Source organism: Chryseobacterium carnipullorum, assembly GCF_900142785.1.
GTDB lineage: Bacteria > Bacteroidota > Bacteroidia > Flavobacteriales > Weeksellaceae > Chryseobacterium > Chryseobacterium carnipullorum.
Map to the genome: position 1 here is coordinate 115,138 of NZ_FRCD01000009.1, position 100,256 is coordinate 215,393.

The window sequence follows — 100,256 nt, forward strand, 5'->3', positions numbered from 1 at the left end:
CCAATAAATAATTATGGAACGGGATTTCATAATATGTTTTCACAGTAGAAATACGAGACAGCGTTTCGTATTTTCTGAAAGTTTGTTACCTCTTGAGAAATTGTTCTTTAGAGCATTAAACAAATTATCCTTATTCACTGTAGATTAGAACGTATCCTCATTTCGAATTCTTTGATCAGTTGTTTACTGATATGATTTTATTTCGATTTTACAGTCATAAAAATTTCTCATAATAAACCGGTAAAAAGGCAGCTAAGGTATATCGTCCATCTATTCTTCTGCCAGCCAAAAGACTACGGCATAAACGGTTTCCTCCCTGAAGGTACCCTCCAATTATTCCGTTTCCTTTTGGCTTTCCCCTTTGCCCGCTAAAATTATCTGCTTTCTTTTTTCCGGTTTTTCTTTTGAAAAATATTCAGCGAAGCCCAAAGGGCTTTCAGAGAAAGGACGGAGAAGAGATTGAGAACAGATCAAAATGTACAATCTTTAAAAACCTACGATTATGAACATTATCGGAAGACTGACAAGGGATGCGGAAGTGCGCAACTTGCCAAATGAAAAAAAGGTAGTTAATTTTTCAATTGCTACGAATGACAATTATCGCAACAAGCAAGGCGAACGGATCGAACAGACCACGTATTTTGAATGCGCCTATTGGATCTCTCCGAAAGTTGCGGACTTTTTAACAAAAGGCACTTTGGTGGAATTAAGCGGTAGAGCATACACCTCTGCTTGGTTAGGCAAGGACGGAGAGCCTCATGCAGGTTTGAATTTCCACACCTCACAGATCAAAGTTCACAGCAGTAATAAGCGAACTGAAAACAAGTCTGCTACGTCGAATAAAACAGCTGAGAAGGAAATTTCTAATTCTAATTCTAGTTCCAGCGACAAGGATGATGACCTCCCATTTTAAAACAACCAAACAAAATTCTCTAACAATCAAAATACCAACATCATGGCACACAATTTAAATTTCAACAACAGAACAGGAAAATATTCATTTTTCAGCGTACAGGAAAAAGCATGGCACAACTTGGGGCAGGTCGTAAAGGACTACCCGACCAGTGAAGAAGCCATCAAATTTGCAGGACTTGACTACGAGGTTGAAAAGTCTCCCCTGTTTACTAAAGGTGCCGGCATTATCGAAAATACCAACGGCATAGAAATGATCGATTCAGAATTGGAAGTTTCAAACTATTTCGCTAATATTCGCACCGATAACAACACCATTTTAGGCGTAGTCGGAAAAGATTACCACATCGTACAAAATCGTGAAGCCTTTTCATTTTTTGATGCTATTGTAGGTGGTGAACAAGGAATCTTGTACGAGACGGCAGGAGCTTTGGGAAATGGTGAACGCATTTTTATCACGGCTAAATTACCTGATTATATCCGTGTTGGAAATGGTGACGATATTATGGAAAAATATATTTTCCTAACCACCTCCCACGACGGAAGCGGAAGCATCACCGCCGCGTTTACCCCTGTGCGAATTGTCTGTCAGAACACTTTAAATGCTTCCCTAAAAAATATGAGCAATGTGGTGCGGATCAGACATACCGCAGGCGCAAAACAGCGTTTGGAAGATGCTCACAAAGTGATGGGTTTAGCGAATAAATTGAGTACTGAATTGGAAAGTACTTTTAATCATTGGGCAAAAATCACCGTCGGGGATGATGAAATAAAAAAATTAATTCAGTTGGCACTGTGTCCTAATAAAGAAACCTTGAACCATTTACAAAAAGGAAATTTTGATGATCTGTCAACCGTATTTAAAAATACCGTTGATGATGCATTCGCCTATGCGATGATCAGCGAAAGCCAACAAATGGAAACCACTAAAGGAACTTTGTTTGGTGCTTACAATGCTGTTACAGGCTATTTTCAGAACGTCCGAAATTACAAGGATAATGAAGCCAAACTTCAGTCCATCGTCTTGGGAGGAACCGCACAGTTAAAGTCTCAAAAGGCTTTTGACCTTTGCGACAAGTTTGCCCGATCTGGCGCAGAAACTTTAATTATGAATTAACTATCAGTTTTAAAATTTAAGTACGGGAAATTCAAGTCTCTGCCGTACAAGAGCAACTCCTATGAAATTTAATATTGTCAACGAGATAAAATTAAGCTATTCCAGAAAAGGAAATTCTGAGAAATTGGTCGGTAGTTCACGGGATGCCGTAGATGTATTCCGTCAGCACTTTGACCGTGATGAAATGGATTATAGAGAATCTTTTTTTGCCCTGTATCTCAATCAGGCTCATAAGGTTTTAGGGATCAGGAAAATTTCTGAATCGGGAATTTCTTCTACGGTGGTCGATGTCCGTATCATTATGCAGGCGGCACTGCTTTGCAACGCTTCAGCTGTGATATTGGCTCACAATCATCCTTCCGGAAATTTGAAACCTTCTGCCGAGGATTTGAAAATTACTCAAAGCATTAAAAGTGCATCCGAATTCCTTAACATTAAATTACTGGATCATTGCATCCTGACGTCAACCGGTCATTTATCGTTTGCCGACCAGGGTCATTTATAAATAGTTTTTGTAATTAATAAAATACACGGCAATATTAAAATTGTCGTGTATTTTCAAATTCGGGCGAAAAGACAATTCCTTCCGAAGGTCGGAAACGTCTTTTCGCAGATAGATATGATACAACTACTATGACCTGCCACACATTGCCGTCCAATTTCATAAAAGTTGTGAGGTTTGTGAATGAATTTTTAATTCATTGATGATGATCTTCAACATATCTTCCATTGCCGATATTGACCTGATTTTGCGTTGACCGTCCTAATAAAAAACGGCTTGGTTTAAAACCAAGCCGTCATAAGTCACTTAAAAATTTTACGACGCATTGTCAAATTCAAAATCTACCCTTTTTTCATTTCCAAAACTATCTTTGATCCAAATACTGAATTGGTGTGATTCGGAAGCTTTAGATGTATAGTATAATCTGAATTGCTTTTGCTTTAGTAGATACTCGTCATTCGGTAGATATGGTGGGTCGCTGTAATATTGAAGCTGACCAGCGCCTTCATACTGGAAGTAGCGAATACTGTATGTTGTTCCATTAAAGTTCGAAGGAGTAATGAGTGAAATACGAATTTCTATTGTTTCATTCTCTGCTATGTCACTGGGTACGGGCATTATTTGAACTTCAAAAGGAAAATCCTGTTGAATTTCCAGATCGTTGGTTTGACAGGAAGTAGAGACAAAACCGATTAATAAAATTAACATCGAATACTTGAATAATGTCAAGAATTGATTATTGATCAAATTTTTCATCCTATAAATTATTTAAAAATTATACCGCGTTCCGAAACCAAACAGCGACTGGAAGTGACCAAGCTGGCTGTTTTGCAAAAAGCGTAACTGCCCATTGACCAAAAAGACCCAATGGTCTGTCAGATAACTTTCTATGGACAGTTTACCATTTGCGCCGTAAATAAAACTCTCGGTTGAGTTAAGTATGGAGCCGTCGTAGATCATTTCATCTCCCCTATTGATCAGCTGATAACCTGCAATCCCGCCGATACCCACATTGATATTGACATTTCTCATCCGATCTCCCCACAGATAGAGACTGTAACCTCCGTTGAAGGTGAAAGTATCGATCGGAATATCATAATTGTTATATTCTTCGTATTTTCTGCTGTACTCAGCCAGTCCGAAAAGATAATTACCGTTCTTTGCGTATGAGATTAGCCCTGCAGTTAAGGCATAATTTTGCTTTTCAGGCGATTGCGGAAATACTGAATATGATATTTCAAATCCTTTTTGCTTGGGGATCATTTGCTGGGCAAACGACTTAATACCTATCGTTAGCAGCAATGCTGTTAATAAAAATATCCTTTTCATCTTACTTCGTTTTTATGGTTAAACCGCCGATCAGTCTGGCATTGATGAGGTCTTTATTTTCAAGCTGAATCTTCTGATGCCTTCCGCCATTCTTTTCCAGAATTTCAATTTCCAAAACCTGATCCTTTAAAAGGGTAAACTGATCCAGCAGATAAACCCCTGATATATCGGAATGGTGAAATGCCAAAGTCACTGGTGTGTAAACACGGAGCGGCTCTAAAAGTTTATCCTGCACAACCGTTCTTTTCAAATTCTTCTTATCAACAATTTTAAAATTGATCAAATCGATATCGAAAGACACATTGCTGTTATTTTTAACCTGTAATGTGAAATAGAATTTATTGTCATTCACGTATAATGCCCGGACTGAAAACTGTATACCATAGCTTTTGGAAGAGATGTGTTTAATGGTTCTACCGCTTTTTTCATAGAGGTTTTCCATAATCAAATCCGTAAGAGATGAGGAATTTCCATTAAGATCTTCAAACAGCACATCTGTGGAATATTGCTGTTCAATGCTTCGCTGCTGCTTTTGCAGATCATAGCTGAGTGCATCTGGGTATGAACTGTAATACACATTAAAGCTGTAAAATTTCCCGTCTTCGGTGATCACCGAAAAATTGGTCTCCTCTTCGAAATCTTTTACCGCTGACTTGATCCTTAGGACATTGCCGACAGGTTCTGCCTTGCTGGCGATCAGGAGATCACTCCCAAGGTCAACATAGCGAATGCGCGAGGGAAACAGCAGATGTGAGGTCTTGTTATAGGTGACCTGCATTTTGTAAGGTTCTAACTTTGCCTCTTCCAGTGGTTGGTACATTAAAATGGAATCCTGAGCAGACAGTCTGCTCAGCGAAAACATAAGTACGATCATCAATAGGTAATGGCTTTTTATTTTGTTCATTTTTTTATTATTTAATTGGTTATTTTTTGGGGACAAGAAACACCTCATGACCAGCCTTTACTGTAACTTTTAACTGCCTCACCCGTTTTTGAAAATAGTTTGATAGGCCTTGCACCAGACCCCTGCTCATATCTGCAGCAATCTGTTGACCTGCCGACTGCGTCATCATAATGTTGGTACCCGAAGTTTGCCCCATACTTCCTACAATGTCTGTCACTGCGTTTTGTTCCTGTGAAGACGGGATCGACAGACCCAGCTGCCCGTCATTGTCATGAACATTGATCTCTACAGGATAAATACTGCCCTGATATTCGATCGATGAGATGACCAGCTGCAGTCTCCCGTTCTGAAATTTACCTGTAGCTTTAAGTACGGTTCCAGATGGGATTTCTTTGCGGCCAACCACCATACGTTCCGAGAGCCTGATTGATAATGTACTTTCTGTAGTCATCATCTTGGTCTCTTGAACAATACCCTTAATCGCATTTTTAGAATACGCCGTGGTTTTGATATCAGTCTGAGCCCCGAATAATCTGCTATCATTCAGGCCAGCCAGAAAGGCACTGTCCGATGGTTCCCTGTACAATGACGAAACAACATTTAGATGGGATGGTTTTACTGCTGAAAGCAGTATTTTATTTCCAGATGACTGCTTCACATCCTCTTCCCTTGATGGAGGATCTTCCTGCCTACTACTTTGGGGAAGATATTTCGCAGCCATCTGGTAGGATTTTTCCATCAGCTCCAGCTGGTCATTGATCCCGAGTCCCGCAGGCGCAACACTGTTTTGGGAAGCTTCGTTCTTCAATCTGGAGATTTCTTTTCTGAGGTTATTCACTTCATGCTCATCCCTGCTGTAGAATGAACCCAAAGTCTGCTGTGCATTGCGGTAGCTATTGACCGCGCTCTGATTAGACTGTGACAAGCCATCTGATTTTTTTTTCAGTAGGGCTTGGTCAGAACTTTGGGCGATGTTGCTGCTGTCATTCCAGTAATCAGATAAACTGGTCATCGCGTTCTTCTTCTCCTCATTTTTTTGTTCCAACAGCTGCTGCTCATAAGCCTTCTGTTTATCAGACTGCATTTGATCATCCTTTGCCTGTGGTATTCCTGCATTGAAGCCTGACTCTTCCGCAATTTTATCGTCCTTGGGCTTAAAGATGAGGTAGAAACAGCCCGCACATACTGCTGCCATTAAAAAATAGATCAACGGTTTTTTAACTCGTTCCAATTGTATATTTTGAAGGCCTTTTGATTCCCGTTCTAATTGCGGTGAGTCGCCTTCAGTGATCTTGATTTTATCTGAATCTTTCATCGCTCTATTTTTTAATGGTTGATTCTGCTTTGTTATCCTGTGCCGATCTTTTCACAGAAGTATGATCTGAAATAGTGTTGATATGATCGATCAACATGGTATTGGTCTTATTCCCAGTCGACATACAAATATTGATAAGAACCGCTACTGTTAGTAAAGCATAACCCGCAAAACACAACTTCGTTAAGAGTCTCTGCCGATTCTTTGGAAGTGCCTTCCATTTTCTGTCTGCACACCAAATGTGGTATTGTATTTTATCTCTTATTTTTTTCATTGTTCTGATCTTTAACGTTCAACGGTTTCAACATCTTTATTTTCAAGGACGTTGAATTTTTCAATGGTAAATCCCTGGGGATTGCTGTCTGACCGCACGGAGTTCACTAATGAACAGTTGGTGATCAGACTTCGTATCGTCAGATTACTGGACCTGATAATGAACTGTCTTGCATACGTCTTGACCGAATATGGATAATTGTTAAAATCAGCCACCACACTGTCAACCTCGACCCTCTGCTGGATGTTCCCTGAGATGACCCTATTATAATAGCCCTTCTCCTGAAGGTCTTTATAATAATCGAATGCAGACTGGTCTGCCAGATTGAAAGCTCTTTTGACATTGCTTTCAATGGCATTTTTATCCGGTGCAACAGTGAAGAACAATTCATGGAATCGTCTTACATGCTCTCTCGCTTCAACGGGTCTGTTGATCGACATATCCTGCGAGAGTGCTACCATCAGCGACTTGCCGTTATCCAATACATAGATCTTCTGACGTTGTTCTTCAGCAAATTGGTAGGACTTGATAACAACAACGCCCACTACTGCAAAGCAGAGTACCGCAAAAACAAAGGTGAATAAGCGGATCTGCTTGAAGCTGCTCTCTATATTTCTTAAAGTTTTAAATTCCATTGGATCGTATTTTTATTTTAATAGTCTGCCTGAAATATTCCCTGTTGCCGAGCCTGCCGCCGCTCCTGCCATATTGCCAGATTTTGTGGCGGTCTGGTTGACATTGCGCATAAAGTTTCCTGCGCCCCCTGCCTGAATGATCCATCCTGTAACCGTTGGCACTGTAAAGTATCCGACGATCCCGATGACCATATAGATGATGTATACGGTATTGGAAGTATCAGGAATGAAGTTCGGGTCTGCCAGCATCTCAATATCTTTTTCAATGATGAGTGTTTGGATCTTGGCTAGTATGGCACTGAAAATATCAGCGACCGGCAGCCACAGATAAACACTGATATATCTCGTCAGCCATTGGGTCAGTGTGGTCTGAAAACCATCCCAGACGGAGATGGCAAACGCAATAGGACCCAAAATGGAAAGTACGATGAGAAAGAAGGTCCGGATCGTGTCAATAACCAAGGCCGCCGACTGGAACAGGATCTCAAGGAATTCACGAAAACCGTCCCTGATCTGCTTCTTGACATCAAACATCTCTCTTTCGATGTACATTCCGGACATTGTGACCAGGTCTGACGGCGACCAGCCCAGCTCATCTAGCTTCTTATCAAATTCCTCATCCGATATCAGATAGGCCATTTCGGGATTTCTGAGCATGGCTTCCCGCTCCAGAAGATCTTTTTGCTGTTGCAGTTCATGAAGATCCAAGACCTGATCCTCCAACATCGAGTGACTTCCCTGAACGATCGGGCTTAGCACACCGTTAATACTTCCCAGTACCAATGTCGAGAAGAACATAATGCAGATGCCGATGGCAAAAGGTCTCAGCATTGGAAAGAGATCGATCGGTTCGGCGCGGCTCAAAGACTGCCATACTTTGATGGCCACATAGAATAATGCTCCCAAGCCGGCAACCCCTTTTGCTACTGCGGCCATATCGGCACACAAGGGCATCATCTCATCATAGACCGAACGAAGGACTTCGTGTAAATTAGTGGTTTCCATCTTACCAGTATTTTTGGTTTGAAGTACCGTAAAGATCCAACACCCTTTGGGTGTTGTTCTGTTTTTTTGCTCTCAGATAGCTGACAGAGATGTTCTTGTTGGTGTAGTATCTTACAAGATTATGGTACTCTTTGACCTCTTTGTACACCCGGTCGATCACATCCATTCTTTCTTTGTCATTTAAAGAAAGTCCATTAGAAGTGATGATCTCCTTCAGCTCTTTTAGCAGTTCTGTACTTTCGGTCAGTAGTGCTGAGTAGCCGTTCGCGATCGCTGTCAGTTCCTGCGCGTTGAAGCTGGGATCGTTGAGCATCTTGCTAAAATTGGTAACGTATATTTCTGATACGTCGCCGACCATCAGGACGGTCTGCTGCACTTTCCTAGCATCTTTGACTAGATTATTGATCGCTTTCAGCTTATCGTAATATTCCTTTCCCTGTTCATAAACCTTCTTGACTTCGTTGAAGTTCTTAACAACGTTCGATACGGTTGATGAGGTCTGCACAATTTCATTGGCGGAATTAAGAATTCCCGATGCCAGATTCGCCGGATCGGTGACTACGAATTGTGCTTTTGCATAGGCTGTGGTAGCAAAAATGGCTACCATTGCTGTTTTAATGATCAAATTTTTCATTGTTTTAAAATTTTAAATGTTTGTATTATTTGTCTTTGGTTGATTTGATTCTCCTGAGAGAAATCCTCTTGATGGCGTGTTCCACATTGCCGTCAAGTTCAGACGCGAGATTCATGACTTCCATCTTCTCTGTTTCCTCAGTGGTGTAAGCGAGATATTCCTCGGTTGAAACTTCCGTAGCATAAACCGCAGAATGGGTTCCGCCCAGTCCGATCCACACCTCTTTGTACAATCTTCTCGGATCGTTGTTCATATTGATGGAAAGCACCTGAGATTTTTCTTTATCCGTGAGGCCAAGCATCGCCTGGATGTCATCGAATTTGTTCATATACTTTCGCTGATCCAAAAGGATCTTACAGTCTGAATTATTTATGATGCTTTCTTTGACGATCGGTGACTGGATGATGTCATCCACTTCCTGCGTCACGACAATGGCTTCACCGAAGAATTTCCTGACCGTCTTGAACAGATATTTGATATACTCTGCCATCCCCTCTTTGGCAATTGCTTTCCAAGCTTCTTCGATCAGGATGAGTTTTCTGATGCCCTTGAGCCTTCGCATCTTATTGATGAAAACCTCCATAATGATAATGGTCACGATCGGGAACAGGATCTTGTGGTCTTTGATCGCATCGATCTCAAACACGATGAAACGTTTCGACAAGAGATCAAGTTGCTTTTCTGAATTCAACAGGTAATCGTATTCACCACCTTTGTAATAAGGCTCCAGCACATTGAGAAAGTTGGCAATGTCAAAGTCCTTTTCCCGGACCTTCTTCAGTTCCAGAACTTTCTGGTAGTCATCTTTTACATAGTCATAGAATCCGTTGAAAGACGGAAATTGAGCACTGCGTTTGATCTGTTCAATATAACCGCTTACCGCATTGGACAGTGCTACTTCTTCCGAACGGGTTGGTGGTTCATCATCCCTTTTCCATAAGGTAAGAATCAGGGTTTTGATACTTTCCCGTTTTTCAATGTCAAAGACACCGTCATCGGTATAGAATGGATTAAAAGCGATCGGATTATCTTCGGTATAGGTAAAATACACACCGTCCTCCCCTTTCGTCTTGCCCTTTATCAGTTCGCACAATCCTTGGTAAGAATTTCCTGTATCCACCAGCAATACGTGAGCACCCTGTTCATAATACTGCCTGACCATATGGTTGGTGAAAAAAGATTTACCACTTCCGGACGGTCCCAAAATAAATTTGTTCCTATTGGTGATGATCCCCTGTTTCATTGGGAGATCGGAGATATCCAGATGAATGGGTTTTCCGGTCAGCCGGTCGGCCATCTTGATCCCGAACGGTGAGGGTGAATCCTGATAATTGGTTTCCTCCGTGAAGAAACACAAGGCCGGTTCGATGAAGGTGTAAAAGCTTTCCTCACTTGGAAAGTCACCCGCATTCCCGGGAATCCCTGCCCAATATAGGGTTGCCGTATCCGTGGTATTGTGGCGTGGCTTGCATTCCATTAAGGCTAAGGCACTGCCGGTATCATTCTTTAGCTGTTTCAATTCTGAAGTATTATCAGACCATGACATCACATTGAAATGAGCACGGATGGATTGCAGACCGTAAGAATGGGCTTCATTCAAATACTTTTCAATCCATTCCTTGTTGATCTGATTGGCTCTGCTGTACCTTGCCAATGAATGCATGTTTCGCGCGGACTTTTCGAATTTACTCAGGTTCTCATCGCTGTTATCAATGAACAGATATTGGTTGTAAATATGATTGCAGCTCAACAGCAGTCCTACAGGAGAAGCAAACGAAAGCAGACAGTCACTTCTGTCGGTGCTTAGTTTTTCATATCGGCTGTGTGATGAAACTGTGCCGGGAAGATCATCGGTATCGGATAATGTATGCATACTGATCCGATTGTTACCAATCCGCATTTCTTCCGATCCTAGCTTGATATCCTGCAAAGAGGGATTCGGTTCTCTTGATAAGGTCAGGTACTGTTCTAATATTCCGGATTGGTCGTCGGTTCCTGAGATCTCATCTTCGGTCATCCGTTCCAGATGGACATAGCCGCTGTCATTCATAATTCTTTCAAACTGGTCGACAGCTTCCATAAAGCGACTGATAACCTCTCGGTCTTTGATCTCTTTTGGGATCAGTTTGCCCTTGCACAGCGAGGAAAAGTTGCTCTGCATCCGCATTCTTTCCCTACTGGTTTTCGTAATGAACAGATAGCAGTAATGGTTTAAGAATGGTCTCTCATTGAAATGTCTTTCAAAAGATTTTGACAGAAAACTCTGGTCTTCTTTAGGCAAATCAGGATTGTAGTTTTCTTTGATAAACCAGTCTTGCTTATGCACAACCGTAAAATCAGGCAGGGTCTTGATAGCTTTGAACCAGGCTGAATGCATCGCTTCATACTCAGCGGAGGCCACTGTGAATAGTTCTGGAAGTCTGACCTTGAAGCAAACCGTGACATCCGCATCTTTGGAAATAATACAGTCGTTCTCAATCGCAAGCAGTGGAAATTTACTCTCCAGCGTTGCGGCTTTGGAGGTATTTCTCATACGGATGCTTTTTGACGGTTAGTTTTTATGTAGCGGTATATGCACTTTCTACTGATGATGTATCTGGGATGCTTCTTTTGAGCACCTAATTTCATCAGGCCGTGTTCTCCATATTTTCCGTTCAGTGAGAAGGTCTGCCAGATCAGGATTCCACTGCTGGCTCCGCCAAGCGTGAGGCAGAGATAGGTATTGACACCGGCCATGTACATGACCATCACGAATACGAGTATCCCCAACAATCCCCCTGCAAAAATGAACAGATATTGTGCTTTTAACCCTTTGAACTCAACCGTCCTTCCGATGCCTTTGTTGATATGATAGGTATTCATAATCAAAAATTTTAAAGGAAAAATGAACGAAGGATCGTTGCTGCCACGATCAGGAATATACACGCGCCAAACCAGCTGGCAGCGGTCTTGCTGGTGTCGGGATCGCCGCTGCTGAACTTGTTGTAGACCTTAACACCGCCTATCAGTCCGACAACCGCCCCTATGGCATAGATCAACTGGGTAGCCGGTTCAAAATAGGAGGTCACCATTTGCGTGGCCTCGTTGATTCCTGCGGTACCATTGCCTTGGGCAAAGGCACCTGTTACTGCTAAAAAGCTTAGACCTAATAGCAGTAGTTTTTTTCTTTGTTTTTTCATAATTGAAACACATCAATTTGTTATGGTGTGCCGCACTTTGCGGAACTATGGGACAAAGATGTCAGGGTCTTAGAATCATTTTAGGAGAATGGCAGTATGGGGAATTCTTTGGCTTTTAACTAACAATGAACGTTAGTTAAATAAGACAGTCTAAAGCCAAAGTCTTGTCGCAATTGATCAAAACCGATAAGGCAGAGATCGAAGGTTTTTTCGGATAAAATCTTTGAAGAATGAAGCAATTTTATGAAACCTTTAAGGAGGGTTCCAAAAGTCTCAACATTGTTGAGAGAAACCAACACGAACATCGCCAATACCATTAAGTACAGCTATGTCTTTGATTTTTTGTTATGTGTTCAAAATACTTTCGTAATTGCTTTACAGAAATGAATTAATAATATCTTTTGAATAGGCTATGTAATATTAGAACCTTTCCAATTGTCATACTAAAAACATCTTTGAATTTATAAAAATAGATGACCAAAGAACTACCATCGATTATGAAGAAAATATTTTTGTTAACAATTAGCGTACTGCTCTTTAGCTGCATTGCACGCAAAAAGGACACATCCGATTTTGATTTCAGAAGGATTGAGAAAGTTGCGGATAGCATAAAAATTCAGAATATTACAGTCCATAACCTGTTTAAATCCCAGATCTTGGCACATAGATCTAAGGATTTTGATTCAACAATGATCGTTAGCAAAGTTTATCTGCCCCATAGGAAACTTTGGGACAGCTGCTATGGTGCTATCTTTGGAGAGGATAACGGAAAGATGTTTAACAATGAAAAGGGTATGATGGATTGGAATAGAACGCTTCTCGAAAAAGAAAAATCATTAATAGTAGAACGAACCAACTTATTGTTAAAATTAAACATAGACAAGTTGCTTAAAACTAATCTTAAGAAATTTAATCGGCTTGTTCCTGAAAGTCCGACAGCCAAGATGAGTATTGTTTTAACTCCTTTCGACGGAATCGGTTTCGGGGGATGTAATTTCGAACAGTTTGCGCTGGAACTCAATAATAAATCTTTGGATATTGATCACACCTTAAACAAGGGGCTGCCTCATGAATTAAATCATTTGGTGTATGAAAAATATAGAAATAAGCGTTCAGATAAAGACACGGCCCTTAGCCAAACTATTGATGAGGGATTCGCTTGTTATTTCACCTATATCTTTTTTGATAGAAAAATCACTCCATACGAGGCAGTGGAAAACATGTCGAAAGCAGAATGGGAATGGTTTATGAAACACGAAAAAGAGATCTACACAAAAAATAGATCGTATTTTTCAGATAAGTCCGGAGATAATCCCCTACTAAGAAACGATAAACTAAAAATTTTTCCTGATGCTCCAAAATCTTTATACTATTGGCTGGGTTTTAGGATCATTTCTAAATATGTTGAAAAATATGGTGCTGACTCCTGGAAGGATATTTATAAGCTGACACCTGAGGAAGTTCTTGCCAAGAGTGAATATGAGAGTTATATTGAGAATCTGTAACGATAAATGATACTATTGGTAATTAAGACAGGAATTATGCACAAGATTTATCGTTAGAAGCTTTTCTATGGTAATATTACAAAATGAAAAAGGAGTCTGATTAAACAAACTCCCCAATATCGAAACCTTCTGCATTATCTTTACGCTTAAAAGAAATTTCCTCATCTTCATCTGAAATACTCTGGCTCAGCAAAACTGCAATTCGCTTTGAAGCGCCATCCAACGAATTTTCTAAAAGATCAAAAAGCTCGGTTCCCTGAATTTTTTGAATAATGGTAACTGCTTGTTGTTCTAAGTCAGGCTCCAGCACATCTTGCTGAAGCAGCTGTCCCGCAGTACTCAATTCCTGAAAGGTAACCCCTGTAGCAAACCCGCTTTCTATTTTAGAATCATCCTGGTACTGCCAGTCTTCTTCCTCGTATTCCCAATCATTATTTTTGACTAGTATCTCGTCAAGTTCTTTCTTTGAAGCCGTATTTTCAAATACCTCCTCCTTGGTTTCTGAATCAAAATTATCTGCTGTAGGCGAGATAGAGTCGCCTTGGCGTTCATCGATATCAAATGGCATTGGTTTTCTCTCTTCTATCTTTGTTTTTCCCATAATAGAGGGCACAGTTAGGTGAGCTTCGGCACTTTTTTCCTTTGGATGCTGATTTGTAAATTTCTTATCCCACAGTAGTAAGATAATAATCAGTAATAGCCCTATGATGATAAATTGTTCCATAAGATGATAGATTAAAAGATTGGACGGTATTTATTATTGAAATCATCGGTGATCTCTTTTTCAAAAGTTTCGAAGTGATGCGCTAATACATTGTCGAGATATGCGTACAGAGGGATCTGGTCGTCGGCAATGATCTGGATGATTCGGGAAAGTCGCTCATGATATTCAGGACGGATGTAGATACTCTTATCACCACGCTTGGTCATCGTGTGATGGGTCAAAAACTGCTCAGCGTAAGTGTTTCCAATGCTTTTTTTGCTTTTTATTTTTTGTTTGACCTCCTGTTTTTCCTGTCGGGACTGCGGCTCCTGGTTCGGAGACTCATTCTTTGTGCTGCCCGCCATAATGGACATCAGATATTGTTCGTCGATGCTTTTGTCTTCCTTATTATTTTTACTTTCCATACCCTTATAATTTGACAATATTTAAAAACTCCTCCATAAACTGATCGAGCCGGCATAATGACATTAGTTTAGGGTCTGCCGGCAGTAATGTCGAGCGGAAAACGGTTTTTGCGACCGTCTCACCTTCTTTACGAAATCTCTTGCTGTCTGTGATAGAGGTTTTCATCAGTTGAAGCCCAAGATCTTTGATCACTTTCTCATAGTTTTCATACAAAAGTGTTCGCTCCCTGCCATCGACCTGATTCCAGAAAAGATGGATGCTTTTGATCTCGGTATGCTTTTTCTTCATCAGGACATTGGTCAGAACATCCGTGAAACTCAGGGTGCTTTCAAGAACAACCCGGTCTGCCGTGATAGGGGAAAAAATATGATGGACATTGGCGAGCGTACTTAAAATGCCAGCCGTATTGACTGTTCCGGGCAGATCCAGAAAAATAACGTCTGGTGATAGTGCTGAATTAGCAACATATCCTTCAAGCTCTTCCAAAACCGTATCGGTCTTGCTCTGGAAAACAGGATAGGCTTTTTTATTGATACTGGTAAACTGCTTGTGAGCGATTTTTTTTAGCACCTCATTTTGCATCACTGTTTTAAGATCCCTTTCTCTCATCTGTACCAAACTGTACTGCGGGAAATCACAGTCGAACACTGCGACTTGATACCCTAAGCGGTAATGAAGAATACTGGCTAAAAGTGCTGTGAAAGTACTTTTGCCTACCCCTCCCTTTTGAGTAGAAAAGGCAATAATTATTGGTTGTTGTTTTGTTTCCATTTTTTTGATTTTATAGTTGAACATTAGTTAAAGGTAATTGTAGAATGACTTATGGCGAGAAGGATTGCGCTACTTCCAGCTTTCCTTAAATCTTGCACAACTGAAAGCATATCTGACTTCAGGAATTGGGGTAATCTTTCAATCAGTCAGTTGGTCTTTCTTGAATAGACCCCATTCTTCCGTCAGGTTGTAATTCCTGACTGATCTCTGTCCTTTGGAAATTCCGTATAACCGGAAAGCTTGAATTCCTGAATGCTGGAATGCTAGCTATCTAGATCTCAAACGATTTTGCCATACATCAGTCCTGCTGACATTCTTGCACAAATAAATAACATCCGGCTGCACTCAGCTTCTGAGTGGTTGTCTTTGTCTTGCAATGGTTTTGTTTGGCTTTATGAACATCAGAGAATCTGTGCATCATTGTGTTTTACTTTGTCAAAGGGTGATTGAATGGATTAATACTGTAAATCTTTTCAAATAGGAAGAGCCTGCAATGCTGGATTGAATCTATTGTATTGTAGGTTAATCCTTTCACCCGAAAGGGGCAAGTTGTGTTTTGAGCATCTCGAAACGTTTTCGGATGCTCAAAACAACTTGCCCTGCCGGGAGCTGAAAAACAATCTCCGAAGTCGATGTTTTAATAATTAATTAGATAGATTATGAAGGATCATAATGGTAAACCACAGAAAAAAACAGGACGCCGTCCGAAGGCTGATCCTGCCAAGATTCGATATACGATCTCATTTAATGAGGTGGAACATACCCGCTTTCTTGAACTTTTTGATAAGTCGGGAATGAAAGTGAAGGCTCATTTTATAACAGCTTGCATATTTGAAAAGACGATCAAGACCGTGAAGGTGGACAAAGGAACAACCGATTTCTATATGCGGTTGACCTCATTTCACAGCCAGTTTCGGGCTGTCGGAGTGAACTATAATCAGATGGTAAAACTGTTGTACACTAATTTTTCTGAGAAAAAAGCATCGGCTATCCTTTATAAATTGGAAAAACAGACTTTAGAAATGGTGGAGATTTTCAAAAAAGTGATGCAGTTGATAGAAGAATTTGATCATAAGCATTTGAAAAATCCAGAATAAGATGATCGCGAAAATTGGGAGAAGCAGTAATCTTTTTGGCACATTGTCCTATAATAATTCAAAAATGAACCAGGATAAAGGAGAAATTCTGATGACCAACAAAATGATTGAAACAGCTGATGGAAAGTATTCTGTTGCTCAATTAGCGAGATCATTTGCGCCTTATTTATTGGCAAACCGAAATACTGAAAAACATACCTTGCATATTTCCTTAAATCCTGATCCTAACGACAAGGTCTCTGATGAAAAATATAAAGAAATAGCTGAGAAGTATATGAATGAAATGGGTTATGGCGATCAGCCTTTTATCGTGTTCAAGCATACCGATATCGACCGCAGCCACATCCATATTGTTTCAGTTTGTGTTGATGAAGATGGAAAAAAGATATCCGATCAATTTGAAAAGATCCGATCAATGAAAGCCTGCCGGGAACTGGAAAAAAAATTCGGTCTGATATCCGCAGTTGAGAAGAAGTCTCAGCAAAATCAAAAGATCTTTCGACCGATCGATTATAAATCTGGAGATATCAAAAGTCAAATTGCATCCGTCATACGACATATACCCTCCTACTATCAATTTCAATCCTTTGGGGAATACAATGCGTTGCTATCTGTTTTCAATATTACTGCGGAGAAATTGGAGGGCGAATTACAAGGCCAAATAAAAAGAGGATTGCTTTATTTTCCTTTAGATGACCAAGGAAAAAAAGCAGGAAATCCTTTTAAAGCATCTTTGTTCGGGAAAAATGCAGGAATCGATGCTCTCGAAAAACACTTCACTGCTTGTAAAAACAAAAGTAATGATCAACCGCTCAAACAAAATTTGAAAAGATCGATTATTGAAGCACATCATTCTTCGAAAGATGAGCAAGCATTTAAAAAGAAATTGAAAAAAGAGGGAATTGATACTGTTGTCCGTAAAAATGACAACGGCAGGATCTATGGAATAACTTTTATCGATCATCATTCTAAAAGCGTTTGGAACGGGTCACGCTTAGGCAAAGAGTTTTCTGCTAACACCTTTAATGATTATTGGAACGATAACATCAAAGCCGACCTTACAAAAGATGACCAGTCACCAAAAGCTTCACAGTCCAACAATAAGGAGAATTTGCCTGCTGAAGAAACGCATCATTTATTTGACTTCTTACATACTGAAAAACACGGAGATAGCATATTTGAAGCATTAGGTGGTTTACTTCCAGAAACACAAGGCGAAGATTATGAAGAACAGGATTTTGCAAACCAATTGAAGAAAAAAAGAAAGAAAAACAGATCAAGGTGAGCGAATAATATGAGTATTTCTAAGATGGGATGACAATTGATGTATATAGACTACAAACTTTCCACCCTAACGATTGATAAAGTGATCTGCCTTGCTCTGTTGCTACCAAAAAATTTTCATGAACATTTTGTGATACCGCAATTTTCTCAAGCTCCGCAATCAAATACGTTGCCAGACCTTTTCGCTTGTGATTTTCTTCAGTAGAAATTCTATCGTATATAGCTAAATCCTCTACTATTGTAATACGACCTATCGATGCCAATTCCCCTTCTTTCGTCAGCACTTTTATTAGGGTAGTTGAATTATAATTTTTAACATCAGCCTTGTAGTTAGCAGGCAGGGTAATTTTTTGAATATTCATTGGTGAAGAACAGTTCATCATGTACCCTTGTGGTTGAATCACCCATTGATCAGAGATTACATTTATAAGATCTTCAGGAGCAGCGCAGACTTTGAGGAACACCCAGGTTTCTTTTATAGTTTTTGTAAGTTGTATAAAATCGTCATTAAGCTCTGCAAATATATACCGCGTCTTTTGCTTCTCATAACCGACATCAACTTTAAAACCTGATTTAAATTTTGTTGGTAGTGGCAATTGACGTGACAAGGTCCAGGCGCGAAGCCACTTTTCTAAAATATGTGAAGAAATACCGTTTATCATTGATCAGCCTTTATTTTATAACAATTTTTAAAGATAGAAATTTGAAATAACATTACCTGTTACTCAACGCCAAATGTATGCATACAATGCCACAGGCTGCCACATTTCCGGTACCTGATCAAGGCACAATACATTGATTGTCTAAAATTAAACTTTACAGTTATGCAGGGAGAAGATGATTTAAGAGGACTTGCCAAAATAATGGCATTTATGAGAACGGTCAGTGTTATTTTGGTTGTGATGCATTTGTATTGGTATTGCTATGGCTTTTTTGAAGAACGCGGCTGGACTTTAAATCTTGTCAATAAGATCCTTCAAAACTTTGATCGGGCAGCAGGATTATTTAGCAAACCACTGTATTCAAAACTTTTTGCAGTGCTTTTGTTGAGCCTGAGTTGCCTTGGCACCAAAGGGGTGAAAAATGAAAAGATCACCTGGAACAAAATATATGTTGCTTTGGGTTTGGGTGTATTATTATTCTTTTTTAGCATACCCCTTTTAAAACTGTCATCGGACTTTGTGGTTCCCTTATATATGCTGTCAACTGGTTCGGGTTATATTTTCTTGATGATGGCTGGTGTGTGGATGAGCAGACTTCTGAAACATCATCTAATGGATGATGTATTCAACAGCGAAAATGAAAGCTTCCAACAGGAAATAAAACTTCTTTATAACGAATACTCTGTCAATCTACCAACTAAGTTTTATTATCAAGGGAAATGGCATCCTGGTTGGATCAATGTAGTGAATCCTTTTCGCGCTACCATTGTTCTGGGTACGCCTGGATCGGGAAAATCATTCGCTGTAGTCAACAACTATATAAAACAGCATATTGAAAAAGGATTTTCCATGTATATCTATGATTTTAAGTTCGATGACCTTTCAACCATTGCTTACAACCATCTGTTAAATCATTCAGAGGGATATTCGGTAAAACCTAAATTCTATATCATCAACTTTGACGATCCTAGAAAAAGCCATCGTTGCAATCCCCTAAACCCGAACTTTATGACGGATATTTCTGATGCTTATGAAGCAGCCTATACCATTATGCTGAATCTCAACAGAAGCTGGATACAAAAGCAGGGCGACTTTTTCGTGGAAAGCCCTATTATCCTTTTAGCTGCGATCATTTGGTTTCTGAAAATCTACAAAGGTGGGATATACTGTACGTTTCCACACGCCATTGAATTGCTGAACAAAAAATACGAGGATGTCTTTACGATTCTCACTTCTTACTCCGAATTGGAGAACTACCTCTCCCCTTTTATGGATGCCTGGCAGGGCGGTGCACAGGATCAGTTGCAGGGGCAGATCGCTTCGGCAAAAATCCCTTTGTCGCGGATGATCTCTCCGCAACTCTATTGGGTAATGACAGGGGATGACTTTGCGTTGGATATCAATAATCCGAAGGAACCGAAGATTTTGTGTGTAGGAAATAATCCTGACCGGCAGAATATATATTCAGCAGCTCTGGGACTTTACAACTCAAGGATTGTCAAACTGATCAATAAGAAAGGACAGCTAAAAAGCTCGGTCATAATTGATGAGCTCCCTACGATTTATTTCAGAGGATTGGATAATCTGATCGCAACCGCCAGAAGCAACAAGGTTTCTGTTTGTCTGGGATTTCAGGATTTTTCACAGTTGACCAGGGATTACGGCGATAAGGAAAGCAAAGTGATCCAAAACACCGTTGGGAATATTTTCAGCGGACAGGTGGTTGGAGAAACTGCAAAAGCCCTGTCAGAGAGATTTGGCAAGGTTTTGCAGAAAAGGCAAAGCATCTCCATCAATAGAAATGATACTTCAACATCCATTTCAACACAATTGGACAGCCTGATCCCGGCCTCTAAGATCTCGACTTTGACACAGGGATTTTTTGTCGGTGCCGTCTCAGATAATTTCGATGAAAGGATCGAACAGAAAATATTCCATTCAGAAATCGTCGTTGACACCGTTAAACTTTCTGCACAGGAAAAAGACTATCAGCAGATCCCTCAGATCCGTTCATTTATTGATGGGCAAGGACAGGATTGCATGCAGGAAGAAATCACAGCCAACTATAAAAATATTAAAGCTGATATACTGATGATCATTAATGATGAAATGGAGAGAATCTCAAATGATCCAGATCTACAGCATCTGATCAATAAAGATCAAGGAAAACCTTAAATGGAGGTAGACCATTTAAGGTTTTCAAAAAAATCACTCACCTTCAGTATTCAGGAAGTGCTGATTGAGATGGTCACTGACCAAATGCAGAAATTTCGTTGGACCCTGTTTGCGGTTCCTGATCTCAAATATCGTTTTGTGAAAGTTGCCCAGATCCGTGTCCAGAGATCTTTCCACGAATTTGATGACCTCACTGAGTTCTACATTCCCCCCGTTGAAACAGCGCATCTGATATAGGGCGTACACAAGCTCGATCAATCCGACCTTGGATGCAGACCATACCAATGGTGACAAGGTTTTAGTGCTGACATTATCACTTAAGTTTTCAAGTTGTTTTTTCAGGTATTTGTCCATCTGCTGGCTGGCCATGAATCTTGCTACCAGATGATCATGAGAAGTGGTGAAGCTGGTGTCAAAATTGTAGAAGCCGAATGATAATTTCATTTTCAGGTCGTATGAATTCCTGACAAAGACCTTATGATCTAGATAGGTAGCCTCTCTACGGTAATAGCCGTAAAATTCTGCTTGCTCCAGATAAAAGCTTTTGAGTTTTTCCTGTTCTGCCTCGTAATATTTTTTCAAGGTCTTGTTCCCGGCACTCGGTTTATGGGATTCGAGGTCTAAAATTGTGGAATAGTAGATGAATTTTGAAATGAACTGAGGCTTTAGTTTTTTGAAGAAATGAACCTCTTCGGCGATGGTTTCAAAATGATGGTTGGTGATCATCTCCTTTAACTTTCTGATGGATTCATCGATCAGTATCAGTGAACGCTCTGCGACCTTGACCATGTCTTCATCATCGTCATACACTTCGTTGATCCTTAACTCTAATTCGTCATACAATTGAGCGATCTTTCTAAAAATAGTTCTTGTTACCATGTCCTTTTTTTAGAAAATTACAAAAAATCCTTTATTCATGCCACTATCAACCGATTCCCAATTCCTGTTTGCGCTTCTTGATGTAATCAGTCGGACGTATGCCATTAATATCAAAAAAAAGATTCGAGAAATTCTGGCGGGATGCGATGCCACATTCCTTCGCCAACGCCTCAATGGTGAAGTGGAGATACATGTTGTTGGTATTGAGAAGATTGGTGATATAGTTGATCCTGAGCTCCGCTATATACTTGTTGAAGTTCATCCCCTTGTGTTCGTTGATGTAGACTGACAGATAATGGGAATTGGTTGATAGCTTTACTGCAACGTCCTTTTCGTTCAGTCCTTTCTTTAGAAATTGTTTTTCCAGTTCAAATTTTTCCAGTTTTCCTCTGATCTCAAAGCTCATTTCTGGTGTCAAAGAGGTTTTTCTTGATGTGTCTTCAACAGTTTCATCTTGTATAATGTCTTTGAGAATATAAGTATCGTCAGTTATTCTTTTTTGAAGCAGATCATACTGTTTCTTTATTTTCCGGTCTTTAATGTAGCGTATAACAAAAAAACTGAGGACAATTGTTCCTGAGAATATGAGGATCTGTGCAAAGAATATTTTTCTTTTATCTGCCCTTTCTATATCCTCTTTTTGATCGATCAGGGTTTTACGGTCATAATCCTTATGAAGTTTTGAGGACAGATAAGGGTAATCTTTGGAGATCGCACTGTCAGCTTTAAGAAGTTGATTGGTGTAATAAAGCTGTTTGCTCTCATCAATATTTTTATTTTTATAATATTCAATGAGATAATGATAGCTCCTATAAACTTCAGGGAGTATAAATTCATGCTTTTCGAAGATCTTGTCTATTTCACTATAGTAATAGATGGCCTCACCTATATTATTTTGAGCTTCGGAGATCTTACCTAAATGGTAATAAATGACTGAAACCCAGGCAAAGTCATTTCTTTTCAAAATAACAGGCAATGCTCTTTCCAGGTCTTTCTTTGCCTCAGCGTAATTTTGCTTATGAAATTTTGAGATGCCCATGCATTTAAGAAAATAGCTGTTTTCAAGATCAAAATCATGATCATTTAAGGTCAATTGATATCCCAACCTGCTAAGGCTGTCACTTTTAGTGAAGTTTTTAAGATATCTGTTAACGATGGTCATTTGGTGAAGACTATTCAGATAGGCCTTTTTGTAATTGAACTTCTCATTATCGTGCAGAATATGCTTTGGTTTTGATGAATAAAAAGTAACGCAGTCCTGAAAATGTTCCAGGGCTTCTTCATAATACCCCAAATGTTCTTTGACGACCCCGAGATGATAGATCACCTTATAATGATGATACTTATCTTCTGACCCTTTTGAATATTGATAAGCTTTTAGATATTGGTCCAAAGCGAGCTTATATTTTTTTTGATAGAAATAATAGATGATTCCCTTGCTTAAATAATCTTTGCTGATGTCATCACTGGTTCCGTGCTTCATGCTGACTGCTATGGCACTGTCGGCATACTTGATCTTGTTATGGTAGTCAAACTGCCTCCCATCCCTGTAACCCTGAATTAATTTCGGAATGTTATTTTCGCTTTTCGCCTTCTGGATGTACAATTTCACATAGGGCATTGCATCCATGTCATCAATGGTCATTTTTTCGTAGTGTTTTCTGATCTCACTGAAAGTCGTTTCTTTTTTTTGCTGGGAAAATAGCAGGTGTGAAAATGCAGAAAATAGCACGAGAAAGTAATTTAACTTTTTCATATACTGATTATTAGAACCTCACCATCTCAAAATTAATCATTTTGTATTTAAATAAAGCAGTTTTAAGGGCGCTGGAATCTTATCAGCAGTCGTATTCCAGAATCCTTGATCTACAAGGCTTTCACAGCTATTTATCCTTGTATCAATTTTAAAATTGAGACGTATCTATTTTAAAATGGGTCCATAGAGTAGTTTTTTTCGTGGCTTCAGCCGGATAACTTTGGCTTCAGAATTCTAATACAATCCGGCCGGGATAACCAACCAAAAAAATTAAAAATGAAAAAGTTTATCCCAATTTTTAGTATAACGATAGCTTCAGTTTTTATGCAAAACTGTACCCATCGAGATGAGGAAATCAATGTACGTGATGATCGACCTGATCAGATAGAAAAAACAATGATGATGAAAGGAGATTCTGCCAAAACATCAGAAGAAATTGTAGATCCTGACCCGCCGGTACGGGATGGTGACAACTGGCGGCTTGTTCCAAATAAATAATCAAATTATATGACCTATGATTCCCCTTACCTCCATATCAGTTGTCACAGGCTTACCATGTCCGGAAAGCGGCATTTGGGAAAGTATGGGGAATTTTAGAACGACAGTGACCTTATTCAAGGGTGAGAAAATGCCTGACTATTGTGGGAGGAAGATCAAATGGAGATTGATTCAAGTCTGTTAAACTAATACAAAGAAAATTATGAAAAAAATTGCTAACATCATTGCTACAGGAATAAGTTTCTTCTTGATCTTATTGTTTGTATATGCCAGTGTAAGTAAATTGACTGATTTTGAGAACTTCCAGGTACAGATAGGGCAATCTCCTATACTCGGCGAATATGCAGGCTTTTTTTCTTATGCTACAATAATATCTGAGATTATAATTGTTATCGTATTATTTTTTAAGCACTCGCGTATGATAGGATTATATGCCTCGCTAGGTATGATGTTCACGTTCACGTTCTACATATATCTCATCTTACATTTTAGTGATTCAATTCCTTGCTCTTGTGGCGGCATACTGGAAAAGATGACCTGGAATGAGCATCTTATATTTAATTTGGCTTGTATCGTATTGATAATAATTGCAATTAATACAATAGAGTCTAAAAACAAAAAGAAGTTGCTGGTAGTTGGCGCGTTGATCGCTACACTGCCAACATTATTGCTTATACTAATATTTTGTCCACATATCAATGATAATCAGGGAGATTTTAAAAGGAAGATGATAAGTCCATTAAGATCTGAATATAAAACATTACAGTTACCTACGGACAACTATTATTTTGCAGGCAATCATGGTGATACATTATTTTTAGGTTATAGAAAAACACCACTGCTACTTTCGACTGTTATGCCATCTTTTAATGATGTAAAAGTGGATACCATAAGACTCGATAACTATAACTACCAATTCAGAAATGTCTCTATCAATGTATTGTATCCGTATTTCAGTGTGTCCGATGGCAAAGTACCGGTAATTTTTGAAGGGAAGCTTCCTTCGTTAAAAGTTTACGATACAGGTATTAACCGACTGTATTTTTCAAAGTTTTATTTGTTGGAACCAAAGAAATATGTATTTAAAACGATGCTTATTAAAACAAGAAAAAGTGAATTAGGCGTCTTAAAAAGCTCTTCAAAAAATTATGTTCTAGCTCCTGAAGTTCTAAAGACCAACGCTGATGGTATTTTTGATGTTGACGGCAATATGATTATTGACCATATAAATCACCAAATCATCTATACGCTGCTCTATCGAAATCAAACAATAACTACTGATTTTGATCTTAAAAATATTCAGAGGCACCATACATTACTGGATATATCCTCTAATGATACCATTAAAACTACAACATTAAATAATGGTCAGACAAAATTGCTGAAAGCACCGCTTGAAATAAACACAGCACAAACAGCATCCAATAACAAATTCTTTAATGTATCTAAAGTACGAGGAAAAGACGAATCATTTATTAAGTTTCGAAAAAGTGACGTGATTGACGTGTATGATCTACCAACTAAAAGATACCGCTATAGTTTTTACATAAAAAATGACAGAAGAAACAAAATCACAAGTATTTTAAGCACAAAACATCATTTATATGTACTGTCAGGAAATCAAATTTCTCGATATACATTTAAATAAGATCTGTTGGCCAACAGAACAGGGGTTGCCGAAAACCTGTTGATTTAGAGTAGGCATAACATCAAATTTTATTAAAATGAAAAATTACATTTTACCAGCAGTTCTAATTCTGATAGGAACCGGAACTGCATTCGCTACTCAAAAAGAAAAAAGTAGCAGTGAGAATTTAGCTGTTAGACAAGGCTATATTTTTAATAGTCTAACTAATCAGTGGGACAGAAGTGTCATGTGTCAAGAAGAAGATGCTCCAATATGTACGGTTGACGGAACAGTCACCGGTGCGCAGGTTTTCGGAACGAGCGGCCCGCAAGTGGACCATCCCGAAACGGCTAATCTTGAATTGTATAAAATAAACTAAAAAAAGAGCTCCCAAACGGGAGCTTTTTTATTCAGTTATTGGACGTAGCCAATCTGCTAGTGGTTGATTTTTTAAATAATAGTCAAACCATTGCCAAATTCTGACGTTCAGATCACGTTGATTTTCTTTTGAGTTAATAGTATGGGTCTCATTAAAATATTCTAATAGTACCGATTTCTTCTGTAACCTTTTCATCCCTAAAAAAAACATTTTTGATTGCTCAGGCGAAACATTTCTATCTTTCAATCCTGTCCAGATCAATACCGGCACTTTAACATTTTTAAGATAATAAATTGGTGAGTATTCCTGATAGTTTTTCCAACTGTCAAATAACTGGTTTTTCATCCGGTATTGTCTGCTCTCCACCCGAAGATAGTTAGGTTCTGACATAACTTCAGACTGACTTAGTGTCCTAGTTACAAGGTCGGAAACCATTACGCCCGCAACGCCCGTTTTAAAATAACTTGAATTTCCCAAAGCTAATCCCGTTTCGTAGCCACCAAATGATAATCCCAAGACTCCAATATTTTTTTTATCGACAGAAGCTAATTCTTGGGCAGAATCGATGCTCATTTCTAAAGATGATATAATACTATTCTTAATGTTTGAAATATCGTATTGTAAGTCTGGCAAAAGTACAATATAGCCATTCAGCAGATAATGCATATAATTAAAACCATCTCTGGCTGACAAAAAAGGTTGAGCATAAGTTAGAACATTCAACGATTGCTGTTCATATACATTAACGATGAGGGGATATTTTTTCTTGTTGTCGTAGCCAATAGGAAGTAACAGGGCAGCATTCGCTCTACCAAAAATTGTCTCGTATTGAAAAATATGATATTTCAAATTTTTAAGTAACGATCTTTCTTCATTTTGAGATTGATACACTATTTTAATGGCACTCTTGTCAGCAATAGATAATTTTAAAGGCTCAAAAGCAAATTCAGAAGTGAATAAAATGCCATTTTTATAAGGTACTGCTTCCTTATAATGTCCTTGATCATAATATGTTGATTTTTTCTTCTTATAATGATACATGCTGAATCCAGTAGTGTAATCCATCATATTAAATCTTTTAAAAATCATTTCTTTTTCTAAGTCTATCGTTGCCAGTTTTAGATTCCAGGGAGATTCAGAATAATGATCCTGCGTTCGTTGCAACTCGTACTTTAGCTTTTTTTCTTCGCCATTCGTAATCCTTTCTAAATGATGTGACTTTAAATCAAATATGAGATAATCAAACTCATTAGAAAGCATAACCGCTGATCTGTCTTTGATTAGGATTGTTTTACGATCAGGACTATCTGATAAAACAGCTCTTGAATTGTCTTTCCGTTCTTCATCATCTATTGGCAATAAAATATCAGTTTCTGAATCCACGTTATAACTCCTCCATCTCCCTTCATTGAAATAAACGAATTGTCTCGTGTTGCTGTCCCATAAATAATTTCCGTCATTACTTCTTTTTTTAGCTAATAAATAAGAACTTTTACCATAGTCCAAAATCAATTTTAAATCTCTTACAACATTTTCCTGATTTTCTACTTTATCTGAGCTCTGGTCATACACAATAAAATCGCCCTTGTCATTTAGAAATTTATAGACTGGTGAAACTTCAAATTGATTAGGTGTATACTCCCAATTATGTCTGGCGATATTGTAGATACCAAGATGATGATATAAAATTTGATCTTTACTGTTTCTATTGGAGTACGTAATTTTAAGGTCAGAATTCTCACTTTTTATCAATTTACTTTTGAGGTACAGCGGCAGCAACAAATGTTCGTCTTCCCTAATCTCAAAATAAGTATCTAATGATTCAGCCAACTCAAAACCTTCAGGACAACGAATGATTTGTTTATAGAATCGGTCAGCTGAGTTATCCAAAGTATATATCTCCAGCTGCAAAGCCTGCCTATGAAAAAGATATACCTTTGCGCTAGTAAAGCTAATCCAATCAATCTCACTTTCCAAGTTATACGTTTTCGCTCGCTTCGTTTTCAAATCGACAATTCCCACCTGCTTTCCCGAAGCGTAGATTAATTGCTCAGAATGCTCATCCACTTTGTACGTTTGCACCGTATTTTCTTTCCATAGGACCTCTCCCGTTTTGGATGTTAAAATTAGCTTCTGTAACCTTGTATCATACAGTAAAACCGAACCTGAACGCTTTAAAACTGTAACTGAGAACCCACCTTTGACATCATTATACTTCCCTCTTTTTAAATTTTGAAATCTTGTCCTTTCCGAGGTCTGCATAATGAGGTCTTCATCTCCAACAAAACTGTACTTTATATGTTTTTCAACGACAGTTCCCTTTCCAGTCTTCAAATCAACAATCTCATCTTCATTTTTACCATAAGTATTATTGTGATTCACTACAGCATATTTGCCGGATGGACTTACGGTTAACAGATCAGTTTTGTAAAATTGACTATAGACCGAATCCAGGCTGTCTATGTTCTGAGAAAAACAATAGGCCTGTGTAAGCAGAAAAACAAATGTCCAAAACCTAATAACCATTATTCTGAGGGTTTAAATTAGGATTTAACAAAAGTTCCTTTTCCGGTAACGGCAACAATTTAAAGTTCGGCTTCCACCCGGATTTCTTTACTTGCATCACATCATCCAACAGATTGTAATGACGAAGATCAAAGAAACGGTGTCCAAACTCTGTGAATAGTTCAAACCTTCTCTCTTTGATAATGGCATTCAGCAAAAAGGCGGAATCCGAAGTATTTGCAATACCGTTTAAACCAGCTCGGGTACGGACCGAATTAATGTCAGCAACCGCCGCATTGTACTGAGCCATCTTCAACATAGCCTCAGCTCTTATTAAATACAACTCCTCCACTCGTAAGATCACAGAATATTCCATCGTTGTGGCACTGCTGGAGTACTGTTGGTATTTAAAGGGGTAATAGTAAGTTTTGTTTTGTGAATCCTTGATCTGCGCAACCCAGGAACTGAACCTTTTATCGCCGGTTTCAAACTCGGAGATAAAATCCTGCCGAAGCGCAACATTTGAAGGTGGTGCTGTTTTGATAATAAATACGTTGCCCTGATAAGTATTGTATCCTGCACCATAAGGCAATAGTTGCCAAATACTGCTGGTGCTGTCTTTTAAGAACAACTTATCTAGGACTTCCATCTGATACTGCGGATTGTTGATAACAAGATCGCAATAATGCTTAGCACTACCCCAGTCGGATTGATAGTAGCCAATTCTTGCAAGCAAAGCATAAGATGCCATCTTTGTGGGATAAATTCTACTGCCTTTAGGTAGTGTTTCCGGCAGCAGGGCAAGTGATGCTTCAAGATCATTCCTACATTTTAAATAAACTTCATCAACACTGATTTTACCTATACTTTGATTAACCTCATAAGCTGTTGTTGTAACATAAGGTACAGCACCGTAAGTCAATGCAAGATAAAGATGAAGGATGGAACGTAAAAACAGTGCTTCTCCTTTGAGCTGAGCCTTCACCGCAGTGCTCAGCTGATCTGAATTTTCCACCCCTTCAATCACTGCATTGATATTGTAGATCTGAGTGTAACTTGTATTCCATACCGTACTGATTTTATCTGTACTGGCAGTATGGCTCAATTGATAGAAAATTGAAGCATCCGTTGTGGCAGCGCCATAAGACTGTAGCTCATCAATATAGGATCCCCAGATCACCTGCGCTCCTGATGAAGAACCAGACAGAAATCCTGACTCTTCCAGCGACCTGTAGATTCCTGCCATGGCAGCCTTTGCCAACTGGTCATCTTTAAAGACCACATCTCTTGTTATTTGATTTTTTGGCAATCCAACATCCGTAAACTCATCACAGCTTTTACAAAGCAGAAGGGATATGATTAAAATTGACAGTAGAATAATATTTCTGATAATTGTATTTTTCATGATAATTAAGGTACTAATAGGTTAATGAAAATCCACAACTGATGACGCGTAATGGACTGCTGTATCCTGCTAACATAAATTCAGGATTACTGCCCTTATAGTTGGAGAATACAAAGAGGTTTTGCCCACTTGCAAAGATCTTCGCCTTGAGTTTGCTTTGATTCAATGACGGAATTGTGTACGTCAATGTCGCATTCTTGACCCTCACTGTAAAAGAATCCGATACCGTTGCATCACTGTTGATAAAGAGTGAGCTTGTTGTTGCAGCTGCAGGATTAAAGCCGGCACTGGGCTTCTGAAACTGGGCATCAGGATTATCCGGGGTCCAATAATCATTGTACATTGCAGGTCGGTTGGCCATTACCCCTAAGTTATTGTACATCGAGTACGCATTATACTGACTTTGACTGACAAATTGCAGAAGCACGTCAAAAGTCCAGTTTCTATATTGTACACTATTTTGAAGGCCACCATACCAGTACTCTTTCAGCTCCTTACTCACCACACGGTCCGCAGTATTGATAATCCCGTCCTTATTGGCATCATAAAAAGTATAGAGTCCCGTTACAGGATCGATGCCCGTATATTGGTATAATTTGACCAATGATGTAGACTTTCCAACCTCAAATTTGTTGGAATAGGTTGAAGTAGCCAGATTAGGAAACTCAAGCAGTTGATTTTCAGGCAACGTGAAATTGAGATTAGTCGTCCACTTCCAGTTTACTGATTGTACATTGACCGACTGGAACGAGATCTCTAGACCTCTGTTTCTCACCGTGGCATCAAGATTCGCCTGGATACTTGTAAATCCGACCGTGGCCGGCATTGGGATTCCAACCAACTGATTAGAGCTTATGTTATGATAATAGCCTAATGTAAAATTCAATCGTTCCTTAAACAATCCCATTTCCAGAGCTGCCTCAAATTTCCTTGTAAGCTCCCAGCCAAAATTTTTATTATAAAGCCTTTGCGGTACCAAGCCTGAACTGCCACCATATGACCCGCCGCTAGATTGGTAGGTATCGTAATACTGATAGTCGCCAATTTGATCATTACCAGCCACCCCATAACTTGTTCTCAATTTTCCAAAACTCAGCCAGGACGAGTCTTTCAGCATATTTTCTTCAGAAAAAAGCCAGGCCGCACCTAAAGCACCAAAGTTGGCATATCGCCTGTCGGAACCAAACCTGCTGGAACCATCTCGCCTTCCCGTTAAATTCAGAAAATACCGTTTGTTAAATCCGTAATTAAGCCTTGCATATACAGCCTGATAGCGGTAAAGTGTTTCACTGGCGCTAGGAACCGTGATGGTAGTTGCCGCTGCAATATTGGTCAACATTTCATCAGAAGGAAAATTTTTGGCGAGGATCACTACATTGTCAGACTTCTGTTCCTGTAACGAAGCACCCAACAAAGCTGACAGCTTATGTTTACCCCACCTTTTTTCATAATTCAGCTGGGGCTCCAGTATCCAACTCTGATTCTGCTTCTGTCCTTTTCTTATTGATGAATTACTGCTTCCTATATTGCTTGCAGGATTGTAAGTCGTCTTTGGAAATAATTTTTGGTCATAAGCATTATAACTGCTGTAGCCCGTGTTGAGGTTGACAGAAAACCCGCCTCCCATATTGTAGCTGGATGTAATGTTGGCATTCAAGCTGTTGGTTTTAACAGAATAGGTCTGCGTTGCAGGTCCCATCGGATTCGAAAACGTACTGTTCTCCCAATTGATCTTATGATCAGCCGTATAGAGGTCAGGTGCATTGGGAGCCAACGAAGCATACAGAATATTAAAGTCTGTCGGAGGCAGGACATTGTTTTGTAAAGCTGCTGTACCATTAAACCCTATCTGGAATCTTCGGTCTTTACTCGAGTGGTTGAGGTTAATGCCTAAGTTATTTCTGGTGTAGTGGTAACTTCCCGGAAATACTGTTGTTTCTTCATTGTGACCACCGGAAACCGAGAATTGTGTATTGCCGCTTCCGCCAGATACACTGAGCTGTACATCTGAAAATTCAGCCTGATTGCCGACGAAGTATTTCTGCCAGTCTGTATTTTTTGTAGAACTCCACACCCCATTGACATCGTAGGCATTGGCAGGAATCGCAATACCATCATTGGCGAAAGCCAGTTTACGCATTGCCGTATATTCCTCAAGAGTCATCATTTTAGGAAGGTTGGTCATATCGCCAAGACCATAACTTGTTCTCAGACTTACCTCTGTTCGCTCCTTCTTTCCTTTTTTAGTAGTGATCAATATGACGCCATTGGCACCCTTGCTACCATAAATGGCGGTTGCATCAGCATCCTTCAAAACTTCGAAGGACTCGATGTCTTCAGGGTTAATGGAATTTAGGGGATTGGTTTCACTGAAAGGCATAATATTTCCGGACATTCCGGTATTAAAATCATTGATTTGAGGTAAAGGAACACCATCGACTATGCATAACGGTTTATTGCCGTCATAGCCTGTAGAAGCATAGCTTCTTAAACTGTTTCTACCCCTGATCTGCACATCGAAACCACTTCCGGGAACACCTGAATTCTGTGTAATCGTCACACCCGGCATCCTGCCCTGCATGGCTGATAATACATTATTCACAGGCTGGTTTTCTATGTCTTTTGCCGTGACCTTGGCTATACTTCCGGTACTTTCTTTCTCTCTTACTTTGTAGTAGCCGGCGTTGAGAATAACTTCTTCGATTCCCTTTACTTTTTGTTCTAAGCTGATATTGACGACGGTCTGATTGGTGGCTGTGATTCGTTCTTGAGCGTAATCAGGATGTCTGAACAATAGGATGGGATTTTCTGCTGAAACCTGTAATTGGTAGGTTCCGTTTTCGCTGGTGGTCGTTATCTGATCGCTTCCCTCTTGGGAGATGGTTACTCCTGAAAGTGGTTTGTTGGATGCAGTAACGGTACCGGAAATGGTGCGTGTTTGGGCTTTTGTGTTGGTGCTGATAGCGGTCAACATAAGGCCAAAGAAAATACCTCCTATCTTGTAATAGGAATTTTTCATAGATTTGTAAAAGGTTTTTAATCGTTAAATTAATTACTGATCTGCTCTTTCCCTATGTCGTCAAACTGTATGGGAAGGGGCTTTTTTGTTTTTTTATTTTTTGTAATTAATGTGATGGATTCATCGATGGATAAAAACTTTCCTGATGCCCTTTGGTATGAAAAAGGACTGGTGAGGTTCTGTAAGCAGTGACCGCAAGGCACCGGAAAGCATTTAATATGAATGAAATCTGTGTCCCGTGTGAGCTATTGAAAGCCGCAATAGGTTGTACCTTCCTATTGTATCGTGTAATCTGATACTGTATTTTAGGAAGCGGGCTTAGATTTTATTGTAGAGGTAAGGCGAACAGCATTGAAAGAAAAACGGCATGGGACTCAACATATCCGAACAGAGGTACTGGTATACACATCCCAAGATAAGTGAGCCCACGCCTAGGTCGTGAGCTACTTTACTTATCATCTTAGGGATTTAAAAATTACCAGTTTTCTGTCCAAGACTCTAAGCAATAGCTTCTAATATTTCTTTGAAGTATCGCAAAGTTACATTTCTGTAACTTATTTTACAAATATAATAAAAAATTACATACAACACATATATGTGTTTATGAAAAATTAAAGAAATCCCAAAATTTACTAAATGTATATATGGGAAGTAGATGAATTAAAATTTCAAGTTGGAAAAATATTTCAATTTCATAGATTGAAAGGTAAACTTTCGCAATTGCAACTTGGCAATGAGATTAATCTTTCAAGTAATCAAGTTGGTAGAATTGAAAGAGCAGAAACTAATCCAACTATAGAAAGTATCGTAAAATTTTGTAATTTTTTCAAAATTGACATATTAATTTTGTTTACAAAGTTGACTGACATTGAATATGAAAAACTTCAAATTGAAATTAAAGAATTACAAAAAGAATTTAAAAATCATAATAGAAGAAAATCCTAACTCAAAAAAGTTAGGGTTTTTATTTTACATTTCAATTTCCTTGTAGAAACGGTCAGAGCATTGCCGGGGAACTTCTTCTGTTTCCTAAGCATCTTTTTGCAATGAGTCTATCCAAATTAAAATCCCTTATAAGCAACGACTCATTTAATATTATAGATTTTTGAGTTTTATCTTGATCTATCAGTATGAAAGTATTATTCAAAAATAATGTTATTATTTTTGAAATTTCGGAAAGTTGAAAAAATTCACGACAGTAGTTTGTATATTTGGTTATAGTAATAACTTATGATTGATATAATAGATACGATTTATGAGGAAAATATTGGAATTTCGGAAGATGATTTATTAGCCAAAATTATTCACATCGAAAGATTGACGCCATTAGATTTATGGCTCTTACCTCAATATGTCTTTGATGAATGGCGAAAAAAACATGACTATCCAATCATATTTGATAATTTTAAAAGAAGATTAAAAAAATTTGATGATTGGATGAAAGAATATTCATTATCACAAGATATTCTTTTCGACGGTTATATAAGTAGTTTCATTGAAAATAAATATACTGAAAACAAGGAAATTAAAACAAAACACTTATTGAAAGTCACCTATAAAAATAGAACCAAATATCAGGTTTGGGACAACTATGAGGTGGACTTTGCACAAAATGATGATGAAATTGAATATGAATATGTAAAAGAATTTTTAGGCTATTTAGATTGGTGCGAAAATAAAAACATTGACAGCGATTTTTTAAAACAGATAAATCGTTACGGACGAGGTTCAGAATACGAAGAAGTTTTTTACAATTTTGACCTTCGTTTACTGAAAATGGGAGGAATTGAGCCACCTACAAACGGATTAAATCAAATTTTAAGGCCAAAAAAAATTGAATTTGTCAATGTTAATGGTTTAAAATTAAATGAGGAAATTAGCAACAATCAATCTATTGAATTTAATTATTGCACAATTGATAACTTGACTTGTAAACATCTGAAAATATTGTTTATAACATTTCGCAATACCAGTGTTCAAAACTTGAATATGTTTAATTCACAAATTAGCAATTGGAAATTTATTAATTCTAATGTTACGGGGAGAATTACCGACAGTTCAATGAAAAATATAAGGATTTGGGGAGGGCAGTTTATTCCTATTTTTCAAAATGCAGATTTAGAAAATTTTGGAGTTTGGTTTTCTAATATTAAACATTCTGAAAATTTTGACAGGACATTTAGAGCCCTATATAAGGCAAATAATGAATTAGGCAATTATAAGATAGCAAATGATTTTAAAATTAAAGAATTAGATTATAAAAGATTAAAAGCAAAAGGTTTTAAAAACAAAATTGCTTGGAATTTTGATAAATATTTTTGGGGATATGGTAGAGAACCAAAAAGAATTTTAATAGTTATCTTTTTGACAATCTTGATATTTGCTTTTATTTATTCTGTAGTATCAAAGGATATTATTCCAAAAGAAATTGATAATGATTTAAGTTATTTTGAAAAGTTTTGTTATGGATTGTATTGCAGTATAATAAGTTTTGTGACACTTGGTTTTAGTGATATTTTTCCACGAACAGGAATAACTAAAATTATTGTTTCAATAGAAGCAATTATCGGAGCGTTATCAATGGGTGCATTTGTTGTAAGCTTAACAAAGATAAAAGATTGAAGATTATTGTAATTTTGATTAAACTAATAAACAAAGATGAATTTACCACTAGATCGCAAATCATTCACTTTGCATAACAATGATTTAGCAGTTAAAGTTTACGAGCCTTTACCTGATAAGCTTTATAAGTATTTTTCCCTAAATAAAAATAGTATTAATAATTTCATAACAAGCAAAGTCCATTTTTCCAATCCATTTAAACTCAACGATATAATGGAAGGAAGCAGTCAGCTTTGGAATCTAGAGTCATTCATTGATGATTATAGAGCGGAGACAGGAAATGATTGGCGTGAAATATTCGATTATATATCTAAGGAGATTCCTGAAGAATTTTTTGCTCATAGAGGAGTTTTATGCCTGACTGATTCATTTGACAATAACTTATTCTGGCCTCATTATACATCAGAATTGGGCTTCTGTGTAGAATATAGTCAGAAATCCTTTTTTGATTCTATTGTTTGCGATAATAAATTATTATATCCTATAGATTACAAACCTTTAGAAAGAATTGAATTTACAAATTTTATAATTAAGACATCGAATGGTAGCAAAATGACAGTAGAAGCCCTATTACCTATGATCTATTCGATTTCTATAAAAGATTTGATCTGGGGATATGAAAGAGAATGGCGTTTAATGATCAAAAAAGAACATCTGGGGAAAGTTTCTCATCCGCTTAGAATTATTGATGAGAAGGAAAACAATATCGAAGTAAATAATCTGCAAAACCGTAATATCACTTTTGATAAAGATTCAATTCAAAAAGTAATTGTTTCCACTTTATTTTTCAGCAATTCAAGATTTTCAAATATTGAAGTGATTAATGATTCTACTAAAAAATACCACTTTAAAGGTGACAGCGTATATTTATTTTTATTTTTTTTAGAGATAGCTAAAAACTACAATGATAGATTATTTCAGATTGATAGAGATGTTAGCAATAATATAATAGTAAGTAAGTTAAACTACAAGCATGAAGTTATTGATATTACTGAAAAATATGTAGTTTTAGTATCCACCAGAATATAATTTGTCGATTTTTTTTTGAGCATCTCTAAAAATTGCAACATATTACAGTTAACAACTATAATTATTAGAAACATTTCAAATAATAAAACTTCTCATTTATTCACTATTTTATATGATATTAATACCTTGATAAATTAATGAAAGATAGCCTTTTGGAGATGTACTTAAAAATGATAATTATCCAATGCAATTACACTTATAATCGATTTTTATTATAATAACCATGGAAAAAAAACACGAATTTATTCATATTCTTATGGATAAAGCTAGAGGAACCAAATATTACAAGAAAAATGTACGACTTTCTGCAAAAGATGCGTTTTTACAAACCGAAAAAGAATTCCGGAGATTAAATACTATCGTCAATAAAAATAAGGTGTCTGAATTAACCATTGCTAACAGTATCTATAAAAAACTTCGAGGGCAAATTAATGATAGTGAAATTGATGCTTTCGCTAAAAATCACTTTGCGGCGGCATTCTATAGTTTACTGGATATCAAGCAGAAAATGATAGACGAAGGAATTTTTAAACATACTGGGATTAAAAAGTACGGTTTTTTGATTAATGAACTTATTTTTGACCTTGTAATCTTTGCTAATCATATAGGGCAAAAAACAGAGCCTAATTATCGTTTGCTTAATAGCTGGAAGGCAACTACAGAAGATTCAAAATGGCATTTTTTAGGTACGCATCAATTATTATACTATAGTATTTACAACGACAAAAGACTTGATAATAAGTTTTCTTTTATCATATCTCCAGTAATTCTGAGACAGACTATTGAACTTAAGATGAATAGAATAGTAGGCTTAGGTGATATTCTTGATAATAATGGAGAAAAAATTTTCACTAAACATAATTTTATTTTTGACTTTGTTCGAAAGAACAAATCTCTTTTCGAGTTTGATTTTGATATTACTATCATTCAGAAAATTTTTGAATTCTGCAACGAAAGTGTTCACAAAGGTATAATGCCTTATTTCTGGCAAATGTTCTATGCAATGAAATTCTGCGATAAATTGTTTTACGATCCAAATTTTAAGAAAGCGGCATCTGTGTATAGTGCAATTAAAATAAAAGATTTTTCTCTTGTAAAATCAAAGTTGGAAACGGAGTTAAAAAGTTTATTTCCTAGCCCTAAATATGATATTGAAATATTTTGGATTAAGCCAGAAGCCCAAATACTTAAGAATTAATTTAGAAATTAATTCTTTAAGATAATAGTGACTCATAAACATATAGTATTGGAATACTGTCAATTTATTCTGCATAACCTATCTTAAATTATTTCAATTTCTGATAATAATATTAAAACCATTTGAAATTGATAAATTAATATATGAATAACCTCACGAATTAACGTGAGGTCATGTAATTTTCAAAAAAACTAGAAATTACTTTTTGTTACTTTACCAATATTGACATCTCCACCACCTTTAATATGACTTCCGTTTTTCACAGAAACTTTATCTGGTGTACGTACTTCACTTTTAGGTAACTGTGGTTTTTCTTTCTTTTCTTCTTCTGCCATGATTTATTAATTTATAAGTTTAATGAAATAAAATACAATTATAATTATTGTTGACGCAACCCCTAAAAAAATACCATTTTTAGATTGAGCGTAAAATTCAGAACGTTTTTGATTAATCAAAAAATTGGTATTAGCACAATCCATAAAACTATCTTTCAAATAATTATTCATCAACAATTCTGCATCTTCTAAAGTTTCTTGCTCTTCTCTCAAATTTAACTCGTAATCAAAAATTTCTTTTGGATTTCCAATTTCTTTATAAATATAAGATTTAGGAAAATTAACAAACGATTTTAATAAATAATAAAGAGAACAAGCGATACTTCCCAATGTTATGGATACAAATACTTTAAGAATACAGATTACAAAATACTTATCCAAAGGTTCTTTTAAAAATTTTTCAAGAACAAAAAGATTTACAGCAACAATCGTTGTATAAATTAGTATTGGTAGATTTATCAAATTATCAAACTCTTTTTTTCTCTCAATTTCTTTAAAATACAGCTCTTTATAAAAGTCAAATGTATTAATCTCCTTTTTTTCAATGTCATCCATTTCCTTTATTAAAATTTAAATTAATCTAAGATTGATTTTACTCCTACTTAATTTTGGGAAATATGAATGCAATTGAGGATAATTTTGAATATAACATCTATAAAATTCATCGATATTTAAACCAAACATATTTTGAATTTCCTCAATAGAATATTCTAAATCATTAAAATGTAATTCAAAGAGTTTTGGAAGCAAACTTGGCGATTCGATTTCAAATTCAAAAGGTTCTACTTTTCTCCAGCCATTATAATTAATTTTTGTAATCCATCTTCTATGTTGGTCTAATGTCATTGCTCCATTTTTATTAGCCTTATAAATAATTGCTTGAATTGAAACTTTCCAATAACTTTTAAGTACAAATAAATTTTGTTCAGTTAAATTAAATAAATATTTTTTTATTTCTTTTATTGGAATTAAGAACTCTGAAGCAAATCTATCAGCTTCTTTTTCTAAGTCTCTATTTTCATCTATAATACCACCTTTATAGTGCATTAATAGATGTGCTAATTCATGAGCCAATGTGAATCGCTTTCTCGAACTTGGAATACTATTATTAATTATAATTAAAGGTATACCATCAGGAGTAATGAAGCTCACACCTGAAATTTTTAGGTCTTTATTAAAGTCATAAAAATGAACGACAACACCCTGTTTTTCTAATATATTGACAAGATTTTTAACTGGTCCATTAGGAAGATTAAAATATTGTCTAACTACTAAAGCAAATGCCTCTGGGGTCGTCTCTTCTTTTTCTAAGTCAATATATGGTAAATCTACCTTGATATCGACACTTTCTGCTAAATCAATAATGTTACTTGAGAAAATGTTTATTATCGATTCAATTTTTTTTGAGTTTGTAACAGTTGTACCTAAGTTCTTTCTAAAATAGAAATGTTTTAAAGGATATACTTCGTGACTTTTATAGAAAAAATCTTTTTTGTAATCAAGAACAGAAGCTATTTCAGTAATCATTTCCTCATTTACATGATATAGTCCTTTTTCAATTTTAGATAGAGTAGCCTGATTAAAACTCAGTTGCTGAGCCATAGAAGTTTGAGTCAATCCTCTGCTTTCTCTGGCAAGTTTTATTCTGTCTACACTGATTGTTTTCATTTTTTGTAGATTTTTAAAGCGGGGTGGGTTGTTGTTAATGTTACTTTATTTCTTTTTTCTTTTTGACAACGTCTTTGTTTAACGTTACATTTTCTAAATTACTATTTTCTTCTCTTTTTGTTCGAAGTTTGATTGGCTCCTGATATTGATAATTAAATAAATCTGGAGTTTCAGTCGTCCAGTTCACTTCCTTTCTATTAATCAAAGAGGTGACAAATGAACCATCACCTTTTTTAGGATTCGGACCAACAAATAAAAATGGAATATGTTTACCTATAAATAAACTTCCCGAAAACGTTTTCAAACTATTTGCCGTTGGATAGCAATTAGGCTTATTTTGTTTTCCATTTAACTTTTTGATAAATACAGCATATCTATCCTTGACAATAAAAAATGGTGATCCATGATTATATCTAACTTGGACTTTATTGCTAAAGTTTTGATCTTCATTCATTTTTCTGAAAACTTTCGATTTTATCGTAGCGTTCAAATCAGTAGCAAACATACCCGTCATTTTATATTTTAGACTATCTGCTCCTTGCCTCTCAAACACTTCTTTCAGCGATTTTGTAATAATACTATCCAAAATTGCCAGTATATCCCCAATCTCAGTTTTCACTGCGTCTTGGTTCGCCAAATCAGAATATAACTCTAATTTCTCTTGCATACTCTCCAAATCTTTTGTAGATTTGCCCAATAATTCAGGAGAGTACCAGTCACCTGAATTTAAGTTTCTAAAATTCATAATAAAAAATATTTGCCCACCCCGCGTGGGTATTTTTGTAATATTACCCTGCGCAAATATAGTATAAATTATTCTTATATTATTCCTAACTAAGATAAATGTTATATTTTTTTACTAACATTTATCTTATTGATTAAATTATAATTTATTCTGATATCTTTTTGGACTAAGTATCGGATTAAATAATTTAGAATAAAGCCATATGTTTATATGTAGGGATAAACTTCAATAATTTTATAGATAAATTCAGGAAAGAACGAGGTTAAATTTTTGAAATTTTATTTTTTGAGTTAATTTTTTTAAATTCTTGCATCATCATATATTCGTCACTCTTTGACAAATCATTATTCTGTTTTTTATATTTTTCATGATATAATTTGATAAGATAGTAGGCATCATCTCTACTATTGTCTCTTTCGCAATCTTCAATTATTTGTTTTAAAACATCCATTTTTCTATGAATTGAAGTATCGTCAATAATCTCTTTATGTTCTAAAAATTTTTGATAATCATTTTCACTACAAATAACAAATCTTTTTGCTTTTGAAATAGTTTCATAATTAATCAAGCTGACACTAAAATTTGGCATCTTCTGACGATAAATATAATTTACCATCTTATTTTTGTCATGATATAATTTAACCAGATGTTTTTTACTTAAAGGTAGAGAGAATTCAACTGTCCTTTTAAACGGATTGTTTGATTTATCAGATGTAATATCCTCAAAAAAGACAGGATTATCATTAGTAAAGAAAATTGAATCATCTTCAATAGTGTGAATTTCAATAATTAAAAATTCGTGCATTTCAGAAAATGCTGCCGTTAAGTCGAGATGATTTTCTCTAAATATTTTATCAATTTTAGAAGTGACTTCAGACCTTATTACATCAATATTAAAACCCTCGACTAAATATTTTTCGTCCAAATAATCAAATCTTGCTTCGTTTGCTTTTACAGCATGATCATAAAGACTTTGAATATTAATAATATGTTCATCTATCATTTTAGAGAAAACATGTGGATTTCTATGTAATAGGTGAAGTATAGAAATTATAATTTCAGATCTTTCTAAATTATTTATATTCGTCCTTTTTTTATCAAATAATATTTTTATTGATCTATTAAACATAGGTTCAATGAAATTGGCATAGACATTTTCTACAGCTAACGCATCATTTGACTTTTGGCTTGGTAAAACTAAAGTATAAAGGTTTGTAATAGCTAAAATATTATCCGTAGCAACTTTAAAGAATCTTTTTTCTTGTTTGTCGTAGACCTCTATAGTATATGTACGTTTATTTTTCTCTCCAAAATTTTTCAAATATACCTTTGGAACATAATGTTGTCTCATATTTACGGAAATATTAATTATATATTTAAATCATTTAAAATTAGGATATATATGTCGCTTTTGAAGAAATTTAATTTGTTTAAATCTTCAAGAAAATGTTTCGATATCTTTCTGGGGCTAAAATGTCAAAAAGAAAAATATTTCATCAAATCTCAAAATAATCTATTGCAATAGTAATTCTGTTTACTAAGACAATACCGCATATTAAGTTTTAGTCAAAATCACTCAAGAAGCATTTCTACAGAAGATTCTCTGATGTCTTTGTAAAGAAACCATGCGATATTGATGATTTTGAGGTAATCAGTTTTGGCTCCCAGCTGTTTGGATTCTTTTTCAGATAAAAGTTCTGCGGTTGAAATGTATTCTCCAATACGGGGGAGGTACGGAAGATCCCATTTGATTACAACTGATGAATGTTTATGGCATAAAAACACTTTCATATTTTTTATTTCTAAGATACTTATTTTAAAATAAATTTAGTGATCAGGGAATTCAAAGATGGTTTTGTGATCCTCTTTCAAAACGATGTAGGCACTGAACTTTTTTCCGTTTTTTGCTTTCATATTTTTGATAAGTGGGGTTTTTCTGTTGTTGATGAGTGAAGTGATCTGCTCTATGCTGAGCTGTACTCCGCAAACAGTTCTGAACTGTAACCAGTTGCATTGCTCATCTGGACATTTAATGATTTTGTCCTTGATGATAAGGTTTTGCTGCTTGCATTTTGGGCATTTGAGTTCCGGGATGTTTTCTTGAGCGATGGATAATAATAAAAGTTCTTTGGTGATCTCTGTTGTGTAGTCTTTGATATCGGTGATGAATTGTTTTGCATCGAGTTTGCTGTTTTCGATCTTATCCAATGCCATCTCCCACTCTGCGGTCATCTGTACATTGGCTATCTTTTTATCTTTGACCAGATGGTAAACTTTGATTCCTTTTTCGGTTGGTACTAGAGTCTTGCTTTTTCGGATGATGTAGTTTCTGCTGAGCAGGGTTTCAATAATGGAGGCTCTGGTGGCGGGTGTACCTATTCCAATGTTCGAAATCGCTTTCTGAGCTTCTTTGTCTTCGATCGATCTTCCTGCATTTTCCATTACTGACAACAAATCTGCCTCACTGTACAGTTTGGGCGGTTGGGTTATCTTTTCCTGTAGATCTGCTTGGGAGATCTTCAACTCATCCCCGATCTTCATTTCCGGCAGTTCAATGAGTGTTTCTTCGACGTTATGGTTATTGGAAGTGCTGTCGTTATTTTTGCTGTTATTGCTGTTGTGATCTGAGAGGATGCCTTTGATGGCCCGCCAGCCTTTGGTGAGTATTTTTGATCCTTTGATGCTGAATTCATAGTGGTGCACTTTGAGCGTAATATGACTGACCTGCTTGGAGCAATGTTCTGAAAGGGATTCCAGTAAACGATAGGCGATCATATCGTAGATGGCTTTCTCCGTTGCGGTGAGTGCCGATGGTATTTTTGTAGTCATGAGGAGCCCGTGGTGATCGGTCACCTTGAGGTCATTGACCATCCTTTTGTTGAAGTTCCCGAATTTAAGGGTTGAAATGGCAGGTTTGAATTGATCGACCGTATTGAGGATTCTGACCAGCTCCGGGATCTCCGCCCAGAGGTCTTCGGGAATATAGTTGCTGCCAGTTCTTGGATAGGTGATGAATCTCTTTTCGTAAAGTGACTGTGCGGTCTGCAAGACCTCATCGGCTGATAGTCCCAATTTTCTGTTGGCTTCCTTCTGAAGTTCTGTCAGGTCAAAAAGTAGGGGTGCTGGTTCTTTTAAAGTTTGGATTGAGACATTCTCAACAGTGGCCCTGCCCTCTCTTTCTATGGATCTTAGGATCTGCTCTGCCTGTTTTTTGTCTTCCCATTGTTCAGTTGACTGGCTGGTGAAATCCAGGTATTCTTTTCGGTGCTTTAACTGGATCTGGAAGTATTTCTTCTGTTTGAAATTTTGATGGTCATCAAATCTTTTGCAGATCAAAGCTAATGTCGGGGTCTGTACCCTGCCTAAGGAATAAACATCCTGGTTAGCGGTAATGCTCAATGCCTGGGTGGCATTGATCCCGACCAGCCAGTCGGCTTCGCTTCTGGCTTTGGCTGCCTGATACAAACCATCGAATGCTGAACCGGACTGTAGCTTTTTGAAGCCATCCTGTATGGCTTTTTCTGTAAGGGAACTGATCCACAGTCTTTCAAATGGTTTGTTACATTCTAGATGGTGGTAGATGTATCTGAAGATCAGCTCTCCTTCCCTTCCCGCATCGGTAGCTACAATAATGCTTTCGCATCTATTGATGATATTTTGTATGATCTTTAATTGTTTGAGGGCTGACGGATCAGGCTGGTAACCTTTGTGGTTTTGCTTTTTGATGGACCTTGGGATCAACAGGAATGGATCTGGAAAGATAGGTAAAGAGGCTTTGTCAAAGCCTCTTATACCATAATCTTCCGGCATTCCCAATGACACCAAATGACCTAATGCCCAGGTTATGCAGTAACCGTTGCCCTCCAGGTAACCGTCTTTTCTTTCGTTGGCATTTAACAATTGGGCGATCTCTCGTGCAACACTTGGCTTTTCTGCGATGATGGCTTTCATAGGATTGGATTTATTATGATTAGAATTGTTTTTGTGATTGTAATTGTAAGTCTTGGATTACATCTTGCGCCCTTTGGATCTGACGGGTTTCTTCTGCTGGGCTTCCTGTTGCTTGTTGGCAGGCTGTTGCTGTTTGGAATCTAAAGGCTCTTTGAGATTCTTGGTGGCTTCATTCGTCTTGCCATCGGAATTGACCGCTTTCTGTGTCTTATGGTCTTCTGATGTTTGGGCTTTTTCTTTCAATTTGTTGGGGTTGGTAAAAGAAAAATCCGTTTTAGATGTTTCCTTGTTGAAGGTGATGTAGCCTTGGTAGGCTTTTCCTTTGCCGTCAACAAGTCCGTCAACATACACCGTCTGCCCTGCTTTGAATTTATCATACTGTGCATCATCCAGTTCTTTTCCACGGAATACTCTCGGGGCTTCCCCACCTTTGGATTGATTTTGCAAGGTAGATTGACTCTGCTGTTGCGTTTGCTGCTGGTTCTGGTTGTTGTTGAAAATGAATTCAACATAGCGTTTGTCAGCGTTGAACTGTACAGTAGCATCAAACAGTTCTCCTTTTTTGGAGGTCATTCCTTCCAGATAAAGTGGCTTACCTTCGAGTAAGGTCTGCTTCTGGTGATCATCCAGCTTGATGCCCTTGATCTCATCCGGGATCTTCATATACTCTGCCCTGTACGCAACCAATTCATTGGTCAGTCGGTCACGGCTGATGACTGATGGGATGATCTCATCGGTCTTGGGGTTGACCAGATCGACGACCCTTCCCATATTGCCACTTTCTTTAAGGTTTTTCTTGTCTTCGTCAGTGAACTCGTGACCGAGGAACTTAAGATTGTAGTTAGGCTCTTTGCGAATGCCGTGCAGATTCACGGCAACCTCTCCGTTGTCTGCGGTCTGGAGTGATAGACGGACATCCATCTTGCTGACCGCTGTTCCCAGATTGATGGTAATAGGAATTAAATTATTGGTCTTGAAACCTCTGAGCAGAGGATCCATAGCATTCATCTTTTCTAGCTTTTCCTTGTTAAGCCCAAATTTTTCCATTGTCTTCCAGTCGATCTGTTCCGGCTGAAAACGGTATTCCTGAGTTTCTGTGTTGTTTTCCATTGTATTCTGATTTTTTAATGGGTTTGTATTTTTTAATTGTATTGCATAATCTTTCAGCTTTTCCTTTTCTTCAGGGGATGCCTGATCAACATATTGCTGAAGGTCTTTCGCCGTGTTGACGGCATCGTATTCCGAGACCTTGAAGAAATTGAAATGCGATGGGTTTTTAAGCTGCCGGTAAAAATTGGAAAAGAAGTTCGAGAACAGGTCACCCTGCTTGTCAACCCGGATCAATTGGTCGTTGTCTCTTTTCTCTTTGGGAGGTATCTTTTGAAGGTTTCCATCTTGGTCGATTCCTTTAACCATCTCGACCGCATTGGTATGGATGTTCAAGACAAGCAATGTGTCGGACACCGGCTTGATTTTATTCGTTTCATTGGGTGCATTCTGTACCTTCTCTTCCATAGCAGATATTTTGTTCGATGAAGATAGAGGGGTTGGTGGTGACTGTTTTGATTTGGAACTTTGTCTACTTCTTTGGCAGCATCTGTCCTACTTCATTATGCACTTAAACATTCTCTGATGAGCTGATGGACATCGGACAGCTTGTAATACAATTTGCCACTGATGGTGTAGTAAGGCAGCTTCTTGTCCGTGCGGTAGCGTTGCAATGATCTTGAACTGATCTTTAAGAGTTGTAATACGTCCTGATTGTCAAGCAGCACCTCGCCGTCGATCTCTATGAATCTGGACTGGCTGGATGAGACTTGTTCTTTGAGGATGTCGAATCGTTCCATGATCTTTTCCATCCATGCGATAAATTCTGTTCTTTCGGTATTCATAACGGTGATTTTTTGATGTTAATAATGATTTGAACAGTTGATCAACTTTTTATTGGGGTAAAGTTGGAAATTGCACATCACATAAAATCACTACCTTTTCGTAGTACCGAAAAGATTTATTGTATTTATATTTTAGAATAAATATCTTAATCGGTTTTATCGTCGTACTGAATATCGTATGATATAAAGTAAAAAGGTTCTTTTATAAGGTATGGTTTTTGTCTTTATATTGGTTTATCAGATCATATTGAAATCGGTATAAAATAAAAATAATGTTGAAAAAAGGAGATAAGGTCAAATGGAAATTTCGTTATGGAGAGACCCATGGAATCATCACAACAATTCATACCAGCGATTTTATTTTTATAAACAGGCAGAGAAGAGCTTCTCAAGACAGCCCGCAATATGATGTGATGAGCGAAAAGACCGGTAAAAGTGCTGTCCACAAAGCTTCAGCTTTAAAGAAAATATAAACGTAAGTCGTAACGATGAAAATAGCAACATACAATGTGAACGGCATCAACAGTCGCCTGCCTGTCCTCCTTAAGTGGCTGAAAAATGCAAAGCCAGATATCGTATGCCTTCAGGAATTGAAGGCGCCGCAGGAAAAATTCCCTATTGCTGAAATTAACCAAGCCGGCTATCAGGCGATATGGCATGGACAAAAGCAATGGAATGGAATAGCAATCCTATCTAGAGGTTTTGACATGACAGAAGTCCAGCGTTCACTGCCTGGTAATGCAGATGATATTCAAAGCCGCTATCTTGAAGTGATTATTGACCAGATCGTGATCTGCTGTCTCTACTTACCGAATGGAAATCCTTTTCCAGGGCCAAAGTTTGAATACAAAATGGAATGGATCAAGCGTCTAAAAAAAAGAACAAAACAATTTATCGATATGAATCTGCCTGCCATATTGATAGGCGATTTTAATATTATTCCGACTGAAAAAGATGTTTATAAACCTGAAAGATGGAAAGATGATGCACTTTTTCAACCAGAAGTCAGACAAGTTTACAGCCAGTTTCTGAAAAATGGATGGACAGATTCTATCCGTACCTTATTTCAAGATGAAACGATCTATACATTTTGGGACTATCTATACAAAGCGTACGACAGAAATGCGGGAATCAGATTAGACCATATTTTATTAAGCCCATATTTGAAATCAAGCCTGCTCAGAGGGGGTATCGACAAGGAAGTCCGCGGCTGGGAAAAAAGCAGTGACCATGCACCTGTCTGGATCGAACTCGACAGAACATAATTATTTTTAAATTTGTTAAATGGAAAAAGTAGATTTTTTGATACTAAAGTACTTGTCACAAGGTCTGAAGATCGGTGATATACCGAAACAACTTGAGGACGACGAATCGATCATTACAAGTAAGAGCAGCATTGAGAAAAGACTTACAATTATAAAAAAGCTATGCGGTGCGAAAACGCCTTTCCACCTTGCCGTTATTGCCAAAGAGAGAAAACTGATCTAGTAACGTGTCTCGGTTCAAAACGCTATTTAAACCAGTTTTGCTAAGAAAAAGCCAATGATCAATGCTATAAGAAAAACTATAATAATCTTCCCATAATTAGTTTTATTTCTGTGCACTTCCTGATTCAGCCTTACATTATCCTGCCTTACATTTTCTAAAAGAATTCTTAATGAAGCAGTCTTTTCATTGATGGCGGACTGGACATTCTTTTCGTGCAGAATGGCGATCTCCTTTTTGTAGTTTTCCATTTCAGCCTGGCGCTGTTTCTGCTGCTCCTGGAAATTCTTCTGAAGATCTTCCAACTGTTTACCAGATGATAACTGAAGTTTCTGAAATTCCTCGTTTCTGATTTTCAGTTGGTCTGTAAAGGTTTTGTTATGGTTCTCTACTTGCTCTTTATATATTTTCTGGGCTTCGGTGAACTCTTCATTTTTCTTCTTCAGCTGTTTTTCCAAAGCTTCTACCTGCTCCGAAAACTGCTTGGTGACATCTTTTTTCACCTCATCGATTAGGAGGGCTCTTGAATTGGATCTTTCGTGGGATAGCTTCTCTGCAATGGCATGCAATCCAGCACCGTAATCGTGGGGTAAATGAAAACGCTTGTCGGCCAGCTTATCCAATAAGGTCTCATCGACCGTATGACCGATAGCCGTGACAGTAACCGGTTTCATTGTGATGAATAATTCGGATAAGTTCAGGTCATTAAAAGTTTCCATACTTTGCCTGTCACCTCCTCCCCTGACCAAGGCAACAATGTCATAATCCAAAGCTGAAATTTCCTTCAGTTTGGAAATGATCGCCGTGGAGGAAGTGATATTGCAGCTGTGATCTGAAATATCAAAATATTTTAGGGAAACATCCAATCCTTCAAAAAAATCCTTCTGGACAATGGCGTTGTTCCCATAGATGTTAGCGACCCTGACTTTTTCATCTTTGAGCATCTTATCCCTGATCAGGGTCTCAAGGTCTTTTGATCCTGTCTCCAGTTTTTTCTGGATCAGCCCATACCTTTCCAGTTCTTCTTCGGAGATGGATCTCTCTTCCTGCTGAACGATCTCATCAACCACAAAACGCAGTTCAATCGAAGAATTTTTAATGCTTTTCTCAATAAAGCCTCTGAGTGTGTAGACCTCATTATTGGTGATCTTGCTCCTGAGCAATGAAGAAATACGAATCCCTATCGAAGTATGATCACCTTCTGAGAACAGAAGGTCATAATAGTAGTTCCCATAGGATTTACCGCCACCAAAAGCATATCTGCCTTTAAGATAGATCAGATTGACCGTGGCATTGAGCTTCAGGGCATTGCTGAAGATCCCAATGACTGAGGCTGGTGAATAGACCGGATATGTGACATCTTGATCGTCCATGTGATTGACTGTCGTTTTAAAAAAGCTTGATAAGCAAAGGTATTGCTAATTGAACTTAAATAAAATAGCCGTGTTTACATATCCTGAAAAGGTGAGCTTTTAAATTGAATGCAACAATTACCTATACTTTAAAAGAATATAGAACGTATGTCGCTTTCTAACTTTTGGCTTCAACTATTACAACATTTTAGTTGCTTTAGAAATAAAAAATCCCCAAATAATATGGGGATAAAAACTAATAACCATGAAAACCTTTATAAAAGTATTTCCTTTGCAAAATTATGTAAACTAAATACATTTGAAAGTGAATGGTGGTGTTAATTGTATTTTAAAAAAGACCTGATTATCCTAATTTTTCCTAAAAAGAATGGAATTATTTTACAGTCGAACGTTAAGGTCTGATCCTTTGGAATGAAAAAACTAAATAAGTTTTAATAATTCCTCAGCCACTTTTTCAGATGATGCAGGATTTTGTCCTGTGACCAGTCTTCCGTCAACCACAGCGTAAGGAGCCCAATCTTCAATTTTACTGTATGATCCGCCATTCTGTTTCAGCATATCTTCAACCAGAAACGGAACTATCTCCGTAAGTTGTACAGCCTCTTCCTCGGTATTTGTAAATCCAGTGACATTTTTATCTTTTACCAAATATTCACCGTCAATTTTCACATCCTTCAAAACCCCTGGTGCGTGGCATACAAATGCTACAGGTTTGTCATTGGTATAAAAATCTACGATAAGTTGTTGAGAAACCTTATCTTCAGCCAGATCCCACAAAGGACCGTGTCCACCAGGATAAAATACCGCATCAAAATCTTCACTTTTAACCTCCGATAATTTATGGGTGTTTTTTAATTTATTCTTTAAAACCTCATCATTGTCCATTCTGCGTGTGGCATCCGTTTGAGATGAGGGATCTTCACTTTTCGGATCGATCGGCGGTTGACCTCCCTTCGGAGATACCAGTGTTATTTCAACTCCTTTATCAGACAGTGCATAATAAGGGGCAGCCAATTCTTCGGTCCAGAATCCTGTCTTCAAACCAGTATTTCCTAATTCGTCGTGACTCGTTAACACGAATAAAACTTTTTTGCTCATTTTTATATCTATTTAATTTAGTACTACAAAGTTGGAATTTATCTGTGTTTTAAACACAGGACCCAAATCACTATTTTAATGTGATCTGGATCACACTAGTTTTGATACGCAGACAAATGAAAATTATCTTATGTGTCATAGAGTTCCTTTATTCTGGAATACGCTAAGACCTTCTATCTTGTTATTGATGGTCTTATATACGATCTCAACTGAAAAACTTGACAGCTCATACAATACAAACTTTAGTCCATCCTTAGAGGTTTCACTGATGACCCTTCCTTCGGCCAAGGCCAATTCGTATTGAGATTGAGTGGGTAGATTTTTAAAATCGTAGTAAGAAATAGACATATAACTATTATTTAATTTTATTTTTTATGATATTATAGTTCACTGATCAATCGGAATATTAGATCAATACGTTTCTTCATACGTACAGTAGATTTGGCGATCCGGTGTTCCCAGTTTTCCTGCAGGTCACCTTTCATAATAAGGAGTGAACCATTAGGAAGCGGCAGACCGTATTTGCTTTGATGGTGGTCTCTTTTTCTGAAATCAAAGTTCCTGGTCTGCCCAAGGCTGATCGATGCAATGACAGGGCGTTTTCCATATCTGTTTTCTTTGTCCCTGTGCCAGGCAACTGAATCATTGTTGTCACGATAGAGATTTAATAGAACACCATTGAACCTATATCCAAATTCTTTTTCAATTCGCTCTTTCAGGGATAATAGCTCCGGGATCCAGAGATTGGTACTTGAAGTATTATTATCAGCTGATTCGTAAGATTTGTTCTGATCGCCATACCAGGCAGTTAGTCGCGGCGTCAAGACGGTCTTATCATACATTTTCTGAGTACGCTGTTCCCATTTGGCGGTTGTAAGCAGATGGTCTTTTAATCCATCAGCCTCTTCCCTACTCAGGAAATTCTCCCTGTATTCCAAAAGGTCTTTTGGAAACTCGTAAAACTCTTCGGCATCAAATAAACTCAGCTGACTCATTGCAATCTTCTTCTAAAATTTTTATATTTGACCGTCCCATATTTGTGGGATATTTTTTTCATCATTTGTGTTTTTAACTTCCCTTCGGGGGAGTTTTTTATGGATTGATCTTCAATATTCCATTCTCAAGATTTGTGATGCTTCGCTTGGCTTCATCAATCAAACTTCTTAGGTTAGTTTGTTCTGGCAAATAATAAGGTTTATAATCCTCCGGTAAGATCCCTCTTACGTAACGCCATATCTGTACGATATCCTCTAATGCTATATCATAAGAATCATAAAATGTATTATCAGCAGATACTGTCAAGGTCTTCCTATTTTTTTTACCAAATGTTTTAAAAGTATAGCCATCAGTTGTGATAAACATATATTGTTTTCCTTTTTTCAGGTCATCCAACGTTTCTACATATTCACCGACTATACAAGTGCCGTTTGCAAAAGGCGGCATAGAATCTCCATCGGCCATAAACCCTCGAAATATACCATGTCCTAAAAATGGCAACTGTATCCTGGGGAGGCTTTCAATATATTCGGGATCACTGAATCCGTTCAGATAGCCCATCGAAGCTTTTTGGGGAACAATTTCAATATACTTGTTTCCTTCATTGTCTACCACCACGGGCAGTAATATCTTATTCCCGGGCAGGTTGACCATTTTGTCTAAAGGATACTTTCGAATGTCAACAGTGACCAAAAGATCAATGCTGATGTTGTAGTATTTGGATATCCTGACCAATACTTCAATAGGAGGTTCCGCATTCCCATATTCATAGGAAACATATCTCGATCTGGTAAGGATGAGATCATCTGCAAGCTTATGCTGGGTTAGATTTTTTTGACCTCTCAAAAACACGATGTTATCTGCAAAAATTGACATTGTCATAATTTATGACAACAAATATACACAATTTGTTTAAAAACGTGACTAAGTTTGCAGTATGGAAAGAGCAATTGCACATATGGACCTGGACACATTTTTCGTATCCTGTGAGCGGCTGAAAAACTCTGTGTTGGAGAAACAGCCCGTAATCATTGGAGGCGATGACCGTGGTGTGGTGGCATCATGCTCGTATGAGGCGAGAGAATTCGGTGTCCGCTCGGCAATGCCCATTAGGATGGCTTTGAGGTTATGCCCTGAAGCCAGAGTCATCAAAGGTGACATGGAATATTATTCCAATATGTCACATCTGGTGACCGAGGTCATTCAGGAAAAGGTACCGATATTGGAAAAGGCCAGCATTGATGAATTTTATCTGGATCTTTCAGGAATGGATAAATTCTTTGGCTGTTACCAATGGACCAATGAAGTTGCGGATGCCGTGATGAAAAACACAGGCTTACCGATCAGTTTTGCCCTTTCCACCAATAAGACGGTCTCCAAGATCGGGACGGGTGAATCCAAGCCCGTTGGAAAACTGGAGGTCAAAGCATTGGATGTCCGGCCGTTCTTAAATCCTTTGTCTATCAAAAAGATCCCGATGGTGGGTCCTGAGACCTTCCAGTTGTTTTCCAGATTAGGTGTCAAGACCATAAAGACGCTTTCTGAGATGCCCGTCCATGTATTGCAGGAGCTGGTCGGAAAGAATGGTACGACCCTTTGGAAGAAAGCACACGGTATCGACGAAACGCCGGTTGTTCCATACTCCGAAAGAAAATCGATCTCTACAGAGAATACATTTTCTCAGGATACCATCGATATTCAGAACATCAGAAGTGTATTGTCAGGAATGGTTGAAAAACTTTGTTATCAGCTGAGACACGAAAAATGGCTGACCTCAACAGTTTCCATTAAGATTCGATATGCGAATTTTGATACGGAGACCAAACAATGCAGGATCCCCTATACTTCGGCTGATCATACTTTGCTCAGGTATGTTTTGGAACTATTCAATAAGGTCTATACAAGAAGAATGAGGATCCGATTGATCGGTGTCAGATTTACCGGTCTGGTCCATGGCCTGCACCAAATGGATCTTTTTGAAGATACGGAAGAATTGATCTCTTTGTATCAGACGATGGATCATCTGAAGGATAGGTTCGGTCCATCCAGTGTCGGCAGAGCATCAGGTCTAATACTTTAATATTTTATTATGTTTCTCAATTGCCATACTTATCACAGTTTGCGTTATGGAACCATTTCTGTTGAAGATCTGGTTCAGCTCGCTGTTGACCATAAACTAAAGGTTTTGGCATTGACCGACATCAATACGGTTACGGGTATCTACCAGTTTTATAAGCTTTGTCAGAATGTAGGGATCAAACCAATTGTTGGGGTTGATATTCGGGTGGAGAATGAACAATACTACATCTGTCTTGCCAAAAACCCAAAAGGCATCGCAGAGGTCAACAGGCTTTTGACCAATTACAATTGTGAAGGAATCGAGATCCCTAAAGCTAATCCTCAGCTGGAAGATAGCTTTGTGATCTACCCTCTGAAGAATATACCGGAAAAACTACTGGAACATGAATATATAGGAATAAGACAGGATGAATTAAATCTGTTATACGCTCCTGAGCTGACGGCCTTGACCCATAAAATGGTTATCCTGCATCCGGTAACCTTTAAGACGGATGAAGAATATGAACTGCATAAGGTTCTGAGGGCAATAGCAGGCAACACTTTATTTACTAAACTCACAGAGGATGATTATTGTAAAAGCAATGAGACTTTTATCGGTAAAAGAAGACTGTTAGAGAAGTATTCCCAATATCAGGAGATCATTGAAAACACCAAATATATTGTTGATGAATGCAGTTTTGACTTTGACTTTAAAACACCCAAAAACAAAAAGTACTATACCGAAAACAAGGAAAATGATTTTAAATTATTGAAAAAACTGGCTTATGAGGGCTTAGACAAAAGATATCCTGATGATAACGTACAGGCAAAGGCAAGAGTGGATAAAGAACTGGCAGTGATCGATCAACTTAATTTCTGTGGCTATTTTTTGATCACCTGGGATATCGTCCAGTACAGCAATCGGATGGACTTTATGCATGTTGGTCGTGGCAGCGGTGCCAATTCCATTGTGAGCTATTGTATCGGGATCACGGACATATGCCCTTTGGAACTGGACCTTTATTTTGAAAGGTTTTTAAATCTTAACAGGAAGACACCACCAGATTTTGATCTGGACTGGAGCTGGAAGAACCGGGACACCATACTGCAATATATCTTTGATAAATATGGAAAAGACCATGTTGCCTTTTGCGGAACGAATGTGGAATTTAAAAGCAGATCGAGGTTTAGGGAATTGGGGAAAGTGTTCGGGCTACCCAAAGAAGAACTGGATATTCTATCTAAAAAACCGAGGGATCAGCATGATCAGAATTCCATCGTTGATGAGATCTATAAATATGAAAAATTATTAGTAGGTTTCCCTAATCAACGAAGCATGCATTCCTGCGGGATACTGATCTCAGAGGAACCGATCACGAATTATTCTGCTTTGGAATTTCCCCCAAAGGAATTCCCGATCGTACAATTTGATATGCATACTGCAGAAGATATAGGTTTAGAGAAATTTGATATTCTATCACAAAGAGGATTGGGAACCATAAAAGATACGGTTAGACTGATTGAAGAAAAAAGAGGGATCACTGTTGACATTGAGGATACAAGGATCTCAAAGAATGAAGCCAAGTGCAATGAGTTCCTGAGTATCGGAAAGACGATTGGCTGTTTCTATATTGAATCGCCTGCTATGCGGGGATTATTGAGAAGATTGAAGTGTGAGAATTACAAGGTTTTGGTGGCCGCCTCATCCATTATCCGTCCTGGTGTAGCCCAAAGCGGAATGATGCGGGAATATATATTCCGGCATAACCATCCCGATCAGTTCGAATATTTTCACGAGGTCTTTGAAAAGGAATTGGGAGAAACCTATGGTATTATGGTCTATCAGGAGGATGTCATCAAAATCGCACTTCATTTCGGTGGTGTTTCTGCAGAAAATGGTGATGTCTTGCGCAGAGCAATGAGCGGTAAAGGCCGTTCTTTATCTGCATTACAGAAATTAAAAGATGATTTTTTTGAGTCTTGCAGGAAAAAAGGACATCCTGAACAATTATCTCAGGAAGTATATCGCCAGATCGAATCGTTTGCCGGCTATTCATTCTGCAAGGCACACTCGGCTTCCTATGCAGTGGAGAGCTACCAAAGCCTTTATCTCAAGGCCTACTACCCTATCGAATTTATGGTATCAGCCATCAATAACGGTGGTGGATTTTACAGAACAGAAGTATATGTCCATGAAGCCAAAATGGCTGGGGCAACCATTCATAATCCCTGTGTCAACCTCAGTGAATTTCAGACGACAGTGTATGGGACTGACGTATATCTTGGTTTTATGCATATCGAAAAACTGGAAGCTTCTCTCAAGCAGTTAATTACTGACGAACGAAGAAACAATGGAGATTATACATCACTTGAGGATTTTATTAAGCGAGTACCGATCGGTATAGAGTCACTGCAGATACTCATTTTTATTGGGGCCTTCAGGTTTACAGGAAAACAAAAACATGAATTGCTGATCGAAGCTCGATTCCTATTATCAAAAGGGCAGTATAAAACGAAGATCATTTCTTTATTTGATGAGCCTCAGAAGGATTATCAACTGCCTGTTATTGAACGGAATCAATTTGAAGATGCTTTTGATGAGATCGAAATATTGGGCTTTCCTGTTTCCTTTTCTATGTTTGACCTGCTGAAGACAAAATACAGAGGTCACGTTTTGGTGAGGGATCTGCTGAAATACCATAAGAAACAGGTTAAGATGTTGGCCTATCTGATCTCAAGAAAGCATGTGCCCATTAAAAAGAAAAATCATCCCGGGAAGAAGGATGATATGTATTTCGGGACTTGGATCGATGCCGAAGGACAGTATTTTGACACAGCCCATTTCCCTGATAGTCTCAGAAGGTTTCCTTTTAAGGAAGGTGGTATCTATCTTCTATTGGGAACCGTTGAGGTAGATTATCACTTTCCGACCGTTACCATCACAAAAATGGCAAAGATGCCGCTGATTGCAGATCCTCGATATTCGATGGATAAGGAAAAATCACTGGAAATAGAAAGAAGTCTTCGGGAAGATGTGAGTGTCACTTTTAGAGAGCCATATCCACATGAAATTGAATTGCCCCGTAAGAAAATGGGATATTAATTTTTAAAACAAAAAATATTATAATAATTTGATATTCTAATAAATGAATTTTAGATTCAATTTAATTTGTAGTATCAATTGTTTAACTTAATATGTTAAATTAGCTCATAAATATTTTAGTAATTACAAATATTGTACGAAAAGATAGCTAAAAAAAATCAACCATAACCGATGAATAGAAAATTAACTACAAACTCTAGATTAGTAAATGAATTATTTGCAAACTACATTAGTACGTTTACAGCATTTTGTGAATTAATTAACAATTCTATCCAGGCAAAAGCGAACAATGTATGGATTGATATAGATTATACAGATAATTCTGAAATACATCCAACAATTATAAGTCAGATTACAATCAAAGATGATGGAATTGGCGTACACAGAAATGAACTGATTGGTGGCTTAACAACTTTAGAAGCGATTTTTAAAATCTTTTTTAGTACAGTCGTCTTGCTGACATCAAGTAATCTGCTAATACCCCTAATACCAACTCCTTCTTTTATTAGTTGCTGAATATTATGATTAGTACTTTTATGATATGCACGATAAGAATAGTTCCCAATGAACTTCTTTTTACATTTTTTGCACTGATAGCGCTGCTTATTTTGTGATGTTGTTCCTGCCTTGATACAGTAGCTGTAATTACAGTGAATGCATTGATTTCGCCGTTTATTCATAATGATTTAAAGTAAATTAGTAACTCCACAACTGAACCATCTAGCATAAATTACTACGTTCCGGAATCGCTATTTTGCTTTTTTAGTCGGCAAAAAATAAAAAACGATGCATTATAGTACATCGTTTTTTTTATTATATCTTTGTATAGTATTGATAATCAATAAAGTTATTTAAAAACTCCACATCTGTACCATTAACCGGAACTATGAAAGCTTACGAAAGTATTAAAGAAATATTATCTTTTTATCAGGTACACTGTGATGAACCTTACTATATATCTTCAGGAAAACTCATTTTTGAATTCCCAAAAAGACTGTTCCGCATGGATTTTTATGCATTCTGCATCTGTGTTTCCGGTAGTATTGATTTAGAAATTGATAATCACCATTACAATATATCCCAAAACGGATTCCTGATATCTGCTCCGTCAACAATTATAAAATTTGTAAATACCAGCAAAGATTTCCGCATGAAGGTTCTATTCTTTGAAAAGAATTTCCTGCTTAAGAACATTTCTAATCCATTTTTTATCGAGAATCTGTCTCTATTCAATAAAACTACCTTTAATGTAGTTATTTCCAACGAAGCAAGTAGTAAACACTTAATCAATTTGTTGGAATATCTTCAGCAGCAGACCACGAGGAATGGTCGTTTTACAGAAGATATTCTTCGTACTATTATTATTAATATTTTATTGGAAGTTGCAGTCCTAACTGATGAAGGCAGAAAAGACAACGCATATTCCACTCCACAGGATAACAATCATATTTTTTTTAAATTCAATGAATTGGTGAAAGAAAATATTTTGCAGCATAAGGACGTACAATACTATGCGGACAAGCTATTCATTTCCAACAAATATCTTATTCTGATTGTAAAAAAAGCGACCGGCAAAACGCCGCATCAGATTATTGATGAGGCCTTATTAAAAGAGGTTTGCGTTCTGCTCGGCTATCCAGAAAAAAATATTTCTCAGATTGCATTTGAAACAGGCTTTAATTCTACCTCTGCATTCGGCCGTTTCTTTAAAAAGCATGCGTTAATATCGCCCCAAAGGTACCGAAGACAACAGCATTTTTAAAAAAGAAATTCCGTATATGATTTTCGAATTTAGGGATACTAGGGAATTATGGTATATCAATATCTTTATCATATAAAAATAACCTAAAAAAATATCATATGAGCAATTCGAACAAACATGCATATTTCATCGGAGGCGGATTGGCAAGTCTTGCCGGCGCCGTATATCTGTTAGAAGACGGAGGCTTTAAAGGCGAAAACATTCACATCATTGAAGCCCTGCCGATTTTGGGCGGTAGCAACGATGGTGCAGGAACTAAAGAAAAAGGGTTCATCTGTCGTGGCGGGCGTATGCTCAACGAAGAAACCTATGAAAACTTTTGGGAATTAACATCCCGTATCCCTTCTCTGGATGTCCCGAACATTTCCGTAAAAGATGAAATTCTGGCATTTGACCACGCAAATCCGACAAATGCAAAAGCTCGATTGATTGACAAGAACGGAAACATTTTACCTGTAACGGATATGGGTTTCAATACTCAGGACCGGATGAAATTTTTGAAATTGTTTTTTGCCGATGAAAATGATTTAGACAACATTACTATTCGTGATTGGTTTGACAATCATTTTTTTACAACCAACTTTTGGTATATGTGGCAAACCACTTTTGCCTGGCAGGAATGGAGCAGTATTTTTGAATTTCAACGCTATATGAAACGTATGCTGTTGGAATTTTCAAGAATCGAAACACTCGAGGGGGTTACCAGAACACCATACAACCAATATGAATCCGTTATCTTGCCGTTGAAGGCATTTCTGGATCAGCATAAAGTGGACTTTTCATTAAGAAAAACCGTTACCGATTTGGATTTTGCCGATGATGATAATGGCATTACCGTAACGGAAATAGAATGCATCAATGCAGAAGGAAACACAGAGAAAATAACCGTGAATGAAGGCGATTTGGTATTCTTTACCAACGGATGTATTACAGACAATTCTAATAATGGCGATTATGATACGCCTGCAAAATATTTGCCCGCAAATCCACCAAGTTTTGCATTATGGCGCAAGATTGCCGATAAACAACCGGGCAAACTGGGGAATCCCGACCCGTTCTTTACAAAACCGGACGAAACAAAATGGTATTCTTTCACACCAACATTCAAAGGAAATAGACTACTGAAACTTATTGAGGAATACACTGGTAACAAACCAGGAAGCGGCGCCCTAATGACATTTAAGGATTCTGCGTGGAGGTTATCTATCGTCGTAGCGGCGCAGCCACATTTCAAAGCACAGGAAAAAGACACCACCATTTTATGGGGTTATGGATTATATCCCGATGCAGTGGGAGATTATGTAAAAAAGCCAATGATAGACTGCACCGGAGAAGAGCTTCTTACCGAATTGCTCCATCATCTGCATTTTGAGCAGTATGAGCAAGAAATCAAGGAAAGCGTGGTGAACGTCATCCCGTGTATGATGCCTTACATCGATGCCTTGTTTCAACCAAGAGCAAAAAAAGACCGCCCTGCAGTTGTTCCTGAAGGCAGCACCAACCTGGCTCTTATCAGCCAGTTTGTGGAAATACCGGAAGATATGGTATTCACAGAAGAATATTCGGTTCGTGCAGCACGCCTTGCGGTCTATACCCTGCTCGGACTCGATAAAAAAGTAACACCAGTAACGGAACACTGGAAAAAACCAGACGTGCTGGCAAAAGCCATTCATACCTCTTACAGAAATTAAACAAAAAAAATTTTGTTAACGACAATATTAGATTGACAATTTAAATTAATACAAAAAATGAAAAAAATCACACTGGCCATTGCACTTTGTGCAACTACTTTCGCTGTAAAGGCGCAAATAACGATTGACCCTGAAATAGGTCTGAATTTTAATAAAATAAAGACAGAGGTAGGCGATAATTCTTCCGAATCCGATGACTCCAAAACGGGGTTCCGTATCGGGGCAGGCGTTAACATCCCTTTGTCACAAGGTTTCTACGTAAAGCCCGGTTTATTTTACAGCAACAAGGGCTCAAAAACCACTACCAGCATCGGAGATTTCAAAACCAGCATGGATTACCTTGAAGTCCCTGTTAATCTCGGATATCAGTATAAAATTGAAGGAGGAAAGTCCGGAGGAATTTTTGCAGAGGTAGGGCCTTACATCGGATTTGGAGTAAGCGGTAAATATAAAGGAGAGAATATCCCAGTAATCGGTTCTCAGGAAACCGACATCAACTTTGGTAGTGGCAGCGATGAAACTAAAGGATTCGATTGGGGATTTAATTTCGGTGCCGGATACGAAACACCTTGGGGAATCTATCTGAAAGGACAATATGGCCTGGGATTAGGTAATCTTTCCAATATAGACAACGTAACATCTTATAACCGTGGATGGAATCTTTCATTAGGATATCGAATCTCTCTTTAATCAATAAAAGAGATTTTGTATAATAACCAATTTATCTAACTTTATTCTGCTCTTACTTTTGTCAAGGGCAGAATTTGTTTTTGTGCAAAACCAACCGACTATGGCAAGGCATACATCAGGCTATATAATCAAGCAGAAAATTGGCAACTCAGGTTCGCACACGCTTTTTTATGAATTATCCGAACCAATAAATGAATCACCAAAGGCTACGGTTCTTATTCTCCACGGGATGCAGGAGCATAGCGGTCGTTATAAGGATTTTGCGGAATATCTGGCGAGCAATGGTTTTGCTGTTCTCGTATACGACCATCTGGGACACGGAAAAACGGCGGAAAACCAAGAAGAGCTTGGTTATTTTCAAAAAGAAAATCCCAAACAGCAACTGATAGACGATGCTGGAACGATGGCGGCATTTTTAGAAAACCAATACCCGTACGTTTCTCACTTTTTACTGGGACATTCTATGGGGTCTTTCATTGCAAGGTGTTTACTGCAGAATCAGAAAGCTGATTTTAAAGGAGCGGTAATTGTGGGAACGGGAGGAAAAATCAATGGAATCGGTTTTGCTAAATTTTTCCTGTGCATCAACAATCTTATTGCCCCAAAACACAGGAGCAAATTCATCAATCGAACTTTTTCCAAAATTAATAATGAACATTTTAAAGGCGAGAAGGATGGCGACCTTACCAGTTGGCTGAGCCTTAGCAAATCCAACCGTGAATCGTTCTGCAAGGACAGCCTCAACGGAATTCCTTTTACCAATAACGCTTTCTTCACACTCATCTCATTGAACAAACAGGCAACGGAAAGAAACTGGGCAGAAAAAATCTCAAAAGAATTTCCTTTTCTTTTTGTAAGCGGAGCTGATGACCCGATAGGAGACTTCGGAAAAGGTATCGAAAAAACGGTTACGCAAATGCAAAAAGATGGATTTAAAGATGTTAAAACAAAAATCTATCTTGACATGCGGCACGAAATACTTAATGAGGATATTAAAGAATATGTATATGAAGATATAAGGGATTGGCTCAATAAAAAAATACAGCAATTGGAAAAGTAGACTAAAAATATTTTAATTTAAAAAAATAATTTGTTAATGATTAAAATACGTAGTTTTTTACAGGAAACAGGCAATATCACACAGTTTACCAAAAATTACTTTCTATTAGGTTTCCGTCCACCATATGAAATAAAGGAACTGCTCGCACAATGCTATCTCATAGGTTACAAATCTTTGGGGCTTATTGCCATGACAGGCTTTATCATCGGCTTGGTTCTTACGATGCAGCTGCGGCCAAGCCTCGTACGCTATGGTGTGGAATCCCAGCTGCCTGTAATGGTAGGCATTGCCATCATCCGTGAAATAGCACCCGTAATCGCCGCTCTCATCTTTGCAGGTAAAATTGCCAGTAGCATCGGGGCAGAGCTGGGCTCGATGCGGGTTACCGAACAGATAGACGCAATGGAAGTAAGCGGTACACATCCTTTTAAATACCTTGTTGCCACACGTGTCCTGGCTACAACATTTATGCTTCCCGTACTTATCATCCTGGCGGATGCCATTTCACTATATGGTGCCTGGATAGGTGTTAACATTGGCGGTACAACTAGCCTGTCACTTTTCTATTCACAGGTTTTTGACTCCTTGGATTTCAGTGACATCATACCAGCTTTTATCAAAAGCTTTTTTTTTGGTTTTGCAGTGGGAATCGTGGGTGCCTATAAAGGCTATAATGCAGTAAAAGGAACACGGGGCGTGGGGAACGCCGCCAATTCAGCGGTCGTGCTCTCCTCTATCCTTATCTTCGTTTTGGACCTGATTGCGGTACAGATAACCGGCATTCTCGGATATAATTAAATCATCATTATGGCGGAAACAAAAACAACAGCAAACGGCAATAATGACAATGGACCGGCCATCGTCATTGAAGATATTTATAAAAGCTTTGGTGAAAAAAAAGTGCTTAACGGTTTTAACCTAACGGTCGATAAGAACGAAAATGTTGTAGTTCTCGGAAAATCAGGCACGGGAAAATCTGTGCTTATCAAATGTATCGTCCGGCTTTTAACACCTGATAGCGGTAGGATAATGATTTCCGGGCAGGATATTGTCCAACTGGAAAATCAAGAGCTGGACAAGGCACGCTCAAAAATAGGTTTTCTTTTTCAGGGAAATGCCATCTATGACTCTATGACCATCCGCGAAAATCTGGAATTCCCTTTAAGAAGACGGTGGTTCCGGCTGAAGCAGGTTGAAATTGACGCACGGGTTGAAGAAGCACTCGATAGTGTGGGGCTTAAACATACCGTAGACCTTATGCCATCCGAATTGTCGGGAGGGATGCTGAAAAGAATAGCTCTGGCACGTACTGTCATCCTCAAGCCGGAAATCATCCTTTATGATGAGCCTACCACCGGACTTGATACGGTAACGGCAAAAGAAATAGACAGCCTTATCATGGATATACATAGAAAATACAAAACATCATCAATCATTATCTCACACGATATGAACTGTGTGAAAAATACGGCTGACAGAGTAGTCTTGCTGCTTGACGGAAAATGCTATGCACAAGGTACTTATCAGGAATTTGAAAGTTCTGATGACGAAAACATTAAACAATTTTTTGATTAAAATATGAATAAAAATAATATCAAGCTCGGCTTATTTGTAATTTCGGGGCTTATACTTATGATGGCTGTTTTCTTTTACATTGGCAGCGGTTCGGGTATTTTTACCAGCAAATTTGAGCTCAGGGCAAAATTCAAAAACTCTAATGGGCTCAGGGAAGGAAGCAATGTGCTATTTTCAGGGATGCAGGCGGGTTCTGTAAAATCTGTAAAATTGTCCGAAAGGGATGATATAGAGGTCATTATGCTTATAGACAAAGATATTGCAAAGCATATAGACAATAGTGCCAAAGCCTCGATTGGAACAGAAGGCATTATCGGCAATGCGGTGGTCAATATTTTACCTTACGGGAAGCCGGGCAGACCGGTGCAGGAAAAAGAATATCTCACGGCAGATACCAAATCAGGTGTGGATGAAATACTCAACACGCTATCGGCAAGCAACAACAATATACACGATATATCCAAATCTCTTAAAAACACTGTGCATAAAATTGACAGCAGCCAGATTTTAAAATTAATTAATGACAAGGCATTTGCCGAAAACTTAAAATTATCCATCCTGAAAATACGCCAAAGCACGGAAAATATAGAAAACCTGAGCAGTACTGCAGAAGCCATCATTACGTCTACACGCCAGGGAAAAGGAGCAACGGGACTTCTCCTTGCCAACAAAGATTTTGAGTCCCAGCTTAAGCAGACTTTCAATAACGTCAATGCCGCCAGCAATAATCTTAATACAGTAAGCAATGAACTTATCACAGTTGGTAAAAACCTGCAGACATTCAGTAAAAATATAGAAAATGGAAAAGGACCGGTAAATGCCCTTATCACTGATACCGTTCTTACAAAAAACATCAATAACAGCCTTTACAATATCGAAAAGGGAACCGAAGGCTTCAACCAGAATATGGAGGCTCTGAAGCATAATTTTCTCTTCAGAGGTTACTTCCGCAAACAGGAAAAAAAGAAAAGGGAAACCGAAAAACAGAATCTCCAAAGATAACATTATTGGAATATCAGCACATACAATTAGAATTTTGGGATATATAAAGTGAAAGCAATATGTGTAACTTTATTAAACAAAAACAAGGTTATTTTATCATATATTATAAACTAAAAAAAATCTAATTATGTATTACAGTAATGGGAATTACGAAGCATTTGCCCGCCCGAAAAAACCGGCAAATATTGAACAGAAATCTGCCGTACTTATCGGTTCTGGATTAGCTTCATTGGCCGCCGCAGCTTTTTTGATACGCGATGCGCAAATGGAAGGAAACAAAATCCGTATTCTGGAAGAATTAGCTTTACCCGGTGGCAGTATGGACGGTATCTGGAATGAGCAGAAAGGCTACATCATACGAGGCGGACGGGAAATGGAAACACATTTCGAAACCCTCTGGGATTTGTTCCGCTCGATACCCTCATTAGAAACGGAAGGCGTTTCCGTACTGGACGAATATTATTGGCTCAATAAAGAAGACCCTAGCTTTTCCCACGCCCGTGTTATCGAAAACCGTGGAGAAAGACTGCCCACGGATGGCAAGCTTACACTTTCCCAGAAAGCCATCCACGAACTTATAGCGCTGGTTCTTCTTCCTGAAGAAAAACTACAGGATGTACAGATAGACCAGGTATTTACAGAAGAATTTTTCCAATCCAACTTTTGGACCTACTGGGCTACGATGTTCGCATTCGAACCCTGGGCAAGTGCGATGGAAATGCGCCGATATGTTCTTCGTTTCATCCATCACGTTGGCAGCATAGCAGATATGTCCTCACTACGCTTCACGAAATACAACCAATATGAATCACTGATTCGTCCGTTGGTAAGCTACCTTGAGTCCCACGGTGTTACCTTCCAGTATGATAGCCAGGTTCAGAACATACTTGTAGAAAATGAAAACGGCAAAAAAGTAGCGAAGAAAATCGAATATATTAAGAATGGCAATGCAGAAAGCATCAGCCTGACCGAAAACGACCTGGTGTTTGTTACCAACGGCTCCATTACCGAAAGCAGTACATACGGTGACAATCATAACCCTGCTCCTGTTGCTGACGGCATTGGCGGAAGTTGGCAACTTTGGCAGAATCTGGCAGACCAGGATGATGCCTTTGGAAAACCCGAAAAGTTCTACAAAAACATTCCCGAAGCCAACTGGGTAATCTCCGGAAGCATTACCTTCTTCGACGAAAAAGTGATTCCGTATATAGAAAAAATAACAAAAAAAGACCCAAGAAGCGGTTCTATAGTGACTAGCGGACCTGTCACAATAAACGATTCTAACTGGTGGTATGGCTTTTCCATCAGCAGACAGCCCCACTTCAAGGCTCAGAAAAAAAATGAAGTAATTGTTTGGGTTTATGGGTTGTATTCTCATAAACCAGGAAATTATATCCAAAAGAAAATTACGGAAGCCACGGGGATAGAGCTTTGCAAAGAATTTTTATACCATATTGGTGTTTCTGAAAATGAAATTGCAGAAATTGCACAAGCTGCCAACAGCATCCCTTGCCGTATGCCTTATATCACATCTTACTTTATGCCTCGTGCATTGGGAGACCGCCCATTGGTGGTTCCGGAGGGTTCTGTGAACCTTGCTTTTATCGGTAATTTTGCCGAAACTGGAAAAGACACCGTATTCACGACCGAATATTCCGTGCGTACAGCAATGGAGGCAGTTTACACCCTTTTGGATGTAGACAGAGGTGTCCCGGAAGTTTTTGCTTCTTCATATGACATCAGGGTACTGCTGAAATCCATCTATCACCTTAATGACAATAAAAACCTAAATGAAATTGAATTTCCTTGGTTGATTTCAATCCTTGAAAAATATGGTGTCAAGAAAATAGAAGGTACTTATGTTGAAGAGATTTTAAAAGAAGCCAAGTTGTTATAAAAGATTTTTTTAATTTAATTATTTATACAATTATAAAAAGAGGCTGTTACAAAGCAACAGCCTCTTTTTATTTTGAAAATGAATCTACATATACTTTTCTAATTCCCCTCTGTTGAAATCCATTTCTCATCTTTAAAATAAAAGGGAAATTTCCTAGAAATAGCAGTATCACATAAATTTCCAGGATATTAGCATTTGATTTTCGATTTTCTTATTTATAATATTTTACAATTTATAAAACTCCGGATTGAATGCTTCCTCCAAGTTCTTTGGTTCTTGACGTTTTTTGTGGTTCAGCTCGTGTCTTGAGGTTGAAGATGTTACATACGCTGACTGTCGTGAACGCTGTAAATTTCCAATCGGTGAATTCTCTTCGATGGTTCTAAACGGTGTAAAAGACAGATTTTCCATAATTTCAAAATTACCATCCTCAGGAACCGATTGTTTTGGTATTGTGATTTTTGCCACCGTACGGAATGGTGATAATTCCTGCGACCATTTTTTTGTAAGGTCATTCACAGGCATTTCTTTCAGGTCTTTGCAAAGTTGTATTTGCAACTCAAATGTAAGTTCTTTTTGAGCTATTTCTTTGATAATTCCTTTTCTGTACGGCCATTCTGCGCTGTCTAGATCAATATCTTTTTCCGTGATGGCGTTCTTGGTCTGCTCAGTTGGGATCACTCTTACTTTGGCGATATAATCACCGTGGCGTACCGCTCCCATACTGTAAAATTCGTAAAGAAAACTGTTGATGGAAGGGATTTTTTCAAAAGTTTTAAGAGCGCCCAATTCCTTCAAAGCCTCAAAATTTGGAAATGCTTTTTTATTTTCGGTGACCCAAAGTGTGGCAAATTCCAATTTTCCCAAGGCTCCCTTTTCAAAGAAATCATTTAGCTTTAAAAAAAGCTTTGAAATGAAAACATAATGTTCTGCCGAGTTACAGAAAAACACGGGATTATTAATCAGGTTAAAATCAACATTGGGAGAATCTTCCTCTCCGGGAGATAATTTTTTGCCATCTATCCCAAAAATCTTTAAAGCAAATCCTTGTGCATTACCGCTTAGTTTATCGGGCAAAACTCTGGACGAACCATTGGAAAAGCGAACTGCTGCCTGGTGTGTTCCGGGTTTCGCATAAATGCCCTGCGCCAGTTCTTTGGGCAGATTATCCAAAATTTCAACCTCTGCTTTCAGCACTGCATAGCCATTGGCGTGCGCATCTCTTGTATGATGGGTCGCCCTGCTTAGGTTTGGCGTATTTTTGATGTATTCGCGGATATCGTTATTAATGGTGGTAATATACTCATCGAAATTTTCTGGAATTTCTTCCACTTCGTAACTGTACTTGATGTATTCTTCCATAGTGCTTTTTTTTATTTTAATTCGCTAATCCATTTTAAAGCAGAAATGCTTGGGATAAAACAATATTCGCCGCCTTTCACGATGTTGTAGGTCTGCAAACCACGGTATCTTTTGATGAGGGGTTCTCCCGGTGCAGAAAACAGTGCGTCTTCGTCCTGTACACCGATCATAGGATCTTTTTCTGTTCCCAGATTTTGGGCGTTACCATCGTTTGCCCATTGTTTTTGAAGAAATTCCAGTGTTCCCATTGCATCAGCACTAATGCCAATAAAGTACTGTCCACGTTCCTTACCGTCATTTTTGGTTACCTCCGGCGGAACAATGTCGCCAAAAGTTACACTTTTTCTGATAATCCTGTGCAAACGTTCATCCTCCAAAACAAAAGATTTGGAATCTCTTGGGTTCATCCTGCGGATATGCGAACTGAACGGACACTTTTTACCGTACTCATCATTCTTGAAAGAAAAATCATTGTTTTTTTGCATATCATCTCCTAGCGATTTATCATCCTTTTCGGGAGCTAAAACCAAAGGTGCACCACTTCGCCAGCGACCTACCATTTTAGCAGCCAAGAGCTCTCCCTCTTCCGGCGAAGAAGAATTTTCTTTAACGAACTGATTAAATTCCGCCACTTGGCTCTGGTACTTTCTGAAAACCATAAAAGAACCGTTCTTCCCTAAAACTTCAGGCTGTGGAAACGGCTTTATGGTGCCGGCTTCTCCAGGATAGCCCAGTATAAATTCGCCTGCTTTAAGCGGGCGGTCAAATCCAGCCGGAACTTCTATCCCACTGCCTTCAATTTCCGGGTTGCTAATACCGTCTCTGAATCCGAACACATTTTTAACCTCTTCAGATACGCTGAAATTGTGACTCAAGATTACTTCTATGCCTCTATTATCAGCCAATTTAGACCGAAATTCCTCCAGCTTGCTTTTCCACGCCTCTTCATTGTTGGCGATAATCGCCGCAGCGATGTGAATATGCGACCTTTTAAAAACCCTTTCCCAGTTTTTGGGGTCATTGACACCAATGTCATATAGAAAACGGGAGCGGTCTGCCATTCCTTCCTTGAAGGATTCGGGGAAAGTCTCAAGCGACTCTTTAGGCACGCCGATTTTTTCCAGACCTTTATAAGTGAACGTCAACGTAACCGATGCCCCTTCATTCTTATGCCAGTCTTCCGCAGAACTCACAATCGGCAAGAGTTTTTGGAGCATTTGTCTGGCTGCCACAGCATCTTTGATTTCAATGATTGCCACCGTTCCGAAATACGGAATAGGGCGGCTTCTGAGAATTAAGGCCTGTATTTCGTTCAGCTCAATTTCTACTTTATTGGGATTGAATATCCGCTTTAAAAATTCCAATGCCATACTTAGATTTTATTTGCTTCGTCAATCGCCCTATTAAGTCCGGTAATGATTTTATCATTTCTCCTCACATCATTTACAGTAAGATGCGGAACACCAACATACCAGCCGGTCGCGGTAATCTGATGGTCTAGAATGAACTGTTTTACACTCGGGTCTTTTATGCCCGGCCAGCCTTCCACATTACCGAAAATGATGTCCATCAGCTGCGGAATTTTTGTGGCGAAATCATCAATATAAGCATCCCAGTCGCCATCATAAGCCGTGCAGAAAAGAATCTTGGTATCGTTATCAAATAAAACGATACGCAGGTCGTGCAGTGTTCCTACTTTGGTTGCCCCTTTCAGGTTTCCGCCTGCAATTTCCATTATGGTCCTGAGGTTTTCTGCACCTCCCGGTTTAAGGTCTGCCATCGCCGTTAACTCAGATACACGCCCAGAGCGTAACCCTTTTTTGCCGGCAGATGTAGTGGAATGGTCGTAACCATCATCAATACCTTCACTGAAATTCGCCTTTGCCAATTCGGCAGTCAATTTGATTTTGTCTATGAAACCCATAATTCAGATTTTTGATTAATTATTCACATTGTTTTTTGAGATAAAAACAATAATTTTCAAGAGTGTACTACAAATGTAAAGCCACAGGCAGCCTTAAAAATATACCAAAATTCGTATATTATGTACTAAAACTCCCTAATCCCACCTATTTGCTTTAAAAGCTTCAATTGATAAAAGGAAATATCTTATCTTTAATCTTGTTGTAATTTTGAGAGAATAAAACCTATTTAACTATAAAAAATCAATCTTTATAATTGAGATTTCTCAATATTATTTATACTGTTGATTATTTCTTCAATATCAGAGTTATTTACACTAAAAATTGTATCAAATATGTGTTTTACTGAACTTAAACCTTTAGTTAAATTAGCAGTTAATTCAAGCTCTTTAAAACTTGTTATCAATGAGTTAATTTTATAAGTTAATTCTTTTTCTGTAAATACTATGTTATTTTCTAAAGAATGAGAATCAAAATTTCTTTTGATTATTCTTAAGTTTATAATTGAAGGTGAAAATAAAAATTTGCTTAAAGAACGTATAAGTCCAAAAGAGGAAGTATTCATATTTTTATGAGGTAAAGACCCAAGACCAACCACGTGATACTTTTGACGAAGTGACTTACTTATGAAATAAGCATCTCTCCAACTCGTTGTTAATATAGCAATATCGGATAATTCAGCTTTACCATCACTTATAAGCTTGGCTATGGTATTAGCTATGTAATCATTATTATTGTCATTTTTGGTTTCACAAATTACTATATCAAAATTAAAGTCTTTGTACTTTGAATCATTCTGTAATTCAATATGATCTTTAAAAAGAATTGAGTATCCTTTAACTATATTTGTAGTAGAACGATATGTTGTATCTAAATTTTCTATTTCTGCTTGAAAATCATATGATGCTCTACTGAATGCATTATCAATAGCTCCAGCAAAGGCATATATTTTTTGTTTTTCATCTCCAACCATAAAAAATGTACAATCTTCAGATTCATTTCGAATAGCCTTTAAAATTTCGTATTGAAATATATTTGTATCCTGAAACTCATCAATCGATATTTCGTAAAATTTATTTGCTATAGATTGTGCAACAAAATCATTTTCAGAAACAATCTTATGTGATTTGAATAAAATTTCATTGAAATCTATTGCCTTTTTATCTCTTAAGAAATTGAAATATAATTCAGAAATATATATCCACGATTCAATGTTATCAGTATTTGAACAATCTAAATCACCATTTAAAAGTCTTTTTATTTTACTTAGTTCATCAAGTGGATTATCTCCTAACTCAATATCGGAGTTTATTTCTATAAATTCTTTCAGCTCATCATATGAAATTATTCTTGGCTTATGCCATTTGTAAATCCAAGAAAAGGGTCTTAATATAAATTCAAGGCAAAATCTATGAATTGTACCAATAAATATATCTTTATCATCGGTATTTAATCTACTAGCAATTTCATCTGCGGCAGCATTTGTATAAGTTATAAGAGCTAAAGACTTATGTTTAGGAATAGACTCAAGTTTTTTTTGTGCTCTAGCAATTAGAGTTTTTGTTTTACCTGTTCCTGGAGAGGCGCTTACTATTGTATTTCCAGAGATTTCAAATGCTGCTTTCTTCTGCCTACTATTTAGCATTTATAGAAATTTTTTTACAATTTGCAATGTGTGTAATAGCATTTTTAATATAGCCTGGCACAATGAATTCCCCATAAATTAGCGCCCCTCCCTCAATTAAAATACTTAGTTCTTGAGCAAACCTTCCCTTTTTTATAGTATTGTCAATTCTTTTAATTAACTCAGACTCCCAAAGTTCAGGATTTTCCCTTGTTTTTTCAATTAAATTATCATAAGATTTTGAATGTCCTAAGTTTTTAAAGCATTCTTTTAAATATTCTGTATTGATATCAGATGAAGGAAATAAATCAATTTCTAATGTTTTTTTTAACCATACGGATGATCTTCTACCATCATCGCAAGTCTTTTGATATTCGGATCCAGTGAAGGCCCTTTCGGTACCGCCCAGCTTTTCAGGACGCCATCCATTTCCAGACGAAAATCATAATGCAAATGTGAAGCATCGTGTTTCTGAACGACAAATCTCAATTCTTTTCCTGACGGAACACCGCCGAAGGGTTCAGGTGTTTTGTCTTCTGATCTTTTTTTATGATATTTTGATAAGCTCATATTAATTTCTTTAACAAAAAAAATCTCCCTGACAATGCCAGAAAGATCAGATCATTAAAAAGCTTTCTGCTGTTTGCTGTTTGCTTTTTAAATTATTATTTATGCTTATCTTTTAAATAAGCTTCAAGTGTCTTGCGGTCATTAGACCCCGTTGCCCGGATTGCTCCGGTTACTGCCTGTGAGCTTACGCCCAGTTTATCTTTGAAATATTGAATTTCATAATTTTCAGAACCACTGACCTGGCTGCGGTCACGCTGGTCTTTTTTTGATTTATTGTCTGCCATAATGTGATTTTGATGAAAAGAAACAAATAAAATGCCAGTGTAATGACATCAATAGCCACAAAGCGAAGATTACATGTTGATTGTAGAATAAAAGTTTCAAAAGAAGAACCAATATTCATTTACAGAGCCTTATCCACAGGAATACGAAATTGGCTGCCTAGAAATAAGTTTTTGTACAAAAGTCACATCACATAATTCCATATTCTCAGTGATTTTCAAATAATTAATAAAAATAAGAATCCTTCAGTCAACCCAAATAACCTAACAACTTATTGCAATTTTCTTTTTATCAATAAATTTCTGTTTCAATTCCATCATATCCTCACTGACTTTTTCATCAAGTATTTTGGCATAATGCTGTGTTGTCTTAATACTCTTATGACCTAGCATTTTACTCACACTTTCAATTGAAACCCCGTTAGATAAAGTGATCGTTGTTGCAAAAGTATGGCGTGCAATATGATAGGTCAATTCTTTGTTAATTCCGCACAGGTCAGCAATCTCTTTAAGATATGCATTCATTTTTTGATTACTAAGAATAGGCAGCAACTTTCCAGTATTAAGACATACAGGGTGATTTCTATACTTTTCAATAATTTTCTCTGTTTGAGAAAGCAAGGGAATATTAGAAGTATTTTTAGTTTTCTGACGTTTGGTATAGATCCATTGAGAACCATCAAGTCCTAAATTGATATTTTGGTATGTTAACCCGTAGTGCATTATAAAAAAGGTTACTCATAATACGAAAATTTTGTATATTGTATTGACTATCAATCTAATACGTTATGAATAACCTAGATGCAATTTACGATTTTATTTTAAAGGAATTAAGAAAATTAACCATCAAAGAAAATTTTTATTTCAAACCAATTAAACCAAAATTATCTGATTTAGAGCTCATTGCAATAAATATTTCTGCGGAATATTTATCGATAGATTCAGAATATCAGTTGTTTAGATACCTCTCTAATTCAAAACTAAAGGGAATGATTGAGAGAAGTGTGTTTAATCGCAGAAAAAGAAAGCTTTTCTTACACTTGGAAAATATTAGAAAACTTATGGTTGCTAAATTTAATGAGATGGAAACCACTTTTATTGTAGATTCGATGCCTTTAGAAATCTGTAAAAACGCAAGAGCGAACCGCTCTAAAATTTGTAAGGAAAATGAATTTTCGTTTCCCAGCAAAGGTTATTGCGCTTCTCAATCGAGTTATTATTATGGTTACAAATTACATGCTGTTTGTTCTGTTTCCGGAGTTTTCCAAAGTTTTGATATTTCTACAGCAAGCATTCATGATATTCATTTTTTGCAAGATATCAAGCATCAAATGAACAATTGTACGTTGATTGGAGACAGGGGTTATTTATCCACCCAAGTGCAAACAGATTTGTTCAATTATGCGAATATAAAGCTGGATACACCCATGAGAAACAACCAAAAAAATTATCAAAAACAAAAATATATTTTCAGAAAATCCAGAAAAAGAATTGAGACTTTATTCTCTCAACTTTGCGACCAATTTAAAATCAGAAACAATTACGCAAAATCTTTTAACGGTTTTAAAAAAAGGGTATTGAGCAAAATAACAGCATTAACTTTCATTCAGTTTGTAAATGTTTTTGTTTTCAGTAGAAAAATGAATAGACTTAAAATTGAATTAATTTAATAATGCACTACGAGTTAGTATATTAAAAATAACTTTGCAATGTTCCCCTATTTTTATCTTTAGTATTCATAAATTTGCAGTTATCTATAACAATTAACTATGATCAAAAGTTACCCCACAAAGCCGATCGACAAGATCACACAGCCCGTTCAGCGATTTATCCAGCAGGAAAAGTCCGGAGGATTACTTTTAGGGATCAGTGTGATCATTGCTTTGATTTTGGCCAATTCACCATTATCCGATGGCTACCATCATTTTCTGGAGCAGACCTTTGGATTTCAATGGAATGGGGAAAGTTTTTTCGATTTTACCGTCCATCACTGGATCAATGACGGATTGATGTCTGTTTTCTTTTTCGTGGTGGGGCTTGAGCTTAAACGGGAGATCATCGGTGGTGAGCTTTCCAATCCGCGGAAAGCCATGCTTCCCATTGTTGCGGCAGTTGGGGGAATGGTCATGCCGGCATTGATATTCCTACTGCTCAATCCTTCCGGAGAAATGCATAAGGGATGGGGCATCCCTATGGCCACAGATATTGCTTTTGCTTTGGGCGTGCTTTTTCTATTGGGAAAAAAGATCCCACTCTCCTTGAAGGTATTTTTAACTGCCTTGGCAATCGTAGATGATCTGGGAGCAGTCCTGGTAATCGCATTTTTTTATACATCGAACATTGAAATGACCTACTTGCTGATAGGACTTGGCATTCTTGCAGTGATGTACCTGGGGAATAAGCTTGGCGTCAGATCGATCTTTTTTTTCGCATTCCTTGGTATCTGCGGTGTATGGACATGCTTTGTAATTTCAGGCGTTCACGCCACGATCGCTGCTGTTCTGGCGGCTTTTACCATTCCGGCAGATGTGAAGATCAAGGAAAATCTGTTCATTGCCAAGATCAGCAGCTATCTGGAAAGGTTTAAAAATTTAGACCCTACTGAAAATACACCTACATTGACCAACGACCAGCTGCATGTCCTGGAAAAGATCAATGAGGCGACAAATGCCGCCACTCCTCCCCTTCAGATATTGGAACACGCAATGCATCCCGTTGTAACTTTCGTTATCATCCCGATCTTTGCAATAGCCAATGCCGGGGTATCGTTTAATATTGACCTTAACAGTTTATTTGACACCAATATCGCATTGGGTGTAGCATTGGGCTTGTTGGTCGGAAAGGTCTTAGGTGTTGTCGGCTTCACTGCTGTTTTTATTAAACTAAAAATTGCCCAATTACCTGAGGGAATGAATATCCGTAATCTGCTCGGACTTGGTTTTCTGGCATCCATTGGATTTACAATGTCCCTGTTTGTGACCTCCCTTGCCTTTAGCCACGAAGAATACCAGACACAGGCAAAGATCGGCATATTTGCAGCCTCATTGATCGGAGGAATCATAGGCTATATCATTCTTAACAAAGATTCTAAACCAACTCAAACCGATGAATAATATCTTTAATTTTATTAATCTTCACAATGGTGAGGAGAAAAAGGATAAAGTACTGGAAAATGTGACGTCCAACATCTCGTTCAGAGGTTCCAATCTCTGGATATTAGCTTGTGCTATCATCATTGCATCCGTTGGGCTTAACGTCAATTCTACTGCGGTCATTATTGGGGCCATGCTTATTTCTCCATTGATGGGTCCTATTGTAGGAGCAGGATTTGCGCTTGGAACCTATAACTTTCCTCTGCTCAAGAAATCTTTTAAGAACCTTCTTATCGCAACGGTAGTGAGTTTATTGGTTTCAGGATTCTACTTTTACATAAGTCCCTTCAAGGATGTACAGTCAGAACTTTTGGCAAGGACTGCACCTAACATCTACGATGTTCTCATCGCATTTTTTGGTGGTCTGGTCGGGGTCATTGCGATAACCAGGGTAGAAAAGGGAAATCCTATTCCGGGCGTAGCGATCGCCACTGCATTGATGCCTCCTTTGTGCACCGCCGGATTTGGTCTGGCAACTTTTAATTTCTCCTATTTTCTGGGTGCCTTTTACCTTTATACGATCAACTGCTTTTTCATATGCATTGCGACTTTTCTTGTTGTGAAATATCTGCATTATCCCTCCTCTATTGTTGACAGCAAATATGAAAAAAGGATCAGGTACAGCATATCTTTCTTAATATTGGTAATGATCGTTCCCAGTTCATATCTGGCCTACAATCTGTACAATGAAAAGAAATTCACGAAGACCGCAGAAATTTTTCTTCAGAAAGAATTTGAAAAAAATGGATACACATTGATCTACAAAAAGATAAACTACAACGCCAATCCCAAGACCATCGACGTTGCATTCCTAAATAAAAAATTCACTGCCGAAGAGATCAAGTCTTACAACAAGATGCTTTCTGATAACGGGCTTGCAAACACAAAGATAAACCTCAGGCAAAACAATTCCGATCTGAAATCAGAGATACTGAGTGAGATCAACAAAAACAACACTACCTTATCGGAGAAGGACATAGCATTATCCAGCCTGCGGTCAGAACTGGATAATTATAAAGTGTCAGACTCCACATTAGGCAAAGAGATACAGATCCTATATCCGGATATGTCCGGCGTTTCTTACGGAAAGATAGCCCAATATCCCGAAACGGACAGTGCAAGGCTCCAATTTGTGATGATCTACTCTGGAAAAAAAGTGAATGAATTACAGCTTAAAAGCTGGCTTGAAAAAAGACTGAATGAGAAAAATGTCAAACTTTTAAACAATTCTGAAAACTAGATTGAAATATACTTCAAAAATGCCATTCCAATTTTGGAATGGCATTTTCCACAGATATATTTTAAGATAACATATCTGGAGTCTGAGCGAAAAAGTAAGGTCGCAGGATGTCTTCAAAATTGTACATTCCCTTCAGTTTGTTTTTAAGGTTCTCAGCGACAAACAATGCACCGCTTCCGAAAGCCTCTCGTGATATTGACTCGTGGACAAGACGAATGGTCTGGTAAGGAAATCCAAATATGACCTCGTGTTTTCCAACGATACCGCCAGCCCTGACAGAGTTGATGCTTTCTGTCTCTATATCCAAAGTTTCCGCAATTTTCACTACTGTTCCCGAAACACCGGATTTTGCCTTAAAATGTTCTTAAACCACTTCTATATTAACACCGGCGCTATATTTTTTAAGAGCAATGCCGCAAACAAAAAGTAGTTGACGCCCAGCGTAATATAAGGCGACCAAAAAACCACAGTGTCCCTTACAAGTTCTTCAGAACTCTGATGTCATTTTCTCTGTAATGCGAAATGGCTGAGATGATCTTGATCTTTTTACGGGCTGCGACCTTGCCATAAAGATGAATGCTTTCTTCGTTGGAAAAATCAATAATAAAGTCTACTGGATGATCCTCAAGTAATGTTTCAATGTCCGTGCTGCTTTGAGAATAGATCAATGCGTCATCCGGTGAAGATATTCCAAGAATATCTTTTGCAGAAAGCTTATTAAGCATATCAGTTTTCTTCAGAACCCATTCAAGTGAAAATCCTTGTGCTGAAGAATGACATTTGCTACCGCTTTACCTGCCTTCCCAAATCCTAATAATCCTATCTTCATAATTACAATTTTTTATATTTTTTAATTGATGATTTCGAATAATTGATCGTAGTAAGATACAAAAAAAATGAAAGATCGTTTTCTACCATACTTTTAGGATACAGATCTTATTGATTTTACTGAGATAGAGATGCCTATCCCATAAGCTTTTGGTATATTTGCAATAACCCTAAAAATTGCGCATTCTAATCAAGATCCTAGCGCTAATAAAAGCGATCCAAATAAGTGAATATCAACAATAAAAAAAGATATATAAGTTTTCTCAGGTTCAAGAGAGACTTCCAAAAATATGGACTTGAAAAGGCCCGCAGCTATGAATTGATCCTCCATTGGCTCAACAACAGGCTCAGCCGCAGCCAGTTTTTACTTCTCTCCGGAATCCTAGTGGGCTGTACAGCAGGTCTGGCTGGTGTTCTGCTGAAAACAATAGTACACAATATCCATTTCTTTATCACGAACAAGGTTCATTTTGAATATCAGATCCTGTTCTATATCATTTTTCCTTTTTTGGGAATCGTATTGACAACCAGCATCGTGTTGACGATATTCAAAGGACAGGACAGAAAAGGGATAGGCGCCATATTGTATGAGATCGCTCAGAATTCGAGTATCGTCTCTTCCGTGAAGACCTATTCCCAAATTGTCCAAAGTGCAATAACCGTAGGTCTCGGAGGATCTGCCGGTTTAGAAAGCCCTATCGCTGTGACTGGTGCGGCCATTGGTTCCAATTACGCGCAGACATACCGCCTGAATTACAAGGAACGAACACTACTTTTGGCAGCCGGAGCCACATCTGGTGTTGCCTCTGCTTTCAACGCTCCTATCGCAGGGGTCATGTTTGCCTTTGAAATCCTACTGACAGGCGTGGTCTTTACGGATTTTATCCCGCTGGTAGTTGCTGCGGTATGTGGTAGCCTCTTATCCAGAATTCTGCTTCAGGAAGATATACTTTTTAGGTTCCATACCAGAGAAGCATTTGATTACAGGAATCTACCCTACTATCTTATATTAGGTATTGTCACAGGACTGTATGCAAGATATTTTTTAATGGTTTCCCAAAAGGTAGAGCATTTTATCAAAGGTCTGAAAATGTCCAGATTGCGGAAGGCAATGCTGGGCGGTGCCATCCTATCGTTACTCTGCGTGCTTTTTCCGCCACTGTTCGGAGAAGGTTACGATACCGTGAAAGCTTTTACCAATGGTAATACCAACTCGATCATCGAAAACAGTCTCTTTAGATATTTTGACATCAAAGAATGGACGATCATTGTATTTCTAATTTGTGTATGCCTGTTAAAGGCTTTTGCAACATCTTTCACCATTTTCAGCGGCGGAAACGGAGGTAATTTTGCACCATCACTTTTTGCAGGAGGAACCGTCGGATTTTTATTTGCCGTAATCTGCCAGCAGATCGGCTTTAAGGACGTTCCTGTATCAAACTTAGTTCTGGTAGGAATGGCCGGTGCGATGAGCGGTGTTCTTTACGCCCCGCTAACTGCCATATTTCTAATTGCTGAGTCCAGTTTTGGATACGACCTTTTTATACCTTTGATGATCGTTCAGTGATCTCTTACCTCATTGCAAAATGGTTTTCACCGATATCCCCAGAACTAAAATCTTTGGCCGACCAGGGTAAGATTTTCACGAATCAGCATGACGAGAATCTTCTTTTCTCACTCCATACAGAAGATTTCATTGATAGATACTCCCAAACCATTAATGAAAATGCTTCAATAGAAGAATTGTCTGATCTAGTTAAGAACGGGAACAAGAATTTTTTCGCAGTTATCGATGATCATAAAAAGTTAAGAGGTATTCTAACGTTAGATGATATCAGACCTTATTTTTTCAATGATGAAAATGATTTGACCCTTACGATAACAAAAATAATGAGAGCCCCGGCAGCATTCATCCATCCCGACGATAAGCCGAGAGAGATACTCCAGATCTTTGACAACACTGGTACGTGGAGCTTGCCTGTCGTCGATCAGCAGAATATCTTCCTTGGGTTTATTTCGAAATCATCGATTTTAATGAGTTACAGGCAGTTGCTGAAAGGATATTCCAATTAAACATTACTATCAAAAGGATCTAAAATTATGTACCTATTAATAGACAAGTGGAGTAGGAATGAATTTTGTTATGATTGAGAAAAAAAATGGAAGGAAAGCAATTATTTAATTACGAAGACAGCGAAAATAAAGATAATTCAGCTGAAGACAAACAAAAACCTGATGTCAATATTTTTCTAAAAGTCATTCAAATTATATTGAGCATCATCTTAGGCGCAATGCATGTCTAAAGAATTAAATATTTCATATTGGTTTATTGGAGGGCTTATCATTTGGGGAATTATCGCATTTTTGAGAAGGAATGGAATACTCATACCTCTAATCAATGATCATTTGACTGATCTATACAGTGTCCCTATGTTCAGTTATACGATAATGAAAATCATGAAGCTCACCTATTATCCGGATTGGAGACCGGATCTGAAGTTTTTGCTGGGAGCTGCACTTAATCTGACCATTGTATTTGAAATTATATGTCCGTTACTATCAGCAAGATATACAGCTGATTTTATAGATATTATCTGCTACTTTTCAGGTGCGCTAATATATCATTTAGTATTACAGAGAATTTATTATGTAGATTCAAAATCATTATAATTGAATTCAAGGCCATCAATACGCTAAGGATACGTTACTGCGGTCAGGAACAATATATTTTCTTAAAATGTGAGGTTTTTTTCTGTAGACCCCTGTATTACTGATCCTATGCTTCTCTTTTAAGATATTCCATGACACGCGTCGCCGTAAGGCCATGAATCAAAATTGAAAAGAGAATCGTTAAAGAAACAGCAGCCCACAATTCATCCTGATGTTCAAAATTATATTTGCTGAAAGCAAATGCAAGATAGAATATCGAACCCATCCCACGGATGCCAAAAAATCCGATCGCCAGCCTTTCTTTGTTTTTCATTTTTGAGGAACTCAATGCCAGCCATCCAAAGACAGGTCTTACTATTAGCAGGAAAGTTACCGAAAACACAACCATTTTCAAAGTTATGGGTTCTAGAATACCCATTGCTAATGCTCCTCCGAAAATAATCAGTAGCAGGCAGACTAGCAGCCTTTCTATCTGATCGGTGAAAGAATGAAGTGTATCGTGATACTGGTGATCTTTCTCAAAATGCCTTAGTGTGATTGCACAGATAAAAACTGCAATAAATCCATAACCATGAACAATTTCTGTTATACCATACACTAGTAAAGTAGCAGCAACTGCCACCAGACCATCTCTGGTTCGTAGGATCTCATATTTTTTGGACACTCTGAATAACAAAATGCCAAAACCTTTGCCTGATAGAAATCCGATCACAATACCGGCAACTATTCGGTAGATAACATCAAGAGCAAACCACTCTAAAAAGCTGCTTTCTTTGCCTGTGAACATAAGACCAATAGTAATGGCAAGCCAGGTAAATGGGAAAGCGACTCCGTCATTGAGTCCAGCCTCTGACGTGAGCGCAAATTTGGTCTCTGATTTCATTCCCTCATTTGGAGGTCCCACCTGTACATCCGATGCGAGGACAGGATCCGTCGGAGCAAGAACAGCACCAAGAAGTACTGCTGAAGCAAGACCGAAACCTAAAAAATAATAGCCCATTACCGCTGCTGCACCAATACACAATAACATGGTAAAACTTACAAGTTTCAACGGGGATGACCAGGTTTTAAAAGAAAATTTCCGGTCGATCTTGATCCCAGTACCCATAAGCGAAATAATAACAATCAACTCGGTTAAATGAAGCGTCAGATTTTCATTTTTTTGAGGCATTGGGTTTGGCAGAAGATCGGGAGCCAGTAGATAAAGTGCAAACCCTGTTGCTACATAAAAAATAGAGTACGAGATGCCAGTTTTTTTTGAAATTTTGGGCATCCATGTCACACTGAAAATGGCAGCGCCGAGTATTACTAAAATAATCAGATATTGATCCATAGAGAACGTAAATTTATTATTGCTAAAAGTATTTTTTGAATTGCTGTAATATTCAGTACGTTTAGGCGAAGCTGTAATACTCAAGCGGCTTGAGGTGAAATATCAAATATCCCGCCACGGCTTCTTATGGTGAAATACACCCAACAGATGCCGAACTTTTCTAGCTCGATTTACGAAAATTGACAAATATTTTTTATTGTTGTACAATATGTTTCCATGTTGTTTTACAACTGTCTTTCCATGAAGCCTCGAAATCGTCACTATATAATAATCTTGATGGAATTAAACTATAATTTATTCTTTTCGTCTGTCTCCGGCTTTTAATAAACAAAAATGGAGTACCTGCTGGTTTATAGATTGAATCGTCCATTTTAATATTATTAATATTTTGGCCTATGAATACTAGTGTATCCTTAGTTTTTGATTTAATTTTGATATGAGTTAAGAGATCATTAGACCTAACAGAAACTTTTTTTAAAACGATTCCGTCGAAGCCAGCCTTTATATCTTGTATAATAAATTTATCATTATTTACTCCACTATCTATGTAGAAAATAAAAATTATAACTACAAAAAAAATTGCTAGAATAGAAAAAATTGTAGTTCTCATCTTAAAATATTTATTGCCATGCGCTAATAGTTGAACAGAATAATTTCGTATCTAAGTCTGTTCAAAATCCTATACCAGTAGAAGGAGTCACCCAGGTTAGAGGACTTTTCTGTCCTTTCCATAATTCTCTTACTCCACTTTGATCACACGAAGAGTCGCTGCCTCAAAAAATTCCAACACCGATAGATACTCCAGAAGATTTTCCTGCTTAGTCTTTTGCATTGAGTGCACCAAAGTCTGATTATCAAAATACTCTTAATAGAACTTACTAATACCAATTTTGTCCACCATTATATCTTTTGACTCATTGGAAGATTTAATAAATAGAAAATGCTATACAGTTAGAAAATCTCATCATCATTAATTAAAATTATCTATCCGGAATTAAGATATTTGTCTTTTTTAAGTGTACCGAAATCCATTTGCTTGAAACTTGGACTAAATTATTAAGTCTATAGAGAATTATTATCACTGCTTATAAACATTTCGTTTGACTCTTCAGCTACTATCTTAAGGAACCGGTCATAGTGTTTTAGCACATCGCTGATTAACTCATTTTTGGTAAAGTACTGGACATCGTATCCTTCCCGTGAATCCCCAAAATAGGTTTTAGGGAAATACGTAACATTGCTATCCAGGTCTGGTAGGTTGTCATCATCCACCATGTATTCGGAAACGATTCTTTTCTGCCCCATCACGCCATAGATAAAATTATTGACCACATCGTGATGGATCTCTAAATGGATCTTTAAATCGTCCGGTAAGTAATTGATCTCAACGGCAATTCCATTTAATAAAAATTCTTCCTTTAATTCTGTGAAAGCAGGCAAGACCTGATCGTCCATAAACGTTTTCACGGATTCTTTCGTTTTGAAAGAAACAATTTTTTTTAGCCGTTCTTTCCAGAATTCGCCTGACCAAGGTACTGTAGAAACCGAAAGTCCTTTTTCATAGTATCGGTAATCTATCACTAGTGCTTTCATCAATGAGACAACAAATAAAATCATAATGACTGCAAACGGCAGCGCAGTGATAAGTGTCATCGTCTGCAATGCTTGAAGCCCGCCTGCATTAAGTAGCATAAGGGCTAATGTTGCCAGAAGTATTCCCCAGAATACCATTTGGATTTTAGGTGACTTACTTGAATTTTTAGAGGATATACTGTCCATTACCAACATTCCTGAATCTGCTGAAGTAACGAAAAAGATGATTATTATTGCAAGAACGATAAAACTTAAAACTTTAGAAAGTGGCAAATATTCTAAAAACCTGAACATCAAAGCATCCGGATCAGAAACCAAGGCACTCAGTGCACCATTCGCCACGTTGAAGTCAAACCAGATCGCACTGTTTCCAAATACCGACATCCAGATAAAATTGAATAATGTGGGAATGATCAAAACAGCGGCAATGAATTCACGGATACTCCTTCCTTTAGAAATTTTAGCAATGAATAGTCCGACAAAAGGTGACCAGGAAATCCACCATGCCCAATAAAGAATGGTCCAGTTATAAAACCAAGGGAGTGTTTTCTGCTCATAAACGTGGGTGTTGAAAGTAAGGTCAAAAAAGTTATTGATGTAATTACCCAGGCCATAGGTGAAACTTCCAATCAGATAAACGGTCGGTCCTAAAAACAGGACAAATAAAAGCAGGATAATCACGATAACAACATTGATATTACTTAAGATCTTAACGCCCTTATTCACTCCTGATGTTGCTGAAAAAACTGCGATTGAAACCAGAACTACTACAATTAATATCTGATAGACAAAACCCGTATCCGGCAAAATTTTCATCGTTTCCAAACCGGAGTTGATTTGTACAACTCCAAAACCCAATGTTGTTGTAATACCGAAAAAGGTACTGCATAAAGCAAAGATATCAATCACATCGCCCCATTTGCCTTTGATCCTGTCTTTTAACAAGGGATACAGACAGCTTCGGAGCGACAAAGGAAGCCGGTAACGATAGGTAAAATATGCTAAACAGAGACCTACGAGACCATAAATTGCCCACGCATGAATCCCCCAATGGAAGAATGTGTAAAGTTGTGCATTTTTTGCCCTGCTGATAATATGACTTTCCGAAAAAGCATCTGTAGAATAATGCTGCATAGGTTCTGCTACGCTAAAATACATGAGACCTATTCCCATACCAGCGGCAAAAAGCATGGAGATCCAGGAAAAGAAAGAATGTTCAGGTTTGCTGTCATTGCTGCCCAATCTGATCTTTCCGTATTTGCTAAACATCAGAAATACGAGAAATATCACAAATATGGTTACGCACCATACATAGACCCAGTTGAAATTTACAAAAATAAAATTCTTTATCACATCCAAAACAGCCTTGATCTCTACAGGAAATAATACTGAGAAAATACATATCCCCACTATAAAAATTAAACTGGGTACAGTGACCCCTTTATCGAATGTAAATCTGATTTTTGATGTGGGTTTGGATGAATTCATTACGAAGAGAAATTATGAGTGTAATTTCCAATATACAGCTTTTAAAATAGTAAAACCTTAAGCACATTCTGTAAGACTCCTAGGTATTCTAACAGATTTTTATGCTATTGTTCTACTATTTTTTACTCTTCATAAAGATTTACAACAGTCAAAGTGTAGCAGATTATTTTTTCGGCAGTAGTAAATACCAGGACTATAATATAACTTTTTCTTTTGCCTACAACAGAAAAAAATGATATACAGAGTTTATAAATTTGGTCCTGATAATTTTGAAATTCTTTCTAAATCTTCCACTAAATATTTCGATAACTCTTCGGTTATGGGTACTAAAATCCTCTGAAATCAATGATTTCAGAGGATTTTTTATTAATTTAATATAATCTATCAAAAGATTCATTCTTCAAAACATCATCTTCCACCATTCTTCTTATGCTTAAAATGAATTGGTCTGTACCGAAAAGTTCAGGCATACATTATTATTCACAGGATTCAACATACCCCATATTCCCATAGAAATCTTATATACTTCAATGACAAAACTTTTTGAAAAGTCAAAAATACAGCCCCTTCAATCAGTAGATTTTAAACAAAAATCCTATCCCCAGAAAGTTTCTAAGGATAGGACTCACACCTAAATAATAAAAATTATGTCAGACAATAAACAGACCTGCAATAGTCTGTGCTTCGCTTGTTGTAAGGATTTCATCATAAGCTGCAGATCCCGCCGCCGCTCCGAAAGCATTAGCAGTATTGAATCCTGCCTGATTTGTGTTATCTTCTCCTGCGTACACAGCATTGGTAGCAGTAGGCATATTTCCACCATTAGCCAATTCTATCCAGCCTTTATTCGCTCTCATTCTTCTCACCTGTGAAGCGTGTCTTGCTTCTACAGAGTGGATCTGAAGGGCGGCTTGTAATACTGCTTTATTAGACATTACATTTCCTGCCTGTCCTTTGTAGGCACGAACCCCTGTATCTTCAAATGCCTGTGCCAGAACCAAAAATTGATTGTAGTCTGTAAAAGGCATAAAACTACCTCCAGCGGTAAAATCAAAAGTAGGCTTTGGTTTTGGCGCTTCCCCTAAGGAAGTCAGTGTATTTCTCAGGAATCCTACGTGTGCGGATTCATGTTTTGAGATCTGCATAAAAATAGGTCGGTCTGAATTGGGAATCAATCCTGCTGCTGCCAGACCTATTGCGTAATATTCATTTTCAAGATATTCCAGAACCAATGCCAACTGCAAAGCGTCCGTTAAAGCACTTTTAAAAAAAGTTGCAGAGGCTGCGGTATCTAAAGTTTCTGCTTTAGCAGGCGTTGACATTAATGCTCCCAATCCTAAAGGGATCGATGCTACTGCTGCTTTTTTACCAAATGTAGAAATATTGGTAATCGTTTCTAATCTTGTAGCTTCCGTTGTAAAGAATTTATCATTAGAAAGCTTATCTAGTAATTTAAGAATGTTCATAATTGTAGATTTTGAAAATGAATAATTAGCTGATTCCTCTTTCTTTCCATGTGAAAGGAGTTTTGATAAATCCTCCCGCAACCATGACAATATCTTTAGGCTCTTTGGCAAGATCTAATCCATTGGCATCTATGACATCATCTCCTGAAAAATCAGTAGATCCGGGATTAATGATATTTCTGATTGCTGAAGCGTGTCTTGCTTCCACAGAAACTATTTTCCCGGCAATCACTAAATAAGCCGCATTGGTAATGTATTTTCCCGCACCGTTATACGCTGCTACTCCTGTATCTTCCAAAGCCTTGGCCGTTGCAAGAACAGAATTTCTGTCGTTAAAATTCACATTGGGATACTTGAATTCAAGGGTAGGTAAAATATTGGTTGTTGCCCCGGTGATCGCTGCTTTAAAAAAGTCACGGTGAATAACTTCGTGATGATAAAGGTCTGTAAAAAGATCTCTTTCAACACTTGAAATTCCGGAGTAAAAATTATTAACTACTTTGGTATAAAAATCAGCTTCAAGCTGTTCCAATGCATACGCGTAATTCAGAACGCCTACATCTCCGGTTCCCAGATCGAAAACGGGACCGTTGTCTGTCATTCCGAAATCATTATCATCATCGCAACCGATCAGCGTAAGTCCTGCCATAGCCAGTCCTATACCGCCCAGTTTCAAGAAATTTCTTCTGCCTGTATCCAGAGTTGCTCCCTGGTTAGAAACATTAATAGTTTTTTTCATAATATTATTGGTTTGAGTGTTATATATTTCTCAAAAGAGTAGAAAAAACAGCATAATAACTATGCTGTTTTGAAAACTAAAACATTACGGCATCAACACCGTATCGATTACATGAATCACACCATTTGACTGATTTACATCAGCTATCGTCACTTTTGCACTATTTCCTTTTGCATCCTGTATATAAAGATCTTTTCCTTTGGTCCAGAAAGTCAATCCTTCCCCTTCTACCGTTTTCATCATGCTTTTTCCGTTTCCGGCTTTTACTGCAGCCCAGATATCTTTCGCACTGTATTTTCCTGCAAGAACATGATACGTTAAAATTTTAGTAAGCATTTCTTTGTTTTCAGGTTTTACAAGGGTTTCCACTGTTCCTTTCGGAAGTTTTGCAAAGGCCGCATCGGTAGGTGCCAGCACGGTGAAAGGTCCTGCTCCCTGCAGCGTTTCTACCAGACCTGCTGCCTTTACTGCTGCCACCAAAGTCTTGTGATCTTTGGAATTCACAGCATTTTCAATAATATTTTTAGATGGATACATCGGCGCACCGCCCACCATTACTGTTTTTTCTTTCATCGTTTGTGCAGTTACCTTCCCACTGAAAGCGAATGATAAAGCCACCATTCCGAATACTGCGATTTTTGAGGTTGTGTTCATTTTATTTATTTTTTAAGTTAATGAGTAATTTATTTGTGTTCTTAGAGTCATTTACGAGGTTGGTTTTGTTTTGGATTTAAAAAAATGGTTTATTATTAAAAAAATTAAAAATTATTATTTCTTTTTGGAATTGGGAACGAAATCAAGACATACGGAATTCATACAGAACCTTTTCCCGGTAGGCTTTGGACCGTCATCAAAAACATGTCCTAAGTGAGAATCACATCTTCCACACAAAACTTCACTTCTTACCATATTATATGAAGTATCCTTTCTGTATTTAACGCTATTCTTGGTAAGCGGTTGATAAAAAGAAGGCCATCCGCATGTTGTCGCAAATTTTGAAGTCGAAATAAACAGTGGATTTCCGCAAACCGCACAGAAATAAGTTCCTTTTTCATCAAATTCATCATACTTACCTGTAAAAGCTGTTTCTGTTGCTCCTTCTCTGGCTACCTCATAGAGTTCAGGCTTGAGAATCTTCTTCCATTCCGCATTGCTCACTTTCAAAGGGGTGGTTACCGTACGGGAGTAATAGGGATTTTTTGCTTTAAAACTGCCAGACTGTGCCCAACTTTTTCCAGCCATGGTAACCAGAAAAAAAGTAAAAGCTGTTTTTATGAGTAATCTTTTCATATCTGTTGATTTCTATGATTATTTAAAATCATTTACGATGTAAAATATTTTTCGGATGTTGTTTGTAGTATATATTTTATTTTATTACATTTGGAATGAAAATCATACGCTATTAAAACAACCTATTCGGAAGAAGAGCTTATCGTTTTACTACAAGAAAAAAACGAATCAGGCTTTCACTATTTATACGACCACTATGCAGGAGCACTGTATGGGGTGGTTCTCCGAATCGTTCAGTCAAAAGAGTATACTGAAGAAATCATTCAGGATGTTTTTGTAAAGATCTGGAATGCGATTAGTCAGTATGATTCTTCAAAAGGCAAATTCTACACCTGGATGATCAATATTGCACGAAATACGGCAATAGATTATTTAAAATCAAAAGGTTTCCAAAACGAACTTAAAAACCAACCGCTTCCAGATTTCGTATATAACTCTGCAGAACTTTCAACGACAAACAATTCATCCGACTTTATTGGATTTAGGAATGTGCTTAAAGGTCTGGAGGTTGATAAACAAGAACTTATCGACTTAGCTTATTACCAGGGATATACTCAGAACGAAATATCTGAAAAGTTGAAGATACCCCTTGGGACGGTGAAAACCAAAATGCGGAATGCGCTGATGAAATTAAAGGATTTGCTAAAAGATTATCAATAAATTGAACACTAAAGAATACATATCATCCGGAATCATAGAATCTTATGTTCTAGGTCTTGCTTCTCCCGAGGAGGCAGGGATTTTGGAGTGTGTGATGAAAAACAATGCTGAAGTATATGCTGCTTTTGAAGAAGCACAAAAAACTTTGGAAGATTTGGCGACCAGTCAAGCCGTGACACCACCAGTAGATTTAAAATCAAAAATCTGGAGTAAGATCCAGCAGGAGCAGCATACTGAAGAAGTAAAACCTGCGGTGATTACAGAGATTCCTGTTGAAAGGAATCAGCAAGAGATCAAAATTCAGGAAAAGAGCAACTGGAAAAACTATGCAGTAGCTGCTTCCGTATTATTTCTGATCAGTGCTGCCGGAAATCTCTTCTGGATGAACGATCAGTCCAAAACTAAAGCAGAGATTGCTAAAATACAGAGTGAGAAAAGTAATCAGGATCTTGCCATGCAAAAAATGAATCAGAAACTGGACATGCTTTCCAATCCTGACATGCAGATGGTGATGCTGAAAGGGGTAGAAAAACATACCGATTCAAAAGCAATGGTATTCTGGGATAAAAAGACAAAGGAAGTTTATCTGAATGCTGAAAGCCTGCCAAAGGCTCCTGAAGGTATGCAATATCAGCTCTGGGCGATCGCAGACGGAAAACCTGTAAGTGCCGGAATGTATACCGAAGAAAAAGACAGTAAAACCCCTCTGGCTAATATTCCTAAAGCACAGGCATTTGCCATAACTCTTGAAAAACAGGGCGGCAGTGTAGCTCCTACAATGGAGAATATGTATGTCATGGGTGCTATCTGAGACTGACTTACCTCAGCTTTATTTTCTCAACAGTTTAGATGTTTTCTACATCCTGAAAAAATTTAAATAATTTTTAAATAATTATATTGATTTAAGCCGTTCATTTACAATGAATGGCTTATTTTATGACTAAAAATGAAATTTAGTTATCCTGCCGTCTGTCTATTTTCAGTTCCCGTTCCACTTCGTCTATTTCCGGCAGAGGTGAATCATAGCTTTCCTCGATGTATTTCAGAAGCTCCGGATCCGTTTTTTCATTTATTTTTCTGATAAAAAGATGGTTGGTCGCTTTTAAAAAAAGAATAAGATCTTCCGCAGTCTGCTTTTTTCCAAATATCGGTTTTTCAATGACTGCTCTTTTGTCATCATTCACAATAAGATCATTGAAAGAAGTATTCATAAGAACAGTCTGAAAAAAAGATTCTGCCGGCAGTAAAGTGTGAAGATAATAGTCTTCAAAATTCATTACCTTTTTATTATTCGCCAGAAAGGCACAGGTATCTCTGGTAAAAATAACCCACTTCCCTCCAATATAAGGCGTGACGTCTTTCATAAATTCTCTCTTATACATAAAAGATGAAATCTTATAAGACAGCTCGGTAAAATGATTTTGTATTCTCTGAAGAGTATCAGGACGGTAAAACTTCTGATCATAATAGAAAAGATAATTCCTCCCTTTATTCACCGTAAGAAACTGACGGATCACATTTTGAGACTTAAGAGGTGAATCTTCCCCACTCAGATTAACAAAATAATCCCATTCCTGACTGACATTAAGCAAAAACTCCATGGCATCAAGTTCGGCCTGAATCATACTGAATCCACCGGAAACAATGTTGATGCTTTCGAGAATATAAACGTTCGGAAACCGGACCAGATACATCTGGATTTCATCCGTAATCTCCTCTTTGGCTTTCCTGTCAATGTGGACGAGATAAAACTGATCCCTGGTATAGATCTTCTGAAACATGGTTTTGAATACTTCCGGTTTATGATGGACCATAATAAAGTAGGCAATTCTCACATGCTGATCGGAGTGGGACTCTAAAGTTTGTGATTGGGGGCTGGTAGAAGGAGCGGAAGTCTGCATAACAACGGATTTAAAATCATCCGCTTTGGGCAAACAATTCTGTTAACGTGCGGAAGCTACGAATAAATTTTTGACAATCAATCATTTAAAGCAATTATTATTCGATTTCTTTATCGTATTTTTGCAATGCATTTATAAAAACAGGTCTCTGCCTTTTGCTATTCTGTAATAGTTTAAAATTCATTTTTCTCTTTCAGTTTTGCTTTTTCAGCTGCCCAATTAAAACTTATTTTTTAAATAATTTTTAATACTGCTTCCTTGGTTTTCAGGTTAAAAAAAGCAGTTATAAAATTCAGGACGGTACGGATGATCAAACTCCTGCTTCTACGAATGAGAACGATACGATATTGCAAAACTCAGCCTATATATTCCCAACTGAATTTATTGTCAAAGTTAATGCAAAGTAAAATAATAACTAAAGATAATGCTTATCCAGCTTGATAATCTTTATTTTTAAACAAGACAACAATTCAGATCCTACAGGATTTGGCCACTCAGAACCGGATGTCCGGTAGATTACAATGAGTTTTAGAAATTTAAATTTAATAAACCCTATAGTCCGCGCTGTTACAGAAGCAGGATATTCCAAACCTACAGAAATCCAGTATGCAGCGGTTCCCCCTATTTTAGCAGGAAGAGATTTTATAGGATATGCTCAGACCGGTACAGGAAAAACGGCGGCATTTGCCATGCCTATTCTGCAGTTACTCAAAAGAAATACACCAGATCATAAAGAAATACGAACTTTAATATTAACTCCAACACGGGAATTGGTTCAGCAGCTGGAGGAGAGTTTTAAAGTATACAGCAAATATTTACCCCTTTCACAGCTTTCTATTTTTGGAGGTGTATTGTCTGGAAGCCAGCTCGCCGCTCTTAGAAAAAGAGTAGATATCCTGATAGCAACTCCGGAAAGACTTCTTAATCTGGTAAGCCAGAGACCTATTGATCTTTCTAAGATCGAAATTCTGGTTTTGGATGAAGCTGACAGAATGCTTGATATGGGATTCGCAGAGGACGTAAAAAAGATCTTAAAACTTATTTCTCAGAAGAGACAGACTTTATTTTTTTCTGCAACAATGCCTTCAGAGGTCCGGAAATTTGCAGACGCCATGATGAATAATCCTGTTGAAGTCACTGTAGACCAGATTCCATCACCATTGCAGTGTGTTAATCAATCCGTTTACTTTGTTGAAAAGACCAAGAAAACAGATCTGCTGATCAATATTCTGCAGGATGTATCGATTTTGCGTTCACTGGTTTTTACAAGAACCAAGCAGGGCGCAGACAGATTGGTAAAACAATTGGAACGCACCGGAATCTTTGCTGCAGCTATTCACGGGAATAAATCTCAGATCGCAAGACAGCAGGCTGTAGAAGATTTTAAAAACAGCAAGATTCGCGTATTAGTAGCCACCGACATCGCTGCCAGAGGAATTGATATGGAGGAACTTCCTTATGTTGTCAATTATGAACTTCCGGATGTTCCGGAAACCTACGTGAACCGGATTGAAAGAACGGGAAGAGCGGGGACCAAAGGAACTGCCGTTTCTTTTTGTGACGAAGGGGAACGCTCGGACTTAAGCAATATTCAAAAGCTGATAGGATTTATTATGCCTGTCGGGAAACTTCACTATATTCATTAAATCACAACAAAATAGATGGACTCTTTCCGAGAGAAATTCCGGAGAAAAGTCATCAAATAATTAACACAACAATTTTTAATAATAATTACAATGCAAGAAGGCACCGTAAAATTTTTCAATGAAGCAAAAGGCTTCGGATTCATTTCTCCAGCAGACGGAGGTAAAGATATTTTTGTACACTCTTCAGGTTTAGATACAAGATCCATCCGTGAAAACGATAAAGTAGTTTTCGAAGTACAAAAAAGCGACAAAGGTTTAAATGCAGTTAACGTAAAGTTAGCATAATTTGAATATACAATTGAGCGAACATTGAATGATCAGTAGCAATACTTTTATTTGATTCCGTTAAAAAAACCTCTTGCTTCATGCGAGAGGTTTTTTGTTTAAGAAAATTGAAGCTGGCTATTGAGGGTAAAATTTCATCTGCAAAAAAACTGATCATCGCTGCTAAAAACATGATATTTTCCCCCAAAATATTCTAAAGTTTGGCATATGTTCCTTTAAAACGGCCATATCCTGCTATATTTGTCCCCGAAAAAGTAATTCTACAATTATTATCAATGAATTTATTATATGTTAACTGGGATGTAAATTCCGAAATTTTTACTATTGGTGGGTTTCCCCTAAAATATTATGGTGTGTTATTTCTTGCGGGACTTGTTTTATGCTACAACATCTTAAAAACCATTTATAAAAAGGAAAATTTAAGCCATCAGGCTCATGACGCGCTTTTCTCTTATGCCTTCATTGGTATTTTGGTTGGAGCAAGATTGGGACACTGTCTTTTTTACGATTTCGACTACTATTCCCAGCATCCTATTGAAATATTTCTTCCGATCCAAAAAGGAATTGACGGAGCTTATCACTTTTCAGGATATGCAGGACTGGCAAGCCATGGTGGAGGAATAGGACTTATCATTATGCTTCTGATCTATGCGAGAAAATTTTCTATCAAGTTTATGACGGTATTGGATGTGATTGCTATTGCAACTCCCTTAGCCGGGGCATTTATCAGGCTGGGTAATCTGATGAACTCAGAAATCATAGGAACCCCTTCTGATCTTCCATGGGCTTTTATATTCAGACATGTAGATAATACTCCACGACATCCTGCCCAGCTGTATGAAGCAATTTCTTATCTGCTGATCTTCCTTCTGGTATATTTTATTTATAGGAAAAACATCTTTGAAGTTGGGAAAGGTTTTTACTTTGGAATCACTACTCTGCTGATCTTCGTTGTTCGTTTTTTTGTGGAATTTATCAAGGTAGATCAGGTTGATTTTGAACAGGGAATGAGCCTGAATATGGGGCAGATTTTAAGCATCCCCTTTGTATTTCTCGGACTGTTCTTTATTATTAAAAGTATCCGGGAGAAAAAGGAAATAAAAGTTTCATAATCCTCAAAATATAGACTTAAAAAGCCTCTGAAACCTATCATTTCAGAGGCTTTTTTTTGAGTTATGGATAATAAAAATTGGCTTAAGATCATTAAGCCAATCCGTATTCTTCAGCCAGAATACTAACATCCACATAAATATTCTAATGATTGCAATTGGTCTTCTTCTTCAAATATTTATTGACAATTGGAATATCTATTTTATTTAACGATTCAAAAGTGCTCAAAATAGAACAGGAATAAAAAAAACAGCTATCAAATAAACTTTGTGGTCTATGAAGGAATTTAATGGTCAAATTGGACCAACCAACAACGTATAAATCTAAAACTCTATTAAAGGTTTATAGGTCCTTCCAATCGGCAATTTCTTACCGTTCACCTGTACCATACTTGCAGAACGCACTTCAATTTTGGTCTTGGAAATAATGTAGGATTTATGGATTCTGATGAACAGTTTCGGATCAAGGCTTTCCTCTATCCTGCTGATGGGAATCTTCACAGTGACTGTTCCTGCTTTGGTATGGATATGAATGTATTCTCTCAAGCTTTCAATATAGAAAATATCATGAAGTACAATCTTAATTTGTTTTTTTCCGCTGCTGATAAAAATATGCTCGCGGTCGGCCGCTTCAAGAAGAGCTTCTTCAGCATTCATCAGATATTTGAATTTTTCTACCGCTTTTGTAAATCTGTCATAGGGAATCGGCTTCATCAGATAATCCACAATATCAAGTTCATACCCTTCTACAGCGTACTGATGATAAGCAGTAGTCACAATTACAAGAGGCGGGTTTTTCAGTTTTTTAAGGAAATCAAAACCTTTCACAACGGGAAGATGCAGATCAAGAAACATCAGGTCAATTTCATGCCTGTTCAAAACGTTTCCGGCATAAACAGCGTCGGAACATTTGGCCAAAAGGTGAAATTGTTCGTCCTTTGACACAAAATTCTCCAGAATTTCTGCGGCTATGGGTTCATCTTCCACGATGATGCAGTTGTATTTTTTAGAAGCGGGATGAGTCATTAAAATCAATAATTAAGTTGACAATATACCTGTCGTTTGTACTTTCAACGGTGAGACTGTGTTTGGGATAAAGCAGTTCAAGCTGTCTTCGTATATTTTTCAAACCTATTTTTGTAGAGTTTCCGTGCGGCTTTTCCTCTTTTGAATTTTCAATATGATAATGAAGAACTCCATTATTTAATTTGAGGTCAATATGAAGAAAACTCTGTCCTAAGGTTTCAGAAACTCCATGTTTAAAAGCATTTTCTACAAACTGGATCAGAATGAGCGGAGAAATTTCCTGAGAAGGATGATCCATCTCTTCATTAAAAATAATCACCAGATCACGATGGCGGATCTGCTGAATCTGAAGGAAATCTTTGAGATTTTCAACATCTTTATCTATGGAAATATACTTTTCAGTGGCTTCGTAAATATTGTATCTCATCACTTTGGAAAGCTGCAGGATGACATCCGGAGTTTCATCCGCTTTCTTAAGCGCCATTCCATAAATATTGTTGAGGGTATTGAAGAGAAAATGAGGATTGATCTGTGCTTTCAGCATGCTAAGTTCCTGATCCAGTTTCTCTGCTTTTAATAATGAAATCTGTTCTTTCAGAAGGCTTTTCTGTCTTGTAATTTCCACGCCAAAAATAAGACCCGCCATAAAAATGAGGTCCATAAAAGAATTAAAAGCCACCAATCCGTTGATAAATCCTGAAGGCTGTTTTCCATCAAGCGTTTCCGTTACTCCATAAATGTGTGGATAAATGATATAGTGAGTGAAAAACCTGTGAATGAGAACGGCTGTAACAATAATAAAACAACAGAAAACATAGGTAAGAAACCTCTTGATGGTGGTTTTCTCATAGACATACAGCAGTGAATAGGCCAGCGGCATTTTAATCAAAAGGTAGCCCAGTTCCAGAACAATTGTATTCTGAAGCCTTATCTGCCATGCCATATCAGGAAACTGATATCTCGACCAGTAAAAATCAAGATACACTTCCAGAATATAGTACAATACCCAAAAGAGCAGATGAACATATACTTTTGATTTTCTGTCTGACTTCAAGTGTGATAGGATTTACCATGCAAAATACTATCTTTCAGTGAAAAATAAAAATAGATACCTGCCAAACGAAAGGATCGGTCTACAAACTGCTTTTTACTTCTTTGGTGATGGATATTCTGTAAAGACCAACTGTAAAAAACAGCAGATTAACAGCACATTGAATTCAATTCCATTGGTTCCGCCACCGACTACATACCATCCGTTTTGCCAGTGGATAAAGTAGATTCCTAAAATAAGAACCGGAATATTGAATAACGCAACCCCCATTACATACCGATCTGACCAGATCAGAACTACTGAAAAAAGATGAATCAGTTTCACCGCCCAGGCCAGATAAAGCCCAAAAGGACTAAAACCTATAGTATCCAGATAAAGGCGCCCAAAATTATTAACGTCACCACTGAAAATAGAAGCTACACTGTGCATCAATAAGATAACAGAGAGCGCAGAACGGATATAAAAATTCTTTTTCATGAATCCAAATTAAAGAAACACTGAAAAGAATGAGAACCACTGTATATCAACAGCTTAAAAGTGTATATAAAAGAAAAGAAGGGAGAAGAACGAAGATAGAAGTTACTATAAAATCATCACTTTTGATTGTATACTTTAAACTTCTATCTTCTCTCTTCCTCCCGCCACTATCTTGTTGTGTATCCGCCGTTCGCAAAGATCGTTTGCCCGGTGATCCACCAGCCTTCTGTTACCAGAAACTCAACCAGCGGAGCAATATCTTTAATATCCGTTAATCCTCCCAATGCAGAAGCAGATTGATGATAAGCGACTGCCTCTGATGTTTCCTGACCATAAAAGAAAGGGGTATCCATTGGACCCGGCGCTACTGCTGTTACCGAAATTCCTCTTGATCCAAATTCTTTGGAAGCGGCTCTTGTAAAATGCTCTACCGGAGCTTTTGCCCCGGCATAAGTGGAATAAAGCCCGGTATAAGCTGCCAGTAAGGAGGTAACAATGGTACAGATCTTTCCATGGTCATTCAGTTTTTTACCTGCTTCCTGAAGAAAGAAATAGGCTGATTTTGAATTCACATTGAACATGGTATCATATTCTTCTTCGGTAGTTTCTGCAAATGGTTTCTTAAGCACCATTCCAACAGTATTGATCGCAATATCTATTCCTCCGAATTTAGAAACAGCTTCATCAAAAAACCTGGATATATTGTCTACTTTGGTAAGGTCTGCCTGAAACAAAAATGCTTCTGCTCCCAGTTCCTGAACTTCGGCCAGTGTTTTCTCACTGTCTGCTCTTGAGCTTTCACTGTTATAATGAATAGCCAGTTTTGCACCTTTAGCTGCAAAGTCTCTGCTCAGCAGTCCACCCAAATTTTTGCCACCTCCGGCAATTAATACTACTTTTCCTTTGACCTCTTGTGTTGACATTATGATTACTTTAAATTGTTAGTGAAACAAAGATCAATAATGAATGCCAGTACAACATGGTGAATCTTTCGGAAACTGTACCGGATTACGAATTTCCTGAATTTGCTCCACTCAAAAATGAGTCGATTGAAAAAAATGCATTTTTTTCATCTACAACACAAGGATATATCCCATTACATACCAATTGGATACACCCTTCAAGAGCCCTGGAATTCAACTTTTTTTCAAGAGAAGTCTAAAATAAGTGAGTTTTAGGCACGGCATTTGCAACTCTGCCAATCATATTATACACCACTTCATTCTTATAATATATTATTTTCCATAATCCTCAGTTTACTGGGGATTTTTTTTATCATTACCTCTGGATTGAATGAAATAGATCCTCCTTTTAAAGAAGGGAAAATACATTTTTGATAATCAATGATTTAATATAGGTTTATTCAGTTTTTTGTCGTATATTTGTATATTAATTAACAGGCCTCTGCCTTTGCTCTCTGTATAGTTTAGACATTCTTTCTTATCAGTTCCCGCTTTTTCAGATGCCCCATTTTTAAAAAAATCACTTCTTTTACTGATGAACGCCAAAAACAAAACTGCTTTCGACGTTTCCTTCGATAAAGATGAACAAACGGATGACTGCGGGCTTTACATAGCATATGGCAGATCAGGTAAACAAATATTACAATATAAAATTAAATACTAGAATAATTTATGGCAGACTCTTTTTCTAAAAAAGAAAATTTCAAGAAAAAAATTCAAAAGCAAAAAGAAAAAGCGCTGAGACGCGAAGATCGTAAGACGAATAACAACAAAGGTGCAGAAGATGTATTCATGTATGTAGATGAATTCGGAAGACTTACCTCTACTCCTCCTGAAGACAGAGAAAGACAGGAAGTAAACATTGATGAGATCCAGCTTGGTGCAGCTCCGATTATGGAGGAAGATGTAAGAAAGACAGGAATCATCACTTTCCACAGTGAAAAAGGCTATGGCTTCATTACTGAAGACAACAGCAAGGAAAATGTTTTCTTTCACAACAACAGTTGTGCGCACCCTGTAAAAAAAGGGAACAAAGTATCTTTCGAGAAAGAAAAATCTCCGAAAGGGTTCTCTGCGGTTAATATCCAGTTGGTTAAATAATCAAAGCTTTAGCTTTACTATAACAGATCTGCTTCATTCGCAGATTTCGTAAAAACAATAAAGAAAGCCGCCCCTGAGGGCGGCTTTCATCGTAAAAAAAAGTAAAATCAATCCAGTTTTCCGCCCAATGCTTTAAACAGCAGTACGTTATTTCTGGTATTCTGATGCTGAAACCGGAGCAGATCCAGTTCGGCGGTCAGTTTGCTTTTCTGAGAATTGATCAGTTCAAAATAATTGGCATAGCCCGTCAAATAGAGATCATTCGAAACCTCAACACCGCGGTCTAAGAAATCCACTTCTCCAGATTTTAACTGCAACATGCGTTCATAGATCTTGGTTTGTTTTAAAATGGACTGAAGTTCATTGAATGCGGTGGTCACACTCTTTTGATAATTGAGAAAGGCAATCTCCTGTTCCTTCCCTGCTACTTTAAATTCATGTTTCAACTGTCCCTTATTAAAAACAGGGACCATTAAACCTCCCAACAGCTGTCCTGCGAGAGAAGCAGGACTGAAAAAATTTCCGGCAGAAAAAGCATTCAGCCCGAAACTCGCTCCAAGATCAATTTTTGGATAAAATGCAGCTCTTGCCGCTTTAGCATCTGCCTGCGAGGCTTCCAGTACATAATAATTGGCCGCTACATCCGGTCTGGAATGAATCACCGCTTCTACATTAATCATTTTATTCAGGACTTCCATATTCGTTGGCATCAGTAACTTTCCACGTTTGACTTCACCGCCATAACTTCCTGTTAAAGTAGTCATAGCCTGTTCTACCGTGACAATTTCAACTTTTATATGTTCAATTTCAGCCAGCCAGTTATTGTTCTGCGCCTTAAACTGCTGAACAGCAAGCTCCGTTGCTTTCCCAACTTCACGCTGGGCAAGTACGATTTCAAAGGCCCTCTGCTGAAGATGATAGTTTTTCTGATAAATCGCCAGGCGATTATCCAGTGCTACCAGCTGATAATATAAGTTGGCAATATCTGTAAACAATTCTACCTGCAACAGTCTCAACCCTTCTTCAGAAGCCAGGTATTTTTTCTGGGCTGCCAGTTTTTTATTTTTAAGTTTTCCCCAGGCATCTATTTCCCAGCTGCTTCTTGCTCCGAGCCAGTAATTCGGGGTAAAGTCCCGGTTGATTTTCTGATCTTCTGTAATATTGGGCGAAAGATTGGTATCGTAATTCCCAACTCCTTCCATTGTATATTTTCCATAACGGTCACCAGAAACCGAAGCGCCAATTTCAAGAGAAGGAAGCAGATCCATTTTGGAACGCTGCAAAAAGCTATTCGCAATGTCTACCCGCTGCTGAGCAATCCGGAAGTCAGGATTGGCGTGAACCACCTGATCAAAAAGTTCCAGCAAATGAGAATCCGTAAAATAATTTTTAAGGTTGATTTGCTGAAAATAATCTGTTTCTGCTGTATTTTCAGTGGTAACGATATCAGGCATTGTCTGAGCTTTTTTAAGTTCAGTTACTTTTGGAACGGTACATGACATTAAACTGAATATTCCAATTCCGTACCCTATATTTCTATGGTTTGATCTCTTCATTTTTCTTTTTATTTTCAAGTTTTGCAAAGAATATATACAGCCCCGGAATAACCACCAGGCCAAATACAGTTCCGATAAGCATTCCTCCCGCTGCGGCGGTACCAATAGAACGGTTTCCGATCGCTCCCGCTCCTGAGGCTATACACAACGGAATAAGTCCTGCTACAAAAGCAAAGGAAGTCATCAGAATAGGACGAAGACGCTGTTTTGCCCCTTCAATGGCGGCCGGAACAATATCATAGCCTTCTTTATTTCTTGCTACGGCAAATTCAACAATAAGGATGGCATTTTTGGCTAAAAGTCCGATTAACATAACCAAAGCTACCTGTGCGTAGATATTATTATCCAGGCCGGTAAGAACCAATGCGATATAAGATCCGAAGATACCCGTCGGAAGACTTAGCAGTACAGGCATCGGAAGAAGGAAACTTTCGTACTGTGCTGCTAATAAAAGATAGACAAACAAAAGACAGATCATAAATATATAGACCGTCTGGTTTCCTGACAGAATCTCTTCTCTGGTCATCCCGGACCATTCTACATCAAAACCTCTTGGAAGCGTTTCTTTGGCGACACGTTCCACCGCTGCAATAGCATCCCCGGAACTATAACCTTCTGCAGGTTCTCCATTGATCATGGCTGACATATACATATTGTACCTGGTCAAAACCTCAGGACCATATACTTTTTCAATGGTGATGAAGGTAGAGAAAGGCACCATTTCGCCTTTGTCATTTTTCAGATATAAATTCAAGATACTTTCAGGAGTATCGCGGTGCTCCGGATCTGCCTGTACCATTACTTTATACATCTGGCTGAAACGAATAAAATTGGTAGCATAATAGGAACCCAGCATTGTCTGAAGTGTTGACATGGCATTGTCTACTGAAATTCCTTTTTTCGCTGCCATATCATAATCCATATGGATCATATACTGGGGAAAAGTAGCATCAAAACTGGTAAAACTGTTCTGCAGTTCGGGGGCCTCATTCAGCTTTTTAACAAAATCTTTGGTGATTTTATCCGTATTTTCAATAGTCCCTCCGGTTCTGTCGAGAAGACGAAGCTCAAAACCACTGGTATTTCCAAATCCGGGAACTGTTAGACTGCACCCCAAAGTTTAGACAAAATTAAACAATATTATTATATGAAAGAGTTCGGTACTGTACCGGACTCTTTCCTTTTAGATTAAGTCTT

General features: G+C 37.7%; 94 protein-coding genes and 4 pseudogenes. 41 read left to right on the top strand and 57 right to left on the bottom strand.

The window, feature by feature from the left end:
* Positions 1 to 502 precede the first annotated feature (502 nt).
* The 3 genes from BUC06_RS11695 to BUC06_RS11705 all read left to right on the top strand — a co-directional run bounded on the left by BUC06_RS11695 (position 503) and on the right by BUC06_RS11705 (position 2,534).
* Positions 503 to 913, top strand: a complete 411-nt coding sequence (locus BUC06_RS11695; RefSeq protein ID WP_034979998.1) for a single-stranded DNA-binding protein — start codon at positions 503 to 505, stop codon at positions 911 to 913.
* Between the two features lie 42 nt (positions 914 to 955).
* Positions 956 to 2,029, top strand: coding sequence for a DUF932 domain-containing protein (locus tag BUC06_RS11700; RefSeq protein WP_073334072.1), 1,074 nt, complete (start codon positions 956 to 958; stop codon positions 2,027 to 2,029).
* Positions 2,030 to 2,090: 61 nt separating this feature from the next.
* Positions 2,091 to 2,534 carry a JAB domain-containing protein gene (locus BUC06_RS11705; protein ID WP_073334074.1) on the top strand — a complete coding sequence of 148 codons (444 nt, stop codon included), beginning with the start codon at positions 2,091 to 2,093 and terminating at the stop codon, positions 2,532 to 2,534.
* Positions 2,535 to 2,846: 312 nt separating this feature from the next.
* On the opposite strand, the gene BUC06_RS11710 is transcribed toward BUC06_RS11705, so the two are convergent.
* Genes BUC06_RS11710 through BUC06_RS11755 form a run of 11 tightly spaced genes read right to left on the bottom strand, consistent with a single transcriptional unit; the run spans position 2,847 to position 11,806 of the window.
* Entirely contained in the window at positions 2,847 to 3,287 is a 441-nt protein-coding gene (locus BUC06_RS11710) for a TraQ conjugal transfer family protein (protein WP_073334075.1), read from the bottom strand.
* Between the two features lie 12 nt (positions 3,288 to 3,299).
* Entirely contained in the window at positions 3,300 to 3,860 is a 561-nt protein-coding gene (locus BUC06_RS11715) for a conjugal transfer protein TraO (protein ID WP_063970927.1), read from the bottom strand.
* 1 nt (position 3,861) lies between these two features.
* Positions 3,862 to 4,764, bottom strand: coding sequence for a conjugative transposon protein TraN (traN, locus tag BUC06_RS11720; protein ID WP_073334077.1), 903 nt, complete (start codon positions 4,762 to 4,764; stop codon positions 3,862 to 3,864).
* 19 nt (positions 4,765 to 4,783) lie between these two features.
* Positions 4,784 to 6,079, bottom strand: a complete 1,296-nt coding sequence (traM, locus tag BUC06_RS11725; protein ID WP_073334079.1) for a conjugative transposon protein TraM — start codon at positions 6,077 to 6,079, stop codon at positions 4,784 to 4,786.
* A gap of 4 nt (positions 6,080 to 6,083) precedes the next feature.
* Positions 6,084 to 6,353 (bottom strand): hypothetical protein, encoded by a 270-nt coding sequence (locus BUC06_RS23560; RefSeq protein WP_139263351.1) that lies wholly within the window; start codon positions 6,351 to 6,353, stop codon positions 6,084 to 6,086.
* 11 nt (positions 6,354 to 6,364) lie between these two features.
* Positions 6,365 to 6,988 carry a conjugative transposon protein TraK gene (gene traK / locus BUC06_RS11730; RefSeq protein ID WP_073334080.1) on the bottom strand — a complete coding sequence of 208 codons (624 nt, stop codon included), beginning with the start codon at positions 6,986 to 6,988 and terminating at the stop codon, positions 6,365 to 6,367.
* A gap of 12 nt (positions 6,989 to 7,000) precedes the next feature.
* Positions 7,001 to 7,993: a conjugative transposon protein TraJ gene (gene traJ / locus BUC06_RS11735; protein ID WP_073334082.1), complete on the bottom strand. Its 993-nt coding sequence runs from the start codon at positions 7,991 to 7,993 to the stop codon at positions 7,001 to 7,003.
* Position 7,994: 1 nt separating this feature from the next.
* Positions 7,995 to 8,627, bottom strand: coding sequence for a DUF4141 domain-containing protein (locus tag BUC06_RS11740; protein ID WP_073334083.1), 633 nt, complete (start codon positions 8,625 to 8,627; stop codon positions 7,995 to 7,997).
* Positions 8,628 to 8,652: 25 nt separating this feature from the next.
* On the bottom strand, positions 8,653 to 11,160 hold the full coding sequence (locus tag BUC06_RS11745) for a TraG family conjugative transposon ATPase (protein WP_073334085.1): 2,508 nt from the start codon (positions 11,158 to 11,160) through the stop codon (positions 8,653 to 8,655).
* Positions 11,157 to 11,489, bottom strand: a complete 333-nt coding sequence (locus BUC06_RS11750; RefSeq protein ID WP_073334087.1) for a DUF4133 domain-containing protein — start codon at positions 11,487 to 11,489, stop codon at positions 11,157 to 11,159. Before BUC06_RS11750 ends, BUC06_RS11745 begins: the two co-directional genes overlap by 4 nt.
* Positions 11,490 to 11,500: 11 nt before the next feature.
* Positions 11,501 to 11,806: a DUF4134 domain-containing protein gene (locus tag BUC06_RS11755; RefSeq protein WP_073334088.1), complete on the bottom strand. Its 306-nt coding sequence runs from the start codon at positions 11,804 to 11,806 to the stop codon at positions 11,501 to 11,503.
* A 473-nt stretch (positions 11,807 to 12,279) separates the two neighbouring features.
* On the opposite strand from BUC06_RS11755, the gene BUC06_RS11760 reads away from it, so the two are divergent.
* The gene (locus BUC06_RS11760; protein ID WP_228423707.1) at positions 12,280 to 13,311 is read left to right on the top strand and encodes a DUF2268 domain-containing putative Zn-dependent protease; all 1,032 of its coding nucleotides are present in this window, start codon (positions 12,280 to 12,282) and stop codon (positions 13,309 to 13,311) included.
* A gap of 100 nt (positions 13,312 to 13,411) precedes the next feature.
* On the opposite strand, the gene BUC06_RS11765 is transcribed toward BUC06_RS11760, so the two are convergent.
* Genes BUC06_RS11765 through BUC06_RS11775 form a run of 3 tightly spaced genes read right to left on the bottom strand, consistent with a single transcriptional unit; the run spans position 13,412 to position 15,211 of the window.
* Entirely contained in the window at positions 13,412 to 14,035 is a 624-nt protein-coding gene (locus BUC06_RS11765; protein ID WP_073334090.1) for a hypothetical protein, read from the bottom strand.
* An 11-nt stretch (positions 14,036 to 14,046) separates the two neighbouring features.
* Positions 14,047 to 14,439: a DUF3408 domain-containing protein gene (locus BUC06_RS11770; RefSeq protein ID WP_073334091.1), complete on the bottom strand. Its 393-nt coding sequence runs from the start codon at positions 14,437 to 14,439 to the stop codon at positions 14,047 to 14,049.
* Positions 14,440 to 14,443: 4 nt separating this feature from the next.
* Positions 14,444 to 15,211, bottom strand: coding sequence for a ParA family protein (locus BUC06_RS11775; RefSeq protein WP_073334209.1), 768 nt, complete (start codon positions 15,209 to 15,211; stop codon positions 14,444 to 14,446).
* Between the two features lie 659 nt (positions 15,212 to 15,870).
* Between BUC06_RS11775 and mobA the strand changes: the two genes are divergently transcribed.
* Complete coding sequence (mobA, locus tag BUC06_RS11780) at positions 15,871 to 16,308, top strand: conjugal transfer protein MobA (RefSeq protein ID WP_073334093.1); 438 nt, start codon at positions 15,871 to 15,873, stop codon at positions 16,306 to 16,308.
* Between the two features lies 1 nt (position 16,309).
* Positions 16,310 to 17,593, top strand: coding sequence for a conjugal transfer protein MobB (gene mobB, locus BUC06_RS11785; protein ID WP_073334094.1), 1,284 nt, complete (start codon positions 16,310 to 16,312; stop codon positions 17,591 to 17,593).
* A gap of 19 nt (positions 17,594 to 17,612) precedes the next feature.
* On the opposite strand, the gene BUC06_RS11790 is transcribed toward mobB, so the two are convergent.
* Positions 17,613 to 18,254 carry a GNAT family N-acetyltransferase gene (locus BUC06_RS11790; protein ID WP_073334096.1) on the bottom strand — a complete coding sequence of 214 codons (642 nt, stop codon included), beginning with the start codon at positions 18,252 to 18,254 and terminating at the stop codon, positions 17,613 to 17,615.
* 162 nt (positions 18,255 to 18,416) lie between these two features.
* On the opposite strand from BUC06_RS11790, the gene mobC reads away from it, so the two are divergent.
* The gene (gene mobC / locus BUC06_RS11795; protein WP_073334098.1) at positions 18,417 to 20,429 is read left to right on the top strand and encodes a conjugal transfer protein MobC; all 2,013 of its coding nucleotides are present in this window, start codon (positions 18,417 to 18,419) and stop codon (positions 20,427 to 20,429) included.
* 33 nt (positions 20,430 to 20,462) lie between these two features.
* Here the strand turns inward: mobC and BUC06_RS11800 are convergent, their stop codons facing one another.
* The gene (locus BUC06_RS11800) at positions 20,463 to 21,308 is read right to left on the bottom strand and encodes an RteC domain-containing protein (protein WP_073334100.1); all 846 of its coding nucleotides are present in this window, start codon (positions 21,306 to 21,308) and stop codon (positions 20,463 to 20,465) included.
* A 46-nt stretch (positions 21,309 to 21,354) separates the two neighbouring features.
* Positions 21,355 to 23,064, bottom strand: a complete 1,710-nt coding sequence (locus BUC06_RS11805; RefSeq protein WP_073334101.1) for a helix-turn-helix domain-containing protein — start codon at positions 23,062 to 23,064, stop codon at positions 21,355 to 21,357.
* Between the two features lie 276 nt (positions 23,065 to 23,340).
* Here BUC06_RS11805 and BUC06_RS11810 point away from each other — a divergent pair, with 276 nt between their 5' ends.
* The 3 genes from BUC06_RS11810 to BUC06_RS11820 all read left to right on the top strand — a co-directional run bounded on the left by BUC06_RS11810 (position 23,341) and on the right by BUC06_RS11820 (position 25,568).
* Positions 23,341 to 23,562 carry a hypothetical protein gene (locus BUC06_RS11810; RefSeq protein WP_073334103.1) on the top strand — a complete coding sequence of 74 codons (222 nt, stop codon included), beginning with the start codon at positions 23,341 to 23,343 and terminating at the stop codon, positions 23,560 to 23,562.
* Between the two features lie 202 nt (positions 23,563 to 23,764).
* Entirely contained in the window at positions 23,765 to 25,210 is a 1,446-nt protein-coding gene (locus BUC06_RS11815) for a MauE/DoxX family redox-associated membrane protein (RefSeq protein ID WP_073334105.1), read from the top strand.
* Positions 25,211 to 25,286: 76 nt separating this feature from the next.
* A complete protein-coding gene (locus BUC06_RS11820) occupies positions 25,287 to 25,568 on the top strand; it encodes a DUF6520 family protein (protein ID WP_072408733.1) in 282 nt (93 codons plus the stop codon).
* A 27-nt stretch (positions 25,569 to 25,595) separates the two neighbouring features.
* On the opposite strand, the gene BUC06_RS11825 is transcribed toward BUC06_RS11820, so the two are convergent.
* The 3 genes from BUC06_RS11825 to BUC06_RS11835 all read right to left on the bottom strand — a co-directional run bounded on the left by BUC06_RS11825 (position 25,596) and on the right by BUC06_RS11835 (position 32,497).
* Entirely contained in the window at positions 25,596 to 27,950 is a 2,355-nt protein-coding gene (locus tag BUC06_RS11825; protein ID WP_167367422.1) for an alpha/beta hydrolase family protein, read from the bottom strand.
* Between the two features lie 133 nt (positions 27,951 to 28,083).
* Entirely contained in the window at positions 28,084 to 29,478 is a 1,395-nt protein-coding gene (locus tag BUC06_RS11830) for a RagB/SusD family nutrient uptake outer membrane protein (protein ID WP_073334108.1), read from the bottom strand.
* Between the two features lie 13 nt (positions 29,479 to 29,491).
* Positions 29,492 to 32,497, bottom strand: coding sequence for a SusC/RagA family TonB-linked outer membrane protein (locus BUC06_RS11835; protein ID WP_073334109.1), 3,006 nt, complete (start codon positions 32,495 to 32,497; stop codon positions 29,492 to 29,494).
* Between the two features lie 636 nt (positions 32,498 to 33,133).
* Here BUC06_RS11835 and BUC06_RS11840 point away from each other — a divergent pair.
* The 4 genes from BUC06_RS11840 (at position 33,134) to BUC06_RS11855 (ending at position 37,346) form a co-directional block, all read left to right on the top strand.
* On the top strand, positions 33,134 to 33,442 hold the full coding sequence (locus tag BUC06_RS11840) for a helix-turn-helix domain-containing protein (protein ID WP_073334111.1): 309 nt from the start codon (positions 33,134 to 33,136) through the stop codon (positions 33,440 to 33,442).
* A gap of 285 nt (positions 33,443 to 33,727) precedes the next feature.
* On the top strand, positions 33,728 to 35,119 hold the full coding sequence (locus tag BUC06_RS11845) for a potassium channel family protein (RefSeq protein WP_073334113.1): 1,392 nt from the start codon (positions 33,728 to 33,730) through the stop codon (positions 35,117 to 35,119).
* 36 nt (positions 35,120 to 35,155) lie between these two features.
* A complete protein-coding gene (locus BUC06_RS11850; RefSeq protein WP_139263352.1) occupies positions 35,156 to 36,148 on the top strand; it encodes a DUF2971 domain-containing protein in 993 nt (330 codons plus the stop codon).
* A 223-nt stretch (positions 36,149 to 36,371) separates the two neighbouring features.
* On the top strand, positions 36,372 to 37,346 hold the full coding sequence (locus BUC06_RS11855) for a hypothetical protein (RefSeq protein ID WP_073334116.1): 975 nt from the start codon (positions 36,372 to 36,374) through the stop codon (positions 37,344 to 37,346).
* 191 nt (positions 37,347 to 37,537) lie between these two features.
* On the opposite strand, the gene BUC06_RS23830 is transcribed toward BUC06_RS11855, so the two are convergent.
* From BUC06_RS23830 to BUC06_RS11895, 9 genes are all read right to left on the bottom strand, one after another.
* Complete coding sequence (locus BUC06_RS23830) at positions 37,538 to 37,681, bottom strand: hypothetical protein (RefSeq protein ID WP_167367423.1); 144 nt, start codon at positions 37,679 to 37,681, stop codon at positions 37,538 to 37,540.
* Positions 37,682 to 37,687: 6 nt separating this feature from the next.
* The gene (locus BUC06_RS11860; RefSeq protein WP_073334117.1) at positions 37,688 to 38,236 is read right to left on the bottom strand and encodes a hypothetical protein; all 549 of its coding nucleotides are present in this window, start codon (positions 38,234 to 38,236) and stop codon (positions 37,688 to 37,690) included.
* A gap of 15 nt (positions 38,237 to 38,251) precedes the next feature.
* Positions 38,252 to 39,349: an XRE family transcriptional regulator gene (locus tag BUC06_RS11865; RefSeq protein WP_073334119.1), complete on the bottom strand. Its 1,098-nt coding sequence runs from the start codon at positions 39,347 to 39,349 to the stop codon at positions 38,252 to 38,254.
* A 40-nt stretch (positions 39,350 to 39,389) separates the two neighbouring features.
* Positions 39,390 to 40,094, bottom strand: coding sequence for a hypothetical protein (locus BUC06_RS11870; RefSeq protein WP_073334120.1), 705 nt, complete (start codon positions 40,092 to 40,094; stop codon positions 39,390 to 39,392).
* Between the two features lie 262 nt (positions 40,095 to 40,356).
* Positions 40,357 to 41,445, bottom strand: a complete 1,089-nt coding sequence (locus BUC06_RS11875) for a DUF4238 domain-containing protein (RefSeq protein ID WP_073334122.1) — start codon at positions 41,443 to 41,445, stop codon at positions 40,357 to 40,359.
* Positions 41,446 to 41,666: 221 nt separating this feature from the next.
* Positions 41,667 to 41,885, bottom strand: a complete 219-nt coding sequence (locus tag BUC06_RS11880) for a hypothetical protein (RefSeq protein ID WP_073334123.1) — start codon at positions 41,883 to 41,885, stop codon at positions 41,667 to 41,669.
* Between the two features lie 36 nt (positions 41,886 to 41,921).
* Complete coding sequence (locus tag BUC06_RS11885) at positions 41,922 to 44,045, bottom strand: type IA DNA topoisomerase (protein ID WP_073334125.1); 2,124 nt, start codon at positions 44,043 to 44,045, stop codon at positions 41,922 to 41,924.
* A gap of 57 nt (positions 44,046 to 44,102) precedes the next feature.
* Positions 44,103 to 45,560, bottom strand: a complete 1,458-nt coding sequence (locus BUC06_RS11890; protein WP_073334126.1) for a DUF3945 domain-containing protein — start codon at positions 45,558 to 45,560, stop codon at positions 44,103 to 44,105.
* A 95-nt stretch (positions 45,561 to 45,655) separates the two neighbouring features.
* Positions 45,656 to 45,937: a helix-turn-helix domain-containing protein gene (locus BUC06_RS11895; RefSeq protein ID WP_073334128.1), complete on the bottom strand. Its 282-nt coding sequence runs from the start codon at positions 45,935 to 45,937 to the stop codon at positions 45,656 to 45,658.
* A gap of 272 nt (positions 45,938 to 46,209) precedes the next feature.
* Here BUC06_RS11895 and BUC06_RS11900 point away from each other — a divergent pair, with 272 nt between their 5' ends.
* The 3 genes from BUC06_RS11900 to BUC06_RS11910 are packed head-to-tail and all read left to right on the top strand — an operon-like array spanning position 46,210 to position 47,425.
* On the top strand, positions 46,210 to 46,410 hold the full coding sequence (locus BUC06_RS11900) for a hypervirulence associated TUDOR domain-containing protein (protein ID WP_073334130.1): 201 nt from the start codon (positions 46,210 to 46,212) through the stop codon (positions 46,408 to 46,410).
* Positions 46,411 to 46,425: 15 nt separating this feature from the next.
* Positions 46,426 to 47,202, top strand: a complete 777-nt coding sequence (gene xth, locus BUC06_RS11905) for an exodeoxyribonuclease III (RefSeq protein ID WP_073334131.1) — start codon at positions 46,426 to 46,428, stop codon at positions 47,200 to 47,202.
* 37 nt (positions 47,203 to 47,239) lie between these two features.
* Complete coding sequence (locus BUC06_RS11910; RefSeq protein WP_139263353.1) at positions 47,240 to 47,425, top strand: hypothetical protein; 186 nt, start codon at positions 47,240 to 47,242, stop codon at positions 47,423 to 47,425.
* A gap of 26 nt (positions 47,426 to 47,451) precedes the next feature.
* On the opposite strand, the gene BUC06_RS11915 is transcribed toward BUC06_RS11910, so the two are convergent.
* From BUC06_RS11915 to BUC06_RS11935, 5 genes are all read right to left on the bottom strand, one after another.
* The gene (locus tag BUC06_RS11915) at positions 47,452 to 48,795 is read right to left on the bottom strand and encodes an exodeoxyribonuclease VII large subunit (protein WP_073334133.1); all 1,344 of its coding nucleotides are present in this window, start codon (positions 48,793 to 48,795) and stop codon (positions 47,452 to 47,454) included.
* Positions 48,796 to 49,215: 420 nt separating this feature from the next.
* Entirely contained in the window at positions 49,216 to 49,893 is a 678-nt protein-coding gene (locus BUC06_RS11920) for a type 1 glutamine amidotransferase domain-containing protein (protein ID WP_073334134.1), read from the bottom strand.
* Positions 49,894 to 50,028: 135 nt separating this feature from the next.
* Complete coding sequence (locus tag BUC06_RS23565) at positions 50,029 to 50,241, bottom strand: hypothetical protein (RefSeq protein ID WP_073334137.1); 213 nt, start codon at positions 50,239 to 50,241, stop codon at positions 50,029 to 50,031.
* Positions 50,242 to 50,273: 32 nt separating this feature from the next.
* Positions 50,274 to 50,888 carry an alpha-ketoglutarate-dependent dioxygenase AlkB family protein gene (locus tag BUC06_RS11930; protein WP_073334138.1) on the bottom strand — a complete coding sequence of 205 codons (615 nt, stop codon included), beginning with the start codon at positions 50,886 to 50,888 and terminating at the stop codon, positions 50,274 to 50,276.
* A gap of 97 nt (positions 50,889 to 50,985) precedes the next feature.
* Complete coding sequence (locus BUC06_RS11935) at positions 50,986 to 51,765, bottom strand: LexA family transcriptional regulator (protein ID WP_073334139.1); 780 nt, start codon at positions 51,763 to 51,765, stop codon at positions 50,986 to 50,988.
* 61 nt (positions 51,766 to 51,826) lie between these two features.
* Between BUC06_RS11935 and dinB the strand changes: the two genes are divergently transcribed.
* The 3 genes from dinB (at position 51,827) to BUC06_RS11950 (ending at position 56,566) form a co-directional block, all read left to right on the top strand.
* Entirely contained in the window at positions 51,827 to 52,969 is a 1,143-nt protein-coding gene (gene dinB, locus BUC06_RS11940; RefSeq protein WP_073334141.1) for a DNA polymerase IV, read from the top strand.
* Positions 52,970 to 52,978: 9 nt separating this feature from the next.
* The gene (locus BUC06_RS11945; protein ID WP_073334142.1) at positions 52,979 to 56,050 is read left to right on the top strand and encodes a DNA polymerase III subunit alpha; all 3,072 of its coding nucleotides are present in this window, start codon (positions 52,979 to 52,981) and stop codon (positions 56,048 to 56,050) included.
* A gap of 171 nt (positions 56,051 to 56,221) precedes the next feature.
* Positions 56,222 to 56,566 carry an ATP-binding protein gene (locus BUC06_RS11950; RefSeq protein WP_063970976.1) on the top strand — a complete coding sequence of 115 codons (345 nt, stop codon included), beginning with the start codon at positions 56,222 to 56,224 and terminating at the stop codon, positions 56,564 to 56,566.
* Positions 56,567 to 56,625: 59 nt separating this feature from the next.
* Here the strand turns inward: BUC06_RS11950 and BUC06_RS24500 are convergent.
* Positions 56,626 to 56,730: pseudogene (locus BUC06_RS24500) on the bottom strand (IS1/IS1595 family N-terminal zinc-binding domain-containing protein); the annotation flags it as partial.
* Between the two features lie 206 nt (positions 56,731 to 56,936).
* Between BUC06_RS24500 and BUC06_RS11955 the strand changes: the two are divergent.
* The 8 genes from BUC06_RS11955 (at position 56,937) to BUC06_RS11990 (ending at position 65,727) form a co-directional block, all read left to right on the top strand.
* Positions 56,937 to 57,812, top strand: a complete 876-nt coding sequence (locus BUC06_RS11955; protein ID WP_073334144.1) for a helix-turn-helix domain-containing protein — start codon at positions 56,937 to 56,939, stop codon at positions 57,810 to 57,812.
* A gap of 98 nt (positions 57,813 to 57,910) precedes the next feature.
* A complete protein-coding gene (locus tag BUC06_RS11960) occupies positions 57,911 to 59,503 on the top strand; it encodes an oleate hydratase (RefSeq protein ID WP_073334145.1) in 1,593 nt (530 codons plus the stop codon).
* A gap of 57 nt (positions 59,504 to 59,560) precedes the next feature.
* Positions 59,561 to 60,193: a porin family protein gene (locus BUC06_RS11965; RefSeq protein WP_028122568.1), complete on the top strand. Its 633-nt coding sequence runs from the start codon at positions 59,561 to 59,563 to the stop codon at positions 60,191 to 60,193.
* Positions 60,194 to 60,293: 100 nt separating this feature from the next.
* The gene (locus tag BUC06_RS11970; RefSeq protein WP_073334147.1) at positions 60,294 to 61,253 is read left to right on the top strand and encodes an alpha/beta fold hydrolase; all 960 of its coding nucleotides are present in this window, start codon (positions 60,294 to 60,296) and stop codon (positions 61,251 to 61,253) included.
* A 36-nt stretch (positions 61,254 to 61,289) separates the two neighbouring features.
* Positions 61,290 to 62,051 carry an MlaE family ABC transporter permease gene (locus BUC06_RS11975; RefSeq protein WP_028122566.1) on the top strand — a complete coding sequence of 254 codons (762 nt, stop codon included), beginning with the start codon at positions 61,290 to 61,292 and terminating at the stop codon, positions 62,049 to 62,051.
* Between the two features lie 9 nt (positions 62,052 to 62,060).
* Positions 62,061 to 62,828: an ABC transporter ATP-binding protein gene (locus tag BUC06_RS11980; RefSeq protein WP_028122565.1), complete on the top strand. Its 768-nt coding sequence runs from the start codon at positions 62,061 to 62,063 to the stop codon at positions 62,826 to 62,828.
* A 3-nt stretch (positions 62,829 to 62,831) separates the two neighbouring features.
* A complete protein-coding gene (locus tag BUC06_RS11985) occupies positions 62,832 to 63,830 on the top strand; it encodes an MlaD family protein (RefSeq protein ID WP_073334148.1) in 999 nt (332 codons plus the stop codon).
* A 127-nt stretch (positions 63,831 to 63,957) separates the two neighbouring features.
* Positions 63,958 to 65,727 (top strand): oleate hydratase, encoded by a 1,770-nt coding sequence (locus tag BUC06_RS11990; protein ID WP_073334150.1) that lies wholly within the window; start codon positions 63,958 to 63,960, stop codon positions 65,725 to 65,727.
* Between the two features lie 225 nt (positions 65,728 to 65,952).
* On the opposite strand, the gene BUC06_RS11995 is transcribed toward BUC06_RS11990, so the two are convergent.
* From BUC06_RS11995 to BUC06_RS12025, 7 genes and pseudogenes are all read right to left on the bottom strand, one after another.
* Positions 65,953 to 67,089 (bottom strand): catalase family protein, encoded by a 1,137-nt coding sequence (locus tag BUC06_RS11995; protein ID WP_073334151.1) that lies wholly within the window; start codon positions 67,087 to 67,089, stop codon positions 65,953 to 65,955.
* A gap of 11 nt (positions 67,090 to 67,100) precedes the next feature.
* Entirely contained in the window at positions 67,101 to 68,459 is a 1,359-nt protein-coding gene (locus BUC06_RS12000) for a Dyp-type peroxidase (protein ID WP_028122561.1), read from the bottom strand.
* A 2-nt stretch (positions 68,460 to 68,461) separates the two neighbouring features.
* Complete coding sequence (locus BUC06_RS12005; protein WP_028122560.1) at positions 68,462 to 69,013, bottom strand: hypothetical protein; 552 nt, start codon at positions 69,011 to 69,013, stop codon at positions 68,462 to 68,464.
* A gap of 248 nt (positions 69,014 to 69,261) precedes the next feature.
* Positions 69,262 to 70,656, bottom strand: coding sequence for a UvrD-helicase domain-containing protein (locus tag BUC06_RS12010; RefSeq protein WP_073334153.1), 1,395 nt, complete (start codon positions 70,654 to 70,656; stop codon positions 69,262 to 69,264).
* Positions 70,657 to 70,962: 306 nt separating this feature from the next.
* Positions 70,963 to 71,205, bottom strand: a complete 243-nt coding sequence (locus BUC06_RS12015; RefSeq protein WP_034981618.1) for a DNA polymerase ligase N-terminal domain-containing protein — start codon at positions 71,203 to 71,205, stop codon at positions 70,963 to 70,965.
* Between the two features lie 95 nt (positions 71,206 to 71,300).
* Positions 71,301 to 71,489, bottom strand: a complete 189-nt coding sequence (locus tag BUC06_RS12020) for a DUF3606 domain-containing protein (protein ID WP_028123103.1) — start codon at positions 71,487 to 71,489, stop codon at positions 71,301 to 71,303.
* Positions 71,490 to 71,750: 261 nt separating this feature from the next.
* Positions 71,751 to 72,197, bottom strand: a pseudogene (locus BUC06_RS12025) (site-specific integrase); the annotation flags it as partial.
* Positions 72,198 to 72,274: 77 nt separating this feature from the next.
* On the opposite strand from BUC06_RS12025, the gene BUC06_RS12030 reads away from it, so the two are divergent.
* From BUC06_RS12030 to BUC06_RS12040, 3 genes are all read left to right on the top strand, one after another.
* Complete coding sequence (locus BUC06_RS12030; protein ID WP_073334154.1) at positions 72,275 to 73,156, top strand: IS982 family transposase; 882 nt, start codon at positions 72,275 to 72,277, stop codon at positions 73,154 to 73,156.
* Positions 73,157 to 73,255: 99 nt separating this feature from the next.
* On the top strand, positions 73,256 to 74,599 hold the full coding sequence (nhaA, locus tag BUC06_RS12035; protein WP_073334156.1) for a Na+/H+ antiporter NhaA: 1,344 nt from the start codon (positions 73,256 to 73,258) through the stop codon (positions 74,597 to 74,599).
* A complete protein-coding gene (locus BUC06_RS12040; protein WP_073334158.1) occupies positions 74,592 to 75,878 on the top strand; it encodes a DUF389 domain-containing protein in 1,287 nt (428 codons plus the stop codon). The genes nhaA and BUC06_RS12040 overlap by 8 nt, the downstream gene beginning before the upstream one ends.
* 61 nt (positions 75,879 to 75,939) lie before the next feature.
* Here the strand turns inward: BUC06_RS12040 and BUC06_RS24360 are convergent.
* Both BUC06_RS24360 and BUC06_RS24365 read right to left on the bottom strand, forming a co-directional pair.
* Positions 75,940 to 76,206: pseudogene (locus BUC06_RS24360) on the bottom strand (dihydrodipicolinate reductase C-terminal domain-containing protein); the annotation flags it as partial.
* Between the two features lie 148 nt (positions 76,207 to 76,354).
* The gene (locus tag BUC06_RS24365; RefSeq protein WP_317041433.1) at positions 76,355 to 76,603 is read right to left on the bottom strand and encodes a hypothetical protein; all 249 of its coding nucleotides are present in this window, start codon (positions 76,601 to 76,603) and stop codon (positions 76,355 to 76,357) included.
* Between the two features lie 329 nt (positions 76,604 to 76,932).
* Between BUC06_RS24365 and BUC06_RS12050 the strand changes: the two genes are divergently transcribed.
* From BUC06_RS12050 to BUC06_RS12055, 4 genes are all read left to right on the top strand, one after another.
* Positions 76,933 to 78,273, top strand: a complete 1,341-nt coding sequence (locus BUC06_RS12050) for a chloride channel protein (RefSeq protein ID WP_228423709.1) — start codon at positions 76,933 to 76,935, stop codon at positions 78,271 to 78,273.
* A gap of 53 nt (positions 78,274 to 78,326) precedes the next feature.
* Positions 78,327 to 78,779: a CBS domain-containing protein gene (locus BUC06_RS24145; RefSeq protein ID WP_228423711.1), complete on the top strand. Its 453-nt coding sequence runs from the start codon at positions 78,327 to 78,329 to the stop codon at positions 78,777 to 78,779.
* An 86-nt stretch (positions 78,780 to 78,865) separates the two neighbouring features.
* Positions 78,866 to 79,009, top strand: coding sequence for a hypothetical protein (locus BUC06_RS23835; RefSeq protein ID WP_155845857.1), 144 nt, complete (start codon positions 78,866 to 78,868; stop codon positions 79,007 to 79,009).
* Positions 79,002 to 79,376: a hypothetical protein gene (locus BUC06_RS12055; protein ID WP_034980092.1), complete on the top strand. Its 375-nt coding sequence runs from the start codon at positions 79,002 to 79,004 to the stop codon at positions 79,374 to 79,376. The genes BUC06_RS23835 and BUC06_RS12055 overlap by 8 nt, the downstream gene beginning before the upstream one ends.
* Positions 79,377 to 79,482: 106 nt before the next feature.
* Here the strand turns inward: BUC06_RS12055 and BUC06_RS12060 are convergent, their stop codons facing one another.
* The 6 genes from BUC06_RS12060 to msrB form a co-directional block, all read right to left on the bottom strand.
* A complete protein-coding gene (locus BUC06_RS12060) occupies positions 79,483 to 80,709 on the bottom strand; it encodes a cation:proton antiporter (protein ID WP_073334159.1) in 1,227 nt (408 codons plus the stop codon).
* A 1,062-nt stretch (positions 80,710 to 81,771) separates the two neighbouring features.
* The gene (locus BUC06_RS12070) at positions 81,772 to 83,790 is read right to left on the bottom strand and encodes a BCCT family transporter (protein ID WP_073334161.1); all 2,019 of its coding nucleotides are present in this window, start codon (positions 83,788 to 83,790) and stop codon (positions 81,772 to 81,774) included.
* A gap of 650 nt (positions 83,791 to 84,440) precedes the next feature.
* Complete coding sequence (locus tag BUC06_RS12075) at positions 84,441 to 85,256, bottom strand: ferritin-like domain-containing protein (protein WP_073334162.1); 816 nt, start codon at positions 85,254 to 85,256, stop codon at positions 84,441 to 84,443.
* A 25-nt stretch (positions 85,257 to 85,281) separates the two neighbouring features.
* Positions 85,282 to 85,995 (bottom strand): ferritin-like domain-containing protein, encoded by a 714-nt coding sequence (locus BUC06_RS12080; protein ID WP_073334164.1) that lies wholly within the window; start codon positions 85,993 to 85,995, stop codon positions 85,282 to 85,284.
* Positions 85,996 to 86,079: 84 nt separating this feature from the next.
* Positions 86,080 to 86,649 carry a fasciclin domain-containing protein gene (locus tag BUC06_RS12085; RefSeq protein WP_083564059.1) on the bottom strand — a complete coding sequence of 190 codons (570 nt, stop codon included), beginning with the start codon at positions 86,647 to 86,649 and terminating at the stop codon, positions 86,080 to 86,082.
* Between the two features lie 114 nt (positions 86,650 to 86,763).
* Positions 86,764 to 87,237 carry a peptide-methionine (R)-S-oxide reductase MsrB gene (msrB, locus tag BUC06_RS12090; protein WP_228423715.1) on the bottom strand — a complete coding sequence of 158 codons (474 nt, stop codon included), beginning with the start codon at positions 87,235 to 87,237 and terminating at the stop codon, positions 86,764 to 86,766.
* 189 nt (positions 87,238 to 87,426) lie between these two features.
* Here msrB and BUC06_RS12095 point away from each other — a divergent pair, with 189 nt between their 5' ends.
* Positions 87,427 to 87,945, top strand: a complete 519-nt coding sequence (locus BUC06_RS12095; RefSeq protein WP_073334172.1) for an RNA polymerase sigma factor — start codon at positions 87,427 to 87,429, stop codon at positions 87,943 to 87,945.
* Position 87,946: 1 nt separating this feature from the next.
* Positions 87,947 to 88,756, top strand: coding sequence for an anti-sigma factor (locus BUC06_RS12100; protein ID WP_073334174.1), 810 nt, complete (start codon positions 87,947 to 87,949; stop codon positions 88,754 to 88,756).
* Positions 88,757 to 88,898: 142 nt separating this feature from the next.
* Here the strand turns inward: BUC06_RS12100 and BUC06_RS12105 are convergent, their stop codons facing one another.
* Complete coding sequence (locus tag BUC06_RS12105; protein WP_073334176.1) at positions 88,899 to 89,846, bottom strand: beta-1,6-N-acetylglucosaminyltransferase; 948 nt, start codon at positions 89,844 to 89,846, stop codon at positions 88,899 to 88,901.
* A gap of 521 nt (positions 89,847 to 90,367) precedes the next feature.
* Here BUC06_RS12105 and BUC06_RS12110 point away from each other — a divergent pair.
* The 3 genes from BUC06_RS12110 to lgt all read left to right on the top strand — a co-directional run bounded on the left by BUC06_RS12110 (position 90,368) and on the right by lgt (position 92,889).
* Positions 90,368 to 91,492: a DEAD/DEAH box helicase gene (locus BUC06_RS12110; protein ID WP_073334177.1), complete on the top strand. Its 1,125-nt coding sequence runs from the start codon at positions 90,368 to 90,370 to the stop codon at positions 91,490 to 91,492.
* 90 nt (positions 91,493 to 91,582) lie between these two features.
* The gene (locus BUC06_RS12115) at positions 91,583 to 91,777 is read left to right on the top strand and encodes a cold-shock protein (protein ID WP_034741125.1); all 195 of its coding nucleotides are present in this window, start codon (positions 91,583 to 91,585) and stop codon (positions 91,775 to 91,777) included.
* Between the two features lie 275 nt (positions 91,778 to 92,052).
* On the top strand, positions 92,053 to 92,889 hold the full coding sequence (lgt, locus tag BUC06_RS12125; RefSeq protein WP_073334180.1) for a prolipoprotein diacylglyceryl transferase: 837 nt from the start codon (positions 92,053 to 92,055) through the stop codon (positions 92,887 to 92,889).
* A 321-nt stretch (positions 92,890 to 93,210) separates the two neighbouring features.
* Here lgt and BUC06_RS12130 read toward each other — a convergent pair whose 3' ends face one another.
* From BUC06_RS12130 to BUC06_RS12145, 4 genes are all read right to left on the bottom strand, one after another.
* The gene (locus tag BUC06_RS12130) at positions 93,211 to 93,912 is read right to left on the bottom strand and encodes a LytR/AlgR family response regulator transcription factor (protein WP_073334182.1); all 702 of its coding nucleotides are present in this window, start codon (positions 93,910 to 93,912) and stop codon (positions 93,211 to 93,213) included.
* A complete protein-coding gene (locus BUC06_RS12135; protein ID WP_073334183.1) occupies positions 93,893 to 94,966 on the bottom strand; it encodes a sensor histidine kinase in 1,074 nt (357 codons plus the stop codon). Before BUC06_RS12135 ends, BUC06_RS12130 begins: the two co-directional genes overlap by 20 nt.
* Before the next feature lie 93 nt (positions 94,967 to 95,059).
* Positions 95,060 to 95,440 carry a DoxX family protein gene (locus tag BUC06_RS12140; protein ID WP_073334185.1) on the bottom strand — a complete coding sequence of 127 codons (381 nt, stop codon included), beginning with the start codon at positions 95,438 to 95,440 and terminating at the stop codon, positions 95,060 to 95,062.
* 167 nt (positions 95,441 to 95,607) lie between these two features.
* On the bottom strand, positions 95,608 to 96,363 hold the full coding sequence (locus tag BUC06_RS12145; protein ID WP_073334186.1) for an SDR family oxidoreductase: 756 nt from the start codon (positions 96,361 to 96,363) through the stop codon (positions 95,608 to 95,610).
* 711 nt (positions 96,364 to 97,074) lie between these two features.
* Here BUC06_RS12145 and BUC06_RS12155 point away from each other — a divergent pair.
* Positions 97,075 to 97,503 carry a cold-shock protein gene (locus BUC06_RS12155; RefSeq protein ID WP_034741140.1) on the top strand — a complete coding sequence of 143 codons (429 nt, stop codon included), beginning with the start codon at positions 97,075 to 97,077 and terminating at the stop codon, positions 97,501 to 97,503.
* A 107-nt stretch (positions 97,504 to 97,610) separates the two neighbouring features.
* On the opposite strand, the gene BUC06_RS12160 is transcribed toward BUC06_RS12155, so the two are convergent.
* On the bottom strand, positions 97,611 to 99,059 hold the full coding sequence (locus BUC06_RS12160) for a TolC family protein (RefSeq protein WP_073334212.1): 1,449 nt from the start codon (positions 99,057 to 99,059) through the stop codon (positions 97,611 to 97,613).
* Positions 99,040 to 100,161 (bottom strand): annotated as a pseudogene (locus BUC06_RS12165) (efflux RND transporter permease subunit); the annotation flags it as partial. The gene BUC06_RS12160 and the pseudogene BUC06_RS12165, both read right to left, overlap by 20 nt.
* Between the last annotated feature and the right edge of the window lie 95 nt (positions 100,162 to 100,256).

Bases quoted from the DNA above. Each gene is read 5' to 3' on its own strand.
- BUC06_RS11695 (WP_034979998.1), top strand. From the start codon at position 503: ATGAACATTATCGGAAGACTGACAAGGGATGCGGAAGTGCGCAACTTG.
- BUC06_RS11700 (WP_073334072.1), top strand. From the start codon at position 956: ATGGCACACAATTTAAATTTCAACAACAGAACAGGAAAATATTCATTT.
- BUC06_RS11705 (WP_073334074.1), top strand. From the start codon at position 2,091: ATGAAATTTAATATTGTCAACGAGATAAAATTAAGCTATTCCAGAAAA.
- BUC06_RS11710 (WP_073334075.1), bottom strand. From the start codon at position 3,287: ATGAAAAATTTGATCAATAATCAATTCTTGACATTATTCAAGTATTCG.
- BUC06_RS11715 (WP_063970927.1), bottom strand. From the start codon at position 3,860: ATGAAAAGGATATTTTTATTAACAGCATTGCTGCTAACGATAGGTATT.
- traN (WP_073334077.1), bottom strand. From the start codon at position 4,764: ATGAACAAAATAAAAAGCCATTACCTATTGATGATCGTACTTATGTTT.
- traM (WP_073334079.1), bottom strand. From the start codon at position 6,079: ATGAAAGATTCAGATAAAATCAAGATCACTGAAGGCGACTCACCGCAA.
- BUC06_RS23560 (WP_139263351.1), bottom strand. From the start codon at position 6,353: ATGAAAAAAATAAGAGATAAAATACAATACCACATTTGGTGTGCAGAC.
- traK (WP_073334080.1), bottom strand. From the start codon at position 6,988: ATGGAATTTAAAACTTTAAGAAATATAGAGAGCAGCTTCAAGCAGATC.
- traJ (WP_073334082.1), bottom strand. From the start codon at position 7,993: ATGGAAACCACTAATTTACACGAAGTCCTTCGTTCGGTCTATGATGAG.
- BUC06_RS11740 (WP_073334083.1), bottom strand. From the start codon at position 8,627: ATGAAAAATTTGATCATTAAAACAGCAATGGTAGCCATTTTTGCTACC.
- BUC06_RS11745 (WP_073334085.1), bottom strand. From the start codon at position 11,160: ATGAGAAATACCTCCAAAGCCGCAACGCTGGAGAGTAAATTTCCACTG.
- BUC06_RS11750 (WP_073334087.1), bottom strand. From the start codon at position 11,489: ATGAATACCTATCATATCAACAAAGGCATCGGAAGGACGGTTGAGTTC.
- BUC06_RS11755 (WP_073334088.1), bottom strand. From the start codon at position 11,806: ATGAAAAAACAAAGAAAAAAACTACTGCTATTAGGTCTAAGCTTTTTA.
- BUC06_RS11760 (WP_228423707.1), top strand. From the start codon at position 12,280: ATGACCAAAGAACTACCATCGATTATGAAGAAAATATTTTTGTTAACA.
- BUC06_RS11765 (WP_073334090.1), bottom strand. From the start codon at position 14,035: ATGGAACAATTTATCATCATAGGGCTATTACTGATTATTATCTTACTA.
- BUC06_RS11770 (WP_073334091.1), bottom strand. From the start codon at position 14,439: ATGGAAAGTAAAAATAATAAGGAAGACAAAAGCATCGACGAACAATAT.
- BUC06_RS11775 (WP_073334209.1), bottom strand. From the start codon at position 15,211: ATGGAAACAAAACAACAACCAATAATTATTGCCTTTTCTACTCAAAAG.
- mobA (WP_073334093.1), top strand. From the start codon at position 15,871: ATGAAGGATCATAATGGTAAACCACAGAAAAAAACAGGACGCCGTCCG.
- mobB (WP_073334094.1), top strand. From the start codon at position 16,310: ATGATCGCGAAAATTGGGAGAAGCAGTAATCTTTTTGGCACATTGTCC.
- BUC06_RS11790 (WP_073334096.1), bottom strand. From the start codon at position 18,254: ATGATAAACGGTATTTCTTCACATATTTTAGAAAAGTGGCTTCGCGCC.
- mobC (WP_073334098.1), top strand. From the start codon at position 18,417: ATGCAGGGAGAAGATGATTTAAGAGGACTTGCCAAAATAATGGCATTT.
- BUC06_RS11800 (WP_073334100.1), bottom strand. From the start codon at position 21,308: ATGGTAACAAGAACTATTTTTAGAAAGATCGCTCAATTGTATGACGAA.
- BUC06_RS11805 (WP_073334101.1), bottom strand. From the start codon at position 23,064: ATGAAAAAGTTAAATTACTTTCTCGTGCTATTTTCTGCATTTTCACAC.
- BUC06_RS11810 (WP_073334103.1), top strand. From the start codon at position 23,341: ATGAAAAAGTTTATCCCAATTTTTAGTATAACGATAGCTTCAGTTTTT.
- BUC06_RS11815 (WP_073334105.1), top strand. From the start codon at position 23,765: ATGAAAAAAATTGCTAACATCATTGCTACAGGAATAAGTTTCTTCTTG.
- BUC06_RS11820 (WP_072408733.1), top strand. From the start codon at position 25,287: ATGAAAAATTACATTTTACCAGCAGTTCTAATTCTGATAGGAACCGGA.
- BUC06_RS11830 (WP_073334108.1), bottom strand. From the start codon at position 29,478: ATGAAAAATACAATTATCAGAAATATTATTCTACTGTCAATTTTAATC.
- BUC06_RS11835 (WP_073334109.1), bottom strand. From the start codon at position 32,497: ATGAAAAATTCCTATTACAAGATAGGAGGTATTTTCTTTGGCCTTATG.
- BUC06_RS11840 (WP_073334111.1), top strand. From the start codon at position 33,134: ATGTATATATGGGAAGTAGATGAATTAAAATTTCAAGTTGGAAAAATA.
- BUC06_RS11845 (WP_073334113.1), top strand. From the start codon at position 33,728: ATGATTGATATAATAGATACGATTTATGAGGAAAATATTGGAATTTCG.
- BUC06_RS11850 (WP_139263352.1), top strand. From the start codon at position 35,156: ATGAATTTACCACTAGATCGCAAATCATTCACTTTGCATAACAATGAT.
- BUC06_RS11855 (WP_073334116.1), top strand. From the start codon at position 36,372: ATGGAAAAAAAACACGAATTTATTCATATTCTTATGGATAAAGCTAGA.
- BUC06_RS23830 (WP_167367423.1), bottom strand. From the start codon at position 37,681: ATGGCAGAAGAAGAAAAGAAAGAAAAACCACAGTTACCTAAAAGTGAA.
- BUC06_RS11860 (WP_073334117.1), bottom strand. From the start codon at position 38,236: ATGGATGACATTGAAAAAAAGGAGATTAATACATTTGACTTTTATAAA.
- BUC06_RS11865 (WP_073334119.1), bottom strand. From the start codon at position 39,349: ATGAAAACAATCAGTGTAGACAGAATAAAACTTGCCAGAGAAAGCAGA.
- BUC06_RS11870 (WP_073334120.1), bottom strand. From the start codon at position 40,094: ATGAATTTTAGAAACTTAAATTCAGGTGACTGGTACTCTCCTGAATTA.
- BUC06_RS11875 (WP_073334122.1), bottom strand. From the start codon at position 41,445: ATGAGACAACATTATGTTCCAAAGGTATATTTGAAAAATTTTGGAGAG.
- BUC06_RS11880 (WP_073334123.1), bottom strand. From the start codon at position 41,885: ATGAAAGTGTTTTTATGCCATAAACATTCATCAGTTGTAATCAAATGG.
- BUC06_RS11885 (WP_073334125.1), bottom strand. From the start codon at position 44,045: ATGAAAGCCATCATCGCAGAAAAGCCAAGTGTTGCACGAGAGATCGCC.
- BUC06_RS11890 (WP_073334126.1), bottom strand. From the start codon at position 45,560: ATGGAAGAGAAGGTACAGAATGCACCCAATGAAACGAATAAAATCAAG.
- BUC06_RS11895 (WP_073334128.1), bottom strand. From the start codon at position 45,937: ATGAATACCGAAAGAACAGAATTTATCGCATGGATGGAAAAGATCATG.
- BUC06_RS11900 (WP_073334130.1), top strand. From the start codon at position 46,210: ATGTTGAAAAAAGGAGATAAGGTCAAATGGAAATTTCGTTATGGAGAG.
- xth (WP_073334131.1), top strand. From the start codon at position 46,426: ATGAAAATAGCAACATACAATGTGAACGGCATCAACAGTCGCCTGCCT.
- BUC06_RS11915 (WP_073334133.1), bottom strand. From the start codon at position 48,795: ATGGACGATCAAGATGTCACATATCCGGTCTATTCACCAGCCTCAGTC.
- BUC06_RS11920 (WP_073334134.1), bottom strand. From the start codon at position 49,893: ATGAGCAAAAAAGTTTTATTCGTGTTAACGAGTCACGACGAATTAGGA.
- BUC06_RS23565 (WP_073334137.1), bottom strand. From the start codon at position 50,241: ATGTCTATTTCTTACTACGATTTTAAAAATCTACCCACTCAATCTCAA.
- BUC06_RS11930 (WP_073334138.1), bottom strand. From the start codon at position 50,888: ATGAGTCAGCTGAGTTTATTTGATGCCGAAGAGTTTTACGAGTTTCCA.
- BUC06_RS11935 (WP_073334139.1), bottom strand. From the start codon at position 51,765: ATGTCAATTTTTGCAGATAACATCGTGTTTTTGAGAGGTCAAAAAAAT.
- dinB (WP_073334141.1), top strand. From the start codon at position 51,827: ATGGAAAGAGCAATTGCACATATGGACCTGGACACATTTTTCGTATCC.
- BUC06_RS11945 (WP_073334142.1), top strand. From the start codon at position 52,979: ATGTTTCTCAATTGCCATACTTATCACAGTTTGCGTTATGGAACCATT.
- BUC06_RS11950 (WP_063970976.1), top strand. From the start codon at position 56,222: ATGAATAGAAAATTAACTACAAACTCTAGATTAGTAAATGAATTATTT.
- BUC06_RS11955 (WP_073334144.1), top strand. From the start codon at position 56,937: ATGAAAGCTTACGAAAGTATTAAAGAAATATTATCTTTTTATCAGGTA.
- BUC06_RS11960 (WP_073334145.1), top strand. From the start codon at position 57,911: ATGAGCAATTCGAACAAACATGCATATTTCATCGGAGGCGGATTGGCA.
- BUC06_RS11965 (WP_028122568.1), top strand. From the start codon at position 59,561: ATGAAAAAAATCACACTGGCCATTGCACTTTGTGCAACTACTTTCGCT.
- BUC06_RS11970 (WP_073334147.1), top strand. From the start codon at position 60,294: ATGGCAAGGCATACATCAGGCTATATAATCAAGCAGAAAATTGGCAAC.
- BUC06_RS11975 (WP_028122566.1), top strand. From the start codon at position 61,290: ATGATTAAAATACGTAGTTTTTTACAGGAAACAGGCAATATCACACAG.
- BUC06_RS11980 (WP_028122565.1), top strand. From the start codon at position 62,061: ATGGCGGAAACAAAAACAACAGCAAACGGCAATAATGACAATGGACCG.
- BUC06_RS11985 (WP_073334148.1), top strand. From the start codon at position 62,832: ATGAATAAAAATAATATCAAGCTCGGCTTATTTGTAATTTCGGGGCTT.
- BUC06_RS11990 (WP_073334150.1), top strand. From the start codon at position 63,958: ATGTATTACAGTAATGGGAATTACGAAGCATTTGCCCGCCCGAAAAAA.
- BUC06_RS11995 (WP_073334151.1), bottom strand. From the start codon at position 67,089: ATGGAAGAATACATCAAGTACAGTTACGAAGTGGAAGAAATTCCAGAA.
- BUC06_RS12000 (WP_028122561.1), bottom strand. From the start codon at position 68,459: ATGGCATTGGAATTTTTAAAGCGGATATTCAATCCCAATAAAGTAGAA.
- BUC06_RS12005 (WP_028122560.1), bottom strand. From the start codon at position 69,013: ATGGGTTTCATAGACAAAATCAAATTGACTGCCGAATTGGCAAAGGCG.
- BUC06_RS12010 (WP_073334153.1), bottom strand. From the start codon at position 70,656: ATGCTAAATAGTAGGCAGAAGAAAGCAGCATTTGAAATCTCTGGAAAT.
- BUC06_RS12015 (WP_034981618.1), bottom strand. From the start codon at position 71,205: ATGAGCTTATCAAAATATCATAAAAAAAGATCAGAAGACAAAACACCT.
- BUC06_RS12020 (WP_028123103.1), bottom strand. From the start codon at position 71,489: ATGGCAGACAATAAATCAAAAAAAGACCAGCGTGACCGCAGCCAGGTC.
- BUC06_RS12030 (WP_073334154.1), top strand. From the start codon at position 72,275: ATGAATAACCTAGATGCAATTTACGATTTTATTTTAAAGGAATTAAGA.
- nhaA (WP_073334156.1), top strand. From the start codon at position 73,256: ATGATCAAAAGTTACCCCACAAAGCCGATCGACAAGATCACACAGCCC.
- BUC06_RS12040 (WP_073334158.1), top strand. From the start codon at position 74,592: ATGAATAATATCTTTAATTTTATTAATCTTCACAATGGTGAGGAGAAA.
- BUC06_RS24365 (WP_317041433.1), bottom strand. From the start codon at position 76,603: ATGCTTAATAAGCTTTCTGCAAAAGATATTCTTGGAATATCTTCACCG.
- BUC06_RS23835 (WP_155845857.1), top strand. From the start codon at position 78,866: ATGGAAGGAAAGCAATTATTTAATTACGAAGACAGCGAAAATAAAGAT.
- BUC06_RS12055 (WP_034980092.1), top strand. From the start codon at position 79,002: ATGTCTAAAGAATTAAATATTTCATATTGGTTTATTGGAGGGCTTATC.
- BUC06_RS12060 (WP_073334159.1), bottom strand. From the start codon at position 80,709: ATGGATCAATATCTGATTATTTTAGTAATACTCGGCGCTGCCATTTTC.
- BUC06_RS12070 (WP_073334161.1), bottom strand. From the start codon at position 83,790: ATGAATTCATCCAAACCCACATCAAAAATCAGATTTACATTCGATAAA.
- BUC06_RS12075 (WP_073334162.1), bottom strand. From the start codon at position 85,256: ATGAACATTCTTAAATTACTAGATAAGCTTTCTAATGATAAATTCTTT.
- BUC06_RS12080 (WP_073334164.1), bottom strand. From the start codon at position 85,995: ATGAAAAAAACTATTAATGTTTCTAACCAGGGAGCAACTCTGGATACA.
- BUC06_RS12085 (WP_083564059.1), bottom strand. From the start codon at position 86,649: ATGAACACAACCTCAAAAATCGCAGTATTCGGAATGGTGGCTTTATCA.
- msrB (WP_228423715.1), bottom strand. From the start codon at position 87,237: ATGGCTGGAAAAAGTTGGGCACAGTCTGGCAGTTTTAAAGCAAAAAAT.
- BUC06_RS12105 (WP_073334176.1), bottom strand. From the start codon at position 89,846: ATGCAGACTTCCGCTCCTTCTACCAGCCCCCAATCACAAACTTTAGAG.
- BUC06_RS12110 (WP_073334177.1), top strand. From the start codon at position 90,368: ATGAGTTTTAGAAATTTAAATTTAATAAACCCTATAGTCCGCGCTGTT.
- BUC06_RS12115 (WP_034741125.1), top strand. From the start codon at position 91,583: ATGCAAGAAGGCACCGTAAAATTTTTCAATGAAGCAAAAGGCTTCGGA.
- lgt (WP_073334180.1), top strand. From the start codon at position 92,053: ATGAATTTATTATATGTTAACTGGGATGTAAATTCCGAAATTTTTACT.
- BUC06_RS12130 (WP_073334182.1), bottom strand. From the start codon at position 93,912: ATGACTCATCCCGCTTCTAAAAAATACAACTGCATCATCGTGGAAGAT.
- BUC06_RS12140 (WP_073334185.1), bottom strand. From the start codon at position 95,440: ATGAAAAAGAATTTTTATATCCGTTCTGCGCTCTCTGTTATCTTATTG.
- BUC06_RS12145 (WP_073334186.1), bottom strand. From the start codon at position 96,363: ATGTCAACACAAGAGGTCAAAGGAAAAGTAGTATTAATTGCCGGAGGT.
- BUC06_RS12155 (WP_034741140.1), top strand. From the start codon at position 97,075: ATGGCAGACTCTTTTTCTAAAAAAGAAAATTTCAAGAAAAAAATTCAA.
- BUC06_RS12160 (WP_073334212.1), bottom strand. From the start codon at position 99,059: ATGAAGAGATCAAACCATAGAAATATAGGGTACGGAATTGGAATATTC.